Source organism: Cedecea sp. AS113, from assembly GCF_037152415.1.
Lineage (GTDB): Bacteria > Pseudomonadota > Gammaproteobacteria > Enterobacterales > Enterobacteriaceae > Cedecea.
Genome location: NZ_JBBCMI010000003.1, coordinates 1 through 115,343, shown reverse-complemented (window position 1 = coordinate 115,343; position 115,343 = coordinate 1). Strand labels below are relative to the sequence as shown.

The window sequence follows — 115,343 nt, the reverse complement described above, 5'->3', positions numbered from 1 at the left end:
GATTCCATGTTAGTCACCAGCTCCAGCATTTCCAGCAGCTGTCTGACCAAACCTTCCAGGGTGTATTCGGCGTCTAAAGCGGAAGAGATTCGCTCAATCAGATTATCAATCATCACACTGAAATACCTTTATCGGAGGTGCAGACTTGCGCCGGGAAGCGCACTTTTTACCGTATCACAACGGCAACTTCTACCCCTCAAAATATGATATTTCTGCCGGTAATTAAACCTTGCAAAATGTAGCGACTTAGTGTGAATGCAGCTTGCCCCGGGAATCCAGAGAGATAAGCACCACCGAAGAGATAATCAGCAGCGACCCCAGCCAGTCCGGCAGCGTAAAGCTAATGCCCAGCAGCAGCACCGAGAGCAATGCGCTGCTCAGCGGCTCCGCGCAGCTAAGAATGCTGGCCTTTGGCCCGCCAATCATTTGCGCCCCTGTCAGGTAGAGGCTGAAAGTGATCGCCGTGCCGACTATCACCAGGTAGAAGAAGGCCAGCAGCGTGCCGCCGGTGGCGGTGAAACTGCCGATCTGGCTGGCGTAAAACGGCAGCAGCGCCGCGCCGCCCAGCAGCATACTCCAGCCCACAACGGGCAGTGTGCCGTAGCGAGCAATCAGCTTCGAGGGATAAGTCGTGTAAAACGCTGCGGCAAACGCGGAGGCGATACCCCAGAACAACGCGCTGCCGGAAATGGTAATCGACGCTGGGTTGCCGTGAGTCACCAGCACAAACGTCCCGATTAACGAGGTGCCAATCGCGGCATAAACCAGTTTGCCGGAACGCTTTTTCCGCACAAAGGCAAACCAGGCCACGATAATGGTCGGCGAAAGGAATTGCAGCACCGTCGCTGTCGCGGCGTTGGACTGTTCGATGGTCAAAAGGAAGGTCAGCTGCACCGTCAACGCGCCGCAGAGGGTAAAAATCAGCAGGGAAATCAGGTCGTTTCGTTGCTTAAACACGGCGAAGATTTTGTCCCCGTGCATAAACGACAGCATCAGCAGAATCAGGCCGGAGAACAGCAGTCGGAGCATGGTCAGTGACGCCGAGGAAATATGGCTTTGCTCCATGATGTACTGCGCACAAACCCCGGAGCTTCCCCACAGCACCGCCGCAAACAACACATACAGCATCCCTTTCCGACTAACGCTCATTCCCATGCCCTTTTAACACCCGTTTCTTTAGCGCAGCATGATAGCGTAAATCAGGGAGGATTAGTTGCCGGACGTTGCTACCGGCAACGTCCGGCACAGCAAAAGCAGCGGCTATCGGAAATTATAAATAACGGTGACCTGAATAATGTTTTTTTCTGCCAAATGGCTTACTGTGATCGTCTCCTCTGGGTCGTTCCCCTGCCAGCAAACAGCTTCGAAAAAACAATCATTTTGTTTTATATACCCTTTCGCATTCAGATAGGTATCAATTCTGCTGGAGTCAGCAACATCATAGAATCGGATCGCATGAATAAGTGCAGCAGGACCAGTAATATTCGCATAGTCAAAGTCGTACCGGGGGGAAATACGCGGCATTTCTCGCAGGATATCGGGAGTATAAAATTTATATTCCCGCTTGTCCTGCTCGGTGTAATGGGCGCTACCCGCGAACTCCATTGTTATATAAGGCCACGCCCACACCAGCCCGGCGATAATCACCACAGCGACCGCGGTAAAAATTTTTAAAGAGTTACGCATAAGGTAGTACCCCGTTTCTTCCATTATCGATATATGAGCCATCGGCGCTGACGACCCTGACAATGCCTGAGCGGAAGTCGCTCCACGGCCTGACGGTTTGCATAAAGTTATCCTAAATACGGAAAGGTGCCGGACGTTGCTATCGGCAACGTCCGGCACAGCATAATCAGCGGCTATCGTAGATTATAAATAACGGTGACCTGAATAATGTTTTCTTCTTTCAGATTGCTTACCGTAATCGTCTCCTCGGGATCGCTCCCCGCCAACATATCGCTTTAATATGGCACTCCTTTTGTTTTATATATCCCTTTCCTTCCAGATAGGCATCAACCCGACCGGAGTCATCAATATCATAGAAACTGATTGCGTGGATAAATGCGGCAGGCCCGGTAATGTTCACATAATTAAAGTCGTAGCGGGGGGAAATCCGCGGCATTTCTCGCAGGATATCGGGGGTGTAAAATTTATATTCCCGCTTGTCCTGTTCGGTGTAATGGGCGCTACCCTCAAAGCTCATCTCTATATATGGCCAAGCCCAGACCAGCCCGGCGGTAATCACCGCAGCGACCGCGATAAGCACTTTTAAAGCGTTACGCATAAGGCAACGTCCCTCCCTTTGCTTTATCGATATATGAGCCATCGGCGCTGGCAATCCTGACAATACCTGAGCGGAAATCGCTCCACGGCCTGACGGTTTGCATAAAGTTATCCTAAATCCGGGAAGGAGACGGACGTTGCTATCGGCAACTTCCGGTACAGCAAAAGTAGCGGCAATCAGTAGTCATAAATGACGGCGATCTGGATAATATTTTTTTCTGCCAAATGGCTTACTGTGATCGTCTCCTCGGGATCGCTCCCCTGCCAGCAAGCAGCTTCTATAAAGCAATCATTTTGTTTTACATACCCTTTTACATCCAGATAGGTATCTATTCTGCTGGAGTCAGCAACATCATAGAATCGGATCGCATGAATAAATGCCCCAGGCCCGGTAACGTTCACATAGTCAAAGTCGTACCGGGGGGAAATCCGCGGCATTTCTCGCAGAATATCGGGGGTATAAAATTTATATTCCCGTTTGTCCTGCTCGGTGTAATGGGCGCTACCCGCGAACTCCATTGTTATATAAGGCCACGCCCACACCAGCCCGGCGACAATCACCACAACGACCGCGGTAAAAATTTTTAAAGAGTTACGCATAAGGTAGTACCCCGTTTCTTCCATTATCGATATATGAGCCATCGGCGCTGACGACCCTGACAATACCTGAGCGGAAGTCGCTCCACGGCCTGACGGTTTGCATAAAGTTAGGCAAGTTGCCCTTGTAAGGTCTGGCGTTGGGGAAGATATCGGGGTCGGGAAACAACAGAGGCCGGAACGATTCGTTTTTCCAGCCGCCAATTTTGCCGTAATGATCCCAGCGTTTAAGCGCTTTTTCTCGGCTGACTACACGTAACATGCCAAAAGGTTTTGGGATAGAAACAACCCGATAGAACCCCAGCAAATTTGACACCAGATCCTCGCCGCTAAATCCGCTGTCCGTCACCAGGCTAACGGGGAATGACGCCTGCAGCCCTTCGAACTTGCGCGCCAACGACATCATCATTGCCAGCGCAATACTTCTGCGCTCAAGTGGGGTGCGGCCACGTTTAATCCGCCATTTAATAAATTTGCCCATTTTAATCAGTCGGCCCGGGCTGGTCATAGCCTGTGAATAAGCTACATCGTAATACTCCTTTTCCTGCCTTTCCCCCGAGTCAATGTCCCGCAACAAATTTCGTATATCGGTCCCCTGAGCGTGGCCCAAATCGACCCATCCCAGTACTTCTGTATAAATAAGACCATGGGAGATATCAACAGCAACCTCTCCACCAATTATATCACTCCGCTTGCTCATCGCTTTACACTCCTTGTTCAATAGATGAGATTTAATTTATGCAGTCACCTGTTTCATTCATCATAATTATATTACCCAGACATCACATCATTAAATATAATAACTCATAAAACAAACCCCTCTCGATTATATATAATCTCTCAAACCAGGAGATAAATTGCCACTGGAGAATATAAAATAAAAACTTAATTAATATTTAATTATAAATAACGCCAACCCGATTAAAAGCAGCTGGCGTTATTGGGGGGGACTTTAGTGGGTTTTACGGCGCAGCAGCTTAAAGGCAATAAAGAGGAACACTATCCAGGCCGGCAGCAGCATGGCAGACACGCGCATCCCGTCAATGGTACACATCAGCCCCAGCACCATCATCATAAAGGCGATGCACAGGTAGTTACCGAACGGGTAAAGCAGCGCCTTGAAGCGGGTTTCATGCCCCTGACGGCGCATCGCGCGACGGAACTTGATGTGCGCCAGCGAAATCATGATCCAGTTCAGCAGCAGCGTTGCCACCACCAGCGCCATCAGCAGGCCAAAGGCGTCATGCGGCAGCACATAGTTGAGGACGACAACCAGCGAAGTGATCGCGCCAGACAGCAGCAGTGAATTCACCGGCACGCCACCGCGGCTGACTTTCGCCAGGAATTTTGGCGCATTGCGCTGCACGGAGAGGCCGAACAGCATGCGGCTGTTGGAATACACGCCGCTGTTATAAACCGACAGCGAAGCCACCAGAATCACGAAGTTGAGCGCCGAGGCGACCACATTGCTGTTCAGCTCGTGGAAAATCATCACAAACGGACTGCTGTTGGACTTGATCTCCAGCCACGGGTAGAGCGAAAGCAGCACCACCAGCGAGCCGATATAAAACAGCAGAATGCGATACACCACCTGGTTCACCGCTTTCGGGATGGTGGTTTGTGGCGAACGCGCCTCGGCCGCCGTAATACCGATAAGCTCCAGCCCGCCGAACGAGAACATAATCACCGCGAGGGACAAAATCAGCCCGTGCCAGCCCGTGGCGAGGAAGCCGCTGTGCTGCCAGAGGTTGCTCACGCCCGCGCGCTCGCCGCCGTGGCCGGAAGCCAGCAGCCAGATGCCGAAGCCAATCATGCCGACAATCGCCAGCACCTTAATCAGCGCAAACCAGAACTCCATCTCGCCATAAAGGCGCACGTTCACGAGGTTCGCGGCGTTAATCACCACGAAGAACAGCGCCACCCAGGTCCAGGTCGGCACGTCCGGGAACCAGTACTGCATATAAATGCCGCCGGCGGTCAGCTCTGCCATGCCGACCAGCACGAACATCACCCAGTAGTTCCAGCCGGACAGGAAGCCAGCAAACGGCCCCCAATATTTATAGGCAAAATGCGAAAATGAACCAGAAACCGGCTCTTCAACCACCATCTCACCGAGCTGGCGCATGATCAGAAATGCAATGATCCCCGCCACGCCGTAGCCCAGCAGGACCGCAGGCCCCGCCATTTGGATCGCCGGGCCAATGCCGAGAAAGAGTCCGGTGCCGATCGCGCCGCCCAGCGCAATCAGCTGAATATGGCGATTCTGCAAGCCGCGCTGTAATTGATGGCCATCCTCCGGCCCCGCACACTGGCCCTGTGGCTCAGAGGCGACTGACGTGTTTTTCACGCCCTGCTCCTTTGTGATTTGTCAAAGGGGCACCTTTTAACACCTGAAGCTAAGAGTGGCAAGGAATGGTTACACTTCGGAAATAATCCTTGGTGAATGTTATGCTCACGCCCGTTTATCACCGGAGGAAAGGAGCAGGCATTGAAAACGCAAAAACGGGCGCTGGGCTGCGTGGCTATCGTCGTGGATGATTACGACAAGGCGATTGAATACTACACCCAAAAACTGGGCTTCACGCTTGTGGAGGACACGCCTCAAGAGGGAAAACGCTGGGTTGTGGTCACGCCAAACCCGGAAAGTGATTGCCACCTGCTGTTAGCCAAAGCCACCAACGAACGCCAGCAGGCTTCTATTGGCGATCAGTGCGGCGGCAGGGTTTTCCTTTTCCTTCACACCGATGATTTTTGGCGCGATCACGCCATGATGACGGCCAACGGCGTGCATTTCTGCGAAGTTCCACGAGAGGAAGAATACGGCACGGTTGCGGTCTTTGAAGATCTCTACGGCAACCGCTGGGACTTGCTCCAGCACAACTAATACGCTTTGTGGGGGCAAAGGAACAATTCGCTATAAGGCATAGCGTTTCGTTGTTAGACAGGCAAGATCCGGGCTTTTATCTTTCGTCATGATTTGTAAATTTTACAGCAAAAAATCTTGAGGGAATGCTATTGGCCAGGTTACTTGATGCATTACAAACAAAACCCACGCGCTTTCGCCTGGCCTTACAGGCAGCCCTGATTAGCAGCGTGGTGGCTTTCTCCGGCGCGGCGGCGGCCGATGACCTCTTAAAAGAGGGCATCACGCCCGCCACCGACGCCAGTCAAATCCCGGCCACGGCCAAGCTGCGCAAAGACACCGTGGTCGCCGGGATTTCCGAACCTCAGGGGATCTTCAACCCTTACTTCTTCGTTAACGGCTGGGATGAAAACGTCACCAACGTCATTTTCTCACGCCTGATCGACTGGGACAGCCATGGCAATCTGGTCCCTGGCCTCGCCGAAAGCTGGACGGTCAGCCCGGATGGCAAAGTCTATACCATCAAACTGCGCCCTGGCCTGACCTTTAGCGACGGTTCCCCGCTGACCGCCGAAGACGTCGCGTTCACGCTCACCGTGCTGTATGACCCGAAATATGATGGCGATACCGACATCACGCTCGCCAACATCGCGGGCGGTGCCGAATACAAAGCCGGGAAAGCCGACAGCGTCAGCGGCCTGAAGGTGATTGACCCGCTCACGCTGCAGGTCACCACCACCCAGCCGGGTGCGACCACGCCAGGCAAAATCGGCGGCCCCGTGCTATCGAAGGCGTACTACGGCAAAGGCTACCAGCGCGGCAACCTGGATTACCTGCGTACCCTGCACGGCAAACCGCTGGGCAACGGCCCGTATGTGTATGAGAAATACATCCCAGGGCAGGAAATTCGCTTCCACGCCAACACCCATTTCTATCGCGGCACCCCGCCAACGCCGCGCTTTATTTACCGCGTGACTAACCCGTCCACCAACTTCCAGCTGTTCCAGACCGGCGAGACGGATTACGACGCCTTTACTTCCCGCCCGGACGATATTGAGCAGCTAAAACTACTGGGCTTCGCCAATATCAACCTTTACGGCTCCAGCGACTACAGCAAGGTCGAATTCAACGTTCGCCGCCCGGCGCTGCAGGACGTAAAAGTTCGCCAGGCGCTGATCTACGGTCTGGATCGCCAAAAACTGATCGACGTGGTCTACCAGGGCTACGGCACGGTCGCCAACGAGCCGATCTCGCCGATCTCCTGGGCTTATAACCCGGAGGGCGTGAACCCGTATAAATTCGATCAGGCGCAGGCGAAAAAACTGCTGGATGAAGCTGGCTGGAAGCCTGGCCCGGACGGCATCCGCGTGAAGGACGGCAAGCGCCTGGAGCTGACGCTGCTGGTCAGCAAAAAAGTGCTGAACGACGCGCTGATCCCTATCGCCAAAGAGAACTGGCAGCAGATCGGCGTGCTGCTGAAGCCGCAGGTTGTCGACTTCAATGCCCTGATGGCGCAGCGTAAAGCGGGCAACTACGATCTGGCCTCCTTTAGCACCAGCACGCTGAACGATCCGCACGACGGCGTGTGGGATTACTACAGCACCGAAGCCAAAGAGTCCGGCTATAACAATCCGCAGGTGGACAAGCTGATTAACGAAGGCAACGCCACCCTCGACGAAGAAAAGCGCAAGGCGATCTACCACGAGCTGTATAAAGTACTGGCGGCAGATCCCCCGGCAATTCTGCTCGGCAACCGCAAAATCCTGTCCGCCAGCAGCGCCCGCGTCACCGGCTTTAAGCCAGACATTTACAACGGCCTGACCGGCAGCCTGCCGGATGTGAAAATCGTTAAGTAACGCAGTAACCCTTGCCGCCACCCTTTCACCGGGGCGGCGGCAGTGAGAACGTGATGAAAAATTTTATTCTGCGCCGCCTGCTGCAAACCCTGCCGATGCTGCTGCTCGCCTCGTTTATTATCTTTATGCTGTTTGCAAAAACGCCCGGGGATTTTATCGACGGCAATATTACGCTGACCGCCGCCCGCGCTGCCGAACTCAAAGCAATTTACGGCCTCGACCAGCCGCTGTTCACCCGCTACCTTCACTGGCTTGGGCAACTGCTGACGGGAGACCTGGGCTTCTCTCTGCAATATCAAATCCCCGTTAGCCAATTGCTGAACCAGTACATCTGGAACTCTTTCCTGCTGGCCGCCATTGCGCTGGTGTTTTACTGGGGGATTGGTCTGGCGGTGGGGATTGTTTCGGCCATGAGACCCAATTCGCTGTTTGATCATCTGGTCAGCGTGCTGGTGTTCGCCGCCATGTCTTTCCCGACCTTTTTCCTCTGCCTGCTGCTGATCAAGTGGTTCGCGGTAGATCTGCACTGGCTGCCCGTCGGCGGCATGACCAACACCGGCAGCGACGCCACCGGCTGGGCCTACGTCGTGCAGGTTGCCGCCCACCTTGTGCTGCCCGTACTCGCGCTGGTGATGCTGCAGGCGGGCAGCCTGACGCGCTACTTCCGCGCCAGTATGCTCGACGTGGTGAAAATGGACTTTATACGCACCGCCCGCGCCAAGGGGCTGCGCGAGCGTACCGTTATTCTTAAACACGCCCTGCGCAATGCGCTGCTGCCGATCATCACCCTGCTGGGCTTTGAGCTGCCGGGGCTGTTCTCCGGGGCAATCATTACCGAAAAGGTCTTTAACTGGCCGGGCGCCGGCCACATTCATATTGATTCCCTCGCCGCCCGTGACTACCCGGTTCTGATGGGCTTCACGCTGTTTCTGGCGGTACTGACCATCCTCGGCAACCTGATTGCCGACGTGCTTTACGCGTGGGCCGACCCGCGCATTCGGGTGAGGTCGTGATGCTCAGTTCTCTGTTTTCTACCAACCGCCGCCTGCGCAAAGCCGAAATTCCGGCGCTGGCACAGGTGACGCCTTCCCCGTGGCATCAGGCCTGGCAGGCGCTGAGGCGCAACCGCCTGGCGATGTTCTGCCTGATTCTGCTGATAGTGATGGCAATCTGGTGCGCCCTGGGGCCGCTCTGGTCGCCGTGGAAGGACGACGCCACCGACGCCCTGATGATCAACAAGCCGCCGGGCGAAATCCACTGGCTGGGCACCGACTTCCTCGGGCGCGATGTCTACACCCGCCTGCTGCTGGCCGGGCGCATCTCATTAATTATCGGCCTGCTGACCATGCTGCTCTCGGTCACCCTCGGCTACCTGCTCGGCGCGGTTTCCGGCTATCTCGGCGGCTGGACCGACAAACTGATTATGCGCCTGGCGGATCTGGTGATGACCATTCCCAGCCTGCCGCTGCTGATCGTCGCGGGCGCGATGCTGTCGGAGCTCGACTTCTCGCCGGAATCGCGCATTTACATGGTGGTTATCATGCTGAGCCTGCTGGAGTGGCCGAAGCTGGCGCGCCTGGTCCGCGGGCAAATCCTCTCCCTGCGCGAACGCGACTTTATGCTGGCGACCCGCGTATTAGGCCTTTCCGCCCGCCGCCGCCTGTTCGGGCACTTGCTGCCGAACACCATTCCAATTCTGGTGGTGATGGCGACGATGGCGGTGGCCAACGCCATTCTGATGGAGTCCGCGCTGAGCTACCTCGGCCTCGGCGTCGTGCCGCCCACGCCTTCGTGGGGCAACATGATGGACAGCGCCAACAGCCTGATCGACTTCCAGCGCCGCCCGTGGCTGTGGATGCCGCCGGGTATCGCCATTTTTATCACCGTGATCGCCATTAACGTGCTGGGCGACGGCCTGCGCGATGCGCTGGATCCGAAAATGAAGCGAGGCGCGAAATGAACGAAGCGCTGATTGAGTTCAATAACCTTTCCCTCTCCTTCGCCGGAGAGCATGGGCGCGTGCGTGCCGTGCAGGACGTATCGTTTACCGTTCGCGCCGGGCAAACCGTCGGCGTCGTCGGCGAGTCAGGCTGCGGCAAAAGCGTGACCGCCATGTCGCTGATGGGGCTGCTGCCTCCGCAGGCGGCACGTATCGACGGCGGCGAAATCCTGTTTCAGGGGAAAAATCTGCTGGGCCTGAAGCCCGCGCAGATGGCAGATTTGCGCGGCAACGAACTGGCGATGATTTTCCAGGAGCCGATGACCGCCCTGAACCCGGTGCTGACTATCGGCGACCAGCTTTGCGAGCCGCTGATCCGCCACCGGGGCGAAACGCCCAAGGCCGCCTGGCAGCTGGCGACACAAATGCTGACCGACGTCGGGCTGGCGCGAGCGGAAAGCCTGATGGCCAGCTACCCGCACCAGCTTTCCGGCGGGATGTTACAGCGCGTGATGATCGCCATGGCACTGAGCTGTCGGCCAAAGCTGCTGATCGCCGATGAGCCAACGACGGCGCTGGACGTCACCGTTCAGGCGCAGATCCTGCGTCTATTGCGGGATCAGGCTCGCCAGCACCGTATGGCGCTGATGCTGATCACCCACGATCTCGGCGTTATCGCCCAGATGGCCGAACACGTCGTGGTGATGTATGCCGGGCGCATCGTTGAGCAGGGGCCAACGGCGGAGGTGCTCCGCAATCCGCTGCACCCTTATACCAAAGGGCTGATTTCTTCCCGGCCTGTTCCCGGCGAACGCCGCCGCAGGCTCTATTCGATCCCCGGCCAGGTGCCCGATTTAGCCGCCCTGCCGCCCTACTGCGCCTTTACCGATCGCTGTGAACGCGCCACCGATCGCTGCCGCCAGGGCATTCCGGCGCTGCTCGGCCAGCAGCGCCAGGCCGCCTGTTTTTACAGTGAGTTAGCGGAGTCCGCATCGTGAACACTCAGTACGTGATTGAAGTCGAAGGGCTCAAAAAACACTTCCCGCTGCGCGACGGGCTTTTTGGCCAACAAACTGGTGAGCTGCGCGCGGTCGACGGCGTCAGCTTCAACATTCGCCAGGGCACGATTTTCGGCCTCGTGGGCGAGTCCGGCAGCGGAAAAACCACCGTTGGCCGCACCCTGCTTGGCCTGTATGACAAAACCGCCGGTAGCGTGAAGTATCGCGGCAAAGAATTGAGTGAGTTGAGCGCCAAAGAATCGCGGGCGCTGCGCCCCAAAATCCAGCTGGTATTTCAGGATCCTTACAGCTCTTTAAACCCGCGCATCCGCGTGGGCGATGCCATCGGGGAAGCGATGCTGGAGCACAAGCTGTGCACCCGCGCCGAACTGCGGGACAAGGTGCTGGAAGTGATGAAGATTTGCGGGCTGGCACCGCAGCATTACACCCGTTTCCCGCATGAGTTTTCCGGCGGCCAGCGCCAGCGCATCGGTATTGCCCGCGCGCTGATCCTTAACCCCGATTTTATTATTGCGGACGAACCGATCTCGGCGCTCGACGTCTCCATTCAGGCGCAGATCATCAACCTGTTTTCCGATCTGCGCGACGAACGCGGCGTGACGTTTCTGTTTATCTCGCACGATCTCGGCGTGGTGGAGCACCTCTGCGACGACGTCGCGGTGATGTATCTCGGCCAACTGGTGGAAACCGCCAGCCGCGACACGCTGTTCAGCCGACCACTGCACCCGTATACGCAGGCGCTGTTAGCCGCGGTTCCGACGCTGGATCCGGACAGCGAGCCGGTGGCCGCCATTCAGGGCGAAATCCCCGATCCTTCTCGCCCGCCTGCCGGCTGCCGCTTCTCCTCGCGCTGCCCGCTGGTCACCGACCGCTGCCGCCAGGAGGTCCCGGCGCTGCGGGAAGTGGGCGATGCTCATCGCGTCGCGTGTCATTTGGTGTAACTCTGTGATTCAGGCAGACAGCGGCCTGAGTACGCTGTCTGCCACCACCTGCCCTGACTCAAGCTTGATCAGCCTGTCCGCCAGCGGGAAATAGCGGTCGTCGTGGGTAATGGCGAGCACCGTTTTGCCTTCCGCTTTCAGCATCGGCAGCAGCACTTTGTAGAACACCTCTTTAAAACCGGGATCCTGATCTGCCGCCCATTCGTCAAACAGATAAAAAGGCCGGTTCTCCAGCCATGCCTGCAGCAGCGCGAGACGTTTACGCTGCCCCTGAGAAAGCGCGGTGGTCGAGAAACGCCCGCCCCGGAAGGCCACTTTGTGGTCGAGCTTCAGCAGGTGCAGCAGCTTATTCACCTGGTCCGCCGTGCGCTCGTGGACGTTATCCACGTCATCGAACAGGAAGAAATCATTGAATACCACGGCAAAATGCTGGCGGTAGATCTCACGCTGCTCGGGCGTTATCAGCCTGCCGTTTAGTCGGAGGTCGCCGCTGTCCGGCGGGTAAAGGCCCACCAGCAGATTGGCCAGCGTGGTTTTCCCGCTGCCGTTGCCGCCCACCAGAAAGACCAGCTCGCCCTGAGTGAAACGAAGATTAAGCGGCCCGAGAGTAAAACGTTCCCCCTCTTCGCCCTGATATTCGTAACGAATATCGGCCAGCTCAAGGCCGTCAAAACGCGGCGGGCTTTTCAGCGGCAGCAGCTTTTCCTGTGGCAGATCGGTTTTAAGCTGGGCGATTCGCTGGAGCGCGATGCGGGCGCTGGTCACCGTCGGCAGCGCCGATAAAACGCCTTCCACCGGCACAATCATGTACAGAAAAATCATCGTGTAGCCGGTCATCACCGCCGAATTCAGCGCCAGCGACTCCCGCAGCCAGTAAAGCACCACGCCGATAAACGCGAAGAACAGCACGCTACCCCAGCTCTTCGCCAGGCCGTAAAACACATACCCACGAGTGCGTTCGATGCGCACCGCCTCGATATTCTCGCTCAGCGGTCCGTCGACAAAATGTCGCCTGCGCGACGGGTTCAGGCGAAACTCGCGCCCGCCATCGAACAGTTTTTTACACTGGGCAATCAGCGTATCTTCCCGCTGCCGCGAGCTACGCAACAGCCCCAACGCTTTACCGTGGGCGGCGCGGTAGCCCATCGCCCCCAGGCCAAGCACCAGCAGCGCCAGCAGCAGGACCTGCCACGACAGCGTGCCGAGGTAAATCAGGCAGCCGATAATCGCCGCCCCATAGATAAGCAGCCCCGGCAGGCTGACGAAAAAGACCACCAGCGTGTCGAGATCCTGAGTCAGAATGGACACCGCTTTTGCCATGCCGGTTTTCTCCAGCTGCGCCCAGGCGGTTTCGCTGACGTGATCCACCACGTCTTTGCGCAGCGTGGCCTTCACTTTTTGCCCGAGCCACATAAACAGCGTTTCGGCCAGCACGCGGGTGCCCAGCATTAACGCGGCCAGCAACACAAACTGCAGCGCCACGTCGGCCAGCCCGCCGGGCGGCAGCGTCAGGCTATGGTTGATCACCGCCAGCAGCGAGGCGTTGCTTAACCCGCTGACCACGCTGGCAAACGCCGCCAGCACCAGCCAGCCGCCCACCAGGCGGAACAGCATCATTAACAGAGACATTGTTACTTCCTTTTCGACATTACTCTGCCGGCGCTATTGTTGATGTGTATGCGCCCGGCTACGGATCAGCGGCCATACCAGCAGCGGTACGCCGACCAGCGACGCCACCAGCCCCACGGGCAGCTGACGCGGATAGAGAAAATTGCGGCCCATCCAGTCCGCCAGCACCATAATCAGCGCGGACAGCAGCGCGGCGGTGAACAGCTGCGCCATCGGGCGTTTCGCGCCGGCTTTTCTCGCCAGATGCGGCCCCAGCAGCCCGACAAACGACACCGGCCCGACGATCAGCGTGGCCAGCCCGGTCATCAATGCGGCCAGCGCCAGCACGCTAATCCTCGCCCTGGCGACATTCACGCCCAGCGAACCGCTCACCTGCCCGAGCGGCAGCAGCAGTAGCCAGCGTTTGCACAGCGGAGAAACCGCCAACAGCAGCAACATGGCGAAGAACACGCCGATGGCGATGCCGTTATTGACGTAGTAGGTGCTGCCGGTCATCAGCTGCAGCAGCATCGAACTGGCCTGGCGGTTATTCAGCATCACAATGCTGGCGATGGCCTGGAACAGCGCGTTCAGCGCCAGACCGTTCAGCAGCACCCGCTGCGGGTTAAAGGCACTCTGGCGGCTGCTCCACAGCGTTACCAGCAGGCTGATCAGCGCCCCGGCGGCGCTGCTGAGAATCATCAGCCCCGTTCCGCTCGTCGGGAACAGCAGCAGAAATGCCGTCACGCCCATCGCCGCCCCGCCGCCAATGCCGAGGATCTCCGGGCTTGCCAGCGGGTTACCGCTGACGCGCTGCATCAACACGCCCGCCGCCGCCAGCAAAGCCCCGGCGCTCAATGCCGCCAGCAGGCGCGGCAGGCGCATCGGCAGCAAAGCGGGTTGCTCCGCAAGGGTCGTCCAGTGCCAGCCGTGCAGCCCCTGGCCGACAAACAGCGACAGCACAACAGCCACCAGCAGCAGCGCAGAAGCCATGCCCGCTGGGAAGCGCACGCCGCCCGCTTCGCCTTCGTAAGCTGAAGGCGTGGTATCCAGTACCTGGTGCCGGGCCTTGCCCGCCAGCAGGATCAGCAGCGGGCCGCCGGTCAGGGCAGTTAACATCCCCACCGGCAGCAGCTGCCCGTCCAGCAGCGTGATACGGCTGACGCACAGGTCGGTGAACCACAGCAAACCGGCCCCAATAAGCAGCGAGTGGCTGAGCATTTGCCGGGTGGTACGCGCCCCACCTAAGCGCGCCAGGTGCGGGGCGGCCAGGCCGATAAAACCAATCACCCCGACGCTGTTAATGATTAAGGCGCTCATCACCAGCGCCAGCGCCATCGCTACCGAACGGATCAGCAGCGGAGAAGCCCCCAGGCTGCTCACCATCGCCTCCGGGAGCCTGAGCAGGGCCAGCGGGCGCAGCAACAACAGCAAAGCCAGGCCACACAGCCCGAGCCAGGGCAGAATCGCCGTCACGCCGCTCCAGTCCTGCTGCGCCAGCGAACCGCCGCCCCACATCAGCACCGACAGCAGAAAACGGTCGTTGATCACCGCCATGATCATCGTCAGCGAGCCGCACCACAGGTTGACCAACATCCCCGCCTGAATCATCACCAGCGGCGACAGACGCTGCCGCCAGGAAAGCAGCAACACCAGCAGCAAAGCGACAACTTCCCCGGTAATCACTATGCCGGTTCGTGCAGAGAGCAGCGTCGCCGGGAACCACATCGACGCCACACCCAAAGCCAGCGTTGCGCCGGAAGTCATGCCGAGGGTAATCGGTTCCGCCAGCGGATTGCGCAGCGCCCGCTGCATCAGCCAGCCGCAAAGGGCCAGTACGGCGCCGCCGAGTAAAGCCATCACCTGGCGTGGGAACCACATGGAGTGCAGGATCACCGCCTGCGCGTCGGCCATTTTCGAGCTAAACAGCACGTTCAGGCCGTGAAGAAGCCCGTCGTACTGCGCGACGTTTTGCAGCGCCATGACGATGCTCGCCAGCCAAAGCCCGGCGATCAGCAGCCAGGAAGCCGTCGTTTTTCCCGTCTCAGCCATGCTGCCACCCCGCCACGATTTGCCCCAATGCTTCGGCAATGCGCGTGGCCGTCACAAGCGCACCACCGGAATTGAATTTTTGCGCCGGGAACGCCAGCTGAGTCGGAGAGGTGAGCGGCAGGCGCTGCCAGAGCAGTGAACTCTGCCAGCGTTGGATCTGCGGCCATTGCCCGTCCTCCGGCAAAAGAATCAGCCCGGCATTGTCTGCCCCAATGCGCGTCAGCTCAACCATAGCCTCGCCCTGCGCGTTAACGCCGCCGCGCCAGGCATTGCTGAAACCGCAGCGCGACAGCACATCTCCGGCGAGGCTGCCCGTGCCGTAAAGCCGCATATGCAGCGCGTCTACCGGCGTGGCGATAAACAGCGGACGTTGATAAGCAGAAGCGGATTCTCTGGCACGAATCGCAGCCTGCTCAAAAGCCGCCGTGACCGCACGAGCCTGCGCCTGGCGCTGGAGTACAACAGCCAGCTTATCGAGGGAAATTTGCCATTCGGCGAGACTGCCGGTTGGCAGCGTCAGCGTGGGCGCAATACGATCCAACTGAGGCTTAAGAAGCGCGTGACCCGGCGTGATAACGATCAGACCGGGCTTCAACGCATACAGGGTTTCGAGGTTTGGCTGAAACAGCAGGCCGATATCCACCACGCTGGCGGGCAGTTCCGGCGTGCCTATCAGCTTGCGATACCAGTCGGGGGCCGATACCGACTGCGGCGTCACGCCAAGCGCCAGAATCAGCTCAGTCAGCCCCCAGTCCAGCACCGCCAGGCGCTGCGGAGGCCCGGAAACGGCACCAGCCGCCCCGATAAACGGGGCGGCCAGCGCAAAGGTCAGTAAACGTCTGCGGGAGAGCATTCGCTTACCACTGGTAGCTTAACGTGGCCACGTACTGACGCTTAACCGCGTACTCACAGCCGTTGTTTTGGCAGGCTGCAAGGTAGGTTTTGTTCGTCAGGTTAGCGGCGTTAAGGGCAACCTGCCACTGGCGGTACTGCCAGCCGATGCGGGCGTCATACACCGTGGCGCCCGGCACCTGCAGCGAGTTATCCGTTGTCGCATAGCTTGGGCCGACATAGCGCACGCCGCCGCCGAGGGAGAAACCATCCAGCGGGCCGCTGAACGCGTACTGGCTCCAGAGCTTGGCCAGGTTGCGGGAAATGCCCATCGGGTGTTTGCCTTCGCTGCCGTCGTTCGCCTGCAGCACTTCCGGGTCGGTCAGCGAGTAGGATGCGAGGATCTGCCAGGCTGGCGTGACGTTCACTTTACCTTCCAGTTCGATCCCACGGGAGCGGATCTCTCCGGTCTGCACGCTGTAATTCACATGATCGGGATCCGGCGTGGCGACGTTGGTTTGACGCAGATCGAACAGCGCCAGAGTAAACAGCGCGTCCATTCCGACCGGATCGTACTTCAGCCCAACTTCGGTCTGCTTGCCTTTGGTTGGCTTAAACGCATTGCCGTTAAACCCGGTACCCGCGCTTGGCACAAACGAGGTGGAATAGCTGATGTACGGCGCAATGCCGTTATCAAAGTGGTACAACAGCCCCGCACGGCCGGTGGTGGCGTAGTCATTGCGCGTCTGGTGAGAACCGTCCAGCAGGTTGGTCGCTTTGGTTTGCGCGCTGTCATACCGCCCGGCGAGGCTCATCACCCAGTTGTCCAGCGTCAGCTGATCCTGCAGGTAAAGCCCCGTTTGATCCATCGTCGAATGGCTGTTGCTGGTAAACGCCGGGATCTCGACCGGCGTGCTGTAGTCCGGGTTGAGGTAATTCAGCGGCACAGCGTCGCCGTAGCCCGCCTGGCTGCGCACCGAGGAGTGCATCACATCCACGCCGAGCAGCGCGGTGTGCGACACTGGGCCGGTATCAAAGCGGAGCTCGCCCTGGTTATCCGCCGCAAAGTTGCTCATCGTTTCGGTAAGGTTCATGGAGTAGCGGTCAACCAGCGGCTGGGTTGGGTACGTCCCGAACGGGTACACCATGCGGTAATCGGCGCTGCTGCTGATGTAACGCACGTTCTGGCGCAGCGTAATGTTATCGTTCAATTCGGTACGGAACTGATAGCCGATGCTGCCCTGCCTGCGGGTGTAGGTATCAAAGCCCGGCTGGCCGCCGTAGAAGTGGGTGCCAATATTACCGTTCGGGTTGTTCACCAGCGTGCCTTTGACCGGCAGCATGTTGTAGAAACCGGTGTCAGGATCCTGGCGCAGCTGGGCCAGCAGCGTCAGGCTGGTGCGATCGTTTGGCTGCCAGGTCACGGACGGCGCAATGTCGTAGTGCTGGTAGCGGGTGTGATCGACCTGCGTTTTGGTGTCGAAGAAGGTGCCCGCCACGCGGCCAAGCCACTCTTTGCTGTCGGTTAGCGGGCCGGTGACGTCAAAGCCGGTGCCAAACTGGCTGTTATTCCCGGCGCTGACGTAAACCTGGCCGCCCGGCTGGGCCTGCGGCGTTTTGCTGACAAGATTCACTACGCCGCCGGGGTTGGCCTGGCCGTAGAGCACCGAAGCCGGACCTTTGACCACTTCAATGCGGGAGAGCAGGAACGGATCCCACGCCGGGCGGCTCCACCAGGCTTCGCGCGGCAGGCGCAGGCCGTCCAGATATTCGTCGGCTTCAAAACCACGCACCATGATGGTGTCAAAGCGGGTATCCGGGCCGGCATCTTCCGAGGAGACGCCCGCGACGTAGCGCAGCGTCTGGGGAATGTTTTTTGCCGCCATGGCCGCGATTTGCGCCTGTGTCACCACCGAAATACTCTGCGGCGTGCGGCTAATCAGCGAGCTGGATTTGGTGCCAGCCACCGCCTCATGTGCCACCACATTGGTTTCATCTTCCTGCCCGGAAGAAGAAGGTGCCGTGGCCGTAACAACCATCGTGCTGTCCTGTGCCGCCGGTTTGTCCGCTGCATGGGCAAAGCCCGCGCACGCCGCAAAGACCGCACAACTTAACGCCTTTAAAGGCATGTTCCCGTTTACCCATCCGCCCTGTTTCATATCGACCGTATCATGTTATAAGAAGAGGATCGAAATGATAATTATTCACCTTTAAAAGAGAAGAGCACCCGTGGCAGAATAGCGCGATCGGTTGACGGGATATCGCAAAGCGGACAGAGATTGTCTTAACGCGCTACTGCATCATGAAATGGCGAGAATCGGACGAACGGCAGGCAACAAATGATAAAGCAATTCACACAGCAGAGTCCGCAGGAAGCGTTTCTGGAAGTACGAGAACTCCATTATAGCGCAGGAAGCCAGGAGCCGTTTCACGCCCACGAGCAGGGCCAGCTGATTTACCCGGTCAGCGGCGTGGCAAAAATCCGCAGCGAGCAAAACGTCTGGGTCGTCGCCCCTGGCCACGCGCTTTGGCTGCCGGGGCGACTGCCTCACGGCCTGGAAGCCATCGGCAACGTGGTCACCCACAATCTCTACATGACGCCAGCGGCTTCTGCCGCGTTCAGCCGCCACAGCCGCAGCCTGGCCGTCACGCCGCTGTTTCAGTCCCTGACCGTCGCTGGACTGGAAAAACCCGCCGACCCGCAGCGAAGCCAGCTATTGCACGACCTGCTGCACAACGAGCTGCTGCGCCTGCAGGATATTGCCCTGTGCCATATCACCCTCCCCCACGACAGGCGTATTCGCCAGCTTTGCGATGCGCTGTGCAGCGACCTTTCCCAGCGGGAAACCCTGGCCTGGTGGGGAAAACGGGTCGGCGCAAGCGAAAGAACCCTGGCGAGGCTGTTCCGGGAAGAGACGCAGCTCAGCTTTACCGAATGGCGGCAGCAAATGCACCTGGTGGAAGCCGTCTGCCACCTTGCGCGCGGTACCACCATCAGCAATCTTTCCAGCACGCTCGGCTACGCCAGCAGCAGCGCGTTTATCGCTATGTTCAGGAAAAAGCTGGGCGTTTCCCCGCAGAGGTATATTGGCCGCTATCTCTGACACGGCTTTTACAATCCGGTTCCATCGGCGATAATCACCGTTTGCGCCCCGGACCGGAACAACCATGAGCGACACGAAGCCCCCGCAAACGACGGCCAAGCGCCCGATGAAACTCAGCACCTCGGTGACGCTGATGCTGTGCGCCGTTATCGGCTCGGTGCTGCTTGTGGTTTACGCCCTGTACTTTATCCAGATCAGCAACGCCACCCGCAGCGGCCTGAAAGACACCGCGCTGGCGGTGGCGAGAACCCTGGCCGACGATCCGACGATCAAATACGGCCTGACGCAGCCCCACAGCAAAGACATTATTCCGCCGGTAGCCACCCGCGTGCAGGAGCGTAACGACCTGCTGTTCGTGGTGGTGACCGACATGAACGGCATTCGCTATTCGCACCCCCAACCCGGCAATATTGGCTCGCATTTTATTGGCGACGACATTTTCCCGGCGCTGGAGGGCAAAGAGAATGTGTCGATCAACCACGGCGTGCTGGCGGAAGCCCTGCGCGTCTTTACGCCGGTCTATAACGAACAGCATAAGCAGATAGGCGTGGTCGCCATCGGCATCTCGCTGAGCAAAGTGGACGAGCAGATCAGCAAGAGCCGCTGGAGCGTGCTCTGGACGGTGTTGTTCAGCGCCCTGTTCGGCTCGCTCGGCACCTGGGTGCTGGTGCGTGTGCTGAAACGCATTCTGTTCGGCTTTGAGCCGTATGAAATCTCCGCGCTGTTCGAGCAGCGCCAGGCTATGCTGCAGTCCGTTAAAGAGGGCATTATCGCCGTTGACCGCGAAGGCCGCGTGACGCTTATCAACCACGCGGCGCGCAAAATGCTGCTCTCCCCGGACGATTTCCGCCTCGGTAAAACCGTGCCGCCGGGGCCGCTGGTGGCCACGCTGTGCGAAGTGCTGCACACCGGCACGCCGATTCAGGATCGGCAAATCATCAGCTATGGCCGCCTGGTCTTGTGTAATGCGGTGCCAATTCGTATAAATAATCAGGTGATCGGCGCCATCAGTACCTTCCGAGACAAGACTGAAATCAATTTGTTGACCCAGCGTGTAGACGGCATGGTGAATTATGTCGACGCGCTGCGCGAGCGCTCGCACGAATTTATGAATAAGCTGCACGTCATTCTTGGCCTGCTGCAGCTTAAGCATTACGACAAGCTTGAAGAGTACATTCTGCAAACCGCCAGCAATTACCAGACGGAAATTGGCACGCTGCAGAGCAAAATTAAGTCGCCGGTGATTGCCGGGTTCCTGATTGGCAAGATTAACCGCGCGCGGGAAGCGGGCCACCATCTGGCGCTTGCCGACGAATGCCAGCTGCCGGACAACCCGAACGAACTTCAGGTGATGGCGCTGATTACCGCGCTGGGCAACCTGATTGAAAACGCGCTGGACGCGATGGGCGACCAGCCTGATGGCGAAGTAGGCGTGCTGCTGCACTACCAGAACGGCGTGCTAAGCGTGGAAGTCAGCGACGACGGACCGGGTATAGAGCCGGACCATATTCAGTCTATTTTTGACAAAGGCTACTCCACCAAAGGCGAGCAGCGTGGCGTGGGGCTGTTCCTTGCCAGGCAGCAGCTTGAGCGCCTTGGCGGCAGTATTCAGGTGGAGTCAGAACCCGGCGTCTTCACCCAATTCTTTGTGCAGTTACCCTGGGATAGTGAAAGGAACAATGCGTGATTAATGTCTTAATTGTTGATGATGATGCGATGGTTGCGGAGCTTAACCGCGCCTACGTCAGCCAAATCCCGGGCTTTAGCTGCTGCGGTTCCGCCTCCACGCTGAAACAGGCGCAGGAGATGGTCAGCAACCCGGAGCTAAAAATAGATCTGATCCTGCTGGATGTGTATATGCAGCAGGATAACGGCCTGGATCTGCTGCCGACGCTGCGTGAAGCGGGAAAAACCATCGATGTGATCGTTATCTCCTCGGCGGCGGACGCGGCGACTATCCAGAAGTCGATGCACTACGGCGTGGTGGATTACCTGATCAAACCGTTCCAGTTCCCGCGCTTTGAAGAAGCGTTAACCAACTGGCGCGAAAAGAAAAACCTGATGGGCACCCACAAATATTACGAGCAGGCGGACGTTGACCGACTGCTGCACGGTGGCTCCCCGGTGGTGGCGGACGCCAAGCGCCTGCCGAAAGGGCTGACGCCGCAAACGCTGCGCACCATTTGCCAGTGGATCGACACCCATCCGACGGAAGAGTTCTCCACCGACGAACTGGCAGCGGCGGTAAATATCTCTCGCGTGTCATGCCGTAAGTATCTGATCTGGCTAGCGCAGATCAATATCCTGTTCACCAGCATTCATTACGGCATGACCGGCCGCCCGGTGTACCGCTATCGCCTGCAGGCCGAACAGCTTGGCCTGCTCAAGCAGTACTGCCAGTAATCAGCCGGTAGCTGTCATCCAGTAACGTAAAGCGGAACTGGCTGGCGGAAGAGAGAATAATCTCTCGCTGTTTGGTGACAAAAATCGCCTCGATATCGGGGCGATTCGCCAGCACTGCGCCGCCCTTTTCTAATCCCATGCCGTAAATCAACGTCGTCCAGATGTCCCCATCCAGCGAGTCAGTCGAGACGATCGTCACGCTATCCAGGTCGTTATCCAGCGGGTAGCCCGTGCGCGGGTCGAGAATATGGTGATAGCGTTTGCCGTCCAGCTCGAAATAGCGCTCGTAAACGCCGGATGTCACCACCGATTTGTTCGCCACCTCAATCACGCCCAGCATCTCTTCCGGGCCGCTAAACGGCTTTTTCAGCCCGATGGTCCAGCCGCCTTCCGGCGAGCCCAGCGTCTGCACGTTGCCGCCGAGGTTAATCAGCCCCTGCGCCACGCCCTGCCGCTGCAGGAAGTCGCGTACCCGGTCGGCAATATAGCCCTTGGCTATCGCGCCCAGGTCTATTTCCATCCCGCTATGTGCCAGATAAACGCTGCCTTCGGCTTCGTCCAGCACCACCTGATGCGGCTGCGTGCGCGGCAGCAGCGCGGCGATGTCTTCTGCCGGCGGAACGCTATCGCCCTTGAAACCAATCTTCCACCGCTTCACCAGCGGGCCAATGGCGAGATTAAAAATACTGTCGGGGAACAGGCTGGCGGCTTTGGCGCATTTGATAAGCTCGAACACCGGACGGCTGACGGCAACCGGATGTTTGCCCGCCGCGTGATTAATGCTCATCACCTGGGATTCGGCCCGGTTCACGGTGAGCAGATCTTCGTATTGTTTGATCAGGCGGAACACCTGAGAGGCGAGAGTTTCGTTGGGTTCGAACAGCTTGAGGAGAATGGGCGAGCCCATTAAAACGGCGGAGTAGCCATAAACACCTTCGGGTTGCGACATAGCGGGCTCCTTTTGCTGAAAAGGTTGCGCCCCGGCGAGGGCCGGAGCGCAGTTGGGCTTAGCGTTTTGCCCAGCTTGCCGCCTGATGGCCCGCCAGGGTACCAAAGACAATAATATCCGCCACCGCGTTACCGCCGATGCGGTTGCCGCCGTGAATACCACCGGCCACTTCACCCGCCGCGAACGCGCCAGGGATAACCTGATGCTGTTTATCCAGCACTTCGGTTTCGGCATTGATGGTCACGCCGCCCATGGTGTGGTGCACCCCAGGGGCGATGCGGATGGCGTGGAACGGGCCATCTTTAATCGGGTTGCGCAGCGCGGTTTTACGGCCAAAATCTTCGTCGTACTGATTTTCCACGAAGCCGTTGTAACGCTCAAGCGTGGCGAGGAAGGTGTGGTAATCCATTCCCAGTTTCTCCGCCAGTTCGCGAGGCCCTTCGGCGCTGACCACAAAGCCTTTGGCGATGTACTCATCTGCCGCTTTGTTTTTAGTGCGAACGTTCTCGTCGAACACGATGTAAGCGTATTTCTCCGGCAGCGCGATAACCTGCGCCGACACTTTATCGCGGGTTTCCATTTCGTTGAAGAAGCGGCTGCCTTTTTGGTTCACAAGGATGGCACCGCCGCCGCGAATGGACTCGGAAATCAGGTACGAGGTGGTTTGCTCCACGGTTGGGTGAATCTGTATTTCGCCCATATCCACGGTGCCTGCGCCCAGTTTTTCCAGCAGCGCGATACCGCCGCCCGTGGCGCCTTTGTGGTTAGTGGTGACAAAGCCTTCCAGATCCGGGCGATATTTCACCACCATCGAGCTGTTGGCGCTGAAGCCGCCGGTCGCCACGATCACGCTTTTCGCGTGGATGGTCAGCGCTTCGTTTTCGTCCGTCAGCAGCGCCACGCCGCTGACTGCGCCCTGGTCAAACAGGATTTCCGTTACCGCCGTTTCCATCAGCACGTCGATGCTGCGTTTGTTGATGTTACGCAGCAGGCCGCTGATCAGGTAGCCGCCGACCGCCGATCCGTCACGTGGGCGGTGGGTGCGGTCAATGCTCATCCCGCCGGTGGTGGTGATGTCGTTCAGCATGATGCCGCGATCCGCCAGCCACTCAATGGCCTGCGGGGCGTTTTCCACAAAGCGGTGCAGCAGCTCTGGGTTATTTTTGTTGTAGCCGCCTTTCAGGGTTTCGGCATAGAACAGCTCTTTGCTGTCGAAGATACCTTTGACGCGCTGGAAGCGGGTTTCCGCCGCGTTCATCCCGGCAGATGCCTTAACGGTGTTCCCGCCGATGGACGGCATTTTCTCAACGATCAGCACGCTGGCACCTTCGTCGTGGGCCTGAATCGCCGCCGCCAGACCGGCACCGCCGCTGCCGACCACAACCACGTCGTAGCTCTGCGGGGCGCTAACGCCGCCGCTTTCTTCAAACGCCTGCTGCTTGCTGGATTTCACCATCGCTTTAGAAACGGCTTTTTTCACCGCTTCGCTCTGGGAAGTCGCGCCGGAAATGGCATCCACAAACGGCGAGTTGGCGGTCAGGATACGGGTACGAATTTCTTCGAAGTTAGTGGTGAACTCCACGTCGTCCTGCGGGCCAGCGGCCAGCGCGATATCGGCGATGCGATCGCTGTCGAGGCTGACGTTAATCACCAGTTGGTTGACGTCATCGCTGACGGTTTCTTCGAAGATCCCCGGTTTAAATTTAGAGGCTCCGCCCATGCTCATGTCACGGATCATCGCCTCGACCAGCGAGAAGCGCCACAGCGGCTCAGGGATGGTCAATTCTTCGCGTTTGGTGCTGTCGATAAACAGATCCAGCACTTCGCCGTTGGCGATGCGGGCAGTCCAGTCCGGGTAGGCAATGCAGGCGCGGCCTACGGCCACCAGGTCATACCCGTGCTCCAGCGCGGTTTCCACGTCGGAAGCATTCACGATGCCGCCCACGCCCATCACCGGGATCTGCGCCAGCGCGTCGGAGCGCATTGCACAGTATTTGTTGATCAGCGGCGTCGGGTCGGTGGTGTCGTTAATGGACGGACGCAGCGAGTAACCCAGAGAGAAGTGCAGGTAGTCCAGGCCTCGCTCGGCCAGTTTTTCCAGCAGGTACATGGTGTCGTCGAAACGAATCCCAGGCACTTCAAGCTCTTCCGGGGAGAAACGGTAGCCGATGATGAATGCATCGTCAGCAAACTGACGCACCATCTGATGGGTGATATCCAGCACGGCAAGCGGGAACTTAGCGCGGTTGTCGCGGCTGCCGCCCCATTCGTCATCACGCTGGTTTGAGTTCGGGGAGTAGAACTGTTGAATCAGATAGGTGTTCGCGCCGTGGATTTCCACACCGTCGAAACCAGCCTGAATGGCGCGGCGAACGGCCTCACCAAATTTAGTCACCATGCCCGCCACTTCTTCTGTGGTCAGGGCACGCGGTGTTGCAGCACCGTCGCGTGGTGCGGCCAGCGCGCTTGGGCCAACCGGCGTGCGGCCACCGATGAGTTTAGGGTCGACCATGCGGCCGCCGTGGTAAATCTGCAGCAGGGCTCTGGAGCCTTCAGCTTTAATCGCGGCGGCGATTTTCGCCAGGCCAGCAATTTTTTCGTCGGTGTCTATCCCGATAGCGCCAGGGAAGGCCAGGCCTAAATCGTCAATAAAGCAGCATTCCACCACGATGGTACCGATGCTCCCGGCGCGGACGCGGTAGTACTCCACCAGCTCTTCGGTCACGGTGCCATCAAAATACCCGGTACAGGTAGTCATCGGTGCCATTAGCAGACGATTTTTTAACGCCGTACCGTTAGGTAAAGTAAATGGGCTTAACATGTTTTTGTCGGTGCTCATAATGTCGACTCCAAACTTTAAAATTTAAAACTGAGAATTCGGTTGCTGGCACTATTTTCGTTCTGGTTATTGGCCATTTCGCATGTCAACAATATAAGACTATTTTTAGTTACCAAACTATTTACGTTAGTTTAAAAACTATTGAAGAACCGTAATAACACAATTACCCACAACGTGTTATTAATTAAAATATAAAAGATAACAGCTTATTAAATTAATATAACATTTTAGTTACCTACCAGATGCACGCCGTGAACACGCGCCAGACCATGCGGCAAGCGGAATCGAGTCAGCAAAAAACATCAAAAATGACCTGAGCGCCGCTTTTTTAATGATCAAACTGATAACTTTTCGCCGTAAATAACCCTGCTAGAACACGAACTATTATTTTTTACGAAAAGAATAACCAGAATCTGTTTTTTTGATCTCGATCAATTGTCATATACCCCGAAAGCGCAATATATAACTATCCATAAAATTTAATTCACCGCCGATAAAAAGCGATGAATACCTATTTCCGCAACCGCTAACCAAGAGCGTTTAATTAATAAAGTAAGTTTAAAAACTAAAGTAAGCGGAAATATAAAACGAATCCTTAACTCCTTATAACGGTGTCATTATGAGTGTAATAACCACCAATCTACCGCCGCTCAAAGAGAGCAATAAAAAAGCAGGCAACAACAAACGTTGGCTGATGATGGCCCTGCCCATCATTGTGGCGCTGTTGCTGATGCTGGTTCCGGTCCCGGACGGCCTGCCGCCGTACGCCTGGCACTTCTTCGCTGTCTTCGTCGGCGTTATCGTCGGGCTTATCTTCGAACCGCTGCCGGGCGCCGTTATCGGCCTGACCGGGATCGTCGTCATTTCGCTCGGCAGTCAGTGGCTGCTGTTCAGCCCGGAGCAAATGGCCGACCCGAAATTCAAGCTGGCGGGAGCCTCCTTTAAATGGGCGGTCAGCGGCTTCGGGAACTCCACCGTCTGGCTTATCTTCGGCGCATTTATGTTTGCTGCCGGTTACGATAAGACCCAGTTTGGCCGCCGACTGGCGCTGATTCTGGTGAAATACCTTGGCCGCCGCAGCCTGACGCTGGGCTACGCCATTGCTTTCGCCGACCTGCTGCTGGCACCGTTTACCCCGTCCAACACCGCACGCAGCGGCGGGACCATCTACCCGATTATCGCTAACCTGCCGCCGCTGTATGGCTCAAAACCTAACGACCCAAGCGCGCGTAAAATCGGTTCTTACCTGATGTGGGTGGCTATCACCGCAGCCTGTATCACCAGCTCAATGTTCCTCTCTGCGCTGGCCCCTAACCTGCTGGCGCTGGCTTTGGTGAAAAGCATCGTTGGCATCAACATCTCCTGGGGCATGTGGTTCCTCGCCTTCCTGCCGCTGGGCCTGCTGTTACTGCTGACCATGCCGCTGCTGGCTTACTGGCTCTACCCGCCTGAAGTGAAAGTGAACGACGAAGTGCCAAAATGGGCGAGCCGTGAACTGGAAAAACTGGGCAAACTGTCCCGCAACGAAATCCTGCTGCTGGTGTTCGTCTGCTCCGCGCTGGTGATGTGGATCTTCGCGGCAAGCTGGATTGAACCTGCGCTTGCGGCCCTGCTGGTTATCGTGCTGATGCTGTGGACCGGCGTTCTGAACTGGAACGACATCACCAATAACAAAGCGGCGTGGAACACCTTCGTCTGGTTCGCCACCCTGGTTGCCCTGGCCGATGGCCTGTCTTCTACCGGCTTCATCTCCTGGCTGGGTAAAGAAGGCGGCGCGCTGATGACCGGTATCGCCCCAGGCACCGCGACCATTGTCCTGCTGCTGGCGTTCTACCTGCTGCACTACCTGTTTGCGAGCACCACCGCGCACACCACCGCGCTGCTGCCAGCGATGCTGACCATCGCCTCCACCATTCCGGGCATGAATATGGAAGTGTTCTGTCTGCTGATGGTGACCTCGCTGGGTATCATGGGCATCATCACTCCATACGGCACCGGCCCAAGCCCTATCTACTACGGTAGCGGCTACCTGCCAACTAAAGATTACTGGCGCCTGGGCACCATCTTCGGTGGCCTGTTCCTGGCCGCGCTGCTGGTGATTGGTTATCCGTGGATGTCCCTGATGTTCTGATTTAAAGCCGCTGGAGGGCAACCTCCGGCGGTTTATTTTTATGGAGTAACGAGCTATGTCGAACAAACCTTTTGTTTACCAAAATCCCTTCCCGCTGGCGCATGACGACACCGAATATTACCTGTTAACCCGCGACCACGTTTCCGTCAGCGAATTTGAAGGCCAGTCCATCCTTAAAGTTGAGCCACAGGCGCTGACCCTGCTCGCTCAGCAGGCGTTTCATGATGCGGCGTTTATGCTGCGTCCGGCGCACCAGCAGCAGGTGGCGGATATCCTGAGCGACCCGGAAGCCAGCGAAAACGATAAGTACGTCGCGCTGCAGTTCCTGCGTAACTCAGACATCTCGGCCAAGGGCATTCTGCCGACCTGCCAGGATACCGGCACCGCCATCATCATGGGCAAAAAAGGCCAGCGCGTCTGGACCGGCGGTGGCGATGAAGCGGCGCTGTCTCAGGGCGTGTACAACACCTACATCGAAGATAACCTGCGCTACTCCCAGAACGCCGCGCTGGATATGTACAAAGAGGTGAACACCGGCACCAACCTGCCTGCACAAATTGACCTCTACAGCGTGGACGGCGATGAATACAAATTCCTGTGCGTCGCCAAAGGCGGCGGTTCCGCCAACAAAACCTATCTGTATCAGGAAACTAAAGCACTGATCACCCCGGCGAAGCTTAAAAATTACCTGGTTGAGAAGATGCGCACGCTGGGCACCGCGGCCTGTCCGCCGTATCACGTCGCGTTTGTGATTGGCGGCACCTCCGCAGAATCCACGCTGAAAACCGTGAAGCTGGCGTCGACCCACTACTATGACGGCCTGCCAACCGAAGGTAACGAGCACGGCCAGGCGTTCCGCGACGTGCAGCTTGAGCAAGAGCTGCTGAAAGAAGCGCAGGAGCTTGGCCTGGGCGCGCAGTTCGGCGGCAAATACTTCGCCCACGATATCCGCGTCGTTCGTCTGCCACGCCACGGCGCATCCTGCCCAATCGGCATGGGCGTCTCCTGCTCCGCCGACCGCAACATCAAGGCGAAAATCAACAAAGACGGCATCTGGATTGAGAAGCTGGAAAGCAATCCGGGCAAATACATCCCGGAAGAGCTGCGCCAGGCCGGAGAAGGCGAAGCGGTGAAAGTGAACCTGAACCGCCCGATGAAAGAGATCCTCGCGCAGCTGTCCGACTTCCCGGTGTCCACTCGCCTGTCGCTTAGCGGCACCATCATCGTGGCACGCGACATCGCCCACGCGAAGCTCAAAGAACGCCTCGATAACGGCGAAGCGCTGCCGCAGTACGTGAAAGATCACCCGATCTACTACGCTGGCCCGGCTAAAACGCCGGAAGGTTACGCTTCCGGTTCCCTGGGCCCAACCACGGCAGGCCGCATGGACTCCTACGTGGACCAGCTGCAGGCCAACGGCGGCAGCATGATCATGCTGGCCAAAGGCAACCGCAGCAAGCCAGTGACCGACGCCTGCCACAAACACGGCGGCTTCTACCTCGGCAGCATCGGTGGCCCGGCGGCGGTGCTGGCGCAAAACAGCATCAAGAGCCTTGAACTGGTGGAATACCCTGAGCTGGGTATGGAAGCTATCTGGAAAATCGAAGTGGAAGACTTCCCGGCGTTTATCCTGGTGGATGACAAAGGCAACGACTTCTTCCAGCAGATCCAGAACAAACAGTGCGCGGGCTGTAACAAGCACTGATTTCAGTGAATACGGATAATAAGGCGGGCGCTACGGTGCCCGCTTTTTTTTGCCCCAAAGTTACCCCATACTGAGGCCACATTTCAGCCAACGCCAACGCAAGGACTTCACATGTTAAGGATAATCAGCTGGCTACTGCTCACGCTGCTTAGCTGTGCGGGACTTGGCGCCTGGTTTTTACAGCAGCAGTACGAAGATAAATCCGCCGACTTCCGCATTCTTTACCGCGAAATCACGGTTAAGCTGTCCCAGCACGATGCCATCATTCCTCTGCTGCCCGTCAGCCAAAACGCCGTTGAGGTGCAGCACATTCTGCCGCAGATCGTCGAGTGGCGACGGCATGAGAACCCGGAGCCTCGCCTGGCGATTGTGCCAGAAGCCAATGGCCGCTACTGGCTGAACCGCCCTAACCTCTCGCTGCTGATCGATCTCCCGACGCTGCTCGACACGCTGGGCGAGAAAAAGACGTTTCAACACCTCAGCATCAGTTGGAATAACACTCTTCTTTGCGAACAGGGCACCGCCAACAAGGGTTACTGGCAGTGGGATAAAACCGTCGCCAGCCCGACGCAGCCGTTTTTAGTTTCGGCCAGCGACAGCCCGGCATGGGCGAAACTGCCCTGGTGGCTGATAGCATCCCCGGCGCTGTTTTGGGCGCTGGCGATCTACTTGCTGACGCAATATCAGGCCAACAAACGCCGCCGGGACATTGCCGACCTGCGCGCCCGCTACGCCGAACTGACGCGCCTCAATACCATGGGAGAATTGGCGGCCGGCATGGTGCACGAGCTGAACCAGCCGCTGAGCGCCATCATGAGCTATAACCAGGCAGCAGTACGGCTGATTAAACAGGATAATCCGGCTCAGGTACCAGAACTGCTGGACGCCGCCGTGCTGCAGATAAAGCGCATCGACGGCCTGCTTAGCCAATTTCGCCAGAAGCTTACCAGCGAACGCGCCGAGTACCAGCGGGTCGATCTCCCGTCGCTCTGGCAGCGCGTGTGCAAACTGTTGGATAACGAACTGAGCCACAGCAAAATCCGCGTCACCAGCCATTTTGCCGACGACCTGCCGCCGCTCATCGCCCCGCCGCTGTGGGTTGAGCAAATCCTGCATAACATCGCCAGCAACGCGATTCAGGCACAAACCAACGGCGCAGGCTGGGTACACCTGGAGGCAAGCTCGGATAATAACGGCATCGCGCTGACGGTAACCGACGGCGGGCCGGGGCTTTCTCCTGAGGCGCTGGAACAGGTCTTTATTCCGTTCTTCACCACCCGAGCGCAGGGCGTCGGGCTGGGGATGGCGCTCGCCGACACGCTGGTACAGCGCCTGAACGGCACCATTGAGGCCGACAACACATCAGCAGGCGGAGCCTGCTTCCGCCTGTGGTTCCCGCTTAAGGATGAGGAGAAATAATGGCACCATGTATCTGGCTGATTGACGATGACGCCGCCATTCGTGACTCGCTGAGTCTGCTGCTTGCCACCGTCGGTTGGCAAACCCAGGCTTTTGACAGCGCCCATGCGTTTCAGCAAAACGCCGGTGACTTAAGCCAGCTCGACGGCTGTATGCTGCTCGATATCCGCATGCCAGGGAAAACCGGGCTGACGCTGCTGGAGGAGTGGACGCAGCAGGGCCTGGCGCTGCCGGTGATTATCATGACCGGACACGGCAACATCGATTTATGCCGCCGCGCCTTTAAGAACGGTGCCTTTGAGTTCCTGACCAAGCCGGTTGATGCCGATCTGCTGTTCGAGGTCGTGGGTACCGCAATGGAACAACAGAAAGCGAAAGTTGAAGCCCGGCAGCAATGGCAGCCGCTACAGGAAAAGCTGGCCACGCTTACCGCGCGGGAAAAAGAGATGCTGAAGCAGCTTATTCAGGGCTATTCCAGTAAGGAGATCGCGCAGCTGTGTTCGCTGTCGCCGCGCACCGTGGAAGCGCACCGCGCCAATATTTTCTCCAAACTGGAAGTCAACTCTCTGCCCAAACTGCTGAAAACCTACGGCGACATCGCCAGAGAGGCTAAGTAAAACTACCTGGAAAGTTAGGTGTTCGCGCCAATTTCCCGCTATCTCCGCGTTGCATAGTATTGCCCCATAGCCAACAACTCTGGAGCAACATCATGAAACGTCTTCTGTTAAGCGCCCTGCTGCTGGGCGGTCTTGTCTCCACGGCCAGCGCCGCCGCCGGCGTACTGAGCCAGAAAAACATCTCCCTCGACCTCGCCGATAAGCTGGCGCAAAACGTCCTTCAGGCCTGTGCCAAAGACAACTACAACGTGGCGGTCACCGTGGTCGATCGTTCAGGCACGCCGCTGGTGATGAAGCGCATGGACAACGCCGGGCCGCATACCGTGGAAGCCAGCCGCATGAAGGCCTTCACCTCGCTGACCACCAAAAACCCAACCGACAACGTGATGAAGGGTTCCCAGTCCAATGCGGGCGCGGCCAACCTGCGTGATATTCCAGGCTTCCTGCTGCTGGCGGGTGGCGTGCCGGTGAAGTCGGGTGAACAGGTGATTGGCGCGGTCGGCGTCGGCGGCGCACCGGGCGGCCATCTGGATCAGGCCTGTGCCCTGGCAGGCTTAAACAATATTGAGAAAGAACTGAACGCGGGATAACACCACAAGGAGCAGGACATGCATGACAAGAAAAGCTTACTGACGCTGGCGCTTCTGCTGAGCGCAGGCCATGCCGCCGCAGCCACCAGCGATGAAGGCTACTACGCTTCGGCGAAATATGTACACAGCGAGCAGCGCGCCAGTGACCAGGACACCAGCAGCCGTCCCGGCGTCGGCCAGTTTGTTGGCGGTAAAGAGAAAGACAGGCTCGGCGGCGCGTCACTGGCGGCTGGCTACCAGTACGGCAACGGCTGGCGCACCGAAGGAGAATACACTTTCCGCCAGAAAACTGAATTTACCAGCGGCTCAACCGCCTTCCCGACCAGCCTGAACCACCTGAAGCTGAACACCGAGCGGCTGATGCTGAACGTCTATCGCGATTACGATATTGGCTATGGCGTGTCGCTGTTTGGCACCGCTGGCTTAGGTATTGCGAAAGTGAAGGCCGGCGGCTGGCAGGGCAACGCCGCCCGTGAATACGCCGACAGCACGCAAAACAATCTCGCTTATTCGTTGGGCGCGGGCATCAGCTACTCACCGATCGCTCGCCTGAGTTTCGACGTGGGCTATCGCTACGTGGATATGGGGAAAGTGGAAAGCGGCTATAACACCTTCGGGAACGTGCGCGGCCTGAAGGATGAGCAGATGAAAGCTCGCCTGGCCTCCAGCGAGTTCACTCTGGGTGCTCGCTACCTGTTCTAACAATAAGGCGGCCACCGGGCCGCCCTTTTACATTGTTAGTGATGCAGCATCTCGTCCACAACCTGCGCTTTGGTCATGTTGTACGGGTAATACGTCGGCCAGTTGTCCATCTCTTTCAGCAAAGCATCTTGTGATTCGCTCCCCATAAAGATATGGAAATGCTGCGACTGGCGCGGGGCAATAATGTGGTCGCTAAACTGCACAAACTTTGGCGCTTTGGACTGCGCGTCTTTGCACTCAAACAGGTAGCGAACGCCCTTCTTTCCCGAGGCATAGGTCAGGATTTTATGCCCGGCGTAGTCGTAATGACAGCTTTGCACCGCTTTGCCGACGTGAAACTCGATGACATTATTTTCAATCCCTATCATCTCCACGTCAGTCGCATAGCCCTTTTGATAATACGCCCGATACTCCGCCACGCTTTTGCCGCTCTTTTTGGCTTTTTTCTCCAGCACCGGATCGAGGTCGCCGCTGAGCAGCAGGGGATTGACCGACTGCCAGATCCCGTCCCAGTCGGACAGCGCGCGATCTTTCACGTTAACGTCGTCAAAGATCCCTTCGCTCGCCTTTTGTTCCACTTCCGTGAGCGGTTTGCCGTGATGGTGGCCGTGCGCCAGCGCCTGATGGCTCGCCAGTAACACGCCCATGCCCAGAATAAACGCCGATTTTTTCATGATCATACTGTTCCCCTGTGTATTCCTTACACGAAAAAGAAAACGTTATAACATAACAAATCACGAAATCAACTACAGCCTGCGGTGAGCGTGCCCGGCGCCTGCCGAAGACGCACTCTTTCGCTGTAAAGCGCCAGCAGCATACCGGCCAGGCAAAGCGCGCCCATCAGCAAAAATATCCCTCTGTCCAGCCCGGCCATCAGCCCTAAAGAGAACACCATTGGCCCCAGGCTACTGCCCAGTGAGGAGAGATTTTGTGCCCCATAATAGCTGGCCTTCAGCGCCTCAGGCGCGATGTCGTCGATGTAGATGTATTCACTGGGGATCAGAATAATTTCACCCAGGCTGAAAACAAACATCGCCACACACAGCCCCGGCAGCGTATCCAGCTCGCCCATCGCAGTAATGGCGGCCGCCAGCAGGGCAAAGCCCACCACAATCAGTTTAATTAACGGCCTGCGATGCAGCAGCCAGAGGCTGACAGGATATTGAAGCAGTATCACCGTCAGAGAATTACAGCTAATGAGCACCGAAACAAAGCGCATTGCTTCGGGCTTGCCCATGCTGGTTAAGAACCAGAGCGGCAGGTAGTCAGAAAAACGCCCCATCACCACCCACGCAAATACGGTACTCAGGGTAAACCAGATTAAGACACGATCTCTTGCCAGCACGGACAGCGTCTTTAAAAATGATTCAGGCCGGTTGCCTGTGAATGCATTCTTAAAACGAGGCTGGAATAACACCCCCAGCAACGAGCAGACTCCCGCGGCCAAATAGACACTTTCAACATTCGGGGATAATACAAACGTGGTCAATAACGGGCCTGTCGCCCAGGCGACATTAATTAAGGTATAGCGAAGAGAAAATACTTTGGTTCTTTCGCCCTGAGGAACCAAATCGCTCAGGGAAGCCTTAACGCCAATGGCATAAAACGTATTCGCGACCTCGCTCAGGGTCAATACGAACAGCACGCCAGCCAGACTTTCCATCCAGCCAAGCAGCAGCCAGCCAACGGCCATCACCAAACCACAAAGCCTTAAAATAAGCGAGCGTGACAGCCTGTCCAGCCAGTATCCGCCATACACGCCCAGCCCGGAAGAAACCAGCAGCGCGCCGCCGAGCAGAAGTCCCGCAGACTCGAATGAAATATGTAAATTCTTACCGAGCGTAAGTACTAAAACAGGGGCAATCATCGCCCGGGAAATAGAGGATAAAAATGAGGACGCCAGAAGAAAATAAACGGTTAAAACCCGACCTGACATTTTTTTAATTCCGTTGACGGCTAAGGAGGAATTCACTATAGATAAAAAAGAGGAACACAAAAATGGATGAATAAAGGTGAAATTTATTCCTCTTTTTAGAGAAAAGTCATGGTGCTGATCGATAAATTCAACGTGTTATACCGACGCTTCGGGGATGCACCGGCCCAGCCGGGATTAGAGCAACTGGCAGACTTACTGCATTGCAGCGAACGCTATGCCCGTATTCAGCTGACTAAAATGCGCGAGCTGGGCTGGATTGACTGGCAGCCCGGTATCGGGCGAGGAAAACGCTCGACGCTACGGCTGGTGACCAGCCCGGAGCAAATTGAATGGTTACGGCTCAGGGATCTGGTCGCCAAAGGGCAGCTGGAAGCCGCCTTCGCGCACCTGACGTCGCCGCAGAGAAACCGGCTACTTGCCGATCTGAGCAGCCATCTTGGCGTGGTGGGCAAAGAGGTCAGAATCGCCATTCCAACCCTGCCAGCTACCCTGGATCCCCGGCGCATCAAAAACAGGATTGAGTCATATCTGGTCCGGCAAATTTACGACAGGCTCGTGGATTACGATGAAATAAACCAGCGAATCACCGGCGCCCTTGCCCACCACTTCGAAACAAATGCTCAGGCCACGGCCTGGACATTTTGGCTGAGGCCCGGCGTCACGTTTCACACCGGAGAACGCCTGGACGCAAGTATCGTCGCGCAAAGCCTGCTGCGGCTGAAAGAGCCGCCGGGACACTATGCCGGCCTTTTTCAGTCGTTAGATCGTGTTGAAGTTCTGAGCAGCGAGGTACTGACTTGCCATCTCACGCACACCGACTGGCTGTGGCCCCACAAACTGGCGACGGCGACCGCCTCTATCACACTTCCTTCGTCCCGGCACGGACGGCCCATCGGCAGCGGTCCATTCCAAATGGAGCAACAGAGCAAGCAGCGCATTGTGCTGCGGGCCTTCGATCGCTACTACGGCACACGCGCTTTAATTGAAAAAGTTGAGCTTTGGTCCCTGCCGGAATCCCCCGATCCCGTAACAGACATTACCTTTGATCCGGGGGCTGCAACTCAGCAAACCGATGTTCAGAACGGGTGCACCTATCTGATAGTGAGCCCCCGCAGTCAGCTCATCCCAGTAGGAGAACGCCAGGCGATACTGGGGTTACTGAGCAACGCGCTTCCACCGGCAAACAACGCGGAACGAACGCCAGCCCTCAGCATTATCCCCGGCTGGGAAAGCCCACGTTCTTTGAGGCAAAATTCGCCGCCAGACATCACCGGCACGCTCAAAATCTACTCTTACGATCTGCCGTGCTTCACTATGCTGTTTGCCCGCCTGCAGCAGGTTCTTACCGCCGCAGGCATAAGAGCTGAACATATCATCCTCGGAAGCGAGGCTTTTCTTCGCCCGGAAGAGTGGCTCAGTGAGGCCGACCTGATCATGGGGAGTGAAATCCTCTACCACCGCGGTGCCTACGACATTTACGAGTGGCTCCACAGCTCAAAGCTGTTGAACGCGGGCATGACTAACACGGAGCACGAACGCCTGCATGACAGGCTCGCGCAGATAAGAACCGATCCCCACGAGCAATCCAGACAGGCAAAGTGCAAAGCGCTGGCGGACTGGCTGATTGCCGAAGGCATCTTGCTGCCTTTGTCCCATGAGCGAGTAGGCTACACGGCAAACCATCGCCTGCACGGCACCGGGCTGGCAGGCTATGGCTGGGTCGACCTCGCCCGCATCTGGATTAAAAATAATGAACTGAGTGTGTCCTGATGTGATACGCGTGGGGCAGAAATAAAAATAACGATCCCCCGAACTTTATACAGGCTCACATACAGGCTTATAGGAATGAAGGGCAAAAATAGAAGACAGCAGGTTAGAAACTCAGCCTCTATCATCCAGACGTTGGGCCATAGATTTAAAACCTGATTCCACCGGGCTAAATACTTCTGCCGAGAATGTATAAAGTGCTGGTCTGCGTGGCGCTGGAAAACGTCTCGTTTGTTAAGTGGCGCATGCCCTGGGCCTCATAAAAGCGCCGGGCGCCTTCGTTCCCTTCCAGAACCTGTAGCCACAGATAATGCTGTTCTCGCCGCTGCGCCAGCCGAAGCATTTCTTCGAAAATCAGCTTGCCGTAGTTTTTCCCCGTCTCACCTGGGGCAAGGTAGAGCTTATTAAGCAGGGCGCCGGAAAACGAATGCTCCGGCACCGGCAGGTTCCAGCTGATTTTGGCAAATCCCACCGGCTTTTCTACCTCAGCAATAAACCAGCTGACCCCAGGGCAGGCCAGGCTCTCGGCCAGCGTCTGCGGAGCGTATTCCTCTTCAATAAAAGCCTGAAGCTCCTCAGCAGAAACCCAGTGTCGCTCAAAGTGATGGCGATAACTTTCGCTCCCCAACGCAGCTAAGAGCGGCACATCTTCCAGCCTTGCTTTACGTATTTTCATACTCATGCCTTTCCCCCAACAAAGAAGATTTTTGCCATCAAAATTTGAATTTAAGCGATAGCGTCTAATAACTTAACCTTAAAGTAGAGCTCAGCGAAGCTTTTCACCTGGAGCTTACTCATTGCTGAACGCTTATGGAGGCTGATCTGCCGAATCGTTATGTTGAGAGAGTCTGCAATCATGGCGGGCCTATAGCCTTTTAACAAAAAGCGAATAACATTTATTTCATCGCAGTCTAAACGGCAGTACGGGCAGGAAGGCACGATACGCTGCCTTTTAGGGTACAGTATTTTCGCAATGGCTGAGTTGATTTTTCCGCCGATCGTATAACAATCATCGCTCAACGAAATAAAATAGATTTCTTCCCTGTACCAAATATCCTGAAGGAAAGTCTTCGCCCGGTCGGAACAAAATATGATCGACGGCGAAGGTATTCGGTGTCGAAACGCGCTGTTATAAAGCGCGTAGGCGTTATTTTCTGTAAAAATAAAAAACGGGATAAAACGCTGTCCGGTGATCCAGATACCCCATTCGGTGTAGTCGAGATGCATTCTTTCTAACAGCGTTAACAATCCGTCCAGATAAAAACATTCCTTTGCAACGATTCTCATATCCGTCATCACCTCAACCCATAAAAAGCATTCGGGCAGGCGCTAACCTGCCCGAATTTAAGGGCTTAGAAATTGTATTTCATACCAAACATCGCCGCAGCGTCGCTGTAGCCCGCATCCCCTATCTGCACGCCGACATTACCCCACAGATTCACCCGGGCGCTGATCTGCCCCTCGAGCCCAACTTTGGCTTCTGCAATATTGGTCGCGCCATTCTGGCCGATGCGAACCTCATCGAGGGTTGTTGCAAAACTGCGCGTGTTGTGCAGCCAGTTCAGCTCAACAAAGGGCTGGAACTCACGCTGCTTATGGCCATCGCGTGCGTGGTGGCTTTTGAGCCAGGTTTTAACCCCTAAGCGGGTCAGCACATTGCCGTCCCCCTCCTGACGGACGCGGGTGCCGTTCTCTTCCTGATGCTTGTCTGCGCGAACGCCCATCCAGACCGCCTGGGCGTGTGGCTGCACAAACCATTCGTTGACGGTACCCTGGCTGCCCCAAAACTGGCCCAGTTTCCAGGCGTAACCTGCTTCCAGCGAGGCGGTTATCCCATGCGACTTATAGGCTTCCGTCGCAAGGCTATCGCCCTTCACTTCGTTATTAAACCAGCCGTACTGAAGCCAGCTGTCCAGCCATGCGCCGGTGCGATCCTCTTCGTTAGCGTACCAGGTGCCGTAGCCGCCAATACTGTAGCCGTCCACCGTGCCTTTCGAACGATAGCCGCTGGATCTATTCTCCGTCGTGCTGCTGTTTTTCCCGTAACCCGCCATAACCCCAACATGCCAGCGGTCGGTGCCGTCCGTGCTCCAGCGAGCCACGTCGCCGCCCATCTGCGTCAGGTAACGGTTACTTTGTGTTTTTAGCTGCCCGCTGCCATCGCGCCAGACATTGTGGCCGCCAACCTGGCGTAGCCAAAGACTGGTCACCTCCCGTTGGCCGGTTAACGCATCAATAAATTGCGTCTCTCCGAGTCGGTCATGCAGGGTCATGATAAACAGGTTATTCGCTGCCGCGAGGTTAGCCGTATAGCTCCCGCCCTCAGGTCGAACGATAGGATCGACTTTCGGTTCGGGTGTAGGTGCAGGATCTGGCCCGGGTGTAGGTTCAGGATCTGGCTCGGGTGTAGGTTCGGGATCCACCGGGGTAAGCTGGCTGGTGAGATACCAGCTGTCGTTTTTCCGAACCAGATCGTAGTCGTAGGCTCCCGCAACAATACGGCCCGCCTTAACGAAGCTGCCTTGGGACGTTCCCTGCACATCAACCAGTTCGATGCCTTCCACGGTACTGGCCCCGTGTCCCCCCAAATTATTCACGCTAAGGTGCGTTGTGCCGGGCAAGACGTCGCCCTGAACTATCAGCTTATTCGCCGGAGAATTATCGTCGCCAAGCACGCTGTTCATCACCATCTGCCCGCCATCACCGGCGTAATCGCCTGCTACGGTAAGCGAGTCAAAATTGTTCTCGTCGGTAAAAACGAGCGTGCCATTATTGGTCAGTTGCCCAACGACAGAGCGGTTATTGATATTCCAGCGGCTGCTCTCGTCGAGCATAAGCGAGGATGCATGGGTCACGGCTCCCGTCAGCACGGAGCCGGATGTCAGATTTACCGCCACGCTATTGGCCGGATCGTCCACCACAATGTCACCTTTCAGCGCGCTGCTGGCGGCATTAAATGTCACCTTGCTGTAGACGTTGTTGACGCCGCTGGCCCCGTCATCATAGTGCTGCACCGACATCAGCTGGCCGTTGCCACCGCTGATGTCGGAATCCTTGACGTTCAGCAGCAGTTCGGTCGCCGTAACGTCAATGGCCCGAGCCTGGGCGGCATTCAGCCCCACATTTTCCAGCGTCACGGTGTTACTGATTGCCGTTGACGATGAGCTGCCATTCACATAGAGGCCGCTCGCGTCCTCTCCTGTGGTAGAAATCGTGCTGTGCCTGACGTCAAGCTCTCCCCCCTGGCTCCAGAGGCCAAAACTTGTTTTTCCCGTGGTTTCGATCTGCACATGGTCCGCTTTGATTTGCGCATTGGGGTAGGCCAGCAGGCCCGGGGCAAGCTCGCCCGACGTCGAGATATGGCTATTTGTTAAGCGGCCTTGCCCACCGCGTGCGGTAAACATGCCCACGCTGCCTTTGCCCGAAGTGGTGACAGACAGGTTATCGCCGGTAATCAGGTATTCGCTGTACAAACCGTGGGCATTATCCCCCAACGTTTCAATGGTACTGCGGGTCATCCGGGCTTCACCCCGCTGGGCATTAACGGCAATAGCGTTATCCCCTTTTGTGGTGATTTTCGCGTTGTTCACTACGACGGAGGAGTCCCTGGATGCCACCCAGACGGCATCGCTGTATGCGCCTTCGGTAGTGAAAGTGCCGCCTTCAATCGCAATTTTTGCGGCTAAATTGGCGTTAACCGCATAGCTGTGATCGCCCTCAGTACTGGCAGAGACGTTATTCAGCGTCAGCTCCCCGGCCATCACCCTGATAGCATCGCCGCCCTGTGTGGCGATCGCCCCATTGGATGCCTGCACCACCGACGTTCCCTGGTTTGCCGTCCAGTAACCGTCCAGTACCAGACCCAGCGCGTTGTCCTGCCCGGTAATGTTAAATTTATCTAATGTTCCAAGGCTGTCATTGGCAAAGTAAACCCCGCTGCCGCCCTTGCCGGTCACGTTGACCTGCAAATCCTGCACGTTGAATTCGCTATTATCTATCCATGCGCCTCCCCCATTCTTTCCGGAACTATTAAGAACCAATTGAGAGGCGGAGATGGTCGCATTATTTCGCGCCTGGACAATAAAATTGCCTGTAACCTCATTATTCAACGTCGTGTTGCTTAGGGTGCTATTACCGCCGTTGATAATAATCGTGTCATTATTGGCCGCCCACGCGGGCGAACAGCCAGCCGCAAGTACGCTTAAAATACACAGCCGTTGGGGCAGTAAGGGGTTTAATCTCCATTTGATGTATATTTTATACTTCATTTTCAATTCCTTTTAAGTTGATCATTGCCTCACAGGCAAAGGGTGTTTCTTTCATCGCGTCCGCAGCGGGCAATAAATGATGCGAACCGATAAAATTCGGCTCTATTTGCCGCCCCCATTTTTCGGCTGGCGTTACGATAATGCGTGCTAATGGTTTTTCTTGAGCGATTAAGGATCCTTGAAATATCAGTGCTGTTGTACCCCCGACCAATCAGAATCATTACATTATTTTCAGTATCAGAGAGCTGTGCATATTTCTTTAGCCCCAGGCTCCAGTAGGCCTCTTCCTTGTTGATGAGCAGGTTATAATCCGAACGCGCAATCGCAAGTATCTTGCCGATCTTCATGGATATGTCGTTAAGCGTTTGGTTTCTGGTTAAAAATGGAACATGGACAATTATTTTTTCATTCTCCTTGTATCCGCCATCAAACGAAACTTCATTATTCCGTTGGTTATTAATTTGAATCGTTACTCTGTCATCCTGAAAGATAATGTTAGCGATGTCATAACTCATTTCTTCGGACGGTAATAAAAAACAGACCTCACCGAGGCTTTCATCAGCAAGTTGGTTAGTAATTAAGAGGCTCAGTCCCGATGTCTGGTAATAGTTAGAATCCAATAATAATATGTTCAACATACTTCACACCCATGTGTTGCGATTCCCATCCAAGTTGCAGCTACTCCAGGGCATACGAAATGCTTGTCAGAAAAGACAAAGTGAGCGAATAGAAACAACTTATGGTAAGTTAAGCCATTCAGACATAACCTATCCGGCCCCTGACGTAATGCCTTCCTTAAATATTTTCCTCCATACGAAGATGAGAAAGATTAAGCTAACATACTGTTAAAGATAGAAAAACAGCCTATGTGATTAAACCAACCAGAGATAGAGACTAATTTTAATGAGACACAAAAATTGGTGCAGGAGGATAAACGCCCCTCCTATTCTTAGATTAAGACTTTGTTGGAAGTCGGACTTAAGTTTAACCTCAACCCATAAAACGATCAAATATATCATTAACATGCGTTTTTTCAAAATTATCGTCTAGATAATAGGCTAAAATATAGTATTTTAAACTACAAAAAATAAAAACAGCCGCGCACATTAATATAATGCGCAGCAATTTATTACACAGGAAGCATGGGGATTTAGCTAATGAGGATATTTTGAGATAAGTAGCCAGGAAAAAAGCCCGACCACATTTCTTAAAGATAAGAACACCCAGAAATGGGCATACCCCAAAGAGTAAATCTGTGATGCACTTATAGCAACTTCAAATCGACTTTTTCAGACTCAAAGTCATAACGCCCGCTCATGCATAAATCAACCGGCCTGGGCTGCCAGTATATGAGCCCGCGGATTTCGAACGGTATAACGGCATGCCGGGCTACACCCTCCTTATCCTGCAGTGAGCGGACGATAAGCGTCTCAGGAATAATTCTTGGCTCAAAGCGTAAAATAGTGTTACGAATCGTTTTTTCTATAACACTCCAATTCTTGTGATTTTCCTGGGTGCCTATCAAGGCCGGCACCCCATAATTGAGAACAGAAGCCATAATTAGCTTATGTTGCTGCTCATTTAGTCTATCTTCTATATTGGTATGATTAATAAGATCAACAATCTCCTTTTGAACCAGACTCCGCATCCCCTTTATGTCAATTAATCTCCCGCGATCGTGAGGACTTTTGGGTTCATCGTCCTGCAGGCGCTGTAGCAGCGTGGGAAGATATTGCTGCTTTCGTTCTGAGGGATTATTCGAAAACAATGTCGCCAACTTCCATTATTGAACGATCGCTAATATCGGTCACCAGCACTTTACGCCCGGTACCCGCCGAAAGATCTTCAGACAGCGTTATCCACTCTGTTTTCAGTCCCAGTTTTTTTTGCTGATCGTCCTGAGGTTCTACGGGGTAACGGGCAGGGATATACCCGTGGTATACCTCATCGGCAACCTTGATGGTTGCAGGCAGCCAAATCAGATCAAGCAAATCGCCAGGGGTGGAAACGCTTAGCGTTTGTATTGAGGCAAACGGCAGCCAACGATAGCCTCCTGCACAAATAAATTCGCAGACCGGCCCCAGGCGGCCATCGCTGTCGGCTATCCACTTGAATGCCGCCAGCGTGTCGCTTTGCCCTGCGCTTTCAGGCGCAAGCTCAAAAGCCTCATCGCGAGAAAGCGCCGCCAGTCGGGTCTGCCCCTGATAATGCTCGACGTTCGCCTGATGGAGCTTTTCCATCCATAACGGCATTTCTCCCTGCAGCGTCGCAGCCTGCCGCTCACCGGTTAAAACCTGCAAACGCTGCATTTCGCTGAAGACCAGATTTTTATACAGCTCTGTCTGCTTGTGCAGGGCATCGTCCAGCAGCGCCAGCGTTTGCAACTGCAACAGCGCCTTGTCCCAGCTCCCCTCGACGCAGTAGAGCTTAAACAGCACTTCACGAGCTTTAAGATCCTGTGGATTCGTTTTAACCTGCGCCAGCACCTGCTCTAGCAGCGCATTCAATGACGCGTTTTTAAGCGCCTGGGTAAGTGAAGTAAAATCCTGCATCATGACAATTCCTTTAATTAGTAATAAGAGTCCAGACCCACTTTATTGAAGTCCTGAAATACCAGCTCAGGCACCGTATTTTTTCCTTTGGCCGCAATGTGCTCGGGCGACAGGGCAAGCAGCAAGTCGGTTTTTTCCTCCTCGCTAAAAATGTCATCCGCCGCTTCGCCACGTTCCAGCTCTGGCCACACCTTCTCCATGAGAAAATCTTTAGCAACAATACATTCGGTCAGCGTCTTGCCTTTGATTTGCGCGTTGACATCATCAAACCGCAGATCCGTTTTGATGATGTAATCGGCATGCTGAGCCATTCCACCTGAATAGCCGCCATCCTGCTCGCGCCAGATGAGAAAACGCTTGTATTCAACCTCAAGCGTTTTCAGCACATCATTGCCCCTGGCCTGCGCGAGGATAACGTCATTGAAATAGCGTAAGTCGTTGATGTAATGCCCGCCGTTGGGCAGGATATCTTCAACCTCAGGCACCTTATCCGCAGACTGCCATGCACCGCCGGGATAAATCAGCCGATAGAAAGTTTGCTCATCGACGTCAGTGCTGTCCTGGCTGACAAAGCCCAGTTTGAAGTGGCCTAGCTGCAGCTGGCTTTTATCGTTCAGCGGCTGGCTGCACCCATAGGCCACTTCGCAGCCATCAAGCAGGCACACATGGTGCAAGCAAAGGCTTAACATCACCGGTCTTGCCAGATGCCAGTAGAAGATGACGGCATCCTGCCCGGAATGGGCGTTATGGATGCCGAAACAGCCACTGGCTACATCAAACACGGCAGCCGTCTCGGCCGTCAGGTTTCTGGGCAGCGCGACAGGCGGGCGTGAAGCAGGCCATTCAAAGTGAATATTCACGGCTTAGCCTATGTAGACATCGCCGGAACCGGTGGCGACAACCGCGCCGCAGCCGGTCACGTCCCCCAGGCGCGCTGCCGGTAAACCGTTGATAAAGACCGACCCGGAGCCTGTCGCTACGGGGGCTGCCCCGTGCCCCAAAGCACAAGGCGCGACGCTCATACCAGCCATTGCCGCCGGCAATCCGTTGATATAAACATCACCCGATCCACTGCATAATGCTCCGCCATGCGCGGTCGCATCGCCTACTCGTCCTGCGTTTTGCATCGTTCGCACTCCTTAATAAAACAGTCAGGGCGGAGGCAAACGAACCACCGCCGTAATCATTTGAATGTTAAGGCTCTATTGTTTCACTTCCGGTCGGCGTCTCCGTTGGTGTCTCCGTTGGTGTCTCCGTCGGCGTTTCCGTTGGCGTTTCCGTTGGCGTCTCCGTTGGCGTTTCCGTCGGTGTTTCCGTCGGTGTTTCCGTTGGCGTTTCCGTCGGTGTTTCCGTCGGCGTTTCCGTCGGTGTCTCCGTCGGCGTTTCCGTCGGCGTTTCCGTCGGCGTTTCCGTCGGCGTTTCCGTCGGTGTTTCCGTCGGTGTTTCCGTTGGGGTTTCCGTTGGCGTTTCCGTCGGTGTCTCCGTCGGGGTTTCCGTCGGTGTTTCCGTCGGCGTTTCCGTCGGCGGTTGAGTTGGCGTTATCGTTGGCGGCGGCGGCTCTGGCGTTGGCAGCGGTGGTAAAGGAATAACCACACCAAACAGAGCCGTAATAGCCGGCAGCCCCGGCAAACCAATCATACCGCCACCGCCGCCACCGCCACCGCCGCCTCCGCAGTTGTCACCGCAGTCGCCAGGGTTAATATCCACTTCGCCGCCCTGGATAATCACCTGGTCTGAGCCGACGATTTTGATTTTCTTCGCGGAAATAACCAGCTCGCCCCCCGCGGAAAGCGTCATCGCCCCGCCGGCCACCATGGTGCTCGCGCCCCCAACGGCCAGGGAATGGTAACCGCCTACATTGACCTGATGTGCGCCCCCAACGGAAAGCGAATGGTAGCCCCCAACGGCAGTCATAAATGCGCCGCCGACGTTGATGCCTTTTGCCCCTAAAACATTGTCGCTTTGGCTGCCGCCCACCTGGATTGCCAGCGCCGCACCGATAATGGCGCTACTGTTCCCGATAACGTCAGACATGTAGTTGGCCCCGACAAAGAGGTTGCGCGACAGGCCAACATTCACGTTAGAGTTCATGCCTATGGTCTGGTCTTCGTTCTGTTTCGTCAGGCGACTCATGTTGCGTTCAGCCTGCTCCCAGTACTGCTCCAGCCCCGGCTTATCCTCAAAACGGATCCCGTTAAAGTTGCTGCGACCGCCGCCTACGGTCCGGCTAACCAGCCCGCTCTGGGTGGCGTTAACCGGGAGATCCCAGGGCGGCATGGTGACGTTGTTGTAGAGGCTGCCGGTGATAAGCGGCCTGTCAGGATCGCCATTGATAAAATCAACAATCACTTCGTGACCAATGCGGGGAATGTAAATCCCACCGAAATTGTTGCCGGCCCAGGCCTGGCTCACTCGCAGCCAGCAGGAGTCCGATTCACGGTTTTTGCCGTAGCGATCCCAAAGAAAACGGACTTTTACCCGGCCATATTCATCGGTCCAGATCTCTTCCCCCGGAGGGCCAACGACGATAGCCGTTTGTGGACCGCTGGTTTTTGGCCTCGCCACCGTCATCGGGTGACGATAAATCTTGGTCGTCGGCTGAACGGTAAAGTTACAGCTATAAAGGAATTCATCGTGCGACGAGAGCTGATCGATTTCCTCAACCAGCAAATGGCTACGCAGTACCATGTACTCACGGTTGGCCTTTTCAACGGGATAGTTAACAAGCTCAAAGTCGCAGCCGCAGACAATCCCACGAAGTTCACCGGAACCTTCACAGCGGGAGCCTAAGGCGCCACGCTCTTCCATGCGGACGCGCGCAAGCTGCTCCCCGATGCTCGGCTGTTCGTAATCTCCCGGCCAGTGGAAGATCTCCATCTGGTTGAAGCTGGTCTTCCGAGGTTTGCTGTCCAGCGCCATGATATCGGCGCGTGATTTGGTGAAGTCGTAGTCATTCGTTACCCATTTCCCGGAAGTAATGGTCTCCTGGAAATGGAACTGGCTGACGTATTCCTGATCCATTTTTGGACGGTCTGAAGCGTACTGAATAACGTGATAAGCCTCGCTGGAGAATCGCTTATGCGCGCCCACGTTATCCACGAGGATCAGCTTATGACTGCCCTCGCTATGCTCGAAGAACCAATAGATCCCCCACTCTTCCATCAGGCGTTCAATAAAATTGAAATCCGTTTCGCCATACTGAACCTGGAAATCGAGAAGCGGATAATTCCCTGCAAGGCGCTTCTCAAACGGGAAGTTATAGTCGCCCAGCACCTCATCGATAATGGTCACCACCGATTTTTGCTGGAAAATTTTAAAGTCAGCCGTCAGCTCAGCGAGGTGCAGCCAGGGGCGAATAATAACTTCATACAACGCCTGATAGCCGTCGCGGCCAACATAGCGGGCACGCTGAACCATGCCGGAAATTTCACGAATCTCCTGACCGACACCGTGAACGTCTCCCAACCCATTCCCGTCGAGTTCAATATGAACCGTCATCTCTTTACCAATCAGCGACTTCAGGTCGACATTAGAAGCTGACTGCCAGGGTATTTGGGGATTGGCTGGCGTTTTAGCGGTAATCGCGTAGCTGTAGAGGGAGGAAAGTGACTCTTCCCCTTCCAGCTTCGAGATAACCAGCGCGGGTTCCCCAAGCAGCACAGGCATCGCCGGGCTGCTTAATCTAATAGTGCGTGACATGTAATCACCCGATGCGTTGTCAATAACTTAGAAGGATGCGTCGGGCGGTTTAGCCTCAGCGCGTCGTAAAGGGATCCTCTGAGAATCCACTATTTTTCTGTGCCGGCTTTGCCGCCAAATCCAGATACCCGCCTCCTGCTCAATACAGTCGGGCCAGTTCTTCCACGGCATAGCCTCAACACCATCACGGTTATGAATGCGATAATCTTCCTGTGACCCCTCCCTGAGTAACACCTGAGAATGATTTTTGAACTGCCAGGCTGGCGTCAGCACCAGCTTCTCCCAGAGCGGCGAATACGCTCGCCTCAGCGCTTTAACCCACTGCCACAGCGGGCGCCAGTTTTGCCCGGCCACGTCGCTATCGGGCACATTGTTTAAAATCCTTGATGCCCAAAAGGGCAGTGGACATTCATCCTGCAAATTTTTCTTCAGCCACGGCCAGGGCGCTTCGCCATAAATAATGACCAGCGAGGGAACGCCTCCTTTTCCAGGCCGCAGCATAAAAGCACCGCAATAAGCGTCGTGCCCTCGCGACGAAGGTGACGAAATAACAAACGACCACGGATAGTGCTCAGGTAAATAGTCGTCCGGTAATGAGGAGCCAATGCCCGGCAGAATCTGTTGGGTAATAATGGAGCGCACCTCTCGCTGCTTTTTCCCTCTTCTGCGAAACAGGCCAGCCCGCGACTCATCAACAAGTAAATACAGGCGTAGCAACATATTTTCCTCTGGCGAATGGTGGAGACGGCTATGCGTCTCCGGGGCAGCGAAACGCTTTTAAGAGATCCCGGACGGGGATGTCTTTATAGGTCAGGCCTGAAACCTGAATATTTGCCCGTCGCGAATCCAGCTTATATACCAGCACCGTGTCATCACCTTCGCTGGCCACCATATCGTCGGCGCTGTCCATCCAGCGGAACAATGCCCACGGCCCGCTGAAGCTCAGGGACGAGGTGCCCGCCGTCACGCGCGGAGTCGCATTGATGCTGACCCTTGACGTCATGCGCGAGGCAGGCCAGACGAGAGAAACAGGGGCAACCGGCCAGTGGGCATAGCTCACCTGTTTGCCGTCAAAATTCATGTTCAGCTGCGTAATGGCCGGATCCAAATAAGGCACCGTAATGTCGAAGGTGAGGGAAAGTTTGCGCCCGCCTTCAGACTGGAAGAACGCGTCGCGAATCTCAGCGGCCTGCTCAAACACCTCCAGAGTGTCTTCGTTGCCCTCGACGTCACCTTTAAAGCGCCACGGATGCGAAGAGGTATCCACCTTGTCCGCCAGGTTCTTTTTGAAGTACTCATCCACCAGGCCACCCGCGGCAAAGAAGCGTTCGAAATCAGACGGTTTTACGTCACGCTGGCTCCAGGCAAACGGGTAACGCCCCTGCAAAGTTGCGCGGCAAACGCGCCCCAGGTTTTCATCTATCCCTTCGCTGCTTTTGGCGATGGCTTCCTGGTTGGCCCGCGTCCATGCCCCGTCCAGCAGAGGGGCAATCACATTCGGTAACGGATCGGGCCAGGTTTGCGACTCTGCGCCAATTTTTCTGGCCGTGCCGGATAACGCCACGGCATTACCGTTCTTCAGCGCATCATCGTAAATAACGAACAGCGTGTACTGCTCGCTTAACGCGCCAAGCAGCTTGCTCAGCTCCGCCCCCGGCCCCGCGTTACGCTCTCCTTCAGCCGGTTCACGGCTGCCGGTCACAAACTCGCGTAGTGGAGAAAAGTGGTCATCCACCCGCTCCCGCAGCAGCTTTTTTTCCATCGCGGCATAGGCCAGGCTGACCTTAGCGGCGGCATTCAGGATCCGTCCTTTATTCGGGACGTTATCGAGCAGCGATTTATCCTCTTTCCCGACCAGCGTCGTTTCCCGCACCGCCCGGGTCACCAGGCTTGCCAGCGGAGAATCAGAGGCGCTCAGCGCCCGCAGCATATAAATATCTGCCGCCACTCCCGCGCTGCCGTAGCCCAGCGGCAGTACGTCCGTTTTGATACGAATATTGCTGAGAAAATCCTGCCAGTGCCGCGTGTACTCATCGAGATAGAGCGCCAGAACCTGCTGCTGTATGGGATTAACCAGCACGCCGTTGCCGGCCATTTTTACCTGCGGCTTTGTCTCCTGGCTGCCCTGCTCTTCCCCATTCCCGGACACCCAGGCATCCTCACGCTCCAGCCACATCAGGCCTGGATCCATTTTTTTTTTAAACACGTCGTAGTAACCCGAACGGGTAAATAGACCGGGAATGGCGATTTCAGCGTGTTCATCAATCACGGAGAAAAGCTCACCGCTGCGTGACTTCGCCATGTCACTGAGCGTTAAATCAGCAGGCGCATCCTGAGCGGCGGCGTCTTTGAGACGCTCATACAGCCGACTGGCCAGGTCCTGACGCTGCAGTATGGCGCGCGCATATTTCACCAGCCCGTCGTCAGCGGGCTGGCCATAGCGGCGCCACTCTGGAGAAGAAAGCAGATTTCTCAGATGGGAAACAAAGATCTGACGCTCCTCGTAAGGCTGAAGCTTGCCGCGAGCCTCCCACAGGTTAGTGATGCTCTCCGTCAGAGACTGACGATCGAATTTGCCCTGCCCAAAAACCTGCAGATACAGCTTCAGCTGGTCATAGATACGTTCAGGTTTTCCGCCATCGACCGCTTCCTGTAACGCCAGCGTGGCCTGCTGTTCAATCTGCGGCAGCAGTAGACGCTGCAGGAAATACTGGTACAGCGAACCCGAGGCCTCAACCACATCCGTGCCGGTGTACAAGCCATAGCGCCAGTCGAGGGTCGGGTTAAAGACGTCGAGAGAGCCATACTCCGGCAAAGACTGCGCCAGCATTAAGGTACGCGGCAGCAAATTATCGTTTGCCGAACTGACGAATCGATTGACCTCGCCGCCCAAAACGGCAACCCGGCTCTTCACCTCGGCGAGGTATTCGCTGTTGTTCCCGTAGCTGTTGTAGAAGCCATTCAGCAGAATAAAGGCGATAACAACGCTAAGCGTGTGGCCCAGTAAACGCTGTAAACGGAACTTCGATTCATTCGCCAGGTTATGGCGCGCCAGGTCTTTGTCTTTGACGATCACGTCACTGAACAACTGCTTAAGGAAGTACTGACGCCCGTATGAAACGTCGCTTATCAGGAAGTCCCTGTCTTTTGGCTGCGCAATCAGGGTGGCCATCACCGGCGGCGTTTTATGCTCCACGTAGTTGAACCACTTGCGCATGATGCTTTGGTTATTCACCAGGCTAAAGTCGACCGGCTGATGGCTGCTACAGAAATAGATCCCGCGCAGCAGGGTATAGCTCTGCGACTCGTTGTAGCGGGAGGCAAAGAAGATGTTATGCACCACATCCGCCACCAGGCCGGAGAGCAGATGGAAGTCCTGCGGCAGGGCATACATTTTTTTGCGATCGCGGTTGTCGTACTCTTCCTGCTGACGAACGATCATGTCACGCTCGATCCTCTCTTCCAGCAGGGCCAGCTCGTCTCTGATTTGCCCGCTCAGCTCGGATACAGGCTCGGTGCGCGCCTCGCCGTAAGGGAAAGTCACGCCCCAGACCTGCTCACGTTCCTGCTCGGTCAGGATCCTGAAATACTCGGCAAAACCGGGAAGCTGATCGAGTTTGGTGACGAGGACATAAACCGGGAAACGCACGCCCAGCGTCTGGCGCAGATCCTCAATTCGGGCACGCAGGCTCGCCGCCAGCTCAAAAAGTTCGGCGGTGCTTCGCCCCAGGAGATCGGCGGCGGAAAAAGTGACGACGGCGCCATTCAGCGCTTTGACCGGCCTGTGTTTTTTTAACGCTTTGAGTATGGCCCGCCACTCACTAAGGCTTTGCTCAGGATCACTAACGTACTTGCCTGCGGTATCCACATAGATGGCGTCATTGGCGAACCAGCATTTGCAGTTACGCGTCTGCACGGCGGATTTGCCCACTTGATTAAGCTGCTCCGGCACCGGGAAGTTCTGTCCGGAAGCCAGAATCGCCGAAGTTTTCCCGGCATCATCAGTGCCGAGCACCATGTACCACGGCAGCAGATCGAGCGGCTTACGCGCTAAAATCACACGCTGGAAAAAAGAGAGCGTACTGCGATTTTTGTTCACATAGTCGACGGCGTTGCCAATGGCGGCAGCCGCTTCTGACGTATCATTTTCAACCGTAGACGTCTTGCCGCGGGTGAGTTTATCCAGCAGTTTTGGGTTGTCTTTCAGCGCCAGCAGCAGCAACCACAGGCCGTAAAGCAGCGCCAAAAACAGCATAACTGCAATGACCATCAGCCTGATGCTCACCGGCCCCAGCGGATGTTTTTCGCCCACCAGGAGGAACGGCCCCAGCACCCAGACCACCACGCAAAGTGCCGCAATCACCATGATGAAGACCGGCCAGCGTAGCCAGATCCCGGCGAGGCAAAATGCCGCCAGCAGGATAAAAATAATGCGTGACTCAACGCTAAGCAGCGGGCGCGACTCGCCAAACCCAAAGAACGGCCCCAGGAACCAGATAGCGGCAACCAATAGCCCGATACAGCACATAATCAGCAGCGTCTTCAAAAACCGCGCCGCGAAGACTCTATTCAAATAAGACATTGTCGCTCTCGTTAATACGTGACAAAAAACTCTACGCGGCGATTCTTCGCCCGTCCCTGAGCGGTAGCATCAGAGGCCACCGGCTGGCTGCTGCCCAGCCCTTCGACTTTCACTTTGCTCTCCGGCACGCCCGCCTCAATAAAGTAGCGGGCCACTTCGGCGGCTCGTTTTTCTGAAAGCACTACGTTGTTGGGTAAGCCCGGCCGGCTGATCGGCGTGGCGTCGGTGTGGCCGACAATCACCAGATCGCCGTTAACGCGACGGACTTCACGGGCCACGCGTTCAATCACGTTGATCATCTCAGGCTGGACTTTGGTTGAGCCGGATAAGAACAGGGAATCGCCCTTCAACACGACTTTGCTTTGCTTTTGCGTTTCATCGACGCTAAGCAGCTGCCGTTGAATTTCATTGCGGAGCAAAACGCTCAGTCTGAGCCGCATTTTCACCGGCGGCGCGCTGACCTTAATATTCTTCATCGCATTGATATCGCTGATGATTCTCGTACTATTCACCAGCAACGAGTACTTACACCAGATAAAGGCCGAGGCCACCAGAATGCCCGCGCAAAGCGCGGTCAGCCGGACAGGTACAATCAGCCTTTCCCGCCGGGCCGGGCCATGAGGCTGAAGTCCGTGCGGTGACAATGCAGGCGGCGTGGTGTTGCGCGTGCTTTGTACCAGGGTCAACAGGCGCTGGCGGATCTTGGTGAGCTGGCGATCCCCGTCCTCAATGATGCTGTATCGGCCCTCGAAGCCGAGGCCAAGGATGCGCAGCAGGACCTCAAGGACGTCAGCAAACTCGGTCGGGTTCATCGACAGGCGACCGATGAGCAGGAAGAACTTGTTCCCGCCATCGTTATCCCCTTCAAAGTGGTTGAGCAGGTTGCTTTGAGACCAGCCAGCCTCGAGCCCCCACGGCGCGGTGTGTGCCGCTTCATCCAGCGCGGTGCACAGGCAATAGCGAACTATCGCCATTTTTTTCCACGGGATGTTCACTTCATCGCAGACGATGCCGAAGAGATTAATCTGGCTCTTAAGCGTATTTTTCAGGATCTCAACGTGCGTTAAATCGCCAATCTGCTCCGGCATATCGCTCAGCGCACGCAGCAGCGGCTGAGCGGCTTCAAGCAGCGGATTCTCAGCGGCGCTGACCTTGATCATGCGCTGCTGAACGCTTTCGCTTCTTAACGCCCGGTCATCGCCTGTCCTGGTCTCGCTATTTTCCCCGGCGCGGCCCTGAGCCGTCGGCGTGGCTTCCGGCTCCTGGATCCAGTCCCCCTGCTCATCAAGAAGAAAACGGCCCAGCGCCTGAGGAGAGGTATCGTCATCCTGCATGCCCCCCGGCGTTGGCGTAGCGTGCTGATTAATCTCGTCTTTCATCAGGTCCGGATTCCCCAAAGTTCCATTTTCAGGCCAGGGAACTCACCGGCAACGTGCAGCGCCAGCGCGCCGGTTGCCGAGATTTTTTCCCAGAAAGGTCCGTTTTTAAGCAACTCGAAATACACGTACCCGGTGCTGTAGGGAATCTGCCGCGGCGGTACCGGCAGCCCCTGCAGAACCAGCCCCGGCAGGTGGGAGCGCACCAGCTCGTGCAGCTGCTGTGGCGCGCTGATTTTGGCCTGGGCCTGGAACTGCTGATGCAGCACATCCATCGGCAGCTGCGCGTGAACGGCCAGCACCAGGTTAGAGAAGGAACGCAGCTCGTTCGGCAGCACGGAAGCCGCCCACACGCCGTTGCCTTTCGCCTGCAGGTCAATGAGCTGGCCCGCACGAACCAGAATCTGGTTCAGCAAATCGTGTACATCATCGACCAGAGGACGGATCGAAGGATAAAGCCGCGCATGATCGTATCCCGGCGCAGGTTTTGGCCGACGCGTTTTGGTTCGAACAAAGGTCGAAAGCTCCCCTGCCAGCTTGGCCAGCTCTTCGTAAAGCACAATGGGCGGTAGCTCGGGTATGTGGCGTAAATGGTCGAGAATCGGCTCGTACTTGTTGAAGATCTGCAGCAGCAGGTAATCAACAATTTCGGCGCTGGCGCTGGCTTTGCCGTCAGAGGAGGAGAGGCGATTAGCCAGCATGCCGGCACGCATTTTTACCAGACCATTAAGGTGCGTCAGCCATTCACCCAGCAAAGGATTCGCCGCATAGCCGGTCACCGGCGGGATGTAGTCATCCGTGTGAAGCAGCACGCTCCCGTCTGGCTGAATCGCTTTCACCCGCGTCAGCGGAAGACCAATCCAGGATTCGGTCATTTCAGTTTCAGAGACCAGCTTGAGCCTCAGTTGGGCAATCTGTACGGGTTTTGGCCCCTGGCGAATGGCGTTGGTATCGCAGAGTTCGGCTTCCTGAGCGCGGAAACGCGCCAGCGAGCTGGCGTCATGCTGGCTGAAGATCGTTTCATCGCTGTTATCCAGACGCAGCGGCACCGCCAGATAGATCATTTTGCCCAGATGTTCAGGCAGGATCGTCAGCGGCTCAGGCAAATCGGCATGATCGGGGACATCGAACGGCGTGCCGTCGGGCAGGACGCCGCGCGCGGCGCGCAGCACCAGTTTGCCGTATGACAAAGCCTCACGATCGATTTCGTACTGCGAAAACCCCCAAAAGAAAGGGCTGAGCGTCGACGCTCTTTTGTGGGCAAAATATTCAAAGTAGCGTTCTTGCTGTTGAAAAAGCTGCGGGCGCAAAAACAGCCCTTCACTCCAGACGACTTTATTTGTTCTCATGGTTTAATCCATTTTTTTAATTGTAATTGCTGTTTTTTGGAAATGTGCCTGCAGGGTCAGCGAGTCGTCGCTGAACATGTTCCGCCACCACGATGTTTCCTTTTCCGGTCGCGTCCATGTCGCCAGCCAGATAGCATTATTTAGGTCACGATAAGCACCAATAAACCCCAGGGTTCTGCCGTCACCATCGGGCTTAATTGTGACGCTGCGCGACTCACCCGGCTGAAGGATGGCCTCGTACTCTTTTGATATAGCGGTTTGCAGGGTTTTATTATTTCCTTCTACAATTTCAAAAAAATCGGCATTGGTGAAAACATCCCGCTCTTTGACGTTATAAATAAATATGTTGAGCGGTGCCGGATGGCCGCCATCGTTAGGATTAATATCTTTGTCTGCAATCAGATTAATTTTTATTTCACTGCCAGCAGGCTGCTTATCGTTACTGCTGCTGCAGGAAAATAACAAAGTCCCCAGCCCAATAATCAGCAGACACTTCACAAGCGCTACCCGGCAATTCTTTCTTTCTGTTTTGCAAAACATATCCCTATCCACGCACTTTATTTCCTGAACGATGTGTATCGAATTAACGCGCGACCCGCGCAGGGAGCGACATATCCCGCTCCCCCGCCTGGAGAAAGTTTTGCCGCCGAAGCGGCAAAACCCTTGATAACCCGGCAGTATTAGCTGCGCAGGTTAGCTTTAACGTCGTAGCTGGTAGAAATAACGCCGGATTTAGCGCCTTCTGCATTCTGCATCACGTAGTCCTGAGTGAGTTTGGTGAAGGCGAAGGTCACCTTCTCACGTGGACGCGTTTCGTCTTCGCTGGAGCCCGCAGTTTCAACGTGAGTAATAATCACATCGGTGAATTTCAGCGTCAGGTATTCCAGCGGATCGCCACCGGCTTTACGAATAACAAACTGAATGTCTTTGATGTGCTTACCGGACAGGCAGTAGCTCAGCAGGTTGGTGCTGGCCTTGTCGACATAGTGCTCGAAGCAGAAATCGTCCACCGTAGCTTTACCGGAACCGCCGCCGGAGCCGCTGTGCATATTTGAGTGCTGTGAGCTGGCCCAACGCCATGCGAGCACTTCAATTTCATTTTTATGGGTAGCATCCAGAGACTCGCCTTCGATGCCATCAATTTTAATAAACATATCCTGAGCCATAATATTTCCTTTTCAGCTCTCATTTAAGAGTGTCACACAGTGTGCAACGTTAAAATTAAGTCGTAGAAGCAATTTCATTATGATGAAAATTCTCTACAACATTTTCGGCGCGCAAGAATCCCCGGCGCGGCCGCACCTTTAAAGAATAATGAAGTGATTATTCTTTATTTAAATTGCCTGAATCAGACAACCATTTTTGAATTGCCTTATCAGGCAACGTCTTTCAGCGAAGGTAATTTGGCTACCATACGCAGTGACACCGTCAAACCTTCCAGCTGGAAGTGTGGACGGAGGAAGAACTTCGCCTGGTAATAACCCGGGTTGCCTTCAACATCCTCAACCACCACTTCGGCCGCGGCCAGAGGGCGGCGAGCTTTCGTTTCCTGAGAAGAGTTTGCCGGGTCACCGTCCACATAGTTCATTACCCAGTTGTTCAACCAGCGCTGCATATCTTCACGCTCTTTGAAGGAGCCGATCTTGTCGCGCACGATACACTTCAGGTAATGCGCAAAACGCGAGCAGGCGAACAGGTAAGGCAGACGTGCGGACAAATTGGCGTTCGCCGTTGCGTCCGGATCGTAATATTCGGAAGGTTTCTGCAGCGACTGGGCGCCAATAAAGGCCGCATAGTCAGTATTTTTGCGATGCACCAGCGGAATAAAGCCGTTTTTGGCCAGCTCGGCCTCACGACGGTCAGAGATAGCAATTTCGGTTGGGCACTTCATGTCCACGCCGCCATCATCGGTCGGGAAGGTGTGGCACGGAAGATCCTCCACCACGCCGCCGCTTTCTACGCCGCGGATCATGGTGCACCAGCCGTAATGTTTGAATGAACGGTTGATGTTCACCGCCATCGCATAAGCGGCGTTAGACCACACATATTTGCTGTGATCGGCCCCGTCGGTGGTTTCTTCGAAGTTAAAATCATCCACCGGATTGGTATTGATGCCGTAAGGCAAACGCGCCAGGAAGCGCGGCATCGCCAGGCCAATGTAACGAGAATCTTCCGACTGGCGCAGCGAGTTCCAGGCCGCATATTCCAGGTTTTGGGTGAAGATTTTCGTCAGATCGCGCGGGTTAGCCAGTTCCTGCCAGGAATCCATCTGCATAACGGACGGCGCCGCGCCGGTAATAAATGGCATATGGGCGGAAGCCGCCACTTTACCGATGGACGAGAGCAGATCTACGTCCGGCGCGCTGTGGTCGAAATGGTAATCCGCCACCAGGCAGCCGTAGGGCTCGCCGCCAAGCTGGCCATACTCTTCTTCGTAAATTTGCTTGAACAGCGGGCTCTGATCCCAGGCAATCCCTTTGTAACGCTTCATGTTGCGGCGCAGATCGTTTTTAGAGATGTCCATAAAGCGCAGCTTCAGCTTTTCATCCGTCTCCGTGTTGTAGACGAGATAATGCAAACCGCGCCATGCGCTTTCGAGGCGCTGAAACTCTTCGTGATGCAGGATCAGGTTGATCTGCTCGGAGAGTTTCATGTCGATCTCGGCGATGATCGCGGCAATGTTTTTATAGGCGTCATCGGCCATGGTGATCGAGGTGCTTAGCGCCTGCTCTGCCAGGGTTTTTACGGCAATTTCGACCGCGGTTTTCGCCTGATCGGACTTTGGCTTAAATTCACGGGTCAGCAAAGCGTTAAAGTCGCTTTGGGTGGCGGCCTGCGGGGCTGCCTGTTTATTTGTTTCTGCTTGAGTAGCCATTATTATCTCTCTTCATCACTTTTGGGACGCGGCTTCATCAGCCTGTTTTGGCTTTGGCGACGAAGCCAGCGTGTTCAGCAGCGACTTATCGTTCAACACTTTCATCACCAGGCTTTCCGCCCCGGCTTTACCGTCCATATAGGTTTGCAGGTTGGCAAGCTGGGTTCTGGCTTCCAGCAGCTGGGATAACGAATCGACTTTGCGTGCAATGGCGTCGGGGGCAAAATCGTCCATGCTGTCAAAGGTCATATCAACCATCAGCTGCCCTTCGCCCGTCAGGGTATTCGGGACTGCAAACGCCACGCGAGGGCGCATAGCCTTCATACGCTCGTCAAAGTTATCGATGTCGATGCTGAGGAACTTTCTGTCGGCGACCGGGGGAAGCGGCTCAAGTGGCTTGCCGGACAAGTCCGCCAGAACGCCCATAACAAACGGCAGTTCAATCTTCTTTTCACTGCCATAAATTTCCACGTCGTACTCAATCTGTACGCGCGGAGCACGGTTTCGTGCGATGAATTTTTGCGAGTTGCTTTTGCTCATAGTAGTCAATACTCTTTAATAACCGTTTATGGATAAACCGTCGCTTGTCGGATGGTCAACGTTCAAATAATCAGCAAGCCTCCCTGTTATTTATAAACAAGCTCGACCCCCGCCACGGCGTGAACCTGGCCCGCGGTGACGGTCGAGTTCCCTTTTGCGTAATAGCTCGCTGTAAATCTGTGGCTCAATGGTTCGGCCGTGGCGGAAATAACGTAATCCTGCCCTGAATCAGCACTATCAATAATGACCTGCGAACTATTTTCTTTACGCAATCTAATTTGAACGCCGCGGCTTAAGTCCGTTCCGCTGCTATTCACTAAGTTTCCCGTTTCGGTATCAGCTGCAGAAATGGTGCTATTAAAAAATACCGTTATCGTTCTGCTGGCCGGGCAATCCTTGAGCGTAATATCGAACGGAACGCTGCCGGCCTCATTGCCGTCGCGGCTAAGCGAGGCTACGGCGACACGTGGGAGCGTCACAATTTCATTGCTGCTGGCGTTATTGATCGCCACACTGCAGGTTTCATCGGTGTAATTACCGGTAAAGAAAACATCTATCGAACAATTCGTTGAGCAGGCGTTCGCCGCGGCGAAAAACTGAGCGCCCACCAGGGCCGCATAACACAGGCCACGGAAAGTGCCTCGCCCGGCGGCAAGAGTATTCATCAATGACATAAGACCTCTACCTGAGTAATAGAGCCACGCGCGCCCTTCATTTTATTTGCAATATTGCTATCGGAATAAATAGTGCAAAGTCGCTGACCGGAAGCACTTTTTAAATACAGATTATTTTTCTCAGCCTGCCAGCCACGAATAAAGGCCATGCCTCCCTGACCAATAATACCGAGGCTGGCGTCACGCTCATCGTAAACATCCATCCCGATTGGCAGCGGCTCACCCTTGCTATCTTTCACAATCAATACAACCGGCTCACCGACGAGCGTTTTCACATTCACTTTTACCGCCGCACCCATGCGCGGGATGACCGTGCTCTCGCTTTCCAGGACGTCTACCGTGTCCGGCAGGCCGCGGGTATTCACCGCCACAATATTTTCCCGGTAAGGCGTCAGCGAAGGCACAATGGCAAACCCATTGCCATCAATTTGCGACCCATAGCCATTCAGCATTCTCGCGCCTTTGGCGCCTTCCGCCTCAACGAGGGCAAACGGATAGTCGCCCAGGCGAGGCCCTGCAGTGATCCCGCCCTGGTGCGCCACCAGGCTGCCGTTGGCCGAGAACGAGAGCTGGTTCGATTTATTCCCGACGGAGGCCGTTGATCCGAACTGGCCAAACGGCGAGTTGTAGTTCACGTTGCCGTTGAACGCGCTGCGCGTCCCCGCGTTTCTCGCTTTGTTAACGGAAGTCCCGACGCCGTAGCTCAGTTCGTTTTGCTCGCCCTGGCTGCCAATGGCGTTCATCTGTACCGCACTGCCGCCCTGGTTATCGTGGCTGACCGAGGAATAAAGTGAGTTAAACAGCGGTTTGCTGGTCATGCTCGCTCGGCCCAGCGGCACGCTGACGGACAGCATCACGCTATCGATATTCTCCCCGTCGCTGTTATAGGCCCGGGACGCAGACACCGCCCAGGAGAAATAGCGCTCGGATTTGTTGTACGACAGCATGTACTGGCTGGTGGAAGACCTGTCGTCCCAGTAGCTATAGAAGTTGCCGGACAAATTCAGCCTGGCGCCATTCCACAGCGGCTGCCCGACGTTCACGGTAAAGCGCTCTTTGGTCCGGTAATCGACGATAAAATTATCGCTTTTGGCCCCATAGCGATCTAACGCCGCGTCCCTCAGGCTATAGAACCCTTTCGAAGAGTAGCGGTAAGCCGCAAGCGTAACGTCGGTAGACGTCGTATCCAGATATTTACTGAAGCCAACGTTATAGCTATTCCCGGTGGAGACTCTGCCATTACCAAGCTCACTGCGTGCGCGGGTAATATCCATTGAAACCCCGCCCAGCGGCGTGTTGAAGGCATGACCAATCCCCAGCGCGCTGTAGTTATCGGCCAGCTGCCCGCCGCCGTATAACGTGTACATGTTGCCGATGCCGTACTGGTAAAATCCCTGCGCCAGCCCCGGCTCTTCTTTCAGCGAGTCATCCTTCAATTTGCCCACGGTGACGTCGAAGCGTGATACGCCATCGTGAAGCAGCATCGGCGGTGAGGAAAACGGTACGAGCTGGGTTCTCTGGCGCCCGTCAGCCTCGGTTACGGTAACCTGCAGATCGCCGCCATAGCCCATAGCCCCGATATCGCTCAGTTCAAACGCGCCAGGTGGCACGGTCGTTTCATACAGGACCTGCCCTCGCTGCCTGACCTGAACTTTGGCGTTGGTCTCCGCAAAGCCACGCACCAGCGGGGTGTAATAGCGAAGCCCATCCGGCAGCATACGATCGTCGGACTGGAGCTGGACGCCTCTCACCGTCATGCTGTCAAACAGATCGCCGCTGGTTGTGCTGTCGCCCAGCGTGAGCTGGCTTTTTAACACCGGGATATCGCGCTGAAGATACGTAAACAGGGACTGGCTGTGGGACGATTGATCGTTGCTCCAGCTGGTATTGAACCGTTTACGCAGCCGCCAGTCGAAAAAGTTAAGTCCCGCCAGCATGCCAAGATTACCGCTTACGGAATGCCCGTCTTTGCTGTCAAACCGATTGTTAGTCTGCTGCACATAGACGTTGGAGTTGTAATCCAACAATCCAATGGGTACGCCAGAATCCCACGTATTGGGGTCGGTATAGCCCCTTGGGTACTGAACTGTGGAGGCCTGAGGAACCGTCAAATCGAGATAGAAGTCGCCGGGCTGATAGCTGGCGCTGGCTCCGTCAACCCAGCGGTCAAGCGTGGCGCACTGTTTGTCTCCGTCATCTCCGGCGGTATGCGCCGCGCCGTCGAGCGGGTTATGTGACACTTTAATGCCCATTCGACCCAGCTGCTCCTGGCTAAAACAGGGCACAGCCCCGACGCTGCCGTTTACGTCCTTGAACAGAACCTTGTACTGGCCCCGCCCTTCTCCATTGACCGCAACCTGTACGCTGTATTCTCCGGCTGGAGCAGGGTTTCCTTCAAAATACCGAGAGACATCAACGCTCTGCCCATGGATAAAGGCGCTGTTAAATTTCACGCTTTCCGGGCGAGAACTCTGTTCATTTCTGGTCGGCAGGCTGGCGGTATTTCCCTGAGCCAGTACGGAAAAGCTAGCTCCTAAAGAAGCCATAAGGATATGGCGAACAGCAAACGCGACTTTCGATTCGCGCGTGACTCGTCGTGCATATTTCTTGCTTTCTTTTAGTCTCACGTCCCTGACTCCCTGACCACAAAGCGTGGCTATCCGGCCTTAAATAAAAAGCATTTCTGGCTCAGTTGAAAAACCGATGAAATTTATTGCAACTTTCTTTCTATTGTTAAGGTATTTCCCGAGGCGGGAATTAAGCGATATTCAATTACGCTGCCATAATCATTAATGACACGAACGACTGCACCGCTAATAGCCCCCGATACAGAACCTTTATTTTCTGGTAAAAACACTTTGCTGCTAAAGGGCGCGATCATATCCACTGCCAATGGCTGCTTTACCGTCCCGGACATCAGCGACGCGCTATCAAAAGAGAAATGGTAAGGCGTAGGATTGTTCACTTTTATGCCTTTTCCTGCCCCCAGATTTTCCCAGGTCAATTTACCAATCTCCTGAGAGCTGCTGCTCTTCAAGACCGACGGACGGTAAAATATTTTAATTCGGGTGCGGAAGGCCAGCTCCAGATGGTCCGTTTCTTTGGCCCCCTCTTTCATTGGTGGGATCTCTAACATATTGAACCAAAATACAGATTCTCGATCCTGAGGCAGATTCATGCCATTGTATATCAGACGGATACTTTGCCCTTTGCCCGGATCAACGCGATACACGGGCGGCGTAGTGGTAAAAGGAACTTTTATCTTATTAATGTCGTCATTTTTACCACCATCATCGACCCAAACCTGTACCAGCAAAGGCGACGGGCCTTTATTTGTCGTACGCACCGTCTGCTCTCTTTCACCGCCGGGAAATATAATCCGGGTACCGGATATCGTCATCCCAGAAAACGCCGACTGGGAGACGGCCAGCAGGAGAATAAATAAAGCTGTCAGTTTTGAGAATATTGCATATTGATATTTCATAGCACGGCCCTGCGCGTATAACATCTACCTGATAATGAAAGCAGGTTTTAAGAATGGGGCGATTGCTCGCCCCGCACTTCATTTAGAAGCAAACCTGTTATGGGTATGCCAGGGTGTAGCTAGCTTTCGCCTGAACCAAACCTGCGGTAGTGGCATCGGTCGCATAGTAACCACCGTAGTAACGCATAGTCGCTTTACCGCCAGTTACAGGGGCCGGAGCACCGGTTTCGCCCAGTTTCAGCTGCTGCTCGTCGGAGTTGTACAGACGAACTTCAACTTTGGTTGCGGCACCGGTGGTCGCGCTGTTGGTCAGGTTACCGGTCTGGCTGTTTACGCCGCTGCTGCCGACGGCTTCGAAGTGCGCAGCCACCTGAGTGATGCCGGTAGGGCAGTTTTCAACGTTCAGATCAAAACCTTTAGAACCCGCGGTTGTGCCGGAGGCATTCAGGGTCTGGATAGACACCTTTGGCAGCTGAACCTGGCGATCGACAGAATCGCTGGCGATGGTGCAAGTTTCGGCAATCAGTTGACCGTTGAAGGTGACGGTGCCCTGCGTTTCATTCGCCGCCAGGGCAGAAGTTGATACCGCAGCCAAAGTCATGGCGCACAGCGTCATTTTAAAATTGCGCATGATATAATTCCCTATATTTCAGTAAGTAAAAACTTTATAAACAGTAGATACATAATTCCTGGTGCAACTTTCTTAAATTACGTCGTCGGCAATTCCTCCGTTTGATGGATAAGTTCAATGCCTTTCTCATGTGAATAAGCCACACGCATGGCCACATTTTTATTTTGTGTAGCAGCTGCGCCAGTCGAATTTAAGATAGCTACGCCAACTTTCGGCAAAATGTTTTTCTCAATAAAGCGGATTAGCATCCTTGCCCCGGTTTCCGCCACCGGGCACTGCTCCACAACGTGCTGCACCAGTTCTTCGCTGAAGCTTAATTCAAGGTCATAATTCGCCTTAGCACGTTCGGCAATACGATTAAGATGAATATTAACAATGCGCTGGAGTGAAGACGTTGCCAGCGGTAAATAAGGTATTACGGTAACTCGACCTAAAAATGCTGCCGGGAAGACTTTCAGCAAAGCAGGCTGAATAACCTTCAGCAAACTTTCTTCGCCCGGCAGGGTTTCAGGATCTGCACAAGCGCTGCTAATAATGTCGCTCCCCGTATTACTTGTTAGCAATATAATGGTATTACGGAAGTCGATTTGCCGCCCTTCACCGTCTTCCATCGATCCTTTATCAAAGACCTGGAAAAACAATTCGTGCACGTCTGAGTGCGCCTTTTCCACTTCATCCAGCAGAATGACGCTGTAGGGTTTACGCCTGACGGCCTCGGTTAATACGCCCCCCTCGCCGTAGCCCACGTAGCCCGGAGGTGAGCCCTTCAGGGAAGAGACGGTGTGGGCTTCCTGGTATTCGCTCATGTTAATGGTGATAAGGTTTTGCTCACCGCCATACAGCTGGCTGGCAATGGCCAAAGCCGTTTCGGTTTTCCCCACCCCGGAAGGCCCCACCAGCATAAAGACGCCAAACGGTTTTTTCGGATCCGCCAGTCCTGCGCGAGCGGTCTGAATGCTCTGGCTCAGGCAGTCCAGCGCGTACTGCTGCCCGATAACGCGCTCGGCCAAACGCTGCGGCAGCTCCATCACCGCGCTGACGTCATCTTTAAGCACCTGCCCGACCGGGATCCCCGTCCAGTTCGCCACAATCGAAGCCACCACGTCGGCATTCACTTCGGCCTGCACCAGTGGCTGCTCGCCGCGAATTTCGCTCAGCGTGGTTTCAAGCTCTCCTAAACGCTGCTGCAGATAGGCCACCTTTTCCGTTTCTGATACTTCGGTATCTTCAACCGTGGCCGCAAGAAGCTGCTCACGCGTGTCGATAATGCTGGAGACTAACTCGCATTCCTGGCTCCAGCGGCTGTCCAGAACCTTAGCGTTTTCGGCATGTTCAGAAATCGCGTTCTGGATAGGCTCTCTGCGCTTATCGTCCTCTTTGCCAAAGCCGATGGCTTTTTCCAGCAGCGACAGCTCGGCCTGGGCCGACTCGCTGTGGAACTTCAGCATCTGCAGCTCGGCCGGCGGCGCGTGCTGTGCCACGGCAACCCTGGCACAGGCGGTATCCAGCAGGCTAATCGCTTTATCTGGCAGCTGGCGGGCCGGAATATACCGATGTGAGAGCCTGACGGCGGCGCGAATAGCTTCATCCATGATCCACACGCCGTGATGCTTCTCCAGCACCGGCAGCAGGCCTCGCACCATCGCAATCGCCAGCGCTTCCGACGGTTCTTCAACCTGCAGAACCTGGAAGCGGCGCGTCAGCGCAGGATCTTTCTCAATATGACGCTTGAATTCGCTCCAGGTCGTCGCGCCAATAGTGCGCAACTGACCACGGGCCAGCATCGGCTTCATCAGGTTCGCGGCGTCGCCGGTTCCGGCGTTACCGCCAGCCCCCACCAGCGTATGAACTTCGTCAATAAACAGGATGACGGGCTCAGCCGAATTGACCGCTTCTTCCAGCACCGCTTTCAGGCGAGCTTCAAACTCACCTTTCATGCTGGCGCCTGCGGAAAGGGCAACCACATCCAGCGTAAGCAGGCGAACTTTTTGCAGGGAAGGCGGCACATCCCCGGCCGCAATCGCCAGAGCAAGCCCCTCCACAACCGCCGTTTTACCTACCCCGGCCTCACCGGTGAGCAGCGGGTTATTCTGGCGACGGCGCAGCAGGATATCGACCATGGTGTTGATCTCTTTATCGCGCCCCAGCACAGGATCAATTTTTCCTTCCCGCGCCAGCGCCGTCAGATCGGTAGAATACTGCGCCAGCCCACCGCCCTGAGCGCTGCCCATTGCGTGGCTGGCTTCGCCAGGCACCCCGGCCTCGTCGGATACCGCTGCGCCACCGGCTAAATCATTTTGTTCCGCCGACTCACGGGTGATGTACCCGAGATCCTTACTTAAATGTTCGAGAGGGATTTTTTCAAACGCCGGAGAGATAGCGAACAGCGCGCGGCGCAGCTCCATCGTCGTCAGCAGGGCAATCAGCAAATGGCCGCTGCGGATGCAAGTGTTATGGCATTCCAGGCTGGCAAATACCCACGAGCGCTCAATGGCCAGCTCAATGTGATAGGAGAAATCAGAGATAGCGCTGGCCCCGGCAGGCAGGCGAGTCAGCGCCTGAGAAAAATCACGCTCCAGCATTTCCGCATCAAGCTCGAAGTGCCGAATGATGTGCCTAATATCGCTATCCTGCTGCTGATATATCTGATTTAACCAGTGCACCAGTTCAACATAAGGGTTACCGCGTAATTTACACAGCGTTGTGGCGCTCTCTACGCCTTTAAACAAGATGGTATTTAGCTTACCGAATAGGTTTTTTCTGGTTATCGCCACGATAAAACTCGCCCTGTTTTAATTCGATTATTCGATTGTTTTATTCATCCACTTATCCACGTGGATCAGAGAGCCGAAACAACGCATTAAGCGCATCACGGAACGTTACCTAGAGGGCATAGTAATTAACAAAAATTGAAATAAAAACCCTTGCTGGCCAACATCACGGGTTTTAAGAATTACGCCCGGAAGTCATTCTTAAATTCTCTAAAACGCATGATGCAGGCATACGAAAATTTAACGTTTACTTTTAGAATCGGGTTCATAAACAGAAGAACGCCTCCGACAAAAAAGATTTTTTCTGTCTTCAAATATTTATCTCCAGCATGGCAAAAACATATTTGCTGTAATAATTGACAGGGTGACAAGTGGAACACAACTTTCTGGATTACTACAACCGGGAGCTAACTTTCGTCAGAGAAATGGCGCAAGAGTTCGCCGAACGTCATCCCAAGATTGCCGGGCGCCTGGGGATGAACGGCATTGAGATTGCCGATCCTTACGTTGAGCGTTTAATCGAGGCGTTTTGCTTCTTATCCGCCAGAACGCAGATAAAGCTGGACGCTGAGTTTCCCAAATTTACCCAGCGCCTGCTGGACATTGTCTATCCGAACTATAACTCCCCAACCCCCTCGATGGGGGTGGTGCAGCTGGAGCCTAACCTCAGCGAAGGCGATCTCACCCAGGGCTACAGGATCCCAAAACAAAGCGCCTTTTATAGCCGCATTTTGCCCGGTGAGATGACCCGCTGCGAGTTCAGAAATAACCAGGATGTGACGCTTTGGCCGCTGGAAATTGCCGAGGTACGCCTGACCTCAATCCCCCCGGATATCCCTAACCTTGAACATTACCGCATTAAGCATCATCAATTAAAAGGTGCTTTGCGAATTAAACTAAAGCTGCAAGGAGAGCTGGTCTTTTCTGAACTGAAGGGGCTGAATGAACTGCCGATATATATCCAGGGCGATGAGCGTATCGTCTCTCATACGTTCGAACTGCTTCACGGCAGTCACGTTGCGATGGTGGTACGCAGCGGAGAACGGGAAAAAAACCGTTATCATGTCATCAATGAACAGCCGCTGAAATTTGAAGGCATGGCGCCAGATCAGAGCTTATTGCCGCTACAGTGGAATATGTTTCATGGCCATACGCTGATTCAGGAATATATTTCCTGCCGTGAAAGATTTTATTTTTTCTCACTCACGCAGCTGGCTGAATCCTTCGCGGATAATAACACCAATGAAGTAGAGATAATTATCCTGTTAAATAAGTTACCGCAGGATTTAGTCGCCCACCTGGACGCATCGCGCTTTCTGCTGTTCTGCACGCCCGTCATTAACCTTTTCCCTAAACGTGTGGACAGGATTGAGGTCAACCGGGCGCTCAATAACTTTCATATCGTGCCGGACCGCAGCCGTCCTCTCGACTATGAGGTGTTCTCGGTCAATAAAGTGTTTGGTCTGCAGGCCGAAACCAGCGAAGAGCTGACCTTTAACCCGCTCTATCAGACCCGCCATAGCGATACCGGCAACTTTGGCCGCTATTTTTCCGTCAACCGCACGGTGAGAACCAAAGAGTCCAGCAGCCGAAAATACGATACCCGCACGCCCTACAGCGGGACTGAAATCTTTATCTCGCTGGTTGATCAGCAAGAAGCACCTTACGGCGAGCATATTCGCTATCTGCTGGTCGATGCGATGGTCACCAATCGTGATTTGCCCCGCCTGCTGACCAGCAGCGGCAGCCTCGATCTGACAATGTCGGACTCGGTTCCCATTCACGGCGCGCGCTTTGTCAGTTCGCCCAGCGCGCCCCGCTCACCGTTTGCTCTCGGTGAAACGGCCTGGCGCCTGATTCGTCAGCTGAGCTTCAACTATCTGCCGCTGTCGGATATGGACCATGCTCAAGGGGGCGAGGCGCTGCGTAATATGCTGCGGCTGTTCACTACCGCCTCCGATCTGGAGTCCATGGCGCAAATTAACAGTCTCGTGGGCTGCCAGACCCGCCCGGTGGTTCGCCGCCTCTCGGATGAGGGCTTGCTGGTTTACGGGCGCGGCGTGAACTGTAGCCTGACGGTTGACGAAGAAGGGTTCTCCGGGGTCAGCCCTTATCTGTTTGGGCTGATTATGGAGAACTATTTGTCGCGGCATGCCGCCATCAATATTTTTACCGAAACTGAGCTGCACTCGATGCAGCGAGGCCTTGTCGCACTCTGGAAAGCGCGCCCGGGCAGGCGAGGCGCGCTATGACCCTCCCAAAGTTGCCACAGGCCTCGTCATTACCGCCAGGGCTGGAAAACTGGTTCGATCCCAGCGCCCCCTGGGATGCGGGATTTATCAGCATTATGCGGGCTATTGCCGCCCGCACGCCGTCCCTGCCGCCGCCGGGTAAGGCCGCTCTCCCCTCTCAGGAGCGGTTCAGGCTCGGCCAGATCTCCAGCATGGCTTTCTCCCCTCGAGAGATAGCGGCCATCCATCAGCAGGACGACAAAATCAAACTGCAGCTTTTTGGGCTGGGGATCTGGGGCGCTCAGGGGGCAATGCCGCTGCACCTCTCTGAGCTGGCTTATTCCCGCTACGAACAGCACGACCCGACGCTGATTGATTTCGTGGATATCTTCCACCACCGGGCGCTGAGCCAGTTTTATCGGGCCTGGTTCTTATCGCAGGACACCGCCTCGCTCGATCGTAAAGAAGACGAGCGTTTTTCATTTTACGTGGGCAGCCTGGTGGGGCTGGATCCCTCCGAGCTCGATCCCGCCCCGCTGCCGATTCACGCCCGCCTGGCGTCATCCGCACACCTGATTCGAGAAGCACGTAACCCTGATGGCCTGCTAGGCGCCATGGAGTACTACTTCCAGGTTCCGGTGCAGATGGAAGAGTTTGAGCTGCAGTGGATTTTCCTTGAGGGAAAAGATCAAACCGCTTTGGGCGACGACCGCTACGCCGCGCTGCTGGGCGACGGGGCCATCCTCGGGAATACCGTCCTCGACCGGCAGCATAAATTCAAGCTGATGATGGGCCCGCTCACGCTGGCTCAGTACATGCTGTTCAGCCCCTGGGGCAGCGATATGGCGGTGCTGCGCGAGCTGGTTCGAAGTTTTATCGGCTTTGAGTATGCCTGGGATGTGCAGCTGGTGCTTGCCGCCGATCAGGTGCCCCGGGCCACGTTAGACGGCAGCCACCAGCTGGGTTATGCGAGCTGGCTGGAAAGAGAGGCCAGCGAAACCCCCGTTTTCGGGATGAGCTTTGAGCCCGAGATGTACCGCCGGTAGCCCTTCGCCTGGAAGAGAACGTAACCATGGATGAAAAGACACGCACATGAATCAATACGAAAGCCTGACCTGCTCGGACTATTACCAGTCATTGATGCAGCCCTTTCAGGGCGACTCGCCCTGCGGCGAAGCGCTCGATTACGATCCTGCTTTTATCATGCTGCAGTCGCGCCTGCAGCCAAAGCTTGGGGCCGAATACGGCGACTTCGTTGAAGCCGCTGAGCCGGTGAACTGGACGGAAACCGAACGCGACTGCCAGGCCCTGCTGCAAAAAAGCAAAGATGTTCGCCTGGTGGTTATTTTGATGCGCTGCCGCCTGCGTAAGCGCGGGCTGTCTGCGCTGGCCGAAGGCGCGGAGGCGCTGCTTGCCCTGCTGCAAAGCTGGCCGGACGACCTTCATCCACAGCTGCTTGACGAAGGGGAGTTCGAGCCAATGCTGCGGGCAAACGCCTTCGCCGAGCTGGAGGATATTGGTGGTCTGCTGACGGATCTGCGCAACCAACCGCTGCCCAAAGCTTCCGGGCTGCAAATTACCGTTAAAGAATTTGAAAAAGCCCATCAGCTGCCGAGAGAAGAAGGTGCGCTGTCGGACGAGGCCGTCGCCGCCATCATTCGCGAATGGCACACCAGCGCACGAGAAGAGATTCGCCCGCTAACGCAGGCCCATTACTTTGTGCAGCAGATAAAACAGATCCTGGCGGAGACGCTGGGACACGAGGCACCTGAGCTGCCGCTGTTGTCCGGCATTCTTGGCATGTTTAGCCGCGAGTTTGGCAGCGCAATGCCCGCCAGAGATCTCCCTTTGGAAAAAGCCCCCGAAAGCGTGCCGGAGCCTGTGCCCACGCAGCCTCCTGGTCAGGTAGCCGTCCCGGCTGACGAAGCGGCCTGGCAGCCTCCTGTCCCGGTGCCTCGTCCTGCTCGGCATGAACCGCAAAAAGGGGTTAATACGCGCGCGCAAGCGCTCCAGCGCCTGCAGGAAATCCGCAGTTGGTTTGCCGTGGCAGAGCCAAGCAGCCCGCTGGTGCCGGTGCTGAAATACGCGGAGGAAAGCATAGGCAAGAGCTTCGCCGAGCTGCAAAAAATGTATCCCCCAGAAGTTATCGCAATGCTGAACCAGGAAAAGGAATAAACAATGTTAAGGATACTCACCCTTCTGATTTCCGGGCTGCTGATGTCGCCTGGCGCATGGGCCGTTTGTACGCTGGCGCGCGGGACTCCCACGCCGCTCACCATTGACGCTAAGACAATCATTATTTCCGCTGATGCGCCGGTGAGTACTTCTACGCCAATAGCCCAATATGACAGCCCGACGGTGGGCGGCGCTGGCGTAGGTTATGACGACTGTATTAAGGGAACAGAGTACGGCAAACGCGCCGTGTCGCTGTCCGGGCAGGATACATCCACAAAAATTTATGCGACCAACATTCCGGGCATTGGCATCAAAATGCTGGCGAGCAACGGCTCGGCGTTTGGTAATTTCCCGTCGACCAGTTATCTGACTTTCTCAAATGGCAGCTCGGTTGGTTCACTCGATATTCCACCGCAGTCTTTTTATCGAATTGAGTTTTATAAACTCAGCAATAACCTGCGCCTGGCCAATGCCGCGACGGGGGATACCATCCTGCCCGCCGGACAAATTGGCTACAACTATATCCTGTCAGATAACCCCGCGTCGTTCACCCATAGCCTCTCTATCGGGGAAATGAAAATTATCAGTACCCCGGCCTGCACTGCGGATAACGCTAAAACTATCGACTTTAACGACGTGACGCCCACGCTGCTAAAAGCCGGGGTTACCCGCAGCCTGGACTTCGCCATCGTCTGTAAGAGTGACTATGGATCCTACTCGGCCTCCGCGTCGATGATTACCGATACCCCTACGGCAGACGGCGGTTTTATTCGTATCAAAGACTCTGACGGCAATATGGATCGCTTGAAAATCCGCATCACCGACGGCGACAACAAAACCATGAAAGTCGATGGATCCACCTCTGAATCCTCACGGGTTATCACCAGCCAGGGTCCGGCTGAATTTGCCTGGAAAGCGACGCTGCTCCAGGGCAACGGTACGGCACCTGCCGGTGGCCTGTTCACGGCAAAAGCAGAAATTATTTTTAGTATTCAGTAAGCCAGGGAATAAGGAAATATGGGCAACCCCGCAACAATTTTTATCAGCATTGCCAGCTATCGGGATCCGCAGCTGATCCCGACGCTTCAGGATATGCTGCGCCACGCCAGCCAGCCTGAAAGGCTGCACATTGCCGTGTGCTGGCAGGACGATGAGGATCTCAGCCTCTTTACGCGACACGGCTTCGTCCCCATGGGCAGCCGGCATGTTGCCGGACACGAGGCGTTTATTTTCAGTTTCCAGCAGGCCCGAATCGAACTCATCAGCGTGCACTACTATGCCAGCCAGGGGGCCTGCTGGGCGCGGAGCCTCGCGGAATCGCTATTTGAGGCAGCAGACTATTTTCTGCAAATTGATTCCCACTGCCGGTTTATCCCCGGCTGGGATAACGAAATGATAACCACGCTGCGCCAGCTAGCGGCGACATCTCCCCGGCCAGTGCTCTCCTCCTACCCGCCTGCGTTTGTTCCCGGAGAAGACGAAGAAGCCAGTAAAAAACGTTATGTGAGCCGCTTAATCTTCCGGGAGTTCAACCCGCAGGGGCTCCCGATGTTCAGCTCCACGCCTTTTGAATCTCCCGAGCCCGTCAGGGGCAGCTACCTGGCCGGAGGATTTATTTTTACCCGCGGGGACTTCGTAAAAGAGATCCCCAACGACCCACAGATTTTCTTCGCCGGTGAGGAAATAGCCATGGCCGTGCGCGCGTTTAGCCACGGCTACGATATCTACCATCCCCATAAGCCTCTGCTATGGCACTACTATCAGCGCAAAGAGCACAGCAAAGTCTGGGGCGACCACACGAATCAGGCCAAAGAACAGGGCTCCGTTGAGAAGGCCTGGTGGGAGCGCGATGCCGCGTCGAAAAAGCGAGTCAGAACCGTGCTGGGTCTGGAGAGCGAGCCCGAAGGCGGCCTGGCCCCCTATGGGCTGGGAAAGATCAGAACGCTGGCACAGTTTGAATATCAGGCCGGTATTTGCCTGAAAAACGGCACAGTTTTACCGGAAGTCATGGCCGAGGATAAAGTGAATTTCTTCTCCGACCCGCCCGCCGACCATGCCGAATGGCTACGTCGGCAATATGCCTGGCATAAGAAGACCCTTACGCTGAGCAAGACTGATTATGAAGCAGACAACGGCGACGTAAGCGCACTGCATATCAGCGTCTATACCCAACAGAACGAGTTGTTCCACAGGCAAACGCTCACCCGCAGCGAACTGCATGAACTACGCCAAAAAACGTCCTCGGAAGAGATCTCGCTTCCGGTGGAATTTAAAACCACCAGCCTAAATAAACCAGGCTCGATCAGGCTGTGCACCTGGTCAGACAGCCTGGGCTGGGGCACCGTCACGGAGAAGACATGGTGAAAAGTGAAGCCCTTTTTTGTCGATTAGTCAGCGTGGATACCCTGTTTTCTTTTGACGGCATTATTCCCTCTGCGCCGGACTTTCAGCTCAGGCTGATCTCGCTGATTGAGCAGTTCAACAAGGCGCTGCTGGTGGAAAACCAGGCGCCTGAAGAAAGCGAGGCGCTGTGCCGGGCGCTGTGTGATTATTTTGATAAGCGCTTGAGCAGCAATGCCCAAAACAACTCTCTGTCCTGGCAACGCTACTCGCTGGTGCAGTATTTCTATGGCTTTGTTGACAGCGAGGAAGCGCTCCCCCTTTCCGCACGGCTGGATGCCCTGCTCAACGCCGACAGCGAGATCATTTTTCGCTACGCCTGGAAGCTGCTGACGCTGGTGATGCAAATTGAAGGCAGTACCGATGCCCTGGTCTCGCTGCGGGCGGCTAAACGCGCCCGCTATTTTTCACGCGCCCGGGCAGAGACGCCTCCTTCGGAACACGCAACGGCATCCTGGGTGAGCCCGCGGGCCGGGGCGGCAGGATCCCCGCGCTTGATGATCTTCGTCATCGGGCCCTTTGCTGGAAAATGGTTCAGCCAGTCAAACCTGTCATCCGGCAGCGAGCATGGGATCCTGTGGGTGATTGAGGAGAACGCCAACGGCCTGGCCAAACGGATGGCGTATTTAAAGAAAAATAACATCGCCCTTGCTACGATGGCTTATTTCCCGCTGCTTGCCGACGGCTTTGAAAGCAGTAGCATCATGATCGAGCAAATTACCGCCTGGCAATACGCCTTTTCATCCATCCGCCTTTCTGAGCCTTTACCCTGCATGCTGGGGCTCTACACCCGGCTCAGCCAGCAGCGCTCCGCCCACGATCCGGATCGGGCAATCTGGACCGGCGGGCTTGCCGAGCCGCCTTACGGCCACCTCAAGCTTGAGCATCAGTGGGCGAGCCTGCTGGCCGAGCTGGAAGCTAATGACGACGGGAAAGATCTCTACGCCATTCAGCGCCACGCGGTAGCCAGCACGCTGCTTTCCTGGCTGGCTGAAAGCCGTATCATGAACGTGTTACAAACCCTGTTTGACAGCACCCAGCTCGACTTTGCCGGCATCACTCTCGCCGATCACGGCCAGGGATTCACCCGGCATGGGGCCTGGTCCCTGTGGCTTTCAGAGCGATACGGTATTTTGCCAGGCCTGTCGGCTTCTATCGCCCTGCCTCCGCTGCCGGAGATTCCCCTGCCGCCGGTTGAAGAGCCGCCTCCTACCCCCTCTCCTGCGCCGATTCCAGTGCCGGTGGAGATCCCACGCCGCCGACGCTGGCCTAAAGCACTCGCCGCCCTGCTGCTGCTGTGCCTCGCGGGCGGCATTGGCTACGCCATACAGCAGGATGCGGTGGAAATTCGCGGCCAGATTAGCCAGATAAAGCCGATCCAAAGGCTACTGGGAATAAATGACAAACCCGATGCATCGGCATTCCTGCAGCTCGTGAACAACGCGCCTTTATTTGAGAACGGCAGCAGTAACCTGATGCCGGAAAGCCAGCACATTCTGACGCAGCTGGTGCCTGAGATGGCGCGCAATCCGCTGCAGATGTATCTGATCATCGGCCATTCTGACAACACCGGCTCTGCCACTGTCAACATGGCCCTGTCCACAGAGCGCGCTCGCGTTATCCGCGACTGGCTGGTGGAACACTCGGGCCTGGCCGCCAGCCAGTTTATCGTTGAAGGCGCGGGCAACTCTCGCCCGATAGCCAGTAACGCCACCCAGGAAGGACGCGCGCAAAACCGCCGCGTCGAAATCATTCCGTTATCTATGCAAGACTACAAGGATTGAGAGAGTCGCTTATGAGTAACAAACCTGTGACCTACCCCCTCAATGAGGGCAGTTTCGTGACGTTGAATCCGCAGGAGGATCAGTCGATCAATATCCTTCGCTACATGGATGAGGATCACAATCCCTATAACATCTTGATCAACCGCACCACTCTTGAAGAAGAGCAGACCGTTGATCAGTTCTGTGAAAAACAGTGGGATAAAATGAAACGCTTCGTCCCGGGATTCGAGGTCGAAGGGAAGAACCTCAGGCATGAGATCGGGCCTGCCAAACTGCCGGTCCTGCAAACCGCGAATAAGTTTCTCGAGGACGGCACCTGGATCCGCCAGGTCTCGTCTATCATTACGCTTCCGGGGCACCCGGTGCTGAACCCGAATAAACGTAAGCTGCTGGTGTTTACCCTGGCCGTAAATAATGATTTCACCGAAGCACAGCGTAAACATTATGTCCGGATTATTAACAGCTTTGTTCCTCTGGAAGCGCCCCTCGGCGAAAGCGAATAACCCTCCCGCTGAAGCATCCCTTCTTTTCGGGGGCTGATGCTTCAGCCCCTTCATTCTTCGCCAGGATTAAAATGAGCCGTAGCGTTTAATGTCTTCAATTGGCCGTTTAAAATACTCTCGTCTGTCCATGACCGTATTTTCTATATCACTGAGCCCGGGCCGCTGATGCCCGATGCAGGGATATACACCGTACCAGTTTCCCTGAGCCATCAGTTTTAACCAGTTGGTATCCAGTCCAGCTTTATTGCGCGCTTCGCCCTGCTCCATTCGATAAATGGCCCGAGAATAATTGTGCAGCAGCGTTCGATAATAAGGCCTGTTCACCAGATAACTGTTTGCCAGAAAAGCGAACTCGACTTTATAAAAAGCGGAACTCACCTTTTTAATGATGTAATAGCTGGCCGAAAGAAACCCCACATCCCAGTCAGTGCGCGCTAACTCACCCAGAAAAATATTAGCTCTTTCAATAGATTGGGGATCCTCATCGAACACCATATCATCTTCAAGAATCAGGACGTTGTTCCAGCCATTTATTTGCGCCATGATCAGGACATTCAGGTGGGACTTTGCGCAGCCCAGCGCGCCCTCTTCTTCCTCAATGGCCTGAAAATGGATAATTTTTTCTTCCGGAGCCTGAACCTTCTTTAACTCCGCGATAATTTCAGCCTTTCTATCCTGACGCTTCGCCAGATTGATATAGACAATTTTATCAATAAAACCCCAGTTTATTACGCACATATTCAGCCATTCCAAATAATTGCCAGCTTGTATTTTATCGCAAACTCCATGCCCTTACGGGCAACAGGTCTATTTTAGGATTATGGCTTTATTTTTCTTTCAAGATACTGTCATTGAATCTTTCTTGCCGATAGCCCTGCCGGGGGAAGTTTTTATATTCAGTTCAAATTCTGCGCTCACTCAGGAGCGCGAGATTATTTTCATCAAGAGCGTACTGAGTCATCCGCTACTTTTAACGAAAGGCAGAGGAAATTCCCAAACGTGGCGGGATGTTGACAGAAAAATACCTGACGTAAGTCCATAAGCCTACGCGGCCTGGCCATACAACTTCCCCCGTCATCAAAGCGTAGCGGGAATTATTACAATACGTACTTCGTTGTACATACCGTTACACAGCAACGCTCATCATCGGGGAAAGGCTGGTATATAGTGCAGCGATGCACAGGGATGATTTGTTGTGTTGATAAAAAATAACAAATTTTAAACAAATGGTAGTCATGTAACCTCATATTAATAATGAAAATCAAGAATACTCTCTGCCTACATATCCTGATGGCGCTGCTTGCCGTTCTGGTCTTATGCGTTCCGGCCCTGGTGACGGGCTTGTTCACGCCGCTAACATTCCAGCCGCTGATTAAAAGCATGGACGGTACAGCGAAAGAGCAATCAGAGAAAATAGCGACAATTTCCCATGCATTACAAGGTAATGCATTATTTTTCCTCGGCGCTTCTGAGGTGTCGACATCGGAAGATGAACATTACGCTGTATATAATTACTTTAATAAGCAATTACATCAGCCGGTGGTGGCTTACGGGGATAGTTATGTCGATAACATCACACAATTCCTGCTGCTCTCACGTTTTAAAAACGATATAAATGCCAACAGTAAAATTGTTCTGCTGTTTGCCCCGGACAGTTTTTATTTTGACACTATTCCTCCGGCTATTTTTGCCGATCATTTCCCGGCCGCTATTTTTAACCCACTGATGGCGGATGAAAAAGCCCGTCCTTTCCTGGTCAATTACTTACACCATATTGATGAAGAGGACATCAGCCATTTAACCCTGGGCGAAATGAAAATATACGGCTGGCGGCCAAAAGTAATTTGGCAGTCTATTAATTATGAGTTTGCTAACTTCTGCACCCTGGTAAAAAACCATTGGCTGGCGTGGCTGCGCATTGCGCCTGAACCTCACCGCCCATGGCCCGCTCCCGCTGATAAGTACGCCGCGCCAGACTGGAACGAACAGCTGGCCCATGCCCGCGTATTGAATCAGGTTCGCCAGCAAAGTGCCGCCACCTTGTGGATGGACAAAAGCGTTTATGAAGACGGAAAAACGGCGGAAGAGTGGTATGAAACGCCGGTGGTAAACCGCCAGATGGAAGCCTTCAAGGCCACCATCGATCTGCTCAAATCTCGCCATGCCCAGTTCGTGGTGATCGTCGATCCGCTTAACCCGTGGGCGCTGAAAAACACGCAAAAATTCCAGCCCGTTGACCGCCAGGTCAGGGCGTATCTCGAGCAAAACCAGGTGCGCTATTTCGATATGTACGCCCAGCCTTATCAAAACGGCTGGAACTGGGATCGCCTGCATCCCACCGAGCTGGCGTGGGTTGCTATGGACCGCTTTATTGCCGAGAGCTTTACACGATGAAAACTGCCGTTCGCCTGTTTGTGCTTTACCTCTTGCTGGCCATCACGGTGATCGCATGGTCTTCCGTGGACGACAGCATGAGTATCAAAGTGCATTTTGAATATCAAAAATTCTGAAGGATGAATGATGTATAGCTCCGGGGCATTTTTTTTCTTTCTGTTTTCATCGGCGCTGCTATTTGCGCTGGTTAACCGCGTACTGCATTACCGGCTGACCTATTTAGCAGCATTCTCCGTGCTGGCGGCGCTGGCATGGGGATATATTTTCCAGGGCGATTACCTGGTTCCGGTGGCGGTATTCTTTGCGTTTTATCTTCTTGTCACCCTGAAAGAGAAAGGCTGGTTAAAAACCTGGCAAGCGGTCACTCTCACGCTGCTCCCGCTATTGCTGGTGAAGCTACACCTGAATAATCACTGGGGCATGATTGGCCTGTCGTTTATGACCTTCCGCGCCATTGACGTGCTGCTTTACCGCAGCAAAAAAGATGGCCAGAACTTTTTGCATTATTTCTGCTATCTGTTTATGCCGTTTATTATTCTCGCCGGCCCGATGTACCGCTGGAGAACCTGGGTCGGCGATATTAATAAGCCGGTATTCAGGCTGACCCGCGAACAGTTTTTACTGGCCGTGGAGCAAATCGTCACCGGCGTCGTGCAGAAATTTTTGTTTGCGATGCTTATCGACAATCTGGTGATTGAATCCTGGAGCCACCGGCCGTTCACGCTCACCGTCGGCGTGGTGATGTCGGTCGCCTACAGCGCCTATCTCTACTTTGATTTTGCGGGTTATAGCAACATGGCTATCGGCGCCGGGCGGCTGTTTGGCCTGAATATTCCGGCCAACTTCAATATGCCGATTCTGGCCAAAAACCCGCAGGACTTCTGGCGCCGGTTCCACATCAGCCTGTCTGAGTGGCTGCGCGACGTGGTCTTTATGCCGATTTACATGAATCTGATGAAGCTCGATTTCTTCCGTCAAAACAAAACCCTGGCACAGAACGTGGGCATCTTCTGCACGCTCTTTTGCATGGGGGCCTGGAACGGGCTTGAACGACACTACGTCATCAGCGGCGCGCTGTTCGGCGCCATTTCCGTTGCCCATAACATGCTGCTTTGGTCAGCCAAACGCAGCCCGGCCTTGAGTAACGGCTTACGCCATCCGGTTATCGCGTTTTTTGGACGAATTCTGACGCTGGCTAGCGCCGCGGTCTCCCTCTACATCTTTAGTGGAATGTCACCTCTATGAACCTTCATCCAGAGCTTCAGGAACTGCAGGATTTTCTGCGTGCGGCATTACTCGACCCCGCGCGCCCCAGCCAGTTAGCCATCAGCGGCAGCGATACCGCCCTGACCTGGCAACAGCTTTCCGTCGCCGCAACCGACTGGGCGCAGCGCTACGCGCAGTGCGAACAACCCGCCGGCACGCCGGTGGTTTTATACGGGCATCAGCAGGCCGAATTTGCCGTGGCAATTTACAGCTGCCTGCTGCACAACATCCCGTATATTCCGGTGGACTGCATCTACCCGCAGGAGCGGCTGAAAGAGATCTGCCAGCTAGCCAGCGCCCCTTATTACTACGACGTCGTGACGAAGCAGTTTGTGGCGACCGGCGAAACCGGCAGTGTGCTGGCCGAGCCCGATCTGGCTTACATCATGTTTACCTCAGGCAGCACCGGGAAACCGAAAGGCGTGCAGATTGGCCGCGAGAGCCTATGGCACTTCATGAAGTGGGTGCGCAATGACTTTGCGCTGCCGGACGTGCCGGTATTAATGAACCACGCGGTGTTCAGCTTCGACCTGTCTCTTATTCCTTTGCTGGCAAATCTCGCCACCGGCGGGCACATCGTGCTGAACGCCAAGGAAGATATTGCCGCTGAAAACTGGCTCGATCGCCTGAAAACCAACGAAGTTTCGGCCTGGGTTTCCACGCCTTCTTTTGCCTACCAGAAGCTGCTTTCCCCGCAGTTCAGCGCCGAGTATTTGCCCGCGCTGAGCGTGTTTGTGTTTATTGGTGAAGTGCTGAATAAGGCGCTGGTCAGGCAACTGCGCCGCCGTTTCCCGCAGGCCAAAATCCTGAACTCCTATGGCCCAACGGAAGCCACCATCGCCACCACGGTGATTGAAATCACCGACGAGATCCTGCACAGCGAAAACGACGTGCTGCCGGTGGGCACCATGATGCCGGAATCCCACATGGAGATTACCTCCGAAGGTGAGCTGATTATCTGGGGGAAAAACGTCATGCGCGGTTATCTCGGCCTGCCGCAGGAAAACGCCGCTAAGTTGCTGCACCGCGAAAGCGAGCAATACCGCGGCTACCGCACCGGCGATCTCGGCTACGAAGACGGGCTGCTGTATTGCCAGGGCCGTAACGACAGCCAGATCAAGCTGAACGGCTACCGCATTGAAATCAACGAGATTGAAAACCGCCTGCTGGCGATGTCCGGTATTAGCGAAGCCGTGGTACTGCCGCTGATGAAGTCCGGCGGCGGCGTGCTGCGCATTGCAGCGTTCTGCGTCACTGGCCTTGCCCCGGAGGCGATCAAGACTTCGCTCGCGAAGGTGATCCCGCCTTATATGGTGCCTTCACAAATCATTATTAAAGACGCTTTGCCGCTGAACCCTAACGGCAAAATCGACCGCAAGCTGCTGGATACCCAGGCTCGCACGAATTAATGACCCAGGAAAATAAGATGGAACAAGAAATTCTCGCCCTGTTTGAAAAAGTGTTATCCCGCAAGGTCGGTTTTAACGATGAACTGATCGAGTCCGACATTCTCGACTCTATTCTGGCCGTTGATTTGGTGCTGGAAGTGCAGGATGTGTACGGCTGCATGATCCCGCCGACGGAAGTCGCCACCGTGCTGAAAACCCCGGCGGATCTGGCGCGTTATATTGAAGAGAATCGCTAGTCACGGTTATTAGCGATCTCACTCAAACATACGGGAACAGTTCAACCCCTCACCCCGGCACTCTCCCCCAGGGGTAGAGGGGGAAAAAGGCCAGGCAGGGAACGTGATTTATCTCCTCTCCCTTCCAGGGAGAGGGTTAGGGTAATAGCGCTGATTCAAGCTATAGGCTGCACCGTCTCTCTTTTTTTCAAAGCCGCGATCATTTGCCGCAGTTCAAACTTAAAAACGGGCTGAGAGATACTGAACCCCTGAAAGAGATGCACCCCGGATGCCAGCAGCAACCTTAATTTCTCGCGGCTATCAATCCCCTCGGCAACGCAGTAACTTCCCGTTAATTCACAGTAGTATACCAGGCTTTTGATCAGCGCCAGCGCGTGAGGTTCATACTGCGCGTCGGCCACGATTTTGCGATCCAGTTTGTAATCGTTGAACCGCACCTCCCGCACCGGGAAATAAACGCTGCTCTGCGAAAAGCAGTCATCAAGCATCACCCGGTATCCCTGGTGCTGAAGCTGGGTAATAAAGAATCGACTCTCCTGATGCTGATTCAAATTCAGATCTTCTGATATTTCCAGCACCAGCCTGTCCGTCCAGAATGGATTTATCAGTCGGGTACTCAGCTGTTTGATAATGCCGAACAGACTTTCACTGTTTGAAACCGCGGCCGGAATATTCACCGCGAAATAATACTCCCCCTGGTACTGATTAATGCCGCCCACCGCCTCTTGCAGCATAAAGGCCGTTAACAGCCGCCACGTATAGCTGGAGCGGATCTGCGGCAGAAACTCTGCGGGCTGTAGGGTTTGCCCATTTCGATGCCAGCGGGCCAGGATTTCCAGCCCTTTGAGCTGCAGCCCACCGTTCACAATAGGCTGGAATACCGGGTAAATCTGGCGGTTGTGAATGGCATAAACCAGCTCCCTTTCAAACGGTGAAAGGGCAGCCAGCATCCCCGCTGAGTCTCCTTTTTTCTGCTGATTACTCGCCATCGGCGCCTTCTCATGCAGCAGCGGATGAACCATTTTTTTTAACCCGGATATTCGCTGCACATACAGCGTCTTATGGCTGACGCCGCGCTGTTTCGCCTGCTCCTGAATCGTCTGCCCGGCGAGAGAGTCCACCAGCACATCCAGCTCTTTTCGGGTCAAACCTTCGGGCCGGATCTGGCTCACCAGCTCCTCTTCAAGGGCGTGTTTTTTGAGGCTGACGCTGTTATCCCAGTCCCCGTGCAGCAGCGCGGCCAGGCTGGCGCAGGGCAGATCGGACGGCACCACCCGCACGCCGCCAAGATAACCGTCTTTTTTCACTAATTTCTGCAGCGAACGCCAGATCCATGAGGCTGAGCTTCGGCTCAAAATGAGCATGGGGAGCTGGCCATCATGGCGATCGAGCAGCTGCGCTACCTGCCGCAAGACGACAAGCAGCCAGTAAGGTTGATCGGGCAGATAGACCACAAACCGCGCCCCGCTCTCTTCCTGCAATCTTTCTTCCCCTGAGCCAGGGAAAAATACCGCCCGGGTTTGACCTGCGGCTAACAGATTCTCAAGCCCACACGCCATCATGTTGCAGGGCGAGAGAATGTAGGTCACACGCTCGCTTACTTTTCCAGGTGTGCCGCTACTGGTAAACAAACGTCACCCCAACGATCGACTGCACATTACCCGCCGTAACCTGCCCGGTCGTTCTCGCGTAGGTCGCAGTCAGCCCCAGACTTACGGGGGTCGTCCCTACCGTTCCCAGCGAAACGGTGTTAGCGCTGCCGGCCCCCAAAGCGGCACCATTTCGCAAAAGCTGAACGCCAATTCCCTGAGCAGGCGAGCTGGAAGACGTATTGGTGAAAATGGAGTTATCGCTGCCCAGCGTGTTGCCAGACAAAAAGTAACCGATTCTCTGATTCTGCGCGCAGCGCACGGTGACGGGCGCAGGCGCCGTGCCAGGGTAATCCGGCAGATTTACCGTCACGTTACGGGCGGACACGTCACAGCCCCCGGTGGGCACCACAACATCGTTGTTGGCGTAGATATTCCAGTTGATGATCTGGCGATTCCCGTTAATGGAATCTTCTTTTTCCAGAATAAGCTGGGCAATCATGGTGTTGGCTTTAACCACTACGCCGCTGGCGGTGCTGATAGGCGTTAAATACAGCACCGCCTGCCAGCCACGATAATCCCCCCAGGTATGGTTCACCCAGGCGGTTTCCGTTGTGGTCGGGAAAGGATATTGCACCCCGAAGTAACCTAATGATCCTCTGAAAGCAGAGAGCACGCCCTGATACGCCGAGCCGGACCGGATCCTTACCGGATCGGTATATTGGCTTGGGGCATCGTTTTTGCACTGAATCGACTGGGAAAGATCGACCACTAAGTTTTGCCCTGCCGAAATGGACGGCACAAGATTAACATTGACGTTCACGGTGCCGGAGCCGCTGATGGATGTCCCCAGCGACTGGCAGGTAAAGGCCTGGCCTGCGGTTGACCATACCAGCCCGGCCAGAGTGGCCAATAACGCGATGATTTTTTTCATTCCATCCTCCTTGCGATCAGGCCCAGGTGTAAGTGACATTGATCACCGCCTGAATGGTTCCCTGGGTAGTCCCGCCGTTGACCGTTATCGCTCTGACCTGCAGAGGAAAACTCGTCGCCTGACTGCCGGCATCCACCGGCACGGTTTTATTGGCACCGTTATTTAGCGTTGCCCCGCCGTTGTCCCGCAGCTGGAGCTGGAGGTTGCGCGCCGTGCCCTGGTTGGCGTAATACCCCGTCGCATCCGCCGTGCCGCTGAACGTTGCGGTCACTTTAGAGGTCCCGACCGGGCAGTTGGTCAAGCTCAGGACAACATCATGCCAGGCGGATGAAGCACCGGCCTGCACCAGGCTAAAGGTATAGAGATCGCCCAGATCGACCGTGGCCGTTGGGGTCGAGATCGTGCAGGGCTTCGCCACTACTCTGCCGTTCACGGTAATGGTGACGTCATCCGCCTTTGCCGTGGCAGAGAGCACCAGCAGCACTCCGGCAAGCACCCTTCCGGGTAGAATCCATTTCATGTCCGCCTCCGGTTACTGAAATTCAAGTGTGAATATTGCGGTCGCATTTACGTGCCCGGCGGTGACCGGCAGCTGCGTTGCCATCAGGCGCGCATAAAAGCCCAACACGTTGGTCTGGCCGGGCACCAGCGTGGTCCACTGAATTGCCGACGATCCCGCGTTGATCGGCATCGGCGTCCGGGCGCTGTTCAGGATTTGTATCCCCATGCCTGCAGCTGCCGCCGCGCCGCTATCCAGCTTTAATAAACTGGTGTTGACGCTATCCGCCACGCCGGTAAAGCCCACTTTCACCGCGGTAGCCAGGCCGCCACACGGGGAAAGCACGATGCGAAAAGGCACCAGCGCGGTGGTGGCTCCCACCGCAGAAAACTGTTTGGCCGGGTTATTCATCAGGTCGACGGTGAAATCTTTCGACTCCGCCGCAACCGCGCAGGCGTTGTCCCGAACATTGCCACTAATCGTAATGGTGCTGTCTGCCGCATCCGCAGCGGCGGCGAACAGTGACAGGGCGATGCCGACGATATAAAGAGATTTAGTCATGCTTATTCCTTAGCGACACAGCGCCGAAAGCGAGCTCAGCATCTGCTTCTGGCTCTCTTCACCCAGACGGTAGTCCGCCACGCAGCTGGCACCCGGCCCGTCTCCCCATTTGGCCAGCACCTTGCCCACCAGCGGCATTCCGCTCAGGTACACCTGCCCGCCGTCGGCCACAATACTGCTCACCTGCAGGCCTTCGGCAGTCACAACCGCCCCGAAAGGCACAGGCTTGCCGTTGTGGGTCAGCGTCATGAGCATTTTCACCCCAACCTGTGGCTTGAATTCCGCGCGCACCACGGCGCCGTGGGTGGGCACCACGTTGGCGACCGCATCCTGAAGGTCTACGTTGTCAGCCAGCGTGTTGGTGTCCAGCGCGATCCTGTTTTCGCGGTAATCGCTGGCATACGGGAGCACGGCATAACCGCGCCAGTCAGTACGAACCCCGGTTTGGTTTTCGACTTTGACGTCCCCGGCTCCGGGGGCTTTCACCAGCACGACCGTGCTGTTCAGCGGCTGGCTGAAGGTCACACCATCCGCATGCGCCAGTACGCCACCGCTCGCGCCGTAGTAAACCTGTTTCATGCCGTCGCTGCGGCTGTAGCCCACGTTGGCGTTGCCGTATCCGCCACGGTAGTTCAGTGCGGCATAACCTGTACTGCTGCTATTCCCGTGCCCGCCGCCCGCATAGCCGGTCTGCACGCTATAGCTCAGGTTATTGTCCTCCAGCAGCGTGCCGTACAGCCCGGCCAGGTTGGTCATCCGGCCATTAAGATCGTGTGAGGCGCTGTAGCTGGCGTTGGCATTACGCCAGACGGATTTGCTGTCGGAACGCAGCCAGTGGCTGAACGGGATATTGACGTTTACCGCCAGCATCTGGTCACGCCCTTCCTGCCAGGCGTTTTTCGTCAGGCTGTAGCTGACCGTCCAGTTGATGTCATCCACGGCGGTGTTTAACCCCACCTGCATCTGTTCGTCGGCGCTGCTGCTGTTCCAGTAAGTCTGGTGGCTGCCGCTGAGATAAAGCGTTGTTGTTCTGCCCAACTGTTGGGTCAGGCTCAGCTGCACCCTGCCGCGCTTGTTGTAGGCGAGGTTGTAGTAGTCGGTAAACTTAGGTTTAACCTGAATGACGCCGTCCTGCGTTTCCACGCGGTAACCGCTCATCCGGCTGTAGGCACTGTCGGCGAGGGTAAAATAGCCGCTGGTTGAATACCGGTAGCCCACCAGTTGGATGTTGGTGCCCAGTTCATTCAGCGATTTGTTATAGAGGAAGCGCAGCGATTGCCCCTGGTGTTCGCTGTCATCGGCGAGCCTGGCGTTGGCCTGAGTGACGTCCATCGACAGCGCCCCCAGCGCCCCCATGTTTTTCCCTACGCCCAGGTTGAAGCTGCGGTAACGGTCAGCCAGCTGGCTGCCGCCATAAAGCGTCCAGCCATCGGGCAAACCATGCAGCACCGTGCCCTGGAAGAACTTAGGCTCTTCCTGCTGGCGGTTGCCGCTGCGATATTCCCCGGCCGTCAGTGAAAAACGCGTGCGCCCTTCGCGCTGTAAAACAGGCACGGATGACCACGGCACGCTGAAGATCTGGCTGCTGCCGTCGGTTTCTTTGATAGTGACCTGCAGATCGCCGCCGCTAGTGGCAGCGTAGAGATCGTTAATCGTGAACGGGCCTGGCGGAACGGTGCCCTGATAGATTTCATAGCCATTTTGTTTGACGATGACGTGCGCCGTGCCCCGGGCAATACCGCGAATCACCGGCGCAAAGCCTTTCATGCTGTCGGGCAGCATATTATCGTCGGAGGCTAATTGAGCCCCCCGGAAATTGATCCCGTCAAAAATATCGCTGTCGGTATAGCTGTCGCCCAGCGTTAACCGGGAGCGCAGGGAAATAATATCGCGCTCAAGCCAGGTGTTGACGTGCTGCCATTTGTTTTCGTTCGCTGAACTTCCGCCGCCGCTGTTGTAGCTCCAGGTGGTGTTGTCGCGCAGCCGCCATGCCCCGAGATTGATCCCGCTCTGAAGGTTCAGCCAGGCATAATTGCTGTTACCACCGCGATCGTTTTGCACGCTATTGCCGGTAAAGTTGTAATTCAGCAGGCCGGCGTTAATGCCGTTATCCCAGCGTTCAGGCGGGATATAGCCTCTGGCCCGGTTGCCCATAAACGCCTGCGGCACCGTCAGGTTGAGCCTTTGGAGACCAACATCAAACCCGGCGGTCGCCTCAGGAATAAGTTCAGTCATCGGGACGCAGGCGTCCGACGCCAGGGCGTTCATGCCGGCAATGGCCGCCACATCGACGCCCATTCCGGCCCATTGCTCACGCGTCAGGCAGGGAGCAAGGCCGCTGCTGCTCTTTGCCGCATCAAATTTAACGTCCCGCGTGGCGACAAATCCCTCGTTGAGATAAATATCGACGCGATAGGTTCCCGGCGGCGCTTCCTGCCCACTTTCGAAGCTGGACAAATCAGCCACCGCGGAGGGATCGTCGGCTAAAAAGCGCGGGTTAAAATAGAGATCCGCATGGGCGGAACAGGCTTGCATAGCGATAAAAAGCGCCAGCGGCGTTTGTACCAGAGTAAAAAAAGAAGCTAATTTGCGCCGCGGACGACGGAAGCCGAAACGCGCTAATCCATATTTTAGATGTGACATTATCCCTCCGGTCAGCATTCGCCCGGCAGTCAGTTCTTCGTTGTTATTTAACGCAGGACGGCCTGTCCTGAATTACTGCATAACGCCCTGCATCCGTGGCGTAAGCGCCCCGTAGTCGTTAATGGTCTGGTAAGTGATGTTGGCCCCGGCATCGGCCGGTAGCTTCACGGAGGTTTTTCCCATCGGCGGGACAAGCGCATTGTCCAGCACGCGGGTGCCGGCATTTATATCCGTCACCGTCAGGTAATACGGGGTGGGATTGTTTACTGTCAGCTGGCCGTTGCTGCGGCTAAAGGTCAGCTTTTCTGCCGCTTTCTCCGGGGCCAGCGCCAGGTTATCCGGGCGGTAATAAAGTTTAATTCGGCTGATGATCGCCAGCTGGAGCGTGTTCTCATTCAGCTTTGATTTTTCCATGGATGGAATGGCTTTCACGTTCAGCCAGAACAGGCTCTCCCGATCCTTCGGCAGCTGGTTATTGGTCGCATCTAAAATGCGTAACGTGGTTTCTTTTTTCCCTTTGATGGCAAACAGCGGCGGGGTAATCACAAACCGGCTGTCTTTATCGCCATTAGCGTTTTCTACCCACGACTGAATAAGGTAAGTACTTTTTTCATCGTTGCTGGTTACCGCCAGCTGAACCTGCTTTTGCCCTTCAGGATAAATAACGCGAGTCGCCCCTAACGCTACCCCCGCCTCTGCAGGAGCCATAAAGCCGATTGTCGCAGCTATCATCATCGCCGCCAGTAAACCGCGACCTCTTAGTAAGCTTTTTGTCACGCTCGCACCTTTGTCCTTGTCGTTGTTGTTTGTGTCCACTACGCCCGCATTCAGGCTACAGGTAGGTCAAAGAAAACCAGGCCTGGGCATTAGCCAGCCCGCCGGTAACCTGATGCCCGGTGGCGCGATATTTGGCGATAAAATGGAGAGTGTTTGGCCCGGCGTATATCCGGGTCCAGGCCTTTGCAGGGGCATTCAATGGGATTTGGCGCTCCTCAGCATCAAAAAGGGCAACGCCCACGCCTTCAGCTATGCCCGGTCCCTCGCCCACCGAAAGTACCGCCGGATTTTTACCGTCGGCCACGCCCATAAACGCCACGCCAACGTGCCGGCTAACGTTGGTATTACAGTCCTGAAGGTGGAGCGCGAAAGGCACCGGGTCGCTGTCTTCGCCTGGTGCGTGGAAGCGATTGCTGCTGATCCTGCCCATTTCAACCGTCATTTGGCGGTCGCCCGCTTCCACGCGGCAGGATTCGACAACGATCGTGCCCTGGAAGCGCATATTGCCGCCCGGCAGCATCACATGCGTTCGGTTACCGGCCAGCGCCAGGGATGGCAGGAGAACGCTCAATAGAATCAGCTTGATTCCTCTCATCATTATCACCTTCAAATCCGTAGTAGATGACGGGCCGTCCCTGGCCCCGAGTGATTTCCCTGTATGACTGACTGATTACTCGTACTGAACTTTAAAGGTCGCGTCCGCGTTAGCGGTACCGGCCGTAGCCGCACCCAGCGCGATGTAACGGGCCTGCAGAGGAATAATATTGGTGCCATCGTTCAACGTGGTTTTGGCGCTGAAGGTTGCCCCATCCAGTGCCAGCGGTGTGCTGGTGTTGTCGAGAATTTGAATCCCCACATTAGTCGCACTGCCCGCCGCAGGGCCCTGAATTGCCAGCGTGTCGGTCTTGCCGGTGACGGCAACGCCAGAGAACGCAACGGAGGCTTTGGTGGAAACAGTGGTATCGCAATCGTTCAGTTGGATGTTGAAACCTACTGCAGAACTGGTGCTACCTGCCGCAGCCAGTCGGGCAGAACGAACCTGGCCCAGTTGAACAGTCTGGTCCACCGATCCCGCATCAACGGCACAGGCTGCGTTAACAATTTCACCTTTGAAATGAACGGTGCCACCGTTAACCGTCACGGCATAAGCCGCACCCGAGCTCAAAGAGAGGGCTGACAGTGCAACGAGAGCCAGATTTTTGATTTTCATAATTTATTCCTTTAAACAATTTCACTAAAACGAATCAGAACCGGCAGTCGCTATGCCTTCCATAAGACCTATGTTTCAGCTTCACGAAACGATCGCCTATTCACATAAGCTCGCCCCTAAGAGAGCTACCCTCTCAATATTGGTGGGAGCCGGGGTGAAATATTAATAAAGTATCCCGAATCGTCTTTGAAATTATATTTAACAAAACATCAATATCATCACATTGCATTGATTTTAAATGTTTTTTATATTTAATCCCATTAGGATTTTTCCCTAAACTTATTCTCAATAGCGCTTTTGGAATTAATTTCTATTGACATTCCACACGTTGTAAAGAAACTAGAGAAGAAACAGGAATGTTGACTAAAAATTCAAAAAAAAGACCACATATAAAAAACAACAGGGATAATTTCGCTTAAAATAATTATAAAACATTCATTGCATTGAATTTATCATTAATATTACAGGCGAATAATCATCCAGAATTTATTAAAAGGAACTTAATATGCAGCGTTAATCTGGCATCAGCCGCAAATCTTAGTTTGCACATTTAAAAAGTAATACCTGACGCAGACATCTTTCATGCTGCGTCGGCCGGGCTTTCACATATCAAAAAAACCTCTGGCGAGGATATACCACGCAATAAAACCTATTGCATCGGGTATAGAAAATAATGACTAATGGACAATTGATATGAATATAACCTCACCGTTATTGCCTGTGCCACCTCAACATTCCCACGTTGAGTTTGTTTATCATATACTTTCTGCCTGTCATTTTTCCGCAACGGGTCTTTCTGAGTTGCTTCATGAAAAGGGAATGAATACAAAACTGATTAGCCCCGAGAAAAGCAGCCAACTTATTTCTAAAAATAATGAAAACGATGAATTTAACCATCTGATAGTTTTTATTCCTGAAGATCCCTTTCAGATGCTGATGACGCTGAAGAGCCTGATATCGCTATTACAAATGCATCACCATAAGATAAATATCCTGATCATAAGTGGGCTATCGTCGTCCTGGCTGTTTAGTTATTTTAAAAATGTGATGCCGCGAAAATCGAATCTCAGTACCATCAGAGTAGTCAGCATTTTTACCAGCGTGGTTAAACTCAGAAATACGCTGCATAAAGACCTTAAAAACATTCCCACGCTTGTCTCGCTTGCCAGACAGGAAGAACGCAACGGCGGTTTGCGCCACGAAGGCCTCACTATCCATGAGGTCAATACGCTGCTGGAGCTTTTTAGCCCGTCCGGCCATGAAGATACCGCGGCAATAAAAAGCTTCAGTACTAAAACGCTCTATAACCTGCGTTCAAGTGGGTTAAAAAAGCTGGCGGCCATTCACCCGATGATGTCCAGACTGCTGCCGGGCCGGCATCGCAAAGCACAGCGCCAGTCGAAGCCCAGGGGATTAACGACCAGAATGCTCAGCAGCGAGGAGAGGAAAATTACCCATGCCCTGCAGCATGGCCTGATCTTCCCCGTTTTCCAGCCCATTGTAGACGGCGAGATGCAGATAGCGGGTTTTGAGATATTTTGCCGCTGGTACACTAACGGCAACGTATTGTTGCCGAAAGACTTTTTCCATGAGATCAGGACGCGAGAAACGTGGATCATGCTCACGGCCTACATCATCAGAGAAGCCGTGGTGAATATAAATAACTATGCGGGGAAATTGGAATTTTCGGTCAATATTCCACGGATTCTCACCGAGAGTGCTGCCCTGTTTAAAATAGTTGAGACGGCCAAAGCTCAGCTGCTTGATCCGACCTGGATAAGCCGCCTGGTGCTGGATATTAACGAAAATGTGGATTTAAGCTACGAGTCTAAAACGGTCACGGTATTAAATCAGCTTACCGGGCTGGGCATAAAGCTTGCGCTGGATGATTGCTTCGCTAAAAATAGCGTCACGTTTCCAGTCAGGCAGCTAAAATTTAATAGCTATAAGCTGGACCGCTATATCGTTGAAAACTTTACGAGTAATCTCGATGATAAACACCTCATTGATGGCTTAATCTATTATGCGAGCGTAACAGGCAGGCAGTGCGTGGCGGAAGGTGTCGACAACCCGCAAAAATTCCTTATGCTAAAGCAAATGGGCGTCAGTTTATTTCAAGGGTATTATATTTCGAAGCCGGTGCTCCGCGAGGAGTTAGATGCGTTAGTTTTCCGCGGACTTCAACAACCCCAGACATAAAATGTCATTCGATTTATAAAAATGATTCTATTATTCGCATTATTTGCGGACAGGAATAGAACATTCTGTTTCAGGTCCCTTATTTTTTGGCAGACTGAGGATTAACAAACCTCTGCCGTATGCACATATTATGAATAAATAAGCAATGCGGAGTACTCATTCATTGCCATAGAGCTATTCAGATTAACTACGCCACGTCTCGAATGGATCTCATGAGTAGCGTTAGATAAGGGGCGAGGAGGCCCCTTGCCTGAAATCGTTAAATTCAAACCTGGCCTTGCCGGTTATGACAGCGGAGATTTGATCAGGTACTTTGAAATCCCGGAGACAATTAAACAGCCGACCTTTTTTGCTTTGAATAATTCCATAATATTAAACTGGTGCGCATAAAATGCTTTAATAGACACCCCCATCCTGGTTGATATTTCAACCGGGCTCATTTCCTGTATCAAATAGGTCAATACCAAATGTTGTTTTCTGGTTAATAGGATATCAGGCGGACAAACGCCGATGGCTCTGCCATGAATCAGCATAAAAAAATCCATCACCGCCGTGGTTCTTTTCAAAAAAACCACCGGCAACTCAGGCCAGAGCCTGTTCACCAAAAAAGGCCCCAGGATATAAACGCGCCGGGGATTTAATCGTCTAATTCTGATTTCAAAGTCGCTATGGAATAAATTATTTTCATAGGTATCGATAATGATATAGCACTTATTATGAAGATCCTCACGAATGTCTCTGTCAGACTTAACGTGTTGCACCCGAAATCCTTTTAGGATAAACCTCAGAGCATGTAAAAAATAAATATCTTTTGTTATTACCAGGTACACAATTCACCTCAAAATGCTAACACAGGCTCATTATGTAGTTAGCAACGGTGATTAACTATGTGCCAAAATACCAACTTTCATGTGAAAGTGAAATTCTAGTCACATAGTTTCTCCATCGTCATGTACGTTTCGAAATCAGCTGCATTCAAGGGTGGACTGAAATAAAACCCCTGCATCAGGACAATTCCTTTTTTTGCCAGAAGATCCACCTGTTCTTTCGACTCCACACCTTCGGCAATGACCTTCATGCCTAAATGGCGAGTCAAAGAGATAATATTATCGATGATGCTGGCGGTGATATAACAGGTCATTGCCTGGGAAACAAATTCCCTGGGGATCTTGAGCATGTCCCCTGCCACCTGCTGCATCAGCGAGAATCCGGCATACCCTGTCCCAAAATCATCCAGGGCAATTTTTACCCCTGCATACCTTAAGCGCCTGAGCCGCCGCTGAAACCGGGCGCTAATATCCGTCAACGGCAGCTGCTCGGTCAGTTCAAGCACGACGACCACCCGGTGAGCGGAAAGGCTTCGCAGCGCCTGGCTGGCACACAATAGCCACGTTTGCCCGGCCATATTGGGCGGAATATTGAACGTCAGAATAAAGCCATCTGAAACAGGATTCTCCCCCAGCCAGTGCCCGACTTTTATCATCAGGGTTTGGGTCAGGGCCGCCAGGCCGTCCATATCCTGCAGGTAGGCAAGAAAATCAGCGGGGGGAACAATCCCGTATTCCGGATGATAAAGCCGGGCTAACACTTCAGCCCCAATACATCGCCCTGAAGCGCTGTCATGGACGGGCTGAAAATAGGGAATAATGTACTGGCGCTCCAGCGAATAAATTAAATCCTGTCGACTAAACACCTTTATTCCCCTGCCCTTTTATCTCAACCTTTACAGGTAAACCAGTTAATAACCCGAACAATATTTCAGCTCTATCAATAAGAAATTGATGCATGGTTATTGATAGGTAATCGTATACGTGATCGAGGTAGATACCGCCCCGGCAGTGACCGTATTTGAGGTACGAACCATGCGCGCAGCCAGGGGGAAACTCACGTTAGAAGTGCCTAACGCGGGGTTAAAGACTATATTATTGTCCAAATTAATGGGCGTATATGTGCTGCCCGACTGCGTCGCAATTTGAACCGCAACGCCGGTGGCGTACCCGCTTCCCGTCTGGTTCGCCAGTAGCCCCGTGGAGGCATCAAAGGGAGGAATCTGCGGGTTTAGGGTCATAGTCACTGTATTTTTGGCGAATGTTCCTGACTGTGATATCGATCCATAATAACTACTGCCTTGTTTCACAATTTGATAACTTTGAAAGTCTGACGAGTTGCCATTGAATGCCGAGCAACTGGTCAATGTCACAGGAGTGCTCACCCAGCCGCTGTTGTTATTGGTCGCCGGCGGGAATGAGTTACCCAAATTAAAAGTGAAATCAGGCGTGGTGCAACTGGGCTTATTTACTACAAATCCCCCCGAAATAAAATTGGTATAAGCTGCTCTCACCGGCGTAGATGAATCAGAATCAGTTAAATCCATTTTAATCGGAGGAAAATAAACCGCCCCAGCCTGGCCTGGCGTAATAGGGCCTATTTTATATGCAGTCAGGAAAAATGACAGAGTGGCGGTAGACAGCGTTCCCGATGCGGCAGGCAAGGCCATCGTATAGCTTGATGTCGGAGTTAATACAGCGGCGCTTTCATTAGTACCCGCATAGAATTTAATCCCGACCCCGGCTATCCCCGATAAAAAAGTATCCGCCGAACCAGGGGCCAGCGTTCCCCCTGGAACTGACACCGTTAACACAGGGTTACTCCCGGTACAGGTATAGTTCACATTAGCATAGCCGGGCACTAGCTGCCGGAATATGGCGGTTCCGACGGGCATATCGTCTCCGGCGCTTATATAGCTCCCTCGCAAAACGGTTGTGCCCGAGTATGGATTACTAACCGTGCATGTTGCCCACGCCATACGCGGAATAAATATATTCACAAAAATAAAAGCCGCCAATGCTGCCAGTCTAATCATTGTCTTTGTCATTGCTATATATCCTGATTCAATCTTTACTGGCCGCAGACATAGGTCATTTTCTGCATAGCGCCGCCCTGCTCAGCCGCTTGATAGGCAATAATGCAGGTTTCGGCTTTATCCTTTTTGTTAAAGGTCGCAAATAGCTTGCCTGAGAGCGCATTCACGCGGGCATAAACCATGCCCCCCTGCCCGGTCGTGCCGACGCTGTTGCCCTGGCTATCCGTCACGTTGGTGCCAAACGGCAAACCTGATTTTCCATCCGCAGGCGTGAACAGCAAGGCCTTGCCCTCCCTGACGCCAAACTCGGCCAGCACAACCGCCCCTGAACGCGGGATCACGCTTTGCGTCGTGCTTTCCAGCTCCACATCACTGGAGAGATGCTTGGGGTCAATGCCAATGGTATTGGTCTGATACGGCATCGAGGCCGGCACGGCCGCATTGCCCCAGGCGTCAAGCGTTACCCCTGGACTATTGACTACCTCAGCATTGGCGGCACCCGGGGCGTGAATCACCACCCATGTGTTCCCGGTGTAAGGGCTCAGCGTTACGCCGTGGGGATGAGCGATGACTGACCCGACCATTCCGGCAGAAATTGTACGCGTGTCCCGGCCGGCCGAGGCGGAAGCGCTGACGGAGGTCCACGGGGAAAGATATTGCCCGCTGACGCTGCCTGCGCTGCCGGAGATTTTATCGTTGGTGCCGGCCAGGCCCCAGGTAACCTGCTGCTTTTCACCGGCAGTGCCAGTCACTGAAGCCTGCTCCCCGAACCGCCCGTTAGCATCTCGGCTCAATGCCGCCGAGAACGAAACGGGCCGGGTTTCACCCAGCGGCAGGCTGAACGACAGCAGCCAGCTGGTTTCCATCGCCCCATCCATCACCCGGCTACGGCTCGCCGTGATGGTATAGGCAAGGCTCCCGAAACTGTTAGAGTAGCCCAGCTGGTACTGCATATCGCTGCCGCTGCGGTTCCAGTAGTCCTGAGAAATTCCGCTGCCGTAAAGCGAGCCCCAGCCGTCCGCCAGCCCCTGGCTGTAGGTCAGGCTAAAGCGGTTCTTGGTCCGGTAGAGCAAGCCTGAGAAGACCGCATCGCCCTGCTCATAATTTTGGTACTGAATAGCCTGGCTAAAATCGAGGTAGTTTCGCGTGGAGAAACGATAGGCCGCCAGCGAGATATTGCTCTTCGTGTCCGAGATCAGCTTGTTATAGGTAATTTTATAACTTTGCCCTTCCAGATTGCGGCGGGTCGTTTTGGTCCTGGCGTGAGTCACATCCATCGAGAGGGCGCCCACCGGCAATGAGAGGGCGCTGCCGGCCTGCCAGGCCTGATAGTCGTTGCTGAGCTGGCTCCCGCCATAGACGGACAGACTGTTAGTCACCCCCTGCTGCCAGGTTGCCTGGTAAAAGGCCTGGCCATCTTTACCAAAGGCTGAACGGTATTTCCCCGCTACCGCTTCATAGCGAGAAGCGCCTGGGCGGAGCAAATCTGCCACCGAAGCATAAGGAACAAGGAATGTACTCTCCGCGCCGTTTGACTCCCGCACGGTTACGTTAAGATCGCCGCCGTAGCCCGTCGGGTAGAGGTCGTTAATCACAAAAGCCCCTGCCGGCACCGTTGTTTCATAGATGATATTCCCGGCCTGGCGGACGGTAACGCGGGAAGTGCTGTGCGCTATCCCCCTAATCTCCGGGGCGTAGCCGCGCTGAGACTCAGGCAGCATTTGGTCGTCGCTAAAAAGAGAAACCCCGGTGTAAGACAGGGTGTCAAACAGGCGCCCGGAGGTGTTGGCCTGGCCAACCTGCACCCGCCCGCTGATGGCCGAGATATCATGCTGGACATAGCTGTTCACGCTCTGATAGCGATCGGCGCTGCCGGTTTGCTGGCTTAATGACCCGTTATGCCGGAAATACCATCCCCCCAGGTTCAGCCCCGTATTCAGGCTCAGATACTGCGAGCGATAGGCTTTGCCGTTGGTTTCCGACTGATAGGCGTTGGCGTTGTAAGACGCAAAGGCGGCCGTGCTGCCGCTTTGCCACAAAGCCGGGGCCACGGTGCCCCGCGCCGTTTTCTGGATATCCTGCTGCGGAACATGAATGGTCAGCGCCTGGAGACCCGAATCAAACGTGACCCGCGCAGAGGGAATGATCTCTTCCACGGCGGTACAGCCGCTTTGGGATAACTTATCGGTGTTCTGCACCGCGGTTGACATGATGTGCAACCGCGCCAATAACCCCGGAGAGAGACAGGGGGTTACTTTGCCAGTGGCTTGCTTCGCGAAAGTCACCTTTTCGGTGGCCTTTAGATCATCGTTGAGATAAACCTCCACCAGGTACTTACCCGGCAGCATACCGTTGCCTGTGCCAAACTGGCTCAGGTCAACCTTCCCGGTGTAGCCGGTATCCAAAAAAGAGGTATTGAATTCCACATTATCGGTAAGCGTTTTTTCCGCAGCATAGGCATGCCAGGGCGCGGTTACCACCGCGGCGGCAAAAAAGAAACAGAGCCCTATAGACCCCAAAGCATCTGGCGCCGCTTTACATAATTTTTTACTCATCATGATGAAAGCCCACGGTCTAATTATTTTGCAAACGCTTTTTTACTACGGCCCCATAGTCATTAATAAACTCAATGCTCACCGCCGAAGAGGCATCAAGCTTAACGGACTGTGGGAGGGTGAATTTAGCACTGCCTTTAGGCGCCAGCATATCGGCAGGAATCATGAATTTCTTCCCGTTCTGCTCAACGCCAATTGAGACCGCGGAAATATAATAAGGGGTAGGGTTGGACAATATAATATTGCTCCCCTGCTGGCTCCAGCGAACTTCAGCCCCAGCCTCATTCGCCGCCTGCGCATTTAGCGCTTCCGGGCGGTAAAATATTTTAATACGCGAGCGAAACGCCACCTGAATCTGGTTTTCTTGCTTGTTGGTGACCGGAGGGATCTCCAGAATATTCAACCAATAAACGCTCTCCCGGTCTTGAGGGAGATTCGGACCCACAAACGTCAGGCGCAAGGTTTGCCCGGCGTGGGAATTCACCCGCGTCAAAGGCGGAGTGAGAAAGAAAGGCACGCGAACATTCTCTGGTTTAGCGTCAGGATTGCCATCATCCACCCAGCTTTGTAATAACACCGGGTATGAACCTGAATTATTAACCTGAATACTGACATCTTTCTCTTTACCGTCGTAAATAATACGCGTACTGGATATTTGCACGCTGGCAATGGCAAAGTTAATAGAGAAAAGAGCTGTACACAGCAGGGTAGTAAGACGAGTAATAGACATGATGAAAACCAGAAATGAGTTTATTAGAGAGTTCCGTGACTAAAGATGAATACGAATAATTACTGTATAGGTGAGGGTCCCTCCCCACCTACGCGATCAATTATAAATAAGAGTGTAAGTCACTGAAGCGGTTACACTCCCGGCAGTTGCTGTGCCGGTCGCAAAGTAACGAACAGCATAAGGTAACGTCGCCGAACCAGAAGTAATATTGGTGTAACCATTCGAACTCTGACTCGCGTCACCAACAATAATTGGAGTATTTGTGACACCATCGATTAACTGCAGAGCAACGTTTGTCGCCCCGCCGGTTGCGGTGTTGGTTAAGCGGCCTTGGCTGTCAACGTTCGCATTTTTTTCAAAGAGCGCTTTAACGTTACCTGCACCCTGTGGGGATGTGGTTGCACACCCGGTGACTGAGATATTAAAAGATGTTTGCCCCGCGGTATTACCTGATGTGGCCAAAACGTTAGCCTGAGCTGCAGGCAGGGTTACCGTCGCGGCGGTCCCGCTCGCGGTGGAGCCAATGGTTGCATTACAAGTTTGGGAGTTTACCGTGCCGGTAAAATTAATTGTCCCGTTACCCGCAGCCTGAGCACCTGCCACTGTAAAAGCGGATGTAATCGCGGCGATGATTGCGATTTTTTTCATGTTTATATTCCTGAGAGATTTAATGTTTGCCTGGCTTCTTTGGAATTGGAATTCTCTGATAAGAAGCTGGGCTTATTATGCTTGGGGTTAATAAAAAAACAATCTCATTTTCCGCAGGATAATACTTTCACATATTTAAAAAAATAGCCTCACGCATAAATACCATACACACCAGCCACATCAATACGCCAAAATTCCAATCTATAATGCCAAAAGAAACTCAAGGGCACAGTTAGATCCCTAACCATTTTTGGTTATAACCTTTACATTTAGAAACACATCATTCAAGAGCAAAAAAAATATAACCACCTCGCCAGGATTTGAAATAATAATTTAGCCTGGTATTATTATCTTAAAAAATCATTTGCGCAACACGGTTAAAATAATTAAGAATTTTACCTCTATAAATCCTATGAATTAGAAAAATTAAAAAGTAAACATTGATCCCTATCACCATTTCAACGCCGCTGCGCTAAAACTAAATTGCCAAACGGATCATTGGTTGCTAGATGTAAAACTCCCTGCGCGTTGACATAAACAGGTATACGCTTAAAGCATGTAATACAGATGCACCATTAAGGAATATGTATGGATATCAAGGCCTGGCTATCGCAGCAGTCGAATGCTGCAACCTCTGTTTTTCATATGGGGCGTTACTGTGGGCCGTGGAAAGCATCGACCCATGCAACGGGAAACTCAAGCTTTCACGTGGTGTTAGAAGGTGAATGCTGGCTGGCGCTGGAAGAAGGTAGAGAGAGAACAAAACTGCACGAGGGTGACATTGCGTTCTTTTTCACTAACCGCCCTTTTTATTTAGTCTCTTCCGCGGACGCGCCCATAAATGAGCTGCCGCTGAGCACAATGAAGCCTTTAAATCAGGCACAACCAGAGGACACGGCCCTGCTTTGCGGCTTCATTCAGCCGGTAAGGCATGAAAGTAAGCTGCTGTTCGCGTTAATGCCCGAGTTTTTACTCATCAAACGGGATGGAAAGATCAGCCAGCGGCTGCATACGCTTTTTGAGCTGTTAAAAATCGAGTGCTGGCAGGCGGAAAATGAGTGCGAGTTGACCATCTCCAGACTCACAGACCTGCTGTTAGCCTATGTAGTGGAGGAGATTCTTGATGAGCACCTGGTCGATATCAACATACTCAAAGCCTCTCAGTGCGAAAGGCTGACATCCCTGATGTTGAAGATAACCCATCACCCATCCGAAAAATGGTCTATTGAGTGTATGGCCGCCAGTATGCATATGAGCCGTTCCACCTTTATCAGGAGAATTCAGGAGACCTGCAGCTACAGCCCTAATGAGCTGGTGATGCGTTTAAGAATTAACATTGCCGTGAACCTGCTTAGAAGAGGGATAAGTATGACAGAGGCGAGCCAGCAAGTTGGGTATGACTCCCTCACCGGTTTTTATAAGGCGTTCAGAAAAGTCACTATGCAAACGCCCACCCAGCTTCTTAAAAATTTAACGCATTGAAAGCCAATCACCAGGTAGAAGCAAACATATAGAAAAGCAGGAAGCGTTCAGCTTCCTGCAACACTGACCAAAATCGCAGTATATGCTTATAAATGCTTTGCTCACTTATGATTCCCCCCTGAATTAAATTCCCCTCAGAATAACTCCCTTCATTTAAGAGCCACGTATTGATCTATAGTGCCGCTCTTTTATAAACCATGAGCAAAAAAAATATTTCACTCTGCCACAGTGAATTTTTATGCAAAAATTATTCATTTCGTTTCGCCCATTAAAAACCACCTCTTTTTTTTAGCACCAAATTATCAATATTAAATAAACAATGAAATTTCAGGAGATTTATAAATTAAAAAAAACACTTGTTAATGCATAACCCGGCTCTTAGCTCTATCTTGGCTGGCTAACCTGTGTATTGACCTTTTTTTATTCTTAGCGATAATAACCCTATCTTCTGCGGGAGGAGCATATCCACCGCGAAGGCGTACAACACCAGGGTTACTATTCGGGAATAAAAATGAAAGCCGTTACTCTCAACATGTACGGCTAAAACGAGACCGGCAAAAATTCTATATTTAAAAAGGTGAGACTGATTATGTATTCAGAATATCAGCCCCGCTGGCCAGTCGTCGTCAGCAACACTTAATCTCTGATTTTTAATTAATAAATGCCACAACACAACGCTTTGTCATCAGGAGTTAATGGTGAATAATAAAACAATATTACTTTCAACGATATTGATTGTCCCTTTTACGCTAAACGCAGCCGGCTCAGGGAGCGTTAACTTCTCGGGTAAAATAAGCTCTTCAACCTGTAATGCCACGATAAACTACGGGGGCACAAATAGTGGGAGCAGTAATGCCACTATTACGCTACCGGTAGTGCAGGCCTCCAGCCTGAGTTCACCCGGCTCTAATACCGGGGAAACCACTTTCACGCTCAGTATTAGTGGATGTGCCGCGCAGGGTACAGTGCGGGCATATTTTGAACAAGGTGCCGCGGTGGATTCAGGCAGTGGCAGACTAAATAATACCGCCACAACTTCAGCCGCCTCGGACGTTCAGCTTGAGCTATTGGATGGCTTGCAAAACTATACCCCGATTTATATCGGTAATATCAACCAGAATAACGCTGGTTTTGCCAACATCGCGGGGGCATCCATAACACTCCCGTATGCGGTTCGATATTATTCTACGGGCACAGCAGGTGCGGGGACGGTAACATCCTCAGTAACCTACCCCATCATTTACAAATAATAATAAGATGTCATTGTAATACTTGAGAGCCCGTTTTTCGGGCTCTATTTTTTTCGTTTTAACCTGAGGGTTCGTGCATCATTTTTCTACAAAAACAATGCATAACACCTTTGTCTTACGCTGTATTACAGCGACTTACACACTAAAAACTAACACAGCGCCCGGTGATTATCATGACAAAATCATTATCGGTTACTTTTCGTGTCCCTGCAGAACTGGTTGAGCCTTTTACGGAAGCAATTAATCAATCCGGCGAAGAGAAAACAGCCTGGCTCATAAGCGCGGTACGACACAAACTGGATAACCCAGCTCAGGCAGTCTTGGTTGAAACGCAGCCCGCGGTTAAGCATATCGTAGACATTTCAACGCCGGCATATAATCATCTAAACGGCCCCCTACTACTCAGCACGATTGAATTAACAGATGGGCTGAATAACAAAGCTGATACAACGCCCACTGTAAGACAGCCCTGTCTTACAGATAACTTACAGACGCAGAAAGACCTTAAATTGAAATGTGCTGAAAAGGCATATGAGATAGCCAAATGGTGTTTATGTGGCTATGCCTGCACGCTAATCATAACTGTTATCGGCAATGTGACTAATGAGAACGTGATTTCAGATACTGTCTTCATCGGGATTACCGCTGCCACAGCTTTAGTTTTACTTTTCGCTATTTTTTTCATTAACAGGAAATCATGATTCGCGCTTACGCATGCGGTCAACCAGGATGAGTACAACGTGATCCAGGGTATTCCCCTTTGTCTCTATCTTCCCAGACCCGGCCATGTCTAACCCCTTGCCTGTCTGTATACTTCTAATCCCACAGTCAGACACAGCGCATACAAAGCTTTAAACAAGCGCTGGCTGATATTTATGCATTTTCCAACACTGTCTTACAGCCGTAAGACAGCGTGTATTCAGGGTAAGATGCTATGGATTCACCTTAGGCAACGAGATAGTCAGCTCAGCCTGCTTCGCCCTGGAAACACAGGGTGTCATACAGCTTTTTCGCTCGCTTTGGCTTAACACCGAATCCCGGTGATCGACTTCGCCGTCATAATCTACCCTGCACTTGCCGCAGACGCCGGTTTCACAGGCCGATTCCAGCTGAATGCCGTGATTTCTGAGCGCATGGAGCATAGTTTCCTGCGGCTCCACCTGAATTTTTTGCCCCGTTTCTCTGACGGTGACGACAAAAGCGCTCTCCCCGCTTTGCTCTTCGGCGGCGAAGTTTTCAAAATGGACATAGTCAGCATGCCAGTGGCTGGCACTCTCTCTCACTCGCTGCACAAAATCGGGGCTTCCGCAGGTATAAACGTGCGTCCCTCTCGCGTGAGTGTCCAGCAGCTGGTTGATGTCCAGCGGGTTATCGAGCGAGTAAATCAGAACATGTTCTACATATTTTTCCAGCTGCGGCCTGAAGGCAAAGCTGCCCACATCACTCACGCAATAGTGAAGCTCAAAGGTTTCTTCCCGGGCCAGGGCTTCCTCTATCATCGGAATAAATGGCGTGATACCAATCCCGGCGGCAATAAAAATATGATGTTTATCCCGGGCCATGCTGAAATAGTTCGCGGGCTCAGAGACCGTTAAAATATCCCCTGGCCTGGCGGTTTGATGTAAATACTGAGAGCCGCCGCGGCTATTCGGGGCGTGATTGACCGCAATATGGTATTCGTTTTCAGCCCATGATTCACACAGGGAATAGGCTCTCGACAGGCCGTTGGGGAGCTGGAGAATAATATGCGCCCCCGCCGAATATTCAGGTAAAGCCCCATCGTCAACGCGGCTCAGAATAAAACGCTTAATCCCTTTAAACTCATCCACAATGTTGATGATGCGCATTTCAAACCCGCCGCTGCGGCCCGACAGCCTTCCTCCCCAATCCTCAACGTCATTATTTTCAATGCGGCGCTGAAAGACGCTTTTGACTTCGTTTCCCAGCGGCTCCAGCTTCGCCAGCTGCCCGGTTACCGCCAGGTTGTCAGTTTCGGTATAGAGGTAGTGCAGTATTTGCGCGATGCTCCACTGCGGCCAGGCACGCACGATCACCTCGATGGGATCGCCGGCATGAATCGTCCCTTCTTTCAGGACGCGGTAAAACCAGCCTGTTTTGCCGTTATCCTGCACAAATCGGGAGAGCGTAGGTTGTTTAAAGCGGTGATTAAGTTTAAAGCAGGGCTGCCTTGGCTGAGTGACCTGGAGGATTGCCGTCCCGGCCCGAACAATATCCCCGACGCACATATTGCTTTCATTCATTCCGCTGGTGACCAGATTTTCACCAAATCCGCCCGGAACAAACAACGAACCGGAACCCGGGAATCGGCTGGCCAGAGAAGCATAATGCGCAGAGTCATAGTGCAGAATTGCCCGCTCTTCCCCGCCATGGAAGGTTTCGGCCTGTTGGTCGCCGCTAAAACCGGTCAGGGTGACCTGAACACTGTTCGTCGGGTGCTTATCAATCCCGGTCTTGACCGAGAATAACTCTTTGACTTCACCTTGCCGTAATTCATCAATGATTGTGCCAGGGTACACGGACATGCCTTTAATGTTGCCGAATTAATTCCCCCAGTGTACTGACTCAGGCGCCGTAAAAATTTAGAACAACTGACTAATAATTGCTAAAAACGGTCAAATGAAATCAGAGGGCGGTCGTCAAGCCTGGCCGATATAGCGCTTCGGAGACTTCCCCAGCGCCTTTTTGAACATGGTGATAAACGCGCTCACGGATTCATAGCCCAGCTGCTCTGAGACGGACTGCACGCTGCCCCCCGCCAGCAAACGCTGAAGCGACACAACGATATGCAGCTGCCGCCGCCACAGGCCAAATGTCAACCCGGTTTCTTTCACCACCAGCCGGGTGAACGTTCTTTCACTCAGGGCAAGAAAAGCGGCCCATTCCCTGGCGGTTCTTCTGTCCGCGGGGTCGACCAGCAGCATGCTCGCCACTTGCCTGAGCCTGGCGTCTTTGGACAGCGGAAAGTTCAGCCGCTCGGCTGGCATTTGCGCCATCATGGAAAACAGCAGATTAATCAGTTGAAGCGTCTGCTCCTGCCCCGCCTCTGCCGGTGATATCCTGGCTAAATGAAGGATCATTTCCCGTATCAGGGGACTGACCGCGAGCGTGCAGCTTTTTTCCGGCATGGCGGCCCGCGACGTTTCAATAAACACAAAGCAGAACGTGGCTGAAGCAGCCGGGGTATTCCTGTGCGGCAGACCGGCGGGGATCCACATGGCAGACTCGCTGGGCACCATCCATATTTCATCCTCCACTTCGCAGGTCATTGACCCTGTCACCGGCATAACCAGCTGGCCGCGCCGATGAGAGTGCAGCGGCACGTCGAATGCTAAATCTGGTGCGGTGAGAAACAGGACATCGATCGGCGCCCCGGACGAGTCAGGGTCAAAATAATCCATATCATTCATATTTCAGGCGCCCATTAAATCCAGTTCGCAGAGATCTTACCCGTTGTTACCGGCCCACCTGGTACTCTGGTTATCATTTTTTTATCAATAAACTCGATGACGTGCCCTGTCCCCACCTTGAGCAACAGGGCCACACGCACCGCAAACACCAAAGTAACGGGCTAAAGCCGTGGTAGACGGCTTTACGTTTATTTCGTGAGGTCAGGAAAGAGGTCGAGAGAGTGCGGGAATATTACAGGGAAAAACCGCCGTCACCCACTTGCGCTACGGCATACCATTTCATCAGCTCAGCCGCTCCCGGCTCGTTTTCAGCGGGTGCCCATGGGGCCATATCTTGTTCAGCTACGGGCTGGTACGCCCCCTGTTTTACCTCAAAAATAACCCCACCTTTATCCAGCGATAACACCGCATGCCAGGTCCCGGCATCCGTCTCCAGCACCTTGCAGTCTTCACCTAACACTGCGCGCTGGGTCACGTTGCCATTCTCATCAAAATGCAATACCAAAAAGCGCCCGCTAAGGGGTGTCAGCAGCTCAAACGTGTGCGGATGGCGGTGAGGGCGAACATAGGTCCCCGGTTCCATAGCAATAGCCAGGCGCTGAACAGGATCGCTCAATTCAGGATGGAGATTACGATTGGCACGTAAGCGAGGGGAGTTTGCAGCCTGCTCGCTTTGTTTTTGTAGATCGCTGAACGTAATTTGTTTCATATTAACCTTTGTGAATGTAGGTCGCTCGCGGCACCGGGAGCCCGGATGCCGCAAGGTTGTATGCTATCTCAACGGACGATTAGCCACGGCATTCGCGGCACAAATCTCTGCCCGGATTATAGACGCTGGGGCTAAAGTCCCATAGCCCCGGAACGGGTCTATTTACAATGCCGCCGGCGTTCCGGCCGAGGTTTGCTTCCGCATGGCGCTGGCTGTCAGTAAAACGCTTTTCATGGGCCATGATAATGAGGCGGGACCTTAACACTTCCTGCCTTATACCTTTTATCAACGAAACCATTTAATTATTAAATTGTTAATTATTGCTACCCAATAAATCAGGTTAATATTACGATTTTCCCTTTTCTACCACCGGACTCCATAATAGTATGGGCCTTAATAATTTCATCAATATGCATGACTTTCTCAACAACAGGAACAATTAATTTTTTTTCAACTGCACTTGCAATTTCTTTTAATCTTTCTGCCGACTGAGTATTGAAGACAAAGTGAACCTCTCCATTTACAGCCCAACCTCCTAATAAATTCTGAGGAATAGATTGATCAACAACAGAGACGATTCTTCCTTTATTCGAAAGCAACCCTAAGCTATTTTGAATTGTATTCCCGCCTACCGTGTCGAGTATAATATCGAATCCATCAAGATGATCTTCAGCTATTTTACAATACAAGTCACAATCTTTGTAATTGTAGCAACTCTGTGCTCCCAGGGAACGGACAAACTCGAAATTACCAGGAGAACAAGTTGTCACGACATGAGCTCCAAAAAGTTTTGCGATTTGAAGGGCATAGACGCCAACACCTCCAGAACCTCCATGAATCAACACCTTATTTCCTTTTACTAATCGTCCTCGTTCCACCAAACATTCCCAGGCAGTTCCTGCGGCTAACGGCAGTGCAGCGGCATCCTGGTGAGATAAGTTTTTAGGTTTAAGTGCAACAATAGATGATTTTTCAACATGGTGTGTAGCGTAGCTTCCCTCGTTGGCAAGAAGCCTTGGTACATAATAAACTTCATCACCAATTTTAAAATTGGTCACATCTGAACCGACCTTCTCTACGACACCAGATATATCCACACCTAAACAAGCTGGAAGGTTAATATCAGCAGAATAATCACCGCGCCTTGTTTGAATATCTACAGGATTAACGGACGTAGCGACTACTTTTATCAGAAGTTCGTCAGCACTAACTTCTGGTGTCGGTAGTGTTACATACTCCATATTTTTTGCCGGGCCAAATTCTCTAATGATAATTGCTTGCATCTTTCCCCCTTTTTTATTAACGCGAAAAGGTGCATCATACATAACAGATTTTAAGTTTGTAAGAACGCAGTTTTATGATACCAAGTATTATAAAGTATACCTTGAGGAATAAATAGTGGACTACAATGCACCGTATGGATGTTCAGTGACAACGACTTTGAAAGTTATCGGCGGCCGTTGGAAGCCCGTGATCCTGTTCCATTTAATGGAAAACGGAGTATGTCGTTTTAATGAACTGAGAAGAATGATTGATGGTATCACACAGAGAATGTTAACTTCACAGTTGAAGGAACTTGTCGAAGATGGAATTATTATCAGAGTTGTTATAGAAAGTTCACCACCTCACGTTGAGTATTCATTAACAAAATATGGCAGTACTTTGGAGAATATTTTAAAAGAAATGCGCGACTGGGGCGCACAACATGCTGAAATAAATAATAATTATCATTCATCTGGTCTTTAAAATGAAAACACATTCATAAGAATGTGTTTAATTACAGCATCAATCTTCGCAGTGAGTTTTGATATTATAAAAATTACTACCTGGCCATTTAAATTGACATCGCAGCAGAATATCTATCTTACAGCCCCAGAAATCATATTTAGTCCTGAACTATTTTGACTTATTATATCAATGCAATGATTTTTCGAAAAATAGCTGAGCTGCATCATTTTTACATGATAAATCGTAATACGCTCAGAATATCGTTTTTATTTCATCAATGATATTTAAAACGCTTGTATAGCGGTCAGTGAAAATGGTTTGCTGCCCCTTACACAGGAAGAGTACCGGCTGATAGCTCAAAACCCGAAAGTTTCAAAAATGTGTGGTGCAAAAAGGGGAGTACTAACATATAGGCTTGAGAAGAATTTGAAATGGTGCGATAATAGGAACATAACACACCCCACATAACCATTGATAAATATAGATATTTTCTTGTTTCATCTTTATAAATGCCCCCTTTTATGCCCCCACCTTGTTTTTCATGCGACTCGATGAGCCTTTCATCGAGTCGTCAATATCATTAATTTCGATAGATATACCTCTACTCATCCAGGTATCTTAGGGCCGTGATTGATTAAGAATAATATTGCTTACGGTACGATACGTCACTTTGTTTACCTATGACGTACACAGTCCTATTTACGACTTTAACATCCAGACTTGTTGAACCATGAACGCACACACAATCATCGAAGCTAGGAAGTAGGTTTCTATTTCGTTAACTCGTGAAAATCGCTGGACATAGTGTCAAGTAGCTGTTTTCGCAGTGTATCAGCATCTTTTTGCCATTTACTGAGTTGTCGAATGAATACCTCACAATCCTCTTGTGTTCGACGCTGATCCTTCAAATCTTTAACCATCTCGCCAGCACGCGTAATCATGAAAAAATCATAAATATCGTTTTGAAGCTTCGGGACAATAGCATCCCATTTTTGCCATTCCTGATAATGATGGAAGCGTAAGCCGTGTTCGCATCTTCGCCCTTTCTCTCTATCTGGAGCTAATTCACTGTTATCTAAAAGGTCTTTGTCTTCAGAAAGTACTTGAATAGGGATCCGAACCTTTGACTGAGTCGGAGTGAGTAATAAAAGCCGGGACTGAACAAGCCCACTAATAAAACCAGCATAATTAATAAGCTGTGATAAGACCTCATCACAATCAGCAGAGAGCTTCTCCAGCCGGTCAACACGGATCTCCAGCTCTTTCTTACGGATTTCACGATTAAGGGTAAACCTGGCAGTAAGCCAAACTGCCAAGAGGGAGGCTGCTGGGGTTAATAGGTCTTTCAATTCAAATGCCATTCTGCTCTCTCATTACATTTTAAGGTATAGTTTACCGTAATTCACTGATGCTAAAGGCATTCAAGTTTCTCAGCACATCCCTTGTGTACCATGATAGGTCCTCTTTCCCCAAGATGTTGCTAACAACATCTTCTTTAAAAGGGATCTCTAGCAGGAACGAAGCTGGCTTCTCAAGATTTAGTCCAATAAGTTGACCACTGCTAGCCCAATGCGCTTCTAGCCGGACATTCAGGTTTTGCCACTCAACATCTCGGCGGGTTCTGTCTTTTTTAAGCGAATAAAAAAATGCAGACTTGCCATTAGGTGTTGGATGATTGTCCATCAGCATTAAAAGAAGAGGGATGCCCCATTCCGGGAGATAGCTATAGCGCCAGATCCCAAAACTATCAGCGATCCTGACCAAACGGATGAAGGACTTTTGATCAAGTTTTCCTTCGCCTCCACGTAGCGACCTACAAACTATCCATGCTCGACAAAGGCTATCAAATTGCATGAATTGATTTCGGCGAGATGCAGCGATTTTTGTTGATACTGTCTTGTCATTCCCGGAAAGACCTGTGAAACGTTGAGATCTAGACCCCAGAGGGCAAAACTCTCCGTTTTCTGGCGGTGCTGAATGAGAGAATCTGGGGATATAGTCGGGGTTGGGAGTGACTAAACCACTATCATGAACTTGCTCGCCACAAGCGATACAGTGTAATGAAGGGTACCTATCTCGAGAAATTCCTTTTACCTTTTGTGCAAATTTTTCAATATAGATTTCAACCCAACAGCCTTTCTCCAGAATTTCTGCTTTATCCATAATGTATTTTATTAAATATTGTTGATATGAAGGAAGTACGTCAGAATTGCAGTTTAAAAAAGAAGCAGCAAGCAATTTTTCTTATCTATACAGTGATGCGATTTTTGTTCATGGCTAACCTCCACTAATTGTGTTTAACGCAAATGCGCCCACCGTAACTAGTTGGGGCATTTGCAATTAGTAAAATAGGGGCTGTAAATCACAAACACTGCTCGCAAGTTTCAGGGGATCGAAGGAGGAAGGTTTTGCCGCAGCAGGCCGATTGCCTGTCTCGCCCGCAAAATATCTACCGCCAAAAGGTAAGGTGACTGCTCCTGACAGTTAAATCCTCTGCGATCGATACGGACCAGTTGGTACTTTTCCACCAGAAAGTTAACGGCATTAGCCAGAGTGATACCGGCATCGATATGTTCCTGTATGACGGTTTCATCACAAAACGTCGTATCGCTCAGGGTTAGACCATAGTATTGCTCCAGCAGGTGTGTCAGTAACATTTGCCAGACTGCAACGGGCGACAGACAAGGCTTCGCCGCCCGCGAAATTGTAGCAGATAGATTTTTCATGTTTGCTCTCGTGAAATTTGTTAGCGTTGAGTGGGATAAATGGCGATGTATACGTAGCCGCAACTACCAAGGGTATCGGCTTCGCAGGTGAAACCGTTGTGGTACAGGGTGACACAGTGGGCATGGCGAGGATTCATTTCACCAGTGGTCAACATCGATTCCATCTGACTGATAAAATGCGGGAATGCCATATCTAACTTACGACTATCAACGTCACTGAATTTACCGGTAATGCTCGCCCGGTCAGCCAAATAGTGCAGCCGCTTACCTTCCTGAACCAGTCTTGCACCAAAGCGTGGGGTGATATCACTTTGTAGTCCCCATTCATGGGACGGTGCTGATGGCATAAAAACCTCCGTTTAAAGCAAACCCCGCTCAGCAAAAGACACTACATCATTCCCAACCACAAGGTGATCCAGCACCCGCACGTCTACCAGTGCCAGCGCTTTCACTATCCGCTGAGTGATGTGTTTATCCTGCTGGCTGATTTCTGCCGAACCCGAGGGGTGGTTATGGGCCAGGATGACCGCAGCAGCGTTATGCCTCAGGGCCGATTTAACCACTTCTCGGGGATGGACTTCGATATGGCTGAGTGTGCCGGTAAACAGTAGTTCCCGCTCAAGCAAACGATGCTGGTTGTCGAGATACATCACGATAAAAACTTCACGCTCCTGATGAGCGAGCTGTAGCTGAAGCCAGGTTTTGGTGAAGCAGGTGGAGAGAAACTGTTCACCCGGTTGCCGGTGGTATTTCTCCAGTAATCGCAACGCACGCCGGATCACCCGCTGTTCGTTTGCGGGAAATACAGAGGGCAGATTTAATACAAACATAATTGTTCCTTAAGATAAAAAGTCCCTTTGGTTTCCTGACAAGGCCTGAAGGATGACAAAAAGAACCATAAAACAAGCTGTGGCATGTTCTAAGCCATTCCCCAAAGGACACGACTGAGCTTCACACTGCCATCGATACCTTTCACTGTGGTACATGGGCACATTTACCTTCAATCGTTGGGAAAACGCCTTATCGGGCAGAAAAGAAAAAGGGCTGTTCCTCCCTCAGGAGGAACAGCCCTTTCAGTACAGTGAAACATGGCAGATAAAGATGAGAATTTGCTTTTAGTTCAGATTTTAATGCACGTTTTACTCCAGCTAACTTTCGCAGATATATTCAGTCAGCCCACACACTTAAAATGCCCGATACACAAAAACAAGCATCATGAGCCAGAGATCAGCGGAATAAATTATCAAAGGCTGTTTGACTCTTTGACCCCATCCTCTGCAAGCGAATGACTAATATTGTTCGCCACCGTAGCAGGGTCCAATTTAATTTCGGCCAGAAGCTTGCCAGTCTCCGGTGTACCTTTATACACGTAGAGCGATGCCAGTGGCTCACCGGAGTCATTCGTTCCTGCCGAAATCTGGTAACTGGTATCACCATTTTTGACCGTAAAATCCTGAATACTTATCGCCTGATTGCTCTGATAGGCATATGAAGTATTTGCAACCGGCACAGTGATATCCATCTCTTTGCTTTTTGCACCCGTTTTTCCGAAGGAATATGAGACTGATGGAGCAACAATGCAAATTTCGACTTCTTTTTTATGGTTTGCTGTCTGAGCGTAAAATACAGGTTTTGCACAACGCTGGCGAAGTGCATCCGATGTGGCCGCATGTGTAGCTGATGTAGTAATGCATAAAGCTACAGCACTCAATGCCAGGCTGCGGGTAATTGTATTAACTATACTCATTTTTTCACTCCCCTGTTTCCGGTAATACGACATAAATCTTTCTGCCCCTGACCTCAATTGTCACAGGCTCCTTAACACCCGTATTCATTAACGCCTGTGCCTGCCAAAAACGCCCCTGAACCTCTTCTTTCATATCAGTGATCCGAATACAGCGTTCATCAATCCCCTCGTCCTGCATGATTTTGGTCACAACCGTACAGGCACTTTGAGCCAGATGTTCAGTCCCCGACTGCCGGTTGAACAGGTATATCACCACTAAAGACAGAACTGTACATAACAACCAGACCTGCATCAGTCGCCAAGGTTTATCCTGCATCTGATCGCGCTGGCGTAGATATACTGCCGGAAACCAGAACCAGAGAAATGAGGGCGGCACAATCCCCTGTTTCATCTGATTAACCCGGTCAAAAAATACCCAGACCAGAGCCAGAACCATATAAATAATAAGAGCTACATTCTGAGGGAAATTCAGGTACAACACGACCCAGAGCGCCGGAAGTACAATTGCCAGACACCACGCGAAAAGATCCTGGCGTAATAATGGATACGATTTCATTGATGAGTCTCCTGACGAAAGTAAATGTCAGGCAGCCAGAGTATAAAACGAAACATAGAATATTCCTTTATAAACAGTGAATAATTGAAGCTAACAACAGAGAAAAAACAGATATGCAGCGCAGATCGTACTGGCTAATCGGAGAGTGGGATAATTGTTAATTCAGATCGATACACGGAAATTGATCGCCCACATCTATCAATGAAATCGATCAATATTTAATTTTTAATAGCCACCGGCTATTTAATGGCGTGATTTTGATCGTTAAAACAGATCAAACAGGCATTAAAAAAGGACACATTAGAAGAAGAAATGCCAGACTGTGCGGATAGCTGACAGGACATGCCTGCGAAGCAGCCGCAGATGTCGTGCCAGTTTTCCAGGTATCTGCGCTACCGCCATAGCCTCATCAAACACCTCACCCGTGGCACGGACGAAGCTATCCCTTGCTGTCTCCCGAACGCGTTCTGTGCGTAACTCCGGGGCAAGATGTCGGGATACTGCACTACTGCTGTTCGCCGGTAATGCATGAATCAGTGCTTCCACCCACAGTTCAAGATTGTAGTTTTCCATTGCTGATACGGCGATAACAGGATGGACTAACGCAAACAGAGTTTCAGCTAGCTCAGCTTTGGCACAGAGATTGGCAAACTGGTGGGAAGAAGGGTGATGCTTTATACCGTCCCATTCGCGGCATGGCTCCATTTTATCTGCCTGGGTAAGGACAAACAGAAAACGTTCCGGAGCGGCCCCTGAGTTGATTAATTCGCGATAACACCGCAAGTCATCTTTCCAGGCCCGCTCGTCTGCTTTAAGCGCCCATACAATCAGGTCGAGCCTCGGGGCCCACGTCTGGTAGAGACGTCGGTATACGCTGTCGAGTTCTGGAGTTTCAGCAATACCGGGAAAATCAGCAAGATGGAGGGAGTGGGAGCCACGACAAACCCGGTAGCGCTGCACATCTCGCGTTCCTCCTCCGACGGCACTAACAAGAGCTGGCGGTGGGCTGAACAGGGTATTACACAAGCTGGATTTACCTGCACCTGATTTTCCCATAATGCCAATGACGGGTTCGTAATGAACACAGCTGAGTACGCGCTCAATCATTACTTCCGAAAGAATACCAGGGAGACAGCACAGCGATTGCTTAAGGGCATCCGGGATTTGCCCTGAGGGGAATTTATCTGACACATTAACCTCCGTGAATACAATAGAAAAGCGGCAGAATTATTCGCTGCCGCATTCACGTAGGTAATATTGATCTGTAATTTTTTACAGCTAAAAATTACAATCCAGTGTTTTTTTAAAGTATCTTTCTTTCTGTGACTTATTCATTTTTTTAAATTTCACTCTGTCCTGGCTAAAGTTAATGTCTACACCTATGATCACAGATTGAGATTTTTTTTCTAATGGAAATTTTATGGCTGTTTTTCGCACAGGGATAAAAAAGGCGCCAGCAGTATACCCCATTTTTTGTTCAGCGACCTGACACAGTCCCTTTAATTTATTTTCATTGGGGTTGGAAATACCTGCGAACTTTATATATGTGATGTTTTCAAAATCATACCTACCACCCCACCGCTCCCATTCGCTCCTATTAACACGAATGAGTCCGATGGTTGCACTGAAATTCCCCTGAACATACTCATCTGTTTTTATTTCATCGCTATAAAAACAAGTAATCCTTGATTTTATTACTATAAAAAAACATTCAGAATCAATTAAGTTAGACCTCCTCACTATAGACATACTATTGATATCCTTTTCAATTACCATATCAATTTCCCGCATTACCCCTTTGTGTTTCACTCTCTTTTGCGCAACTTTATTTTCTTTTACAGAATAAATAGATGTGAAAGATATCACTCCATTAATCTCACGCCACAAAACACTCGTATATTGAGGATGCATCGTCACCACACCAGAATCATCATGATTTAATTCAATGACAACATTTTTTTCTCGTTCTTTTGTGACAAGTGAATACATATACTGAGATATGCTTCCCTTCCCATTTGTTTTTTCTTCTCTATTCTTAAGAAACTGCTCTGTTTCACTATCTGAATAATACATCGTTGCTTTGAATTTATAGCCCATACATCCCTCCTACTGTATAGATCCTCAGGCAAAACCAACTACTCCCACTCCCAAATAAGAGTCTCAGTACTTCTGGCAGATTACAATCTAAACATACAGAAGTAACCTACCATTTATTATCATAACAAACATAAAAAAGTGACCTACTTTTTATTTTTAATATAAAAATCAATAAATTAAAATACAAACAAAAGAGTGCAGTAAAATAAAACTGGAAGATCAATATTAGTTTTTTTCATTTTTATGGCTCCATTCAAGGTGCAGAGGTTATTGCCAGCATCAAGCCAGATGAAGCCAATGCCTGTCCTCAAAACTACTCTTACGACCCCAAAAAAATGATAGCACCAGGCATCTGATGGTGCTTAAAAATCAGGAACAATATTTAAATATTTACCTGACCTTCCATCTCTTGAGGAAGGCTACTTTAAATACCTGACGCAGCCATTCCTCCTTCACATCACGTAAAGGAGATATCACCATGAGCACATCATCAGCCTTGTTAAGCGATCAACTTGTCGATATGGCATTCATTACTGCATACACCGAAATGACAGACAAGTGGTTTTATAAACTCATTAGTCAGGGGAAATTTCCAAAGCCAATTAAACTGGGACGAAGTTCCCGCTGGCTCAAGAGCGAAGTAGAAGCATGGATGCACCAGATTATTGCAGACTCACGTAATAGATCAGAATGTATGTAAAAACATCATATTCATCAGTACTAACCCTGGAGTAAAAAACACATCCACTAATAACGATAAGACATATCCCATAAGGCTTTTCAATATAACACTCATTAATTTTGGTACAGTATATATATTAAATATGCATCTACTAAACACATTAACAAAGAAAGTCTGATTTAAAAATAATCAGACTAAGCATACTGAACACATTGAAAGAAACATAGTTATTATAGGGTAACAGATTAGTAGATAGTTAAATTCATAAAAGACAAAAACCATCTCTAACTATCAGGGCATTTTTATTACCAATAGATAAACACGGTTCCAATCAGCTGCATATTTACAGCCAGAACTAATATCACAGATATACGGCATTGCTACTTTTTCATCACATTAAAGCTGATTCATCGTTTCCATTTGCTCTTAGAAAAAATCATCTCACAACTGAAATATACCAACAGGAGAAATTCCCATGACTAGTAGTCATTTCGGAGAGCTTAACGCTGATTATATGAAAAATATTAGCAAAGTCATTAACAACGCGACCGGAGAACATATCAGAACATCGGTTTTCACCTTCGTACTCAGACTTCCCGATTACTACGATAAAGGCGACAGTATTGCCTGTACTCCTGACCTGAGGCCAGGGTTAATGGAACGCTTTCAGGGGGCTTTCAGAGCCCGCATAACAGCCCATCAGCAAAGACGTAAGCGGGAGAAATTGCAGGTGTGTCCGACGAATACAAGACACGTCTGGGTGCGAGAGGTAGGGACCAGTGGTAAATCTCATTATCATGCCGCCATATTTGTTAATAAAGACACCTTTAATGGCTTAGGGAACTATTCAGAAGAGGACCATAATTTAGGAAGTTACATTAGTGAGGCTTGGTTAAGTGCTTTAGGCCTACTCGATTTCCCTGAGTACAGAACGCTGGTTGCCTTCAACAACACGCCACACTATCTGGAGAGTCTTAGGGTGGACCGCTTTGGGCAACAGTATCTAGGATTATGGCGCCACCTGAGCTATTTCGCCAAAGAACACACCAAAGTTTACAGCAAAGAAGAGCGTTCATTCGGGTGCAGTGTCAGATAAATGAGTACATGTAGTGCAGGGAATTTCTCTTATAGTAATGGAGATTCTGGCAGGATAATGAGTGGTGGCCAGATTCTATCTGGTCATTATATATATCCACCCAATCGCTCAACTTAACATTACACTTAACTATTTCATCCCTATTGATTACGTATATTACTAATATCCGCTTCTAATACACAACTTTCAGAATTGAGAAATATGATGTCTTGTGCAAGCGAAAAGCAGATCTTACTCAATCCTTTTAAAAAAATTTCTCGTTATAATGTTAAGCACTATTACTTTTGTGGATTTTAATCAGCGGGGAATTTTGTGTTATGAAGTCCAGAATCGGGCCAAACGGAGTGCATTTCTTCGATCGAAATACAGGTTTGAATATCCTCTTAGACGAATTGCATCCTCAGGAAACGGTTTGGTCGATATCTCCCCGACAAGTTTCAGTAGCACTCACCAATCTGTGTGATCTCCACTGTACGCATTGTTTTGCCCCCAAACACAAGGCATTGCTGCACACTGAGCAAGTGTTGTGTTGGTTGAAAGAATTGGATACTGAAGGATGCCTCGGCATTGGATTTGGCGGAGGGGAGCCAACGCTCCATCCAGATTTTATCGAAATATCCAAACGGGCTGCGGGAGAAACTCAACTTGCCGTGACATTCACGACTCATGGTCATCGTTTGACGCAACAATTAGTTAAAAAAATCAAAGGTTCGATTCACTTCGCGCGTATTAGCGTTGACGGGATAGGCCGTACCTATGAAGAACTGCGCGGAAAACCGTTTACCAACTTACTCAGGGGAATTGAATCGATTGCAACATTGTCGCCCTTTGGAGTCAACGTCGTTATAAACGAACGAACAGTCTTTGAGCTTGATGCAGTAACTGAACTGGCGCAGCAGTTTGGAGCTACTGAATTGCTATTGTTGCCTCAGCAAGCAACTAACGCAGTCGCAAGTATGGATGAAGTGGTTGGCCGAGAACTTAAGAACTGGGTCTCCAACTATAGAGGACAGGTTCTGACCTGCTCCCCATTGATTAATACACCGCGATGTTAGTAATGTCTTCATAAGCCACATGAGGACATTCCCATGAAGAAGCGTTTTTCCGACGAACAGATCATCAGTATCCTCCGCGAGGCTGAAGCCGGGGTTTCTGCCCGTGAGCTCTGCCGTAAGCACGCCATTTCCGACGCCACCTTTTACACCTGGCGTAAGAAGTATGGCGGTATGGAGGTGCCCGAGGTTAAGCGCCTGAAGTCGCTTGAGGAAGAGAACGCCAGGCTCA

The 115,343-nt window shown here is 53.3% G+C and carries 101 protein-coding genes (1 of these 101 running past the window's edge); 36 read left to right on the top strand and 65 right to left on the bottom strand.

Annotated features, from left to right (window positions below):
* The 7 genes from WFN87_RS04495 to pheP all read right to left on the bottom strand — a co-directional run.
* Positions 1 to 113, bottom strand: the beginning of a protein-coding gene (locus WFN87_RS04495; protein WP_166994582.1) for a diguanylate cyclase domain-containing protein. It extends 910 nt beyond the left edge of the window; the window shows 113 of its 1,023 coding nt (coding positions 1-113); it begins with the start codon at positions 111 to 113; its stop codon lies beyond the left edge, outside the window.
* 133 nt (positions 114 to 246) lie between these two features.
* Complete coding sequence (locus WFN87_RS04490) at positions 247 to 1,149, bottom strand: EamA family transporter (RefSeq protein WP_166876213.1); 903 nt, start codon at positions 1,147 to 1,149, stop codon at positions 247 to 249.
* A 111-nt stretch (positions 1,150 to 1,260) separates the two neighbouring features.
* Positions 1,261 to 1,686, bottom strand: a complete 426-nt coding sequence (locus WFN87_RS04485) for a hypothetical protein (RefSeq protein WP_336983017.1) — start codon at positions 1,684 to 1,686, stop codon at positions 1,261 to 1,263.
* Positions 1,687 to 1,915: 229 nt separating this feature from the next.
* The gene (locus tag WFN87_RS04480; protein ID WP_336983018.1) at positions 1,916 to 2,284 is read right to left on the bottom strand and encodes a hypothetical protein; all 369 of its coding nucleotides are present in this window, start codon (positions 2,282 to 2,284) and stop codon (positions 1,916 to 1,918) included.
* A gap of 176 nt (positions 2,285 to 2,460) precedes the next feature.
* Entirely contained in the window at positions 2,461 to 2,883 is a 423-nt protein-coding gene (locus WFN87_RS04475) for a hypothetical protein (protein WP_336983019.1), read from the bottom strand.
* The gene (locus WFN87_RS04470; RefSeq protein WP_008454442.1) at positions 2,876 to 3,580 is read right to left on the bottom strand and encodes a hypothetical protein; all 705 of its coding nucleotides are present in this window, start codon (positions 3,578 to 3,580) and stop codon (positions 2,876 to 2,878) included. Before WFN87_RS04470 ends, WFN87_RS04475 begins: the two co-directional genes overlap by 8 nt.
* Positions 3,581 to 3,832: 252 nt before the next feature.
* Entirely contained in the window at positions 3,833 to 5,227 is a 1,395-nt protein-coding gene (gene pheP / locus WFN87_RS04465; RefSeq protein WP_336983020.1) for a phenylalanine transporter, read from the bottom strand.
* A 141-nt stretch (positions 5,228 to 5,368) separates the two neighbouring features.
* Here pheP and WFN87_RS04460 point away from each other — a divergent pair, with 141 nt between their 5' ends.
* The 6 genes from WFN87_RS04460 to WFN87_RS04435 all read left to right on the top strand — a co-directional run bounded on the left by WFN87_RS04460 (position 5,369) and on the right by WFN87_RS04435 (position 11,498).
* Positions 5,369 to 5,764: a VOC family protein gene (locus WFN87_RS04460; protein ID WP_008454438.1), complete on the top strand. Its 396-nt coding sequence runs from the start codon at positions 5,369 to 5,371 to the stop codon at positions 5,762 to 5,764.
* A 125-nt stretch (positions 5,765 to 5,889) separates the two neighbouring features.
* Positions 5,890 to 7,599 (top strand): ABC transporter substrate-binding protein, encoded by a 1,710-nt coding sequence (locus WFN87_RS04455; RefSeq protein ID WP_442892310.1) that lies wholly within the window; start codon positions 5,890 to 5,892, stop codon positions 7,597 to 7,599.
* 53 nt (positions 7,600 to 7,652) lie between these two features.
* A complete protein-coding gene (locus WFN87_RS04450) occupies positions 7,653 to 8,612 on the top strand; it encodes an ABC transporter permease (RefSeq protein WP_336708925.1) in 960 nt (319 codons plus the stop codon).
* Positions 8,612 to 9,559 (top strand): oligopeptide ABC transporter permease, encoded by a 948-nt coding sequence (opp4C, locus tag WFN87_RS04445; protein WP_166876640.1) that lies wholly within the window; start codon positions 8,612 to 8,614, stop codon positions 9,557 to 9,559. Before WFN87_RS04450 ends, opp4C begins: the two co-directional genes overlap by 1 nt.
* A complete protein-coding gene (locus WFN87_RS04440; RefSeq protein WP_336983021.1) occupies positions 9,556 to 10,536 on the top strand; it encodes an ABC transporter ATP-binding protein in 981 nt (326 codons plus the stop codon). Before opp4C ends, WFN87_RS04440 begins: the two co-directional genes overlap by 4 nt.
* The gene (locus tag WFN87_RS04435; RefSeq protein ID WP_336983022.1) at positions 10,533 to 11,498 is read left to right on the top strand and encodes an ABC transporter ATP-binding protein; all 966 of its coding nucleotides are present in this window, start codon (positions 10,533 to 10,535) and stop codon (positions 11,496 to 11,498) included. Before WFN87_RS04440 ends, WFN87_RS04435 begins: the two co-directional genes overlap by 4 nt.
* A 9-nt stretch (positions 11,499 to 11,507) precedes the next feature.
* On the opposite strand, the gene WFN87_RS04430 is transcribed toward WFN87_RS04435, so the two are convergent.
* The 4 genes from WFN87_RS04430 to WFN87_RS04415 are packed head-to-tail and all read right to left on the bottom strand — an operon-like array spanning position 11,508 to position 18,148.
* Positions 11,508 to 13,127, bottom strand: a complete 1,620-nt coding sequence (locus WFN87_RS04430; RefSeq protein WP_336983023.1) for a cyclic peptide export ABC transporter — start codon at positions 13,125 to 13,127, stop codon at positions 11,508 to 11,510.
* A gap of 33 nt (positions 13,128 to 13,160) precedes the next feature.
* Positions 13,161 to 15,158: a Fe(3+)-hydroxamate ABC transporter permease FhuB gene (gene fhuB, locus WFN87_RS04425; protein WP_336983024.1), complete on the bottom strand. Its 1,998-nt coding sequence runs from the start codon at positions 15,156 to 15,158 to the stop codon at positions 13,161 to 13,163.
* Positions 15,151 to 16,011, bottom strand: coding sequence for an iron-siderophore ABC transporter substrate-binding protein (locus WFN87_RS04420; RefSeq protein ID WP_336983025.1), 861 nt, complete (start codon positions 16,009 to 16,011; stop codon positions 15,151 to 15,153). The genes fhuB and WFN87_RS04420 overlap by 8 nt, the downstream gene beginning before the upstream one ends.
* A gap of 4 nt (positions 16,012 to 16,015) precedes the next feature.
* Positions 16,016 to 18,148: a TonB-dependent siderophore receptor gene (locus WFN87_RS04415; protein ID WP_336983026.1), complete on the bottom strand. Its 2,133-nt coding sequence runs from the start codon at positions 18,146 to 18,148 to the stop codon at positions 16,016 to 16,018.
* A 180-nt stretch (positions 18,149 to 18,328) separates the two neighbouring features.
* Here WFN87_RS04415 and WFN87_RS04410 point away from each other — a divergent pair, with 180 nt between their 5' ends.
* The 3 genes from WFN87_RS04410 to dcuR all read left to right on the top strand — a co-directional run bounded on the left by WFN87_RS04410 (position 18,329) and on the right by dcuR (position 21,496).
* Positions 18,329 to 19,093, top strand: a complete 765-nt coding sequence (locus WFN87_RS04410; RefSeq protein WP_166876253.1) for an AraC family transcriptional regulator — start codon at positions 18,329 to 18,331, stop codon at positions 19,091 to 19,093.
* Positions 19,094 to 19,157: 64 nt separating this feature from the next.
* Positions 19,158 to 20,780 carry a sensor histidine kinase gene (locus WFN87_RS04405; RefSeq protein WP_008454419.1) on the top strand — a complete coding sequence of 541 codons (1,623 nt, stop codon included), beginning with the start codon at positions 19,158 to 19,160 and terminating at the stop codon, positions 20,778 to 20,780.
* Positions 20,777 to 21,496, top strand: coding sequence for a two-component system response regulator DcuR (gene dcuR, locus WFN87_RS04400; protein WP_336983027.1), 720 nt, complete (start codon positions 20,777 to 20,779; stop codon positions 21,494 to 21,496). The genes WFN87_RS04405 and dcuR overlap by 4 nt, the downstream gene beginning before the upstream one ends.
* Here dcuR and WFN87_RS04395 read toward each other — a convergent pair.
* Both WFN87_RS04395 and WFN87_RS04390 read right to left on the bottom strand, forming a co-directional pair.
* Positions 21,477 to 22,445, bottom strand: coding sequence for an FAD:protein FMN transferase (locus WFN87_RS04395; protein WP_166994342.1), 969 nt, complete (start codon positions 22,443 to 22,445; stop codon positions 21,477 to 21,479). The genes dcuR and WFN87_RS04395 overlap by 20 nt on opposite strands.
* A 58-nt stretch (positions 22,446 to 22,503) precedes the next feature.
* Positions 22,504 to 25,284, bottom strand: coding sequence for a flavocytochrome c (locus WFN87_RS04390; RefSeq protein ID WP_336983028.1), 2,781 nt, complete (start codon positions 25,282 to 25,284; stop codon positions 22,504 to 22,506).
* Between the two features lie 619 nt (positions 25,285 to 25,903).
* On the opposite strand from WFN87_RS04390, the gene WFN87_RS04385 reads away from it, so the two are divergent.
* The 6 genes from WFN87_RS04385 to WFN87_RS04360 all read left to right on the top strand — a co-directional run bounded on the left by WFN87_RS04385 (position 25,904) and on the right by WFN87_RS04360 (position 32,448).
* Positions 25,904 to 27,415, top strand: coding sequence for an anion permease (locus WFN87_RS04385; RefSeq protein ID WP_008454410.1), 1,512 nt, complete (start codon positions 25,904 to 25,906; stop codon positions 27,413 to 27,415).
* A gap of 55 nt (positions 27,416 to 27,470) precedes the next feature.
* Positions 27,471 to 29,120 carry a class I fumarate hydratase FumA gene (gene fumA / locus WFN87_RS04380; protein WP_008454408.1) on the top strand — a complete coding sequence of 550 codons (1,650 nt, stop codon included), beginning with the start codon at positions 27,471 to 27,473 and terminating at the stop codon, positions 29,118 to 29,120.
* 111 nt (positions 29,121 to 29,231) lie between these two features.
* The gene (locus WFN87_RS04375) at positions 29,232 to 30,539 is read left to right on the top strand and encodes a sensor histidine kinase (RefSeq protein WP_336983029.1); all 1,308 of its coding nucleotides are present in this window, start codon (positions 29,232 to 29,234) and stop codon (positions 30,537 to 30,539) included.
* Complete coding sequence (locus tag WFN87_RS04370) at positions 30,539 to 31,156, top strand: response regulator transcription factor (RefSeq protein ID WP_336983030.1); 618 nt, start codon at positions 30,539 to 30,541, stop codon at positions 31,154 to 31,156. The genes WFN87_RS04375 and WFN87_RS04370 overlap by 1 nt, the downstream gene beginning before the upstream one ends.
* A 92-nt stretch (positions 31,157 to 31,248) precedes the next feature.
* Positions 31,249 to 31,746, top strand: coding sequence for a GlcG/HbpS family heme-binding protein (locus WFN87_RS04365; RefSeq protein ID WP_336983031.1), 498 nt, complete (start codon positions 31,249 to 31,251; stop codon positions 31,744 to 31,746).
* An 18-nt stretch (positions 31,747 to 31,764) separates the two neighbouring features.
* A complete protein-coding gene (locus tag WFN87_RS04360; RefSeq protein ID WP_336708916.1) occupies positions 31,765 to 32,448 on the top strand; it encodes an outer membrane protein in 684 nt (227 codons plus the stop codon).
* Between the two features lie 35 nt (positions 32,449 to 32,483).
* Here the strand turns inward: WFN87_RS04360 and zinT are convergent, their stop codons facing one another.
* Both zinT and WFN87_RS04350 read right to left on the bottom strand, forming a co-directional pair.
* A complete protein-coding gene (zinT, locus tag WFN87_RS04355) occupies positions 32,484 to 33,128 on the bottom strand; it encodes a metal-binding protein ZinT (protein ID WP_166994334.1) in 645 nt (214 codons plus the stop codon).
* A gap of 62 nt (positions 33,129 to 33,190) precedes the next feature.
* On the bottom strand, positions 33,191 to 34,384 hold the full coding sequence (locus WFN87_RS04350; RefSeq protein WP_336983032.1) for an MFS transporter: 1,194 nt from the start codon (positions 34,382 to 34,384) through the stop codon (positions 33,191 to 33,193).
* Between the two features lie 108 nt (positions 34,385 to 34,492).
* Between WFN87_RS04350 and WFN87_RS04345 the strand changes: the two genes are divergently transcribed.
* Positions 34,493 to 36,154, top strand: a complete 1,662-nt coding sequence (locus tag WFN87_RS04345; protein WP_336983033.1) for an SgrR family transcriptional regulator — start codon at positions 34,493 to 34,495, stop codon at positions 36,152 to 36,154.
* Between the two features lie 166 nt (positions 36,155 to 36,320).
* Here the strand turns inward: WFN87_RS04345 and WFN87_RS04340 are convergent, their stop codons facing one another.
* The 22 genes from WFN87_RS04340 to tssH all read right to left on the bottom strand — a co-directional run bounded on the left by WFN87_RS04340 (position 36,321) and on the right by tssH (position 64,955).
* On the bottom strand, positions 36,321 to 36,827 hold the full coding sequence (locus tag WFN87_RS04340; protein ID WP_286180278.1) for a GNAT family N-acetyltransferase: 507 nt from the start codon (positions 36,825 to 36,827) through the stop codon (positions 36,321 to 36,323).
* A gap of 50 nt (positions 36,828 to 36,877) precedes the next feature.
* Positions 36,878 to 37,438, bottom strand: a complete 561-nt coding sequence (locus WFN87_RS04335; RefSeq protein ID WP_008454391.1) for a helix-turn-helix domain-containing protein — start codon at positions 37,436 to 37,438, stop codon at positions 36,878 to 36,880.
* Positions 37,439 to 37,503: 65 nt separating this feature from the next.
* Positions 37,504 to 40,419, bottom strand: a complete 2,916-nt coding sequence (locus tag WFN87_RS04330; protein WP_336983034.1) for an autotransporter outer membrane beta-barrel domain-containing protein — start codon at positions 40,417 to 40,419, stop codon at positions 37,504 to 37,506.
* A gap of 29 nt (positions 40,420 to 40,448) precedes the next feature.
* Positions 40,449 to 41,057, bottom strand: coding sequence for a helix-turn-helix transcriptional regulator (locus WFN87_RS04325; RefSeq protein WP_008454387.1), 609 nt, complete (start codon positions 41,055 to 41,057; stop codon positions 40,449 to 40,451).
* A 626-nt stretch (positions 41,058 to 41,683) separates the two neighbouring features.
* Positions 41,684 to 42,187: a type VI secretion system baseplate subunit TssE gene (locus tag WFN87_RS04320; protein WP_336983035.1), complete on the bottom strand. Its 504-nt coding sequence runs from the start codon at positions 42,185 to 42,187 to the stop codon at positions 41,684 to 41,686.
* Positions 42,174 to 42,974, bottom strand: coding sequence for a type VI secretion system accessory protein TagJ (locus WFN87_RS04315; protein ID WP_008454383.1), 801 nt, complete (start codon positions 42,972 to 42,974; stop codon positions 42,174 to 42,176). Before WFN87_RS04315 ends, WFN87_RS04320 begins: the two co-directional genes overlap by 14 nt.
* Before the next feature lie 14 nt (positions 42,975 to 42,988).
* Positions 42,989 to 43,831 carry a TagK domain-containing protein gene (locus tag WFN87_RS04310; protein ID WP_008454380.1) on the bottom strand — a complete coding sequence of 281 codons (843 nt, stop codon included), beginning with the start codon at positions 43,829 to 43,831 and terminating at the stop codon, positions 42,989 to 42,991.
* 3 nt (positions 43,832 to 43,834) lie between these two features.
* Positions 43,835 to 44,098, bottom strand: a complete 264-nt coding sequence (locus WFN87_RS04305) for a PAAR domain-containing protein (protein ID WP_008454379.1) — start codon at positions 44,096 to 44,098, stop codon at positions 43,835 to 43,837.
* A gap of 67 nt (positions 44,099 to 44,165) precedes the next feature.
* Complete coding sequence (locus WFN87_RS04300; RefSeq protein ID WP_336736644.1) at positions 44,166 to 46,637, bottom strand: type VI secretion system Vgr family protein; 2,472 nt, start codon at positions 46,635 to 46,637, stop codon at positions 44,166 to 44,168.
* Between the two features lie 60 nt (positions 46,638 to 46,697).
* On the bottom strand, positions 46,698 to 47,390 hold the full coding sequence (locus tag WFN87_RS04295; RefSeq protein WP_008454376.1) for a hypothetical protein: 693 nt from the start codon (positions 47,388 to 47,390) through the stop codon (positions 46,698 to 46,700).
* 28 nt (positions 47,391 to 47,418) lie between these two features.
* A complete protein-coding gene (gene tssM, locus WFN87_RS04290) occupies positions 47,419 to 51,252 on the bottom strand; it encodes a type VI secretion system membrane subunit TssM (protein WP_336983036.1) in 3,834 nt (1,277 codons plus the stop codon).
* Between the two features lie 11 nt (positions 51,253 to 51,263).
* Complete coding sequence (gene tssL, locus WFN87_RS04285; protein ID WP_336983037.1) at positions 51,264 to 52,631, bottom strand: type VI secretion system protein TssL, long form; 1,368 nt, start codon at positions 52,629 to 52,631, stop codon at positions 51,264 to 51,266.
* Positions 52,631 to 53,977 (bottom strand): type VI secretion system baseplate subunit TssK, encoded by a 1,347-nt coding sequence (gene tssK / locus WFN87_RS04280; RefSeq protein WP_166866556.1) that lies wholly within the window; start codon positions 53,975 to 53,977, stop codon positions 52,631 to 52,633. Before tssK ends, tssL begins: the two co-directional genes overlap by 1 nt.
* Positions 53,978 to 53,980: 3 nt before the next feature.
* A complete protein-coding gene (gene tssJ, locus WFN87_RS04275) occupies positions 53,981 to 54,517 on the bottom strand; it encodes a type VI secretion system lipoprotein TssJ (RefSeq protein WP_166994309.1) in 537 nt (178 codons plus the stop codon).
* Positions 54,518 to 54,657: 140 nt separating this feature from the next.
* Positions 54,658 to 55,143: an Hcp family type VI secretion system effector gene (locus WFN87_RS04270; RefSeq protein WP_008454370.1), complete on the bottom strand. Its 486-nt coding sequence runs from the start codon at positions 55,141 to 55,143 to the stop codon at positions 54,658 to 54,660.
* 209 nt (positions 55,144 to 55,352) lie between these two features.
* Complete coding sequence (gene tssC, locus WFN87_RS04265) at positions 55,353 to 56,852, bottom strand: type VI secretion system contractile sheath large subunit (protein ID WP_336983038.1); 1,500 nt, start codon at positions 56,850 to 56,852, stop codon at positions 55,353 to 55,355.
* Between the two features lie 15 nt (positions 56,853 to 56,867).
* Positions 56,868 to 57,392 (bottom strand): type VI secretion system contractile sheath small subunit, encoded by a 525-nt coding sequence (tssB, locus tag WFN87_RS04260; RefSeq protein WP_008454368.1) that lies wholly within the window; start codon positions 57,390 to 57,392, stop codon positions 56,868 to 56,870.
* A gap of 86 nt (positions 57,393 to 57,478) precedes the next feature.
* The gene (locus WFN87_RS04255) at positions 57,479 to 58,066 is read right to left on the bottom strand and encodes a fimbrial protein (protein WP_336818478.1); all 588 of its coding nucleotides are present in this window, start codon (positions 58,064 to 58,066) and stop codon (positions 57,479 to 57,481) included.
* Entirely contained in the window at positions 58,057 to 60,693 is a 2,637-nt protein-coding gene (locus tag WFN87_RS04250) for a fimbria/pilus outer membrane usher protein (protein ID WP_008454364.1), read from the bottom strand. The genes WFN87_RS04255 and WFN87_RS04250 overlap by 10 nt, the downstream gene beginning before the upstream one ends.
* 83 nt (positions 60,694 to 60,776) lie before the next feature.
* Entirely contained in the window at positions 60,777 to 61,550 is a 774-nt protein-coding gene (locus WFN87_RS04245; RefSeq protein ID WP_034807630.1) for a fimbria/pilus periplasmic chaperone, read from the bottom strand.
* Between the two features lie 97 nt (positions 61,551 to 61,647).
* Entirely contained in the window at positions 61,648 to 62,181 is a 534-nt protein-coding gene (locus WFN87_RS04240) for a fimbrial protein (protein WP_336983039.1), read from the bottom strand.
* A gap of 77 nt (positions 62,182 to 62,258) precedes the next feature.
* Positions 62,259 to 64,955: a type VI secretion system ATPase TssH gene (gene tssH, locus WFN87_RS04235; RefSeq protein WP_336983040.1), complete on the bottom strand. Its 2,697-nt coding sequence runs from the start codon at positions 64,953 to 64,955 to the stop codon at positions 62,259 to 62,261.
* 368 nt (positions 64,956 to 65,323) lie between these two features.
* On the opposite strand from tssH, the gene tssF reads away from it, so the two are divergent.
* From tssF to WFN87_RS04200, 7 genes are read left to right on the top strand one after another with little or no spacing between them, the layout of a single operon-like run.
* A complete protein-coding gene (gene tssF, locus WFN87_RS04230) occupies positions 65,324 to 67,204 on the top strand; it encodes a type VI secretion system baseplate subunit TssF (RefSeq protein ID WP_336983041.1) in 1,881 nt (626 codons plus the stop codon).
* On the top strand, positions 67,201 to 68,229 hold the full coding sequence (gene tssG / locus WFN87_RS04225; RefSeq protein ID WP_008454357.1) for a type VI secretion system baseplate subunit TssG: 1,029 nt from the start codon (positions 67,201 to 67,203) through the stop codon (positions 68,227 to 68,229). Before tssF ends, tssG begins: the two co-directional genes overlap by 4 nt.
* A 46-nt stretch (positions 68,230 to 68,275) precedes the next feature.
* The gene (locus tag WFN87_RS04220; protein ID WP_336983042.1) at positions 68,276 to 69,358 is read left to right on the top strand and encodes a type VI secretion system protein TssA; all 1,083 of its coding nucleotides are present in this window, start codon (positions 68,276 to 68,278) and stop codon (positions 69,356 to 69,358) included.
* A 3-nt stretch (positions 69,359 to 69,361) separates the two neighbouring features.
* Complete coding sequence (locus WFN87_RS04215) at positions 69,362 to 70,357, top strand: fimbrial protein (RefSeq protein ID WP_008454353.1); 996 nt, start codon at positions 69,362 to 69,364, stop codon at positions 70,355 to 70,357.
* An 18-nt stretch (positions 70,358 to 70,375) separates the two neighbouring features.
* On the top strand, positions 70,376 to 71,722 hold the full coding sequence (locus tag WFN87_RS04210; protein ID WP_336983043.1) for a GlcNAc-transferase family protein: 1,347 nt from the start codon (positions 70,376 to 70,378) through the stop codon (positions 71,720 to 71,722).
* Entirely contained in the window at positions 71,716 to 73,542 is a 1,827-nt protein-coding gene (locus WFN87_RS04205; protein WP_166994297.1) for an OmpA family protein, read from the top strand. The genes WFN87_RS04210 and WFN87_RS04205 overlap by 7 nt, the downstream gene beginning before the upstream one ends.
* Positions 73,543 to 73,553: 11 nt before the next feature.
* Positions 73,554 to 74,045 (top strand): DcrB-related protein, encoded by a 492-nt coding sequence (locus tag WFN87_RS04200; protein WP_008454347.1) that lies wholly within the window; start codon positions 73,554 to 73,556, stop codon positions 74,043 to 74,045.
* A 66-nt stretch (positions 74,046 to 74,111) separates the two neighbouring features.
* On the opposite strand, the gene WFN87_RS04195 is transcribed toward WFN87_RS04200, so the two are convergent.
* Positions 74,112 to 74,798 carry a glycosyl hydrolase family 25 gene (locus WFN87_RS04195; RefSeq protein WP_336983044.1) on the bottom strand — a complete coding sequence of 229 codons (687 nt, stop codon included), beginning with the start codon at positions 74,796 to 74,798 and terminating at the stop codon, positions 74,112 to 74,114.
* Between the two features lie 501 nt (positions 74,799 to 75,299).
* On the opposite strand from WFN87_RS04195, the gene WFN87_RS04190 reads away from it, so the two are divergent.
* The 4 genes from WFN87_RS04190 to WFN87_RS04175 all read left to right on the top strand — a co-directional run bounded on the left by WFN87_RS04190 (position 75,300) and on the right by WFN87_RS04175 (position 79,350).
* Positions 75,300 to 76,439 (top strand): D-alanyl-lipoteichoic acid biosynthesis protein DltD, encoded by a 1,140-nt coding sequence (locus tag WFN87_RS04190; RefSeq protein WP_166876330.1) that lies wholly within the window; start codon positions 75,300 to 75,302, stop codon positions 76,437 to 76,439.
* Between the two features lie 126 nt (positions 76,440 to 76,565).
* On the top strand, positions 76,566 to 77,684 hold the full coding sequence (locus tag WFN87_RS04185; RefSeq protein ID WP_166876646.1) for a membrane-bound O-acyltransferase: 1,119 nt from the start codon (positions 76,566 to 76,568) through the stop codon (positions 77,682 to 77,684).
* Positions 77,681 to 79,114: an AMP-binding protein gene (locus tag WFN87_RS04180; RefSeq protein ID WP_336983045.1), complete on the top strand. Its 1,434-nt coding sequence runs from the start codon at positions 77,681 to 77,683 to the stop codon at positions 79,112 to 79,114. The genes WFN87_RS04185 and WFN87_RS04180 overlap by 4 nt, the downstream gene beginning before the upstream one ends.
* Before the next feature lie 17 nt (positions 79,115 to 79,131).
* Complete coding sequence (locus WFN87_RS04175; protein WP_008454337.1) at positions 79,132 to 79,350, top strand: acyl carrier protein; 219 nt, start codon at positions 79,132 to 79,134, stop codon at positions 79,348 to 79,350.
* 155 nt (positions 79,351 to 79,505) lie between these two features.
* Here WFN87_RS04175 and WFN87_RS04170 read toward each other — a convergent pair whose 3' ends face one another.
* The 8 genes from WFN87_RS04170 to fimA form a co-directional block, all read right to left on the bottom strand.
* Positions 79,506 to 80,939 carry an EAL domain-containing protein gene (locus WFN87_RS04170; protein ID WP_336989461.1) on the bottom strand — a complete coding sequence of 478 codons (1,434 nt, stop codon included), beginning with the start codon at positions 80,937 to 80,939 and terminating at the stop codon, positions 79,506 to 79,508.
* A 28-nt stretch (positions 80,940 to 80,967) separates the two neighbouring features.
* Positions 80,968 to 81,873: a fimbrial protein gene (locus tag WFN87_RS04165; RefSeq protein ID WP_336983047.1), complete on the bottom strand. Its 906-nt coding sequence runs from the start codon at positions 81,871 to 81,873 to the stop codon at positions 80,968 to 80,970.
* A 16-nt stretch (positions 81,874 to 81,889) separates the two neighbouring features.
* On the bottom strand, positions 81,890 to 82,393 hold the full coding sequence (locus tag WFN87_RS04160; protein ID WP_336983048.1) for a fimbrial protein: 504 nt from the start codon (positions 82,391 to 82,393) through the stop codon (positions 81,890 to 81,892).
* A 12-nt stretch (positions 82,394 to 82,405) separates the two neighbouring features.
* Entirely contained in the window at positions 82,406 to 82,933 is a 528-nt protein-coding gene (locus WFN87_RS04155; RefSeq protein ID WP_166866583.1) for a fimbrial protein, read from the bottom strand.
* A 9-nt stretch (positions 82,934 to 82,942) separates the two neighbouring features.
* The gene (locus WFN87_RS04150; protein WP_336983049.1) at positions 82,943 to 85,576 is read right to left on the bottom strand and encodes a fimbrial biogenesis usher protein; all 2,634 of its coding nucleotides are present in this window, start codon (positions 85,574 to 85,576) and stop codon (positions 82,943 to 82,945) included.
* A gap of 72 nt (positions 85,577 to 85,648) precedes the next feature.
* A complete protein-coding gene (locus WFN87_RS04145; RefSeq protein WP_336818627.1) occupies positions 85,649 to 86,311 on the bottom strand; it encodes a fimbria/pilus periplasmic chaperone in 663 nt (220 codons plus the stop codon).
* 97 nt (positions 86,312 to 86,408) lie between these two features.
* The gene (locus WFN87_RS04140) at positions 86,409 to 86,948 is read right to left on the bottom strand and encodes a fimbrial protein (protein ID WP_336983075.1); all 540 of its coding nucleotides are present in this window, start codon (positions 86,946 to 86,948) and stop codon (positions 86,409 to 86,411) included.
* Between the two features lie 75 nt (positions 86,949 to 87,023).
* Complete coding sequence (fimA, locus tag WFN87_RS04135; protein ID WP_008454320.1) at positions 87,024 to 87,563, bottom strand: type 1 fimbrial major subunit FimA; 540 nt, start codon at positions 87,561 to 87,563, stop codon at positions 87,024 to 87,026.
* 693 nt (positions 87,564 to 88,256) lie between these two features.
* Here fimA and WFN87_RS04130 point away from each other — a divergent pair.
* Positions 88,257 to 89,762, top strand: coding sequence for an EAL domain-containing protein (locus tag WFN87_RS04130; protein WP_336983050.1), 1,506 nt, complete (start codon positions 88,257 to 88,259; stop codon positions 89,760 to 89,762).
* Positions 89,763 to 90,046: 284 nt separating this feature from the next.
* On the opposite strand, the gene WFN87_RS04125 is transcribed toward WFN87_RS04130, so the two are convergent.
* The 6 genes from WFN87_RS04125 to WFN87_RS04100 all read right to left on the bottom strand — a co-directional run bounded on the left by WFN87_RS04125 (position 90,047) and on the right by WFN87_RS04100 (position 96,558).
* Complete coding sequence (locus WFN87_RS04125) at positions 90,047 to 90,523, bottom strand: helix-turn-helix transcriptional regulator (RefSeq protein ID WP_336983051.1); 477 nt, start codon at positions 90,521 to 90,523, stop codon at positions 90,047 to 90,049.
* Between the two features lie 164 nt (positions 90,524 to 90,687).
* Positions 90,688 to 91,455, bottom strand: a complete 768-nt coding sequence (locus WFN87_RS04120; protein ID WP_336983052.1) for an EAL domain-containing protein — start codon at positions 91,453 to 91,455, stop codon at positions 90,688 to 90,690.
* Positions 91,456 to 91,551: 96 nt separating this feature from the next.
* On the bottom strand, positions 91,552 to 92,637 hold the full coding sequence (locus WFN87_RS04115; protein ID WP_336983053.1) for a fimbrial protein: 1,086 nt from the start codon (positions 92,635 to 92,637) through the stop codon (positions 91,552 to 91,554).
* Between the two features lie 23 nt (positions 92,638 to 92,660).
* Positions 92,661 to 95,183, bottom strand: a complete 2,523-nt coding sequence (locus WFN87_RS04110; RefSeq protein ID WP_336983054.1) for a fimbria/pilus outer membrane usher protein — start codon at positions 95,181 to 95,183, stop codon at positions 92,661 to 92,663.
* 16 nt (positions 95,184 to 95,199) lie between these two features.
* Positions 95,200 to 95,910, bottom strand: coding sequence for a fimbrial biogenesis chaperone (locus WFN87_RS04105; RefSeq protein ID WP_336983055.1), 711 nt, complete (start codon positions 95,908 to 95,910; stop codon positions 95,200 to 95,202).
* 96 nt (positions 95,911 to 96,006) lie between these two features.
* Positions 96,007 to 96,558, bottom strand: a complete 552-nt coding sequence (locus WFN87_RS04100; RefSeq protein ID WP_336983056.1) for a fimbrial protein — start codon at positions 96,556 to 96,558, stop codon at positions 96,007 to 96,009.
* Positions 96,559 to 97,146: 588 nt separating this feature from the next.
* Here WFN87_RS04100 and WFN87_RS04095 point away from each other — a divergent pair.
* The 3 genes from WFN87_RS04095 (at position 97,147) to WFN87_RS04085 (ending at position 99,991) form a co-directional block, all read left to right on the top strand.
* Complete coding sequence (locus WFN87_RS04095) at positions 97,147 to 98,040, top strand: AraC family transcriptional regulator (protein WP_336983057.1); 894 nt, start codon at positions 97,147 to 97,149, stop codon at positions 98,038 to 98,040.
* 695 nt (positions 98,041 to 98,735) lie between these two features.
* On the top strand, positions 98,736 to 99,290 hold the full coding sequence (locus WFN87_RS04090; RefSeq protein WP_336983058.1) for a fimbrial protein: 555 nt from the start codon (positions 98,736 to 98,738) through the stop codon (positions 99,288 to 99,290).
* Between the two features lie 173 nt (positions 99,291 to 99,463).
* Positions 99,464 to 99,991, top strand: coding sequence for a hypothetical protein (locus WFN87_RS04085; RefSeq protein ID WP_336983059.1), 528 nt, complete (start codon positions 99,464 to 99,466; stop codon positions 99,989 to 99,991).
* Between the two features lie 231 nt (positions 99,992 to 100,222).
* Here the strand turns inward: WFN87_RS04085 and WFN87_RS04080 are convergent, their stop codons facing one another.
* The 4 genes from WFN87_RS04080 to WFN87_RS04065 all read right to left on the bottom strand — a co-directional run bounded on the left by WFN87_RS04080 (position 100,223) and on the right by WFN87_RS04065 (position 104,710).
* Positions 100,223 to 101,833, bottom strand: coding sequence for an MOSC domain-containing protein (locus WFN87_RS04080; RefSeq protein ID WP_336983060.1), 1,611 nt, complete (start codon positions 101,831 to 101,833; stop codon positions 100,223 to 100,225).
* A gap of 114 nt (positions 101,834 to 101,947) precedes the next feature.
* A complete protein-coding gene (locus tag WFN87_RS04075; protein ID WP_336983061.1) occupies positions 101,948 to 102,709 on the bottom strand; it encodes an AraC family transcriptional regulator in 762 nt (253 codons plus the stop codon).
* 241 nt (positions 102,710 to 102,950) lie between these two features.
* Entirely contained in the window at positions 102,951 to 103,427 is a 477-nt protein-coding gene (locus WFN87_RS04070) for a WbuC family cupin fold metalloprotein (protein ID WP_008454311.1), read from the bottom strand.
* A gap of 335 nt (positions 103,428 to 103,762) precedes the next feature.
* Positions 103,763 to 104,710: an NADP-dependent oxidoreductase gene (locus WFN87_RS04065; RefSeq protein WP_336983062.1), complete on the bottom strand. Its 948-nt coding sequence runs from the start codon at positions 104,708 to 104,710 to the stop codon at positions 103,763 to 103,765.
* Between the two features lie 115 nt (positions 104,711 to 104,825).
* Between WFN87_RS04065 and WFN87_RS04060 the strand changes: the two genes are divergently transcribed.
* Positions 104,826 to 105,173: a winged helix-turn-helix transcriptional regulator gene (locus WFN87_RS04060; protein WP_336983063.1), complete on the top strand. Its 348-nt coding sequence runs from the start codon at positions 104,826 to 104,828 to the stop codon at positions 105,171 to 105,173.
* Between the two features lie 752 nt (positions 105,174 to 105,925).
* On the opposite strand, the gene WFN87_RS04055 is transcribed toward WFN87_RS04060, so the two are convergent.
* The 9 genes from WFN87_RS04055 to WFN87_RS04015 form a co-directional block, all read right to left on the bottom strand.
* The gene (locus WFN87_RS04055; protein WP_336983064.1) at positions 105,926 to 106,516 is read right to left on the bottom strand and encodes a hypothetical protein; all 591 of its coding nucleotides are present in this window, start codon (positions 106,514 to 106,516) and stop codon (positions 105,926 to 105,928) included.
* A gap of 31 nt (positions 106,517 to 106,547) precedes the next feature.
* Entirely contained in the window at positions 106,548 to 107,318 is a 771-nt protein-coding gene (locus WFN87_RS04050) for a hypothetical protein (RefSeq protein WP_336983065.1), read from the bottom strand.
* Between the two features lie 221 nt (positions 107,319 to 107,539).
* A complete protein-coding gene (locus WFN87_RS04045; protein ID WP_336983066.1) occupies positions 107,540 to 107,881 on the bottom strand; it encodes a TA system toxin CbtA family protein in 342 nt (113 codons plus the stop codon).
* Between the two features lie 20 nt (positions 107,882 to 107,901).
* Positions 107,902 to 108,228, bottom strand: a complete 327-nt coding sequence (locus WFN87_RS04040) for a type IV toxin-antitoxin system YeeU family antitoxin (RefSeq protein ID WP_336983067.1) — start codon at positions 108,226 to 108,228, stop codon at positions 107,902 to 107,904.
* A 12-nt stretch (positions 108,229 to 108,240) separates the two neighbouring features.
* Entirely contained in the window at positions 108,241 to 108,711 is a 471-nt protein-coding gene (gene radC, locus WFN87_RS04035) for a RadC family protein (protein WP_336983068.1), read from the bottom strand.
* A gap of 413 nt (positions 108,712 to 109,124) precedes the next feature.
* Positions 109,125 to 109,628: a hypothetical protein gene (locus WFN87_RS04030; RefSeq protein WP_286175370.1), complete on the bottom strand. Its 504-nt coding sequence runs from the start codon at positions 109,626 to 109,628 to the stop codon at positions 109,125 to 109,127.
* Positions 109,629 to 109,632: 4 nt separating this feature from the next.
* On the bottom strand, positions 109,633 to 110,184 hold the full coding sequence (locus WFN87_RS04025) for a hypothetical protein (RefSeq protein WP_336983069.1): 552 nt from the start codon (positions 110,182 to 110,184) through the stop codon (positions 109,633 to 109,635).
* 300 nt (positions 110,185 to 110,484) lie between these two features.
* On the bottom strand, positions 110,485 to 111,375 hold the full coding sequence (locus WFN87_RS04020) for a GTPase family protein (protein ID WP_336983070.1): 891 nt from the start codon (positions 111,373 to 111,375) through the stop codon (positions 110,485 to 110,487).
* An 87-nt stretch (positions 111,376 to 111,462) separates the two neighbouring features.
* On the bottom strand, positions 111,463 to 112,281 hold the full coding sequence (locus WFN87_RS04015) for a hypothetical protein (protein WP_336983071.1): 819 nt from the start codon (positions 112,279 to 112,281) through the stop codon (positions 111,463 to 111,465).
* A gap of 478 nt (positions 112,282 to 112,759) precedes the next feature.
* Between WFN87_RS04015 and WFN87_RS04010 the strand changes: the two genes are divergently transcribed.
* The 4 genes from WFN87_RS04010 to WFN87_RS03995 all read left to right on the top strand — a co-directional run.
* Positions 112,760 to 112,981, top strand: a complete 222-nt coding sequence (locus WFN87_RS04010) for a helix-turn-helix transcriptional regulator (protein WP_336983072.1) — start codon at positions 112,760 to 112,762, stop codon at positions 112,979 to 112,981.
* Between the two features lie 457 nt (positions 112,982 to 113,438).
* Positions 113,439 to 114,059 (top strand): inovirus Gp2 family protein, encoded by a 621-nt coding sequence (locus tag WFN87_RS04005; protein WP_336983073.1) that lies wholly within the window; start codon positions 113,439 to 113,441, stop codon positions 114,057 to 114,059.
* Positions 114,060 to 114,376: 317 nt separating this feature from the next.
* On the top strand, positions 114,377 to 115,114 hold the full coding sequence (locus WFN87_RS04000; RefSeq protein WP_336983074.1) for a radical SAM protein: 738 nt from the start codon (positions 114,377 to 114,379) through the stop codon (positions 115,112 to 115,114).
* Between the two features lie 33 nt (positions 115,115 to 115,147).
* Positions 115,148 to 115,343 (top strand): transposase (locus WFN87_RS03995; RefSeq protein ID WP_150053252.1); only part of this gene is annotated, 196 nt, incomplete at its 3' end.

Coding starts and splice junctions, on each gene's coding strand:
- WFN87_RS04490 (WP_166876213.1), bottom strand. CDS start 1,149: ATGAGCGTTAGTCGGAAAGGGATGCTGTATGTGTTGTTTGCGGCGGTG.
- WFN87_RS04485 (WP_336983017.1), bottom strand. CDS start 1,686: ATGCGTAACTCTTTAAAAATTTTTACCGCGGTCGCTGTGGTGATTATC.
- WFN87_RS04480 (WP_336983018.1), bottom strand. CDS start 2,284: ATGCGTAACGCTTTAAAAGTGCTTATCGCGGTCGCTGCGGTGATTACC.
- WFN87_RS04475 (WP_336983019.1), bottom strand. CDS start 2,883: ATGCGTAACTCTTTAAAAATTTTTACCGCGGTCGTTGTGGTGATTGTC.
- WFN87_RS04470 (WP_008454442.1), bottom strand. CDS start 3,580: ATGAGCAAGCGGAGTGATATAATTGGTGGAGAGGTTGCTGTTGATATC.
- WFN87_RS04455 (WP_442892310.1), top strand. CDS start 5,890: ATGCTATTGGCCAGGTTACTTGATGCATTACAAACAAAACCCACGCGC.
- WFN87_RS04450 (WP_336708925.1), top strand. CDS start 7,653: ATGAAAAATTTTATTCTGCGCCGCCTGCTGCAAACCCTGCCGATGCTG.
- opp4C (WP_166876640.1), top strand. CDS start 8,612: ATGCTCAGTTCTCTGTTTTCTACCAACCGCCGCCTGCGCAAAGCCGAA.
- WFN87_RS04440 (WP_336983021.1), top strand. CDS start 9,556: ATGAACGAAGCGCTGATTGAGTTCAATAACCTTTCCCTCTCCTTCGCC.
- WFN87_RS04430 (WP_336983023.1), bottom strand. CDS start 13,127: ATGTCTCTGTTAATGATGCTGTTCCGCCTGGTGGGCGGCTGGCTGGTG.
- fhuB (WP_336983024.1), bottom strand. CDS start 15,158: ATGGCTGAGACGGGAAAAACGACGGCTTCCTGGCTGCTGATCGCCGGG.
- WFN87_RS04420 (WP_336983025.1), bottom strand. CDS start 16,011: ATGCTCTCCCGCAGACGTTTACTGACCTTTGCGCTGGCCGCCCCGTTT.
- WFN87_RS04415 (WP_336983026.1), bottom strand. CDS start 18,148: ATGAAACAGGGCGGATGGGTAAACGGGAACATGCCTTTAAAGGCGTTA.
- WFN87_RS04410 (WP_166876253.1), top strand. CDS start 18,329: ATGATAAAGCAATTCACACAGCAGAGTCCGCAGGAAGCGTTTCTGGAA.
- WFN87_RS04405 (WP_008454419.1), top strand. CDS start 19,158: ATGAGCGACACGAAGCCCCCGCAAACGACGGCCAAGCGCCCGATGAAA.
- WFN87_RS04395 (WP_166994342.1), bottom strand. CDS start 22,445: ATGTCGCAACCCGAAGGTGTTTATGGCTACTCCGCCGTTTTAATGGGC.
- WFN87_RS04390 (WP_336983028.1), bottom strand. CDS start 25,284: ATGAGCACCGACAAAAACATGTTAAGCCCATTTACTTTACCTAACGGT.
- WFN87_RS04385 (WP_008454410.1), top strand. CDS start 25,904: ATGAGTGTAATAACCACCAATCTACCGCCGCTCAAAGAGAGCAATAAA.
- fumA (WP_008454408.1), top strand. CDS start 27,471: ATGTCGAACAAACCTTTTGTTTACCAAAATCCCTTCCCGCTGGCGCAT.
- WFN87_RS04375 (WP_336983029.1), top strand. CDS start 29,232: ATGTTAAGGATAATCAGCTGGCTACTGCTCACGCTGCTTAGCTGTGCG.
- WFN87_RS04370 (WP_336983030.1), top strand. CDS start 30,539: ATGGCACCATGTATCTGGCTGATTGACGATGACGCCGCCATTCGTGAC.
- WFN87_RS04365 (WP_336983031.1), top strand. CDS start 31,249: ATGAAACGTCTTCTGTTAAGCGCCCTGCTGCTGGGCGGTCTTGTCTCC.
- WFN87_RS04360 (WP_336708916.1), top strand. CDS start 31,765: ATGCATGACAAGAAAAGCTTACTGACGCTGGCGCTTCTGCTGAGCGCA.
- zinT (WP_166994334.1), bottom strand. CDS start 33,128: ATGATCATGAAAAAATCGGCGTTTATTCTGGGCATGGGCGTGTTACTG.
- WFN87_RS04350 (WP_336983032.1), bottom strand. CDS start 34,384: ATGTCAGGTCGGGTTTTAACCGTTTATTTTCTTCTGGCGTCCTCATTT.
- WFN87_RS04345 (WP_336983033.1), top strand. CDS start 34,493: ATGGTGCTGATCGATAAATTCAACGTGTTATACCGACGCTTCGGGGAT.
- WFN87_RS04340 (WP_286180278.1), bottom strand. CDS start 36,827: ATGAAAATACGTAAAGCAAGGCTGGAAGATGTGCCGCTCTTAGCTGCG.
- WFN87_RS04335 (WP_008454391.1), bottom strand. CDS start 37,438: ATGAGAATCGTTGCAAAGGAATGTTTTTATCTGGACGGATTGTTAACG.
- WFN87_RS04330 (WP_336983034.1), bottom strand. CDS start 40,419: ATGAAGTATAAAATATACATCAAATGGAGATTAAACCCCTTACTGCCC.
- WFN87_RS04325 (WP_008454387.1), bottom strand. CDS start 41,057: ATGTTGAACATATTATTATTGGATTCTAACTATTACCAGACATCGGGA.
- WFN87_RS04315 (WP_008454383.1), bottom strand. CDS start 42,974: ATGATGCAGGATTTTACTTCACTTACCCAGGCGCTTAAAAACGCGTCA.
- WFN87_RS04305 (WP_008454379.1), bottom strand. CDS start 44,098: ATGCAAAACGCAGGACGAGTAGGCGATGCGACCGCGCATGGCGGAGCA.
- WFN87_RS04300 (WP_336736644.1), bottom strand. CDS start 46,637: ATGCCTGTGCTGCTTGGGGAACCCGCGCTGGTTATCTCGAAGCTGGAA.
- WFN87_RS04295 (WP_008454376.1), bottom strand. CDS start 47,390: ATGTTGCTACGCCTGTATTTACTTGTTGATGAGTCGCGGGCTGGCCTG.
- tssM (WP_336983036.1), bottom strand. CDS start 51,252: ATGTCTTATTTGAATAGAGTCTTCGCGGCGCGGTTTTTGAAGACGCTG.
- tssL (WP_336983037.1), bottom strand. CDS start 52,631: ATGAAAGACGAGATTAATCAGCACGCTACGCCAACGCCGGGGGGCATG.
- tssK (WP_166866556.1), bottom strand. CDS start 53,977: ATGAGAACAAATAAAGTCGTCTGGAGTGAAGGGCTGTTTTTGCGCCCG.
- tssJ (WP_166994309.1), bottom strand. CDS start 54,517: ATGTTTTGCAAAACAGAAAGAAAGAATTGCCGGGTAGCGCTTGTGAAG.
- WFN87_RS04270 (WP_008454370.1), bottom strand. CDS start 55,143: ATGGCTCAGGATATGTTTATTAAAATTGATGGCATCGAAGGCGAGTCT.
- tssC (WP_336983038.1), bottom strand. CDS start 56,852: ATGGCTACTCAAGCAGAAACAAATAAACAGGCAGCCCCGCAGGCCGCC.
- tssB (WP_008454368.1), bottom strand. CDS start 57,392: ATGAGCAAAAGCAACTCGCAAAAATTCATCGCACGAAACCGTGCTCCG.
- WFN87_RS04255 (WP_336818478.1), bottom strand. CDS start 58,066: ATGTCATTGATGAATACTCTTGCCGCCGGGCGAGGCACTTTCCGTGGC.
- WFN87_RS04245 (WP_034807630.1), bottom strand. CDS start 61,550: ATGAAATATCAATATGCAATATTCTCAAAACTGACAGCTTTATTTATT.
- WFN87_RS04240 (WP_336983039.1), bottom strand. CDS start 62,181: ATGCGCAATTTTAAAATGACGCTGTGCGCCATGACTTTGGCTGCGGTA.
- tssG (WP_008454357.1), top strand. CDS start 67,201: ATGACCCTCCCAAAGTTGCCACAGGCCTCGTCATTACCGCCAGGGCTG.
- WFN87_RS04220 (WP_336983042.1), top strand. CDS start 68,276: ATGAATCAATACGAAAGCCTGACCTGCTCGGACTATTACCAGTCATTG.
- WFN87_RS04215 (WP_008454353.1), top strand. CDS start 69,362: ATGTTAAGGATACTCACCCTTCTGATTTCCGGGCTGCTGATGTCGCCT.
- WFN87_RS04210 (WP_336983043.1), top strand. CDS start 70,376: ATGGGCAACCCCGCAACAATTTTTATCAGCATTGCCAGCTATCGGGAT.
- WFN87_RS04205 (WP_166994297.1), top strand. CDS start 71,716: ATGGTGAAAAGTGAAGCCCTTTTTTGTCGATTAGTCAGCGTGGATACC.
- WFN87_RS04200 (WP_008454347.1), top strand. CDS start 73,554: ATGAGTAACAAACCTGTGACCTACCCCCTCAATGAGGGCAGTTTCGTG.
- WFN87_RS04190 (WP_166876330.1), top strand. CDS start 75,300: ATGAAAATCAAGAATACTCTCTGCCTACATATCCTGATGGCGCTGCTT.
- WFN87_RS04185 (WP_166876646.1), top strand. CDS start 76,566: ATGTATAGCTCCGGGGCATTTTTTTTCTTTCTGTTTTCATCGGCGCTG.
- WFN87_RS04180 (WP_336983045.1), top strand. CDS start 77,681: ATGAACCTTCATCCAGAGCTTCAGGAACTGCAGGATTTTCTGCGTGCG.
- WFN87_RS04175 (WP_008454337.1), top strand. CDS start 79,132: ATGGAACAAGAAATTCTCGCCCTGTTTGAAAAAGTGTTATCCCGCAAG.
- WFN87_RS04165 (WP_336983047.1), bottom strand. CDS start 81,873: ATGAAAAAAATCATCGCGTTATTGGCCACTCTGGCCGGGCTGGTATGG.
- WFN87_RS04160 (WP_336983048.1), bottom strand. CDS start 82,393: ATGAAATGGATTCTACCCGGAAGGGTGCTTGCCGGAGTGCTGCTGGTG.
- WFN87_RS04155 (WP_166866583.1), bottom strand. CDS start 82,933: ATGACTAAATCTCTTTATATCGTCGGCATCGCCCTGTCACTGTTCGCC.
- WFN87_RS04150 (WP_336983049.1), bottom strand. CDS start 85,576: ATGTCACATCTAAAATATGGATTAGCGCGTTTCGGCTTCCGTCGTCCG.
- WFN87_RS04145 (WP_336818627.1), bottom strand. CDS start 86,311: ATGATGATAGCTGCGACAATCGGCTTTATGGCTCCTGCAGAGGCGGGG.
- WFN87_RS04140 (WP_336983075.1), bottom strand. CDS start 86,948: ATGAGAGGAATCAAGCTGATTCTATTGAGCGTTCTCCTGCCATCCCTG.
- fimA (WP_008454320.1), bottom strand. CDS start 87,563: ATGAAAATCAAAAATCTGGCTCTCGTTGCACTGTCAGCCCTCTCTTTG.
- WFN87_RS04130 (WP_336983050.1), top strand. CDS start 88,257: ATGAATATAACCTCACCGTTATTGCCTGTGCCACCTCAACATTCCCAC.
- WFN87_RS04115 (WP_336983053.1), bottom strand. CDS start 92,637: ATGACAAAGACAATGATTAGACTGGCAGCATTGGCGGCTTTTATTTTT.
- WFN87_RS04110 (WP_336983054.1), bottom strand. CDS start 95,183: ATGATGAGTAAAAAATTATGTAAAGCGGCGCCAGATGCTTTGGGGTCT.
- WFN87_RS04105 (WP_336983055.1), bottom strand. CDS start 95,910: ATGTCTATTACTCGTCTTACTACCCTGCTGTGTACAGCTCTTTTCTCT.
- WFN87_RS04100 (WP_336983056.1), bottom strand. CDS start 96,558: ATGAAAAAAATCGCAATCATCGCCGCGATTACATCCGCTTTTACAGTG.
- WFN87_RS04095 (WP_336983057.1), top strand. CDS start 97,147: ATGGATATCAAGGCCTGGCTATCGCAGCAGTCGAATGCTGCAACCTCT.
- WFN87_RS04090 (WP_336983058.1), top strand. CDS start 98,736: ATGGTGAATAATAAAACAATATTACTTTCAACGATATTGATTGTCCCT.
- WFN87_RS04085 (WP_336983059.1), top strand. CDS start 99,464: ATGACAAAATCATTATCGGTTACTTTTCGTGTCCCTGCAGAACTGGTT.
- WFN87_RS04080 (WP_336983060.1), bottom strand. CDS start 101,833: ATGTCCGTGTACCCTGGCACAATCATTGATGAATTACGGCAAGGTGAA.
- WFN87_RS04075 (WP_336983061.1), bottom strand. CDS start 102,709: ATGGATTATTTTGACCCTGACTCGTCCGGGGCGCCGATCGATGTCCTG.
- WFN87_RS04070 (WP_008454311.1), bottom strand. CDS start 103,427: ATGAAACAAATTACGTTCAGCGATCTACAAAAACAAAGCGAGCAGGCT.
- WFN87_RS04065 (WP_336983062.1), bottom strand. CDS start 104,710: ATGCAAGCAATTATCATTAGAGAATTTGGCCCGGCAAAAAATATGGAG.
- WFN87_RS04055 (WP_336983064.1), bottom strand. CDS start 106,516: ATGGCATTTGAATTGAAAGACCTATTAACCCCAGCAGCCTCCCTCTTG.
- WFN87_RS04050 (WP_336983065.1), bottom strand. CDS start 107,318: ATGGATAAAGCAGAAATTCTGGAGAAAGGCTGTTGGGTTGAAATCTAT.
- WFN87_RS04045 (WP_336983066.1), bottom strand. CDS start 107,881: ATGAAAAATCTATCTGCTACAATTTCGCGGGCGGCGAAGCCTTGTCTG.
- WFN87_RS04040 (WP_336983067.1), bottom strand. CDS start 108,228: ATGCCATCAGCACCGTCCCATGAATGGGGACTACAAAGTGATATCACC.
- radC (WP_336983068.1), bottom strand. CDS start 108,711: ATGTTTGTATTAAATCTGCCCTCTGTATTTCCCGCAAACGAACAGCGG.
- WFN87_RS04030 (WP_286175370.1), bottom strand. CDS start 109,628: ATGAGTATAGTTAATACAATTACCCGCAGCCTGGCATTGAGTGCTGTA.
- WFN87_RS04025 (WP_336983069.1), bottom strand. CDS start 110,184: ATGAAATCGTATCCATTATTACGCCAGGATCTTTTCGCGTGGTGTCTG.
- WFN87_RS04015 (WP_336983071.1), bottom strand. CDS start 112,281: ATGGGCTATAAATTCAAAGCAACGATGTATTATTCAGATAGTGAAACA.
- WFN87_RS04010 (WP_336983072.1), top strand. CDS start 112,760: ATGAGCACATCATCAGCCTTGTTAAGCGATCAACTTGTCGATATGGCA.
- WFN87_RS04005 (WP_336983073.1), top strand. CDS start 113,439: ATGACTAGTAGTCATTTCGGAGAGCTTAACGCTGATTATATGAAAAAT.
- WFN87_RS04000 (WP_336983074.1), top strand. CDS start 114,377: ATGAAGTCCAGAATCGGGCCAAACGGAGTGCATTTCTTCGATCGAAAT.